Genomic DNA, 113,758 nt, shown 5'->3' on the forward strand with positions numbered 1-113,758 from the left:
GTTTGATGTTGCGTCATTGTTCTCTCCTTGCTTATATTTCCGTGCACCTTCCGCTCTACAGCAGACCTTCCGCCTGCAAGCCGGCCGCGAGCGCGTCGCACTGGCTCGCGCTGAGCGCTCGCAGCGGCGCGCGCGGCTTGCCGCCGCCGGGAAGACCGAGCAGATCCATCGCCGCTTTGGTCGACGGATACAACGTGCGGCCCCCGCTCGTAAACAGATCGGTCAAACGACGGCCCGTAGCCTGGAGCCGTGCGGCCAATAACCGTTCGCCATCGCGCGCAGCTTCGAAAAGCGTTTGCCCTCCTTCGTCCCAGACATTCGGGAAACAGTCGATCACACCGTCCGCGCCCAATTCGATCGCCGGCACGCCGAATACCGAGGAAGGTCCGCAAAAGACACGTAAAGTGTCCCGCACGGCAAGGAAGGTGCCGTAAAAGTTGTTCCAGTCACCGGAGCTTTCCTTCACGGCGACCACGCGTTCCAGTTGGCCCAGGCGCTCGACCAGCTTCGGTGTCAGATAATTCACCGCATTTCCGGGGATGTTGTAGAGCATCACTGGCAAACCGATACACGCGGTGACAGCGGCGTAGTGCGCGTAGATTTCGTCGTCCGTTAGTTTGACGAAGTAAGGCGGCAGGATTAGCGCGCCGTCGCAACCCGCCTGTTCGGCTTGCAAAGTCAGCGCAATCGTGTCTTCCACACCAATCATCCCGGTGCCTGCGATCAGCGTGCCGCGCGTACCGATCACCGCTTTCGACACCGCGAACAAGCGGCTGCGTTCCGCAGCGGTCATTGCCCAGAATTCGCCAGTGCAGCCGCCCACCACGACGCCAGTCGCGCCGAGCGCGAGATGCCGCTCGATGACATCGCCCAGTTCGTTTTCATCGATCTTGCCGTTATCGTCGAACGGCGTGGTGATTGCCGGCATTGCGCCGACCCAGTTCACACTATCTCGGTTCATTCAGAATCCCGTGGTCATTGAAATCGAAGTTCATGCGGCGTCGCGGGTGCGCTTGATCGCGGTAACGTTGACGTCGTCGCGGTTCTGGCGCAAACCGCTTTGCCGGCAAAACACATGCACACGCGCAAGCGTGACGTCGAAAGGCACGTCCTGGCCGGCGCGCAGTTCGGCGGCAAGCGGCACGTCGCTGGCAATCCGCGTGCAAAGCGTCGCGCCGCCGCACTCCATCAGCACGATCGATTCATGGCCGGTCGGCTCGACCACCTTGATGCGAGCGCTGTGCGCGCCTCGCCCCAACACGATGTCCTCGGGACGTAATCCGATTGCCACTTCGCGCGCCGCATCGCCGCACAATGCCGAATTCGGCAGTCTCAGCAACAAACCGCCGGCACGCACCGAGAAACCGTGATCGTCGCGCTGCATGTCACCATCGATCAACGACATGGCCGGCGTGCCGATGAAACCCGCAACGAACTGATTGGCTGGGCGGTAGTAGATCTCATCAGGCGTGCCGAACTGCTGCAGGACGCCGCCATTCATCACGGCGATACGCGTTGACATGGTCATCGCCTCGAGCTGATCGTGCGTGACGTAGACTGTCGTCGTGCCGATCCGTCTGTGTAGCTCGATCAGTTCTGCCCGCATATGCGCGCGCAGCTTCGCGTCCAGATTCGAGAGCGGTTCGTCGAGCAGAAACACTTTCGGTTTTCGAATCAGCGCGCGACCGAGCGCAACCCGTTGCTGCTGACCACCAGACAACTGTTTTGGCTTTCTGGCCAGCAACGGTTCGAGTTGCAGCAACTGCGCGATGCTCGCCAGCATCGCCGGCCATTCGCCTTTCGGTACACCGCGCTTTTTGAGCGGGTAGACAATGTTCTCCGCCACCGTCAAATGCGGGTAAAGCGCGTACGATTGGAACACCATTGCGATATCGCGTTTGGCGGGCGGCAGTTCATGCACCTGCTGACCGCCGATGTGGATTGCGCCGCTCGTCGGTTGTTCGAGGCCTGCTAGCATGCGCAGCGTAGTCGTCTTGCCGCAGCCCGAAGGCCCGAGCAGACATACGAATTCGCCGTCGCGAATATCGAGGTCGAGCGACGGGATGGAGACGGTCTCGCCGAAAACCTTGCGTACGTTCCTGAAACTTACTGCTGCCATTTATCTGCTCCAGAATGCGTGTGTCTGGTGTTGCCGGTATTCATCCCTTTACTCCGCCCGCGCCAAAGCCGCTTGTCAGATAGCGCTGCATGAAGGCGAAAAAGAACAGCAATGGAACGCTCATCATCACGGAAGCCGCCATCAGCAAAGACCACTCAATGTTGAACGACGACACGAGCATATTCATCACACCGGTAGTAAGCGGTCGCGTCTCATCGGTGTTGACCATGACGAGTGCGTAGAGGTACTCGTTCCACGCCAGAATGAATGTGAAGAGCGCGGTCGAAATAATGCCTGGGAGCGCCTGCGGCAGGATCACGTCCCTGAACGCGCCGAGGCGGCCTGCACCGTCTACGAGCGCGGCGGCCTCCAGATCTTCTGGAATACCGGCCATGAACGACCGCAGCAGCCACAGCGCGTATGGCAGTGCGAACGTGGTGTACGAGATCACGAGGCTGGTCAACGTGTTCTCGAGCCCGAGCTTCACCATCATCAGATAGAGCGGAATGATGAGCACGACCGACGGCATCAGATAGGTGCAGAGCACCGCCACGGCGATCGTCTCGCGACCGCGATATCTGAAGCGCGCGAGACTGTAGCCACCAAGTGTCGCCACCGCCATTACTACGACCGTAGTCGCTACCGAAAGCATCACGGAATTCCAGAAATAGCTCAGGAAAGGTGTGTCTTCGAGTAATCGCCGGTAATGCTCGAACGTTACGTGTTCCGGCAACAGCTTGATCGGAAAGACGAACAATTCACTTTGCGGCTTGATCGACGTGAGCACCATCCAGATCAGCGGAAATACCATCAGGATCACGATCACCCAGGTCACGAGCGACGCCAGCGGGTTGAATTTATCGGCTCGCATCTTGACTCCTCGTGCGCTGCGAACGATAGAGATAAGCCGCCATCAGCAGCCCCATGACCACCATCATGCCCACCGCCGAGGTGGAGGCCGTGCCCATCTGGTTCAGACCGAACGCCTGTTGATAGACCAGTAGCGGCACGGAGCGCGTCTGATTGACCGGCCCTCCGCCGGTCATCAGATACAACAGGTCGAATTCCTTGAAATCCCAGATGATGCGCAGCAGGATCACGACGCCCAGCACCTCGCGCAATTGAGGCAACGTGACGTCGAAGAATCGGCCGACCGGGCCCGCTCCGTCCATACGCGCTGCTTCGTAAAGCGACAACGGGATGGTTTGAAGGCGCGCCAGTACCGCTATTACGACGAACGGAAAGTACTTCCACGTACCCACCAGCACTATGCTGATCATCGCATTCGGCATCTGTCCCAGCCAGTTCACCGGCGCATCGACAAGATGCAATTCGAGCAGAACCTGGTTCAGGAGGCCGTAGAGGTCGTTGAACAGCCAGCGCCAGACCAGCACCGCGACCACCGTCGACACGAAGTACGGAAACAGTACGAGGCTGCGCGCCGCCGAGCGGAACAGAATCTTTTCGTTCAGCAGCAACGCCATCCCAACGCCGCAGAGAATCTGCAGGATCAGCGTCGAGGTGGTCCAGACGATGGTGACCCAGAGGGAGAACCAGAATGTCGGCGAGCCGAGCATGTCGCGGTAGTTGGCCAGCCCGACGAATGACGATTGCTGGGTCGGCGTATATACCGAATTCAGCGAAAGCCACAGCGCGTAGAGCAGCGGATACACGATCGTTGCAATCAGCAGCAACATCGCGGGGGCGATCAGCAGAATACCGAGCCGACTATAAGCAGACTCGAGCGAACGAACACCCATGCTGGACAATGAGGCGGTAGCCATGCGTATTTCCGTAACGGATCCATCTCTGCCTGACTGCCAGGAAGCGCGGACGCTGGCTGGCACAGACGTGCTGTAAATACCGCCCGCGATTTGCAGGCGGTATTCCGGGCTCATCGCTCAGGCTTTCATCAATGCTTCGAGCTTCTTCGCCGTGGCGGAAACCACTGGCTTTGGCGCTTCGTTGTTCAGCACGACGCGCTGCACCATCTCGGCCAGAACGTTGCTTGCGACGATCTCGTTGGCGCGCCGGTTCGGCTTATGCGCCGGCGACTCATAACCGAGGTTATGACCCGCCGCTGCCGCGGCGGACATCAGCGCTACTTCTTTCGGATACTTCCTGATGATCGGATTGCTAATGTAACGAGGGTCCGCGGCAATGGTCTTCAATACTGGCAATAGGTGCGCGGGTGCACCGAGCAACTCCGAGATATAACCGGCAGGATCGAAAAGATATTCCGCGAACAGTTTGGATGCCGAAATGTTCTTGGCTTTCTTCGGAATGAAGATGCACGGAAAGTCGTTATAGGTCCAAGGCGGAACCGATTTCGAAATGGTCGGGTAAGTCGCACACGTGACGAAATCCGCGATACCAGGATTCTGCGTCGCGATGTTGTCGAGTATGCGTCCGCCATAAATGCCCGTCGCGGTCGAACCCGATACGAACGCTGTCAGGCTTTCACCCCAGCTGTAACCAGTCGCGCCCGGCGGGCAGAATTCACGCATCGATTTGTAGAAGTCGAGTGCGTCCAGCGTCGCCTGGCTGTCGATGGCAACCTGCAGGTCTGGCGTGAACACCTGACCGCCCGCCCGGTGGATGAAGCCCAGCATGATCAGCGACGTCATGCTGTTCAGTCCGTACGGCAGCGGTGCGCCGTAAATACGCCCGCCCTGCATTTTCTTGCACGCGGCGCGCAACTCATCCCATGTTTCGGGCACCTTCTCCACGCCAGCTTTCTGCATCAGATCGCGCCGGATCCACAACACATCCGCCGCGGTATTCGCGAGTCCCGTCGCACACAGTTTGCCGTCAGCGGTTTTGAACACGTCGTTCGCGCTGGGGTAGTACTTGTCTGCACCTACGGCTGCAACGACGTCGTCGATAGGGGCAACCAGGCCGTCGGCGTAATACGTTTGCGCTGCATACGAAGGCAGGTGCGTGATGATGTCCGGCACCTGATTCGCCGCGAAGGCCGCAGCAAGTTGCGCGGGATAGCCTTCGTCGGACGTTGCTTCGAACACCACCTTAACGCCTTGATGCGCTGCCATGAACCCGGCAATTTGCGCCTTGTAGGCCTTCAGTTGATCAGGCGCCGCCTGAGTCGACCACCAGCGCAACGTGATCGGCTCCGCGCCGAAGGCGGCGCGGCCGAACGGCAAACCTGCCGCAGCCGACAAGCCGGCCGATGCTGCCAACTTGAGCAGTCGGCGCCGTTTTCCCGAATGACCCGCCGTTTCTCGCTCCCCATTTCTGCCGACCGCCATGCCCATATCCCCCAATTTAGTGCGCCAGTCGCACAGTTGTTCGTATTTATACCTGACAAAAAAATAGGAAACAACGTTATTTCAAGGCAGTTGCCAAAAAATTCTGGCAGCCAGCTTAATTTGTGGAAATTGTGTGCGCGATGCGGACGAGAGGTTTCATTGATGGCGAGGCTTGCCGCGCTTGCGCAGATCACACGGTGGAATGTGCGGGCAGGATGATCCTCACTTCAGCGCACAGGCTGCGGTGCATGTCGGAGTCGCATCAAAACGATGCCCGGTGCGACAGCCATCTGCTGGGCGCGAATGTGTCGCGGGCGATCAAGCATTGCCGCGCCGTCGAGAGCAGCCGACGAGGCTGCCTCAAGGCCGCGTTGGCCGAATGGTTCTGGCGCATCGATATCGGCCTCTACACGCTTTTTCTTCGCTATGTTCGCCGGCCGCTTCATGCTTTTTGGCGAGACGCTCGAGCCATTACTCAATCATCCGTTGCAATCGATCTTTCTCGGCGCGCTGCTGCTCTGGGATACCGGGCTCTGGTCCTGCGACGTGAAGGGTTGCCGATGCCAGACCTTGCATGGCAACGCTATACTTGCGCCCCCATCCCTCCATCGACTGACACATGAAGAAGTGGCTTGCCTCTCTGTTGTTAGCCGTTGCAGCTCACGCGAGCGCAGCGCCTTCCTGCACCCAGTTCACGCCGAATGCGCAATGGCCGGTTCTGAGCAATCAGAAGATGGCCCCCAAAACGCGCATGCTCTGCTATAGCGATTTCGCGGTTTTGCATTCGGGTATTACACATGGTCCGCTGTGGTCCGCGGAGCATCTCACGCGCGACCATATCGAGGCGGCCAAAGATATGGTGCGCACCAACAAGTTCTTTGAAGACGCACGTTTGCCAGACGGCGAAGGCGCCACGTTAGCGGACTATAAACGCAGCGGATTCGATCGCGGCCACATGAGCCCGGCGGGCAATCGCTGGAATCAGGAAGCGATGGCACAATCGTTCTCGCTCGCCAACGTCGTGCCGCAAAACCGCGAGAACAACCAGCGCCTGTGGGCACGCATTGAAACCTCCGTGCGCAAGATCGCGGTCTCGTACGACGATACGTATGTCGTCACCGGCCCGATCTTCAACGGCCAGCAGTTGCAGACCATTGGACCGACGCGCGTGTTCGTGCCGACGCAGTTGTTCAAGGTGGTATACGTGCCTTCGCGGCAGATGGCGTTCTCAGTGGTGGTGGACAATGTTTCGACCAACCGTTATGACATCAAGACGATTCACGAACTCGAGGCGATGTCGGGCGTCCGTTTTCCGGGCATTCCGGAGAGCCTCAAAGATCAGCGACCGGGAGGACTGAAAGGTGTTTAAACCCTATTCGAACGACGACGACGTGCTCAACATTCAGGGCGATGCGCTGACCGTGAGCAACGGCACCACGCGCATCGTGCTGAACGGCACGCTGGAACTGACACAGGATCAGCGCGGATTGAAAGCGGCGATCGCACTGAAGGAAGCGGTGGATGCGATCGTCGCCAGCTTGCAGGCGCAGGGTAATTTGCCCGCAAAGGTGAAGGACGAGCCCGATGCCAAGCCGGGCGTCGTACAGAATCCGTTTCAATAAGGCGGTAGCGCGGCGTAATAGTAGGGCGAAGGCGCGGAGACTTCTCGCCGCCTTCGCCGTCTCGTCGCACGCTGCCGCACGCTTCAAGAATTCGCCTCAAAAAGCGCATTCGTCGTATCACGCGTCTTGCACACCGCGGTGAGTCTCGCAGCCACAACTGCTTCGGGATCCCAAGATATGTTTCAGCGGTTACGTTTTGTCACCACAAGCTCGTCAACTCCTGTCTCCCGGCGGGCGTTAACCCGGCAGCGCTGAATCATTTCAGCCGCGACACAAGAATCAACCGGTTAAACCAGGAGTTAAACCATGAAGACGCTTTTCGCTGCTCTCGCTTCCGCTTTGCTCGTGTCGACCGCTTTTGCTCAAACGGCCGCACCGTCCAGCACACAACCTGCGCAGCCCGCGCAAACGCAGCCCGCTGGACAGGCGAACCTGAAGGCGAGCACCGCCGTGCAAACGGGCGCGACGGATGAAGGCGCAGCGGCCACCAAAGCGCCGGCCAAAACCACGGCCAAAACGCATGTGAAGAAGACTTCTGCCCATCACACGGCAAAAGTGCACAAGACCACGAAGAAGGCCGCCGCAGAAACGAGCGCCGCCAACCCCAAAACCGAGAGCGCAAAAGAGGCCAGCAATGCCCCGGCAAAAGCCGACGGCGCAAAAACCGACACGACGAAAACGCAATAACAGGTGATCGGTTTCGGCACGCACCGGCCAGGCATGTGTAGATAATCGAAGCCGAACTGTGCCGTTCAGGGAGGGCGAGTCATATGACTCGCCTTTTTTTATGCACGTTCGAGCGCGCGACGAATGCTTGCTGGCAAGACGGATCCGCAATCGCCCAGTATGATTTTTTCAGCGGATGCCTCAATTTTTGCACTGCGTTTACCTGCCGACGTCTAATCTCGAACTGTCCTGATCAACCTTGGCGTCCACGGACGCCGCATCACATGGCTCTCTCACAATCAATCGGCAACGCTGCCGCTCAGCCGCTCAACGAGCCGCGCGTTCAACGCAACAATGTCATTCCCTTTCCCGCGGCACGCGTTCGCTTGCAGGTCACCCTGCCTCACCGATCGTGCGAACTTCCCGGCACCCAGCTTCGCGTCCTGCTTCATTCTCCCCTCGGTGTCTATGTCGTTGCCACGGAAGCGATGCGCCAGGAAATTCGCGTACAACTCGACATTGCCTTCGACGACCTCGACTTCACACTGCACACGCTGATCTCGACACTTCCCGCCGCGATGATCGGCCCATTGAAGCGCCGCAGCGCGGTCGCGAAGGCGCGCTAATCATGTTCTCAGGTATCTGGTTACCAATCGTCACGCCGCTGCGCAACGGCGAAGTCGACATCGACGCATTGCAGCGCCTCGCCGACTATTATTCGCGCACGGAGATCGCCGGCATTGTCGCGTTGAGCACAACCGGCGAAGCGGCCTTGCTACAGGACGCCGAGCGTCTCACCGTATTGCAGGCGCTAAGCGATGTAGTCCGCTCCCGTCTGCCAATGCTGATCGGCGTCGGCGGATCGAATACACGCGACGTCCTGCACGATATCCAGCGCTACGAACGGTGGGACTGCGCGGGCTATCTGGTCTCCGCGCCGTCATACATATGTCCGGATCAGGCCGGCGTGCAGTGGCATTTCGAGCAGGTCGCAGGCGCGACCGGGCGTCCTGTCGTCCTCTATAACGTGCCACACCGAACCGGCGTGTCCATCGCGCCGGATACCGTCGCGCGACTCCTCGAATGCGGCAACATCGTCGCGATCAAGGAGTGCGTAAAAGAGCACTTCAGCCAGTTGAGCGCCCTGCCGATCAACGTCCTGTGCGGCACCGACGAAGCCCTGGACGACTGTCTGCATCACGGCGGAACAGGCGGCATTCTCGCCAGCGCGCACGTCTGCGCCGACCTGCTGGTTGCGTTCCAGGATCTGCTGCGAGCCGAACGCGACGTGGATGCGCGAAATCTGTTCGCCAGCTTGCTGCCGGTTTTACGGCTCCTGTTCGCCGCGCCCAATCCGTCCGCCATCAAGGCCATGCTGGCCTTCGATCATTCGCTCAGCGACGAAACACGCATGCCGGTCTCGCGCGCGTCGGCGCAACTGGTCGAGCGTCTGAGCACCGCGCGCGACAGGTTGCAGGACTTGCGCGCGGAGTTCGCCGGCGTGATGAACTAACGAATCCCTGTTCGATCTCCCGTCGCTGCGCCGCGAATGAGTACTTCATTCGCGGCGCAAGCTTGCGTCGAAACGCTGCATGCGAAGCGCAACGCGCCGCGCATAGCCACGTCCGCCGCCGCTGTAGCGGAGCAACGCGGCATCGAGATTGCCGCCGTTTTCGTCGAGATAGCGGCGCAGAATGGTCGAGCCGATCCGCACGTTGATTGCCGGATCGGTCAGATCGGCCGCGCCGGCAATCAATTGCGGATGCGCCGCCGGCAAGATCTGCATGAGCCCCCGCGCGCCCGCGACGCTGACCGCATTGCGATCGAAGCTCGATTCGACCGCCATCACGGCGAGCAGCAAGATGGGTGAGATAGCGTGGCGATCCGCTTCGATCAGTACCGCACGGGCAATCTTCAGCGATTCCGTCGGCGCCACGCGAAACTGCGCGCGCAGCACGGCGGTGATATCGCTGAGAGTCGGCAAGCCGGCTTCCAGAGTGGCGTCGCTCGCGACGAGCGGAGCCGATACGGCCGACTGTGCATCGGTATCAGTCTCGGCGGCATGCGCGGCAGCAGCGAACGAGAACATGATCGCCGCAAGCATGATCTTGAAACCGCGAGTTGCCGGGTAACGGTCGGCTCTTCGTCGTGGTGACACACCTTCCAGAGCGCTATCTCCATGCATATTTTCGCTTCCTGACCGGGATCCCTCGACCTTACCGGGCTGGATATAGCGAATCGCAATAGAAATGGGGGTGCGCCGTAAAATGCTTATAAAGATGTGGCGGCGCGTGGTGCATCGCGCGGGGTCTATGCGGGGTCTATGCAGGCAAAGGCAGAAGCACAGCCGTCAATCGGCTGCCGGATTCAATTGCGCCAAAGCGCCCAGTTTGTGCACATCGGTAATTTCGATTTCCGCATAACCGAGCTTCAGCGCACCTTGCGTTTCGAACTGCTTCAGTATCTGGTTGATGGTTTGCCGGGACAGCGCCAGCATCATCGCGAGATCCTCCTGCGGGACTTTGAGCACGCGCCGCAATGCGCCGGGCTCGCCGTAGCCGCCCGCCATCAATAACAAACGGCGCGCCACGCGCTGCGCTGCGGGCAGCAACGCGGCTTCTTCGATCGCGTCGAAAGCAAGGCGTAGTTTTTGCGTCAACAGCAAACCGAACACGTGCCAATAAGCCGGCGTGCGTTCGAGCAGTTCGGCGAGCGCGGCGCGCGGCACATGAAACAGCTCGGAATCGCGCTCGGCATACGCATCATGGGTTCGCGGCCGATTGTCGAACAGCGCGATCTCGCCGAACCAGTTCACCGGTTCGATGACGGCGAGCAAAGCCTCCTTGCCCGCCGAACTGGCCGCACCGATTCTCACCAGGCCGTCGAGCACGCAATAGAGGCCGTCGTCGGAATCACCGCGTGTGAAGAGCCGTTGACCGGCGGCGAGCCGTTCGAGACGCCCCGCTTCGACCAGTTGCGCCCGCATGGCAGCCGGCGCCGAGCGAAACCACGCGCTGCGCTCGAGCACCGCGGCAAGCTTGTTCGATGGAAAACTCGCAGTCATAGGACGGCACCCGTGTCCGATTGTCGGCTACCCGATGGTTTCAAATTCCGCTGCCCGCGATTATGCTGACTTTAACCAGGGAGCGGGATCCATGAGAACGCTGACGCAACAGCTGACGCAATACGCGGCCTACCATCGTGACCGGCGCAATATCGCCACGCACTTCATCGGCATTCCGATGATCGTGCTGGCGTTGGCGACGTTGTTGAGCCGGCCCGCTTTTGCTGTGGGCGCGTTACCGATGATGCTATCGCCGGCTTGGGTGCTATTCGTCGCGGCCACGCTCTACTACCTCGTGCTCGACGTGCCGCTCGGCGTAATGATGGCGTTCGTGTCCGCGTTATGTGTCGCGTTCGGCCAGTGGGCGGCGGCGCAATCCACGCTGGCGTGGCTCGTTATCGGCGTCGGTCTCTTTCTGGTCGGCTGGGTGTTTCAGTTCGTCGGCCATGTTGCTTACGAGCATCGCAAGCCTGCCTTCGTCGACGACGTGATCGGCCTGCTGATCGGACCGCTGTTCGTGCTTGCGGAAGCGTTGTTCGGCTTCGGCTGGCGACCCGCGCTGCGCGAAGCGATCGAGGCACAAGTCGGTCCGACGCGTATCAATGCGGACCGTACAGCGGCGCATCACTAGAGCGCGCCGCCTGATTCACCATCTGCATGTTCGATGCAGATCAATCCGGATCAGCCCGGCGCGAGGCGAACGAGACGCACGCTATGCAATGCCGTCAACGCGACCGCGATCCAGATTGGAATGTAGGTGGCCAACTGTGCGGCGCCAAGTGTTTCGCCGAGCAACGTGATCGAGACCAGTACCAGCAGCACCGGCTCGACATAGCCGAGAATGCCGAACAACGCGACCGGCAACAGGCGGCTCGCCTTCAGATACGAAGCCAGCGCAATGGTGCTCAACGCGCCGAGGCCGGGCAACAACAGGCACCACATATCCGCGCGCCCGACGATCAATGCCAGCGAATCGCTGCTGAACGCCAACACGATCGCCACCGGCAGGAGCAGCATCATCTCCACGGTGAACATGGCCAGCGAATCCTGATTGATCTTGCGGCGCAACACGAAATACGGTGGATAGCCGAGCGCGACCAGCAAGGTCGGCCACGAAAAAGCACCGGTCATCCACAGTTCATGGCCTACGCCCGCAGCGGCGCAAGCAACGGCCAACCACTGCAGACCGTCGAGACGCTCGTGATAGTAGAAGCGCCCGACAAGCACCATCACCAGCGGCAGCAGGAAATAGCCCAGCGAGACTTCGAGCATCCTTCCATGCAGCGGCGCCCAGAGGAACACCCACAGTTGCGCGCCGAGCAGGGCCGCGCTCACGGTCATCGCCGCGCCGAGCCTCGGCTCGGTCACCATGCGGTAAAGAAGCTGCCGGAGAATAGGCAGGCGCTTTCGCAATGCGATCAGCAATAACGCGCCAGGCACAGTCCACACGATGCGCCACGCGAAAATGTCGAGCCCGCTCAGTGGCGCGAGCAGTGTTGCGTAAGCGGAGAGTAATGCAAACATCGCCGACGCGCCGACCGACAACGCGATACCGCGCTTTGGGTCATACTGGTTCATTGAACGCCCTGTCGCGCAGTCGCTTTGGCAGTCGGTGCAGATGCGTGTGGGTAGGCTGATGGTTGTATTTGCAGCGCAGCATGCAGTCCCGCGGCGTTAGTCGTTGTCATTGGAATTGAAGTCTCACAAGCGGTCTCACAGCGTTCTCACCAGCGGGCAGTGCAAATCAGGCGCTGCGTTTTTCGTCTTCGAAAGCGACGCAATCCGGCATTCTAGACGGGTATCCGGCCACCGGTCTGCTGGCGTCTACAAGCAGACTGCAATTATTCCGTGCGCATTGCGCGTCGGTGCACTAGAACATAACTGCACGTGCGACCGGCCACGTCGCGATTTTTCAGCGGCAACATCGCACACTCTCGCGCAATGCGGCTCAAGCGCGAATCTTGCTACGAAGTATGGCGACGCTGTTGGCGGCGTCGCTCGCAACCCCACAGGAAGTCCTCGTGGGACAGCATGTGCAGCATCCATGGGCCGGCAATGGCAGTCCTACGGACCATGCCCGCCCTTCTTCCCCACGGCACGCCTCAACTGTGCTTCACCGCGCGTGCCGCCGCCCCGGCAGCAATCCCGCTTATCGAATGTGACTACTGGAGACAGCATGACCCAGCCAGCCCTATCGCACGACGCATCGCCCGATCTGCGTGCCGCCTTCGCCGCCGAGGTTCGCGCGGGTCTCACCCATACGCCGCAAAAAGAATTGCCGTCGAAGTATCTGTACGACGAAGTAGGCTCCGCGCTGTTCGAAGTGATTACCGTGCTGCCGGAGTACGGCGTGACCCGCGCCGAGGAACGCCTGCTCGCGAAGCACGCCGCAGACATCGTCGCGCACCTGCCGCATGACGTGACGGTCGCCGAACTCGGCAGCGGCAGCGGCCGTAAAACACGGCGCATTCTGGAAGCACTGTGTAAAAAACGCCCCACTTCTTACTGCCCGATTGAAATTTCGCGCAGCGCATTGCAGTTGTGCAGGCGCGAACTCGGCGACATCGAACGCATTTCGATCGTGGGTTATGAACGCGATTACCTGGCCGGCCTCGCCGAAGTGAGCAAGCAACGCGCAACGGACGAACGGTTACTCGTACTGTTTCTTGGCAGTACGATCGGTAATTTCGGCAGACTTGCGGCGACGCGTTTTCTGCGCGATATCCGCAACATGCTCGCGCCCGGCGACGCGTTGCTGCTCGGCACGGATCTGATCAAGCCGACGCCCGTACTGGTCGCCGCCTACGACGACTCGATCGGCGTCACTGCGTCGTTCAATCTGAATCTGCTGGCGCGCATCAATCGCGAGCTCGATGGCGACTTCCCGCTAGATGCATTCGAACACGTCGCGCGCTTCAACCCGGACGCGCGCAGCATCGAAATGCATCTGCGGGCAAAACGCGATATCACCGCGCACGTGGGCGCGGCGCAATTGACGGTGTCGCTCAAAGCGGGCGAAACGATCTGGACGGAGAGCAGCCACAAGTATCGCGCGGAAGAAATGCCCGCGATTGCCGACGACGCCGGCTTCGTGTGCAGCCATCAATGGGTCGAGGAAGAATGGGGCTTTGCGGAAAGCCTGCTCGTGGCGCGGTGAACGCGGCGGGCCGCTGACTCACTTAAGTAGCGGCACAAAAACAGCAAGGCGTCGCGCCATCGGCATGATGGCGCGACGCCTTTTCTTTGGGTAGAAGTCGGCTCAGTGCTGTTCGAAGCGTTCGTAACGCTTCTCGGTCGAGCGCTCTTCGCCGCTGACCTCAGTCACGCGCGCCGCCGGCGGTCCGTGACGCAGCCACGACAACATGCGGTCCACCTGGTTGGCCGAGCCTTGCAACATGGCTTCGACGGAACCGTCGTCGAGATTCGCCACCCATCCCTTGATTCCGAGCGCGTGGGCCTGCCGCACGGTCGCGTGGCGAAAGCCGACGCCCTGCACGGTGCCGCGCACCCGCACGTAATATGTTTCGATCCGCTGATCCAGATCCGGGGCCATGCCGTCCTCTCCTCTGTCGGCCGGAGTTAGCGCTTCAGCACTGACTCCGGTCCCATGCAAACGCAAAAATCTTCAAGCCGGCATTCTAGTCGCGTCACGGCAAGCTTGCTCGGCAACGCGCCTCCAGCCGTCCGCTCGGGCCGCCCGCGCGACACGCAACACGCGCGCCACGTACAATCCGTCGACTGTCACGCAGGGAAATGGAAACAGAATGACCGAACAGAATCGCGATCTCGTACTCGTGACCGGCGCCTCCGGCTTCGTCGGCTCGTCGGTGGCACGCGTCGCGCAACAGAAGGGTTTCAGGGTGCGTGTGCTGGTACGCGCCACCAGTCCGCGTCAAAACGTCGAGTCGCTGGACGCGGAAATCGTGGTCGGCGACATGCGCGATGAAGCGTCGATGCGCAACGCGCTGCGCGGCGTACGCTATCTGCTGCACGTGGCCGCCGACTATCGCCTGTGGGCGCCGGACCCGAGCGAGATCGAGCGCTCGAACCTGGAAGGCACCGAGGCGACGATGCGCGCGGCGCTGAAGGAAGGCGTCGAGCGCATCGTCTACACGAGCAGCGTGGCAACGCTGAAAGTGACCAGTTCCGGCCAGTCCGCCGATGAAACCTCGCCGCTCAAAGCCGATCAGGCCATTGGCGTGTACAAGCGCAGCAAGGTGCTGGCCGAACGCGCGGTGGAGCGGATGATCGCGGAAGACGGCCTGCCCGCCGTGGTCGTCAATCCGTCCACGCCGATCGGTCCGCGCGACGTCAAACCAACGCCGACCGGACGCATCATCGTGGAAGCGGCGCTCGGCAAGATTCCGGCGTTCGTCGACACGGGGCTCAACCTCGTGCACGTAGACGACGTCGCGGCCGGCCATTTCCTCGCGCTCGAACGCGGCAAGATCGGCGAGCGCTATATCCTGGGCGGCGAAAATCTGTCGCTTCAACAGATGCTCGCGGATATCGCGGCGCTGACCGGCCGCAAGGCGCCAACACTGAGCCTGCCGCGCTGGCCGCTCTATCCGCTGGCGATGGGCGCCGAAGCGATCGCCAAGATCACGAAACGCGAACCGTTCGTCACCGTCGACGGTTTGAAAATGTCGAAGAACAAGATGTATTTCACGTCGGCGAAAGCGGAACGCGAGCTCGGCTATCGTGCGCGACCCTACCGCCAGGGTCTGGGCGACGCGCTCGACTGGTTCCGGCAAGCGGGCTATCTGAAGGCCTGATGCGGATCCGAACGCGCGGCCCGCGCCGGACAATACGGTATAGCCGCAAGCATTTGTTACAACGTCACCGTGTTAGCGACAGGTAAAAGCCTACGCGCAGCAGGTAAAATCGTAGGTCTTACCAGAGAAACCTCGCATGAATCTTCACGAACAGCTCGGCGCACTGGAAATGGGCGTCGATCAGCTCATTCAGGCTGTCGTGGCCCCGCAGGCCGAAAACATCCCCGAGACACCCGCTCACGCCGCCGCGCCACAAACGGCGGCGGATCCGATCGCGACCGAATCCACCGCGCAAGCGGTTGCGGCTGGGACCGAGGCGGCCGTCGAAGACAAGGCACCGGCCCCGCAGCTTCAGCCCACGCTCGAAATCAATCGTCCCGCGCAGAACGAGATCACGATGACGATCGGCGGCCAGACGGTCGCGCTGCGCGCGGAGCAGATCGGCCAACTGATCGAGGAATTGTCGAACGCGCGCGCCTCGATGACGCCGGAACCGCCGCCTGGAATTCCTACGGGCTGGCGCTTCGTATCCACGAAGAATCCGGTCATGGCGGTGCAAAAGCAGTCGAACGGCGACCGTTTGCTGGTGATGCGCCATACGGGCCATGGCTGGGTGCCGTTCACGTTCTCGCCGGACATGGTGATCCAGCTCTACATGATGCTCACCAAAGGCTAATGTGAAAAAGCGGCGCCCGAGAGCGCTGCTTTCCCATTCCGACCGTTTCTGAGCGCTGCTTCAGCGTTCCTGCACTGGCGCCTGAACACGCGCCTTCCACTGCCCGCCCTTGCCACGCCAGTAGCGCACCGCCGACGCAAACGTCGCGCCGACATAAAACAGCGCGACCAGCGGCAGAAATGGCGCCCACAGCGGCGAGCGGCGATAGTAGCTGAGCATCGGCGCATAAGCGCAGCACATGGCCGCCCAGGCAAGCCATGCGGGCCACCCCGTCGGACCGAGCACCAGTGCGGCCACCGGCGGCATCAGATAGATGATCGTCATGCCCACCAGCGTGCCCGCCAGCAGCAACGGCGAGTAATGCAACTGCGTGAAAGCCGTGCGCGCGATCATGTTCCAGACCTCACGCCAGCTGTCGTACGGACGCAGCGATACGCTGCGCGCCGCCACATCCAGCCGGATCGGATGGCGCCCCGTGCCGCGATGCTTGATTCGTGCGGCCAGGCTGCAATCGTCGATCAGCTCGGCGCGGATCGACTCGATGCCGCCCGCTTCTTCCAGCGCGCTACGGCGCACCAGCATGCAGCCGCCTGCGGCCGCCGCCGTACGATTGCGCGGGTTGTTGACCCACGAGAACGGATACAGCTTGGCAAAGAAGAAGACGAACGCGGGAATCAGCGCCTTTTCCCAGAACGAATCGCAGCGCAGGCGGACCATCAGCGAGACGAGATCACGCTGTTCCGCGTCCGCGCGCGCGACGAGTTGCGCAACCGCGTCGGCGGGATGGCCGATGTCGGCGTCCGTCAGCAGCAGAAAGTCCGCCGGCAAGCCGAGCGTGCGCACGGCCTCGATACCTTGCGACTGCGCCCACACCTTGCCCGACCAGCCCGGCGGCAGCGGCTTCGCGCTCAGCACGGTCAGGCGGTCGGGGCACTGCAACTGCAACGCGGCCGCCCGGGCGGCGTCGGCGGTGCCGTCGGTGCTGTGGTCGTCCACGACGATCACGTGGAATTCGCCCGGATAGTCCTGCTGAAGCAGCGTGGTGACCGCCTCTGCAATCACATCGACTTCATTGCGGGCCGGCACCACGGCGGCAACCGCCGGCCAGGACGCGCGCGGCCCGATGGTGAGCGGCGCGGCAGGACGCGCGCGCCAGAAACCGCCGCGCGCGAACAGCAACACACACCAGATCAGCAGGGAAACACACGAAAGAAGAAACAGAACCACCGCCATTAAGCATTACCCTCGATTGAACGCGCTGCCACACCGACGCGCCGCGACAGCCACATCACTGCAGTGCGGGCCGCGACGACGCACCAGTCAAACGTATTGAGTTCCGGCCGCTCGCGAAACACGTCGTAGCCTGCCTTCTCGATCCGTTCGAGGAAGCGCAGGCCGCCGTGAATGGCGCCGCATAACTCGATTCCCAGCCGGCCGGAAATGCGCAATGCAAGCGGCGCGCCGCGCACCAGCATCTCCCGGACGAAGGACACTTCATGTGCCATGAGCGCGCGCCAGTCCTGATCGGCGACACCGTTGGCGATATGCGCCTCGCTCACGTTGAAGCGCCGCAGGTCCGCGAGCGGCAGATACAAGCGGTCCTTTTTCCAGTCGGCGGAGACGTCGAGCCAGAAACTGATCAACTGCGACGCCGTGCAGATCGCGTCGGCGTCGGCGAGATTTTCCGGCGTGGCCGCGCCGATCAGGTGCAGCATCAGATGCCCGAGCGGATTCGCCGAGTGGCGGCAATAGTCCAGCAGCGCGGCCCGGTCGGCATAGCGGCTGGTGTCGATATCCTGAGCGCACGCATGCAGCAGATCGTAGAACGGCGCGAGCGGTAGTTTATACTGCGCCACGACACCGGCGAGCTTGCCGAACAGATGCGGGTGCACCGGCGCCGCGCGCCGCGCCGCCACCGCGTCGAGGCCGGCGCGGAAGTCGGCGAGACGGGCGTGCCGTTCGGCCGCGCTCCAGTCGCCTTCGTCGGCAATGTCGCCCGCCGTGCGGACGACCTGATAGATTATGCCGACAGGCGCGCGCAGCGCCTTTGGCAGCAACACGCTCGCGACCGGAAAATTTTCGTACTGATCGACGTCCATCCAGCGAGCCTCGAAACCCTTTTGTAATGCGGGCGCCGCAGCGCCGCAGGACTACGTAGTTTAAGGGTTCCGTTAAACCGCTGCAGCGTGTAATGATTGCCGCACGATTGCCGTATCCGCATTGCCGTGAGCCTGCTTGCCGCTCCAGCCGCCGCCTGCCACTGCGGCGCCCGCCCAACACCGGCCGGGCGCCCCCAGAGCAAAGCCGGCCTGATAGCGTTAGAATGCGCGTTTGGTTTTGCTGTACCGGCTGTCGCCGGGCTCAAGACGTCAACTAATTAGATGATCGCGGCGATAGAGTCATATTTACCGACTTCTTCGAACCCGCGTCAGTCGGAGTTCGCCAACTTATGCGAGTCATCCTTGCTCAACCCCGCGGCTTTTGTGCGGGTGTTGTTCGTGCAATCGAGATTGTCGATCGCGCGTTACAACAACACGGCGCACCCGTGTACGTACGCCACGAGATTGTTCACAATCGTCACGTAGTCGACAATCTGCGCCAGAAAGGCGCGCGCTTCGTCGAGGAACTCGACGAAGTGCCGCAAGGCGCCGTGGCGATTTTCAGCGCTCACGGTGTCGCTCAAACTGTCGAGCGTGACGCCGAAGCGCGCGGTCTCGACGTGCTTGACGCGACCTGCCCGCTGGTCACCAAAGTGCATGTGCAGGGTCGCCAATATGTCGGCGCCGGCCGCACGCTGATTTTGATCGGCCACGCCGGGCATCCGGAAGTGGAAGGCACGGTCGGCCAGATTCCGGGCAAAGTGCTGCTGGTGCAGAGCGAGGCCGAGGTCGAAAACCTCGACCTGCCGCTCGACACGCCGCTCGCTTATGTCACGCAGACCACGCTGTCGGTGGACGACACGCGTGGCATTATCGACGCCCTGCTGAGCCGTTTCACCGACATCGTCGGCCCGGATACGCGCGACATCTGCTATGCCACGCAAAACCGCCAGGCGGCGGTACGCGAGTTGAGCAAACAGGTGGACGTGCTGCTGGTGGTGGGCGCAACCAATAGTTCGAACTCGAACCGGCTGCGCGAGATCGGCAGCGAAAGCGGCGTGGCGAGTTACCTCGTCGCCGACGGTTCGGAGGTGAAGCCGGAATGGTTTGCGAACGTGCAGACCGTCGGCATCACGGCCGGTGCTTCGGCGCCGGAAGAGATGGTGAAGAACGTAATCGATGCGCTGAGCGCATTGGGGCCTGTCGATGTCACGACGATGGCGGGCCGTGAAGAGAAAGTCGAATTCAAGTTGCCATCGAAGCTGATGCAACCACTCGCCGCACGCGAAGTTTAAGGAGGACGTTTTGTCTATTCCGCTGCTACAGAAAGTCCGGGTCGGCGCATACATCATGCGTCAACATCTCTCCGGCAATAAACGCTACCCGCTCGCCCTGATGCTGGAGCCGCTGTTCCGCTGCAATCTCGCCTGCAATGGCTGCGGCAAGATCGACTATCCGGATCCCATCCTGAATCAGCGTCTGTCGCTGGAAGAATGCCTCGGCGCCGTCGACGAATGCGGCGCGCCGGTGGTCTCGATCGCAGGCGGCGAACCGCTTCTGCACAAGGAAATGCCGCAGATCGTGAAGGGCATCATCGCGCGCAAGAAGTTTGTGTACCTGTGCACGAACGCGCTGCTGATGGAAAAGAAGATGGACGACTACGAGCCGAATCCGTACTTCGTGTGGTCGGTTCACCTCGACGGCGATCAGCAGGCGCACGATCATTCGGTGTCGCAGGAAGGCGTGTACGACAAGGCTGTCGCCGCCATCAAGGAAGCGAAGCGCCGCGGTTTCCGCGTGAACATCAACTGCACGTTGTTCAACGACGCCGTGCCGGAACGCGTCGCCGCGTTCTTCGACACGCTGGGCCCGATGGGCGTGGACGGCATCACCGTTTCGCCGGGTTATGCGTATGAGCGCGCGCCGGATCAGCAGCACTTCCTGAACCGCGACAAGACCAAGCAACTGTTCCGCGAGATTTTCAAGCGCGGCAACAATGGCAAGAACTGGTCGTTCAGCCAGTCGGGCATGTTCCTCGACTTCCTGGCCGGCAATCAGACGTACGAGTGCACGCCGTGGGGCAACCCGGCACGTACCGTGTTCGGCTGGCAAAAGCCGTGTTATCTGGTCGGCGAAGGTTACGTGAAGACCTTCAAGGAACTGATGGAAACCACGCAGTGGGAAAAATACGGCACGGGTAACTACGAGAAGTGTGCCGACTGCATGGTTCACTGCGGTTTCGAAGCGACCGCCGTGATGGACACGGTAGCGCATCCGCTGAAGGCGTTGAAGGTCAGCCTGCGCGGACCGAAAACGTCGGGCGCTTTCACCAAAGATATTCCTCTGGATAAGCAACGCCCGGCCGAATATGTCTTCTCCCGCCACGTCGAGATCAAGCTGGAAGAGATCAAGGTTTCCGGCAAGGGCAAGAAAGTGCAGACGGCTACAGCAGCCCACTAAGCGGTCGTTGGCGGTGCTGTCGCGCCGCCGGTGATCGCGAAGAAAAAAAGCGCGGTGGCCATCAAACCACCGCGCTTTTTTTACGCCTCATGCCTCACGAGGCATTTGACCGTTACCCCGCGCTGCGCGCATTGTGAGCGGTCAAGAACTTGATCAGCCCGTCAATGCCGCCTTTGGCGATCTGGTCGGCGAACTGCGTCTGGTACACCTGGATCAACCAGGCGCCCATCATGTTGATGTCGTAGACCTTCCAGCCAGCGCCGTCTTTGGTCATGCGATAGTCGATCGCGTCGTCGCCGCCATTGCTGAGCACGTGCGACTGCACGACGACGTCTTTGGCACCGGCCGGCACGTTGGCCGGCAAGAACTTGAACTTGACGTCCTGGTCACGCAGTTGGGATAGCGAAGCAGCATAAGTGCGGGTGAGCAGCAGCGTAAACTGCTCGTACAGTTGCTTTTGCTGTTCGGGCGTCGCGGTGGTCCACGCCTTGCCGACCGCGATCCGCGTGGTGCGCTGAAAGTCGGTGGCCGGCAGGAAGCGCGACTGGACGAGCTGGGTGATCTTCGCCATGTCGCCGCCGCGCGCCTGCGGGTCAGCCTTCATCGCGGCCACCGTGCCCTCGACAGCACTTTTTACCACCGCGTCGGGCGCGCTTTGCGCGTAAGCCGCAGTGGATACGACGGCCGCAGCCAGAAAAGCAGACAGATAACGTTTCATACGCTCGACAGAACCTGAAAGAAGAAAGCGCCGCCGGGCTCGCAAGCTCGCGGCGAAAGCAGGATAGACCAGTATACCGACATTGCGTTCCCGCCCCAAAGCACCCTTCCGGGAGCCGCACTTGCTAGCGAACCAGAGCCTAATCGCTCCGGCTCTGTATACTTGTGCACTTTCGTCAAAAACAACACCGTGATAAGACCACCTTCGCCTACATGCTGAAGTCATCTATTGTCCGTCTCGTCGCGTATTCAGTGCGTCATCCACTGCGGATCGTCGCCGTGTCGTTCGTGCTCGCCGTTCTGAGCGGCTTCTACGTTGCCCATAACTTCAAGATCAACACGGACATCAGCCGTCTCATCGAGACCGACAAGCAATGGACGGCTCTGGACAACGCCATAGACCAGGCGTTCCCCGATCGCGGCGATACCGTGCTGGTGGTCGTCGAAGCACGCGCGCCGGAATTCGCCGATGCCGCTGCCCAGGCGCTGACTGCCGCGCTCAAAGCCGATCCCAAGGAATTCGTGGCGGTTTCGCAGCCGGCCGGCGGCCCGTTCTTCGAACACAACGGCCTGCTGTTTCCGTCGACCGACGAGGTGATGTCGACCACCTCGCAACTCGTCCAGTCGCGCCCGCTCGTCAATGCCCTCGCGCACGATCCGAGCCTGACCGGCCTCGCCGGCACGCTCACCACGAGCCTGTTGCTGCCGCTGCAGATCGGTCAGGTGAAGCTTGGCGACATGAGCCATCTGCTGTCGCAAAGCGCGACCACCCTCGACAGGGTGCTGGCTGGCCAACCGGCGGCGTTCTCGTGGCGTGCGCTGGTCGACAAGAGCGCGGCCACGGAGCCGGCGCGCGCCTTCGTCGTCGTGCAACCGGTCGTGAACTACGACGCGCTGGAGCCGGGCGCCACGGCGTCGAAGTCGATCCGCAACACGGCCGCCGCGCTGCACCTCGACTCGCGCTATGGCGCCACGATCCGTCTGACCGGCGAACAACCGCTCGCTGACGAAGAATTCGCGTCAGTCAAGGACGGCGCGGTGCTCAACGGCATCGGCACCTTTATCGTCGTGCTGATCATTTTGTGGCTGGCATTGCGCTCGGGCCGCATGATCGCGGCCGTGTTCATCACGCTGTTCGTGGGGCTCGCCATCACCGCGGCGCTCGGGCTGCTGATGGTGGGCGCGCTCAACATGATTTCGGTCGCCTTCATGGTGCTGTTCGTAGGGCTCGGGGTCGATTTCGGCGTGCAGTTCGGCGTCAAGTATCGTGAGGAGCGCAATCGCGACGACCGTCTGTCCGCCGCCCTCATGCATACGTCGCACAGCATCGGCGTGCCGCTCACGCTCGCCGCGGTCGCCGTCGCGCTGAGCTTCTTCTCGTTCCTGCCGACGGCTTACCGCGGCGTGTCCGAACTGGGCGAAATCGCGGGCGTCGGCATGTTCGTGGCGTACTTCACCAACATGACGCTGCTGCCGGCCCTGCTGAAGATCTTCAATCCGCCGGGCGAAGCCGGTTCGCCTGGCTTCAAGCAACTCGCGCCCGTCGACGATTTTCTCGATCATCATCGCAAGCCGGTGCTGATCGGCACGCTGATCGTCGTGATCGGCGCCACGCCGTTGCTCACGCATTTGCGCTTCGACTTCAACCCGCTTCATCTGAAGGATCCGCACACGGAGTCGATGGCCACGCTGTTGTCGCTGAAGGACTCGCCGGAAGCCGCGGTCAACAACGTGCATGTGCTGGCGCCGTCGCTCGCCGAGGCCGACCGCATGGCCGCGCGCCTGCGCACGTTGCCGGAAGTGGGACGCGTCAACACGCTCGACACCTTCGTTCCCACCGACCAGCAGCAAAAGCTGATGCTGATCGCGAGCGCCGCGCAGCAACTGTTGCCCGCGCTGCAGCAACAGCCCGCGCAACAGGCCACGGACGCGGTGCGTGTCGCCGCGCTCAGGCGCACGTCGAACCAGCTTTCGCTCGCCGCCGACGATCACCCAGGCCCTGGCGCCGCCGAAGCCAAGCATCTATCGGCCACACTAGAGAAGTTAGCCGCCGCCAACGCCGCCACGCGCGACCGCGCAGAAACCGCGATGTCCGAGACGTTGCGCATCGCGCTGGGTCAGCTGGCCAACCTGCTTCAGCCGACTGAAATCACCCGTGACAATCTGCCCAAGGAAATCTCGTCAGGCTGGGTATCGAAGGACGGCCGCGCCCTCGTCGACATCTCGCCGAAGGTGAAACCCGGCACCGATCCGAACGACGACGCCATGCTCGCCCGCTTCGCCCACGCGGTGAAAAAGGCGGAGCCAGGCGCGATCGGCGGCCCGATTTCGATCCTGCATTCGGCCGACACCATCATCAAGGCGTTCCTGCAGGCCGCCGCCTACGCGCTCATCTCGATTGCGATCCTGCTGTGGATCGCGCTGCGCCGTGTCAGCGACATGTTGCGCACGCTGGTTCCGTTGCTGGTCTCGGCGCTCGTGACGCTCGAACTGTGCGTGGTTTTCGGCATGCCCCTGAACTTTGCGAATATCATCGCGCTGCCGCTGATGCTCGGCGTCGGCGTAGCTTTCAAGATCTACTTCGTGATGGCGTGGCGCAACGGTCAGACCGGCCTCCTGCAGTCGAGCCTGACGCACGCTGTGCTGTTCAGCGCGGCGACCACGGCAACGGCGTTCGGCAGCCTGTGGCTGTCGCACCATCCGGGGACGTCAAGTATGGGGCGTCTGCTGGCGCTCTCGTTGTTGTGCACGCTGATCGGCGCCGTGGTATTTCAACCCGTGCTGATGGGCAAGCCGCGCGCACGTCGCGCGAAGCAAAAAGGAATATAAGCATGAAGCTGCGTAACACCGCGCTGGCAATCGTCGCCACCGGTTTGATTTCTGGCTGTGCCACCGGCCCCGACCGCAAACCGGGCGACCCGTTCGAACCGGTGAACCGGGCGGTGTTCAGTTTTAACGATGGGTTGGACCGCTATATCGCCGTTCCGGCAGCGAAGGGTTATCAGAAGGTCACGCCGCAGCCGTTGCGCACGGCGGTGAGTAACTTCTTTTCGAATCTGGGCGATCTGACGAACGCGGCGAACGCGCTGTTGCAGTTGAAGATTACCGACGCAACCGAGGACATCGTCCGTTTCGCGTTCAACTCGACCTTCGGTCTGGGCGGCCTGCTCGATTGGGCAACGCCCGCCGGGCTGCCCAAGCACCATCAGGATTTCGGCCTGACGCTGGGTCACTGGGGCATTCCGTCGGGCCCGTATCTGGTCCTGCCGCTGTTCGGCCCGAGCACCGTGCGTGACAGCATGGGCCTTATCGTCGACGTGAAGTTCAACCCGCTGAACTACATGGAGCCGGCGGTACGCAATCCGCTGTACGTGCTGCAGTTCGTCAGCGTGCGTTCCGACCTGCTGGGCGCGTCGGACCTGCTGCAACAGGCCGCGCTGGACAAGTACTCGTTCGTGCGCGACGCCTATACGCAGCAACGCCAGGCGCGTTTGCGCGGCACGGGCGACAACGCGGCGCCGCTGCCGAACTACGACGATCAGGGCGATTCCGGCGCTTCGTCGGTGCCTGCCGCAGGCGCACCGGCGGCAGGCGCTCTGCCGAATTACGCCGATCCGGGCGACGCCGCGGAGGCGCCGAACGCGGCCTCCGGCGCTGCCACGGGTGCCCCGGCTGGCGTGCCCAACTACACCGATCCGGGTGATACGCCGGCGAGCGGCGCAGCAGGCTCGACGTCGGTTGCGCCGGCTGCAGCGCCGAACGGTGCTTCAGACACGCCCGCGCCAACGCTGCCCGCAGCGCCGCCGGCCGACAACACACAGCCGGCTTCGGCACCGGTAACGCAGTAAGGGTTGGGATTTCAGAGAGGTGCCGCGCATTGGATTGACACTTGCGCGGCACTGGATATACAGGACGTTTTCAGGCGCTCGCCATCTGCAAGGCCCCGGCTTCGCCTAGCGCGCGCCGCGCCTCGACTAGCGAGATGCGGGCCGCGCGGGCGTCGACGGCAACCTGGATCAGGGCGGCGAGTTGCGACGGCTGGCGCAGCAGCTCACGTAAAATCGGTGCAAGCGCGGTCGTGCCGTCGTCGCGCAGGCCGGCAGTCGCCGCGGACGGCAGCGTACGCCACGCCGGATCGACGATCGCGCGGCAGACGGCGAACGGCACGCCAAGCGCGGCAGCCTTCGCGCCGGCAATATGCGACTCCATGTCCACCGCCAGAGCGCCGTTCGAGCGATGCAGCACGTCCTTGTCGCCCGCGCTCACCAACGGCGCGGTGACAGCCGCCATGAGCCCGCGCCGCACACGCCCGGAGAGCGGCCCGGATGCCAGCACGGCCGCAAGCCTGTCCGCCCATCGCCGATCGGTCGGCAAGCGCCCAAACGGCCCCTCGACGGCGTCCGCGACGATCACCGAGCCCGGCTGCAAATCCGGCGCCAAACCGCCCGCCGTGCCGAAACTCATGATGCCCGAGCAGCCACGCGCGACCGCTGCGCTCAATGCCTGCTCCAGCAGATCGGCGCGCGCCGCGTAGACGACCTCGACGCCTTCGCCGCGAGCGATTCGCGCTTCGAACGCCATGCCCGTCACCACGATGACCGGCAAGGCACTACGGCCGCCATCCGTTGAAGGAGTGCTCGGAAGAGGCATCCGTTACATCCCGACCGCGACGCGCGTCAGACCATTACGCTTCAGATGGCGGAAGCGCGCCAGTGCCCACAACGGGAAGAACTTGCGATAGCCGTGGTAGCGCAGATAGAACACGCGCGGGAAGCCGGTCGCCGTGAAGCGCGTTTCGTCCCACAGGCCATGCTCGCGCTGTTCCCGCTGCAAGTACGCGACACCGCGCGCCACCGCTTCATGATTGACTTCGCCCGCCGCCATCAGGCCCATCAGCGCCCACGCGGTTTGCGAAGCCGTGCTCGGCGCGCGTTCGTAGCCCTGGTAGTCGAGCTTGTAGCTCTCGCCGCCCTCGCCCCACCCGCCGTCTTCGTTCTGGATCGACAGAAGCCACTGCGCGGCGCGCTTCATGCGCGGGTCGTCGTGCGGCATGCCGGCTGCGTTCAGCGAACACAGCGCGGTCCACGTACCGTAGATGTAGTTCAGACCCCAGCGGCCATACCAGCTGCCGTCCGATTCCTGTTCCTTCAGCATGTACGCGAACGCGCGTTGGGCCGGCTCGCTACCCTGCGGCAGTTCGCCAAGTTGGGCGAGCATCGACAGACAGCGGCCGGAGACGTCCGCGGTCGGCGGATCGAGCAAGGCGCCGTGGTCGGAGAACGGAATGTTGTTCAGGTAGTACTGTGTGTTTTCCGGCTCGAACGCACCCCAGCCGCCGTCGCTGCTCTGCATGCCGACCACCCATTCGCGCGCCCGCGCTATGGCTTCGCGATCGACCTCGGAATGCGTGAGCGCCGCCGAGCGATGCATGGCCATGACGACCACCGCCGTGTCGTCGACGTCCGGGTAGTAGTCGTTGTTGTACTGGAATGCCCAACCGCCCGGCCGCACATTCGGACGGCGCGAAATCCAGTCGCCGCGCACGTCGAGAATCTGCAGGGGACGCAGCCACGCGAGCCCGCGTTCGGCTGCCTGCTCGGCATGCGCCTCGCCGGTTTCGAGCAGCGCGTGCGCGACGAGCGAGGTGTCCCAGACCGGCGACAGACACGGCTGGCAATATGCTTCGTCATCCTTGATAACGAGCAGCTTTTCGACAGACTGGCGAGCTATCGCGCGATTCGGGTGATCGGCCGGATAGCCGAGCACGTCGTACATCATCACCGAGTTCGCCATAGCCGGGAAAATCGCGCCGAGCCCGTCTTCGCCGTTCAGCCGTTCATCGACGAAGGCCACCGCCGCGCGCACCGCGCGCTCGCGCGTGGCTTTCGGGAACAGACCGTCCACCGCGCGCAGCAGCATGTCCACGCCACTGAAAAACCGGAACCACCCAGCATGCTGATGCGGCGCCCGATCGCGCGGGCCGGTGTTGACCGGCGCACCGCGGAACAGCTCGTCGATCCGCACGCGGCGCGGATTGCGCGCCAGCGGCCGCTTCGCATTGAGCACGAGCAGCGGCACGATCACGGTACGCGCCCAGTACGACACCTTCGAGAGATGGAACGGAAACCACATGGGCAACAACATGATCTCGACGGGCATCATGGGCACCGCGCGCCATGACACCACGCCGAACAGCGCGAGCAGAATCCGCGTGAAGACGTTCACGGCTTCGGCGCCGCCGTTGGCGAGGATCGCCTCGCGCGCACGGACCATGTGCTCGGCATCCGCCGGGTCGCCGATCATCTTCAGCGCGAAGTACGCCTTGACGCTGGCGCTGACGTCGAGCGCACCATCGGTAAAGAGGGGCCAGCCGCCGTCGGGCAACTGGATGCGGCGCAGATAGCGCGCGATCTTCTGCTCCAGCTCCACGTTCGGCGTTTCGCCGAGATAGTGGACCAGCAGCACGTATTCGGCGGGAATCGTCGCATCGGCTTCGAGTTCGTAGACCCAGTGACCGTCCGGCTTTTGCGCGGCGAGGATCGCATCGGTGGCGCGCGTGATGGCGGCGTCGAGCAATGCTGCGGGAGCTTCGCTCGCAGCGGCCGGCGCGGGCGGCACCGCGCCCGCGACTTCGGGCAAAACGGCGTCCAGCGGCTGGGTTTGGGATAAATCGTTCATCGGCGTTCCATCGGTTCATTCAGCAGCGTATCCGCGGCCTTCTGGCCGGAGCGGATCGCGCCTTCAATCGTCGCGGGCAGGCCGGTGGCCGTCCAGTCGCCCGCGAGCATCAGGTTTTTCCAGCGAGTGCGCGTGCCGGGCCGCAGCGTTTCCTGATCCGGCAGCGCGGCGAAGGTCGCGCGTTTTTCCACGACGACTTGCCACGCCGGCATCGGCGCGGCAGGCAAGTTGGCCGCCTGCGCCACTTCGGCCCAGACAGTGGCCGCGAGCGCTTCGTGCGGCGTGTCGAGCAGCAGCTCGGCGCCGTTCAAGGTCGCCGACAGGCGCCCGTCGAAAGCGAACAGCCATTCGGCCGTGCCGTTGAGCAGCCCGGTGACCGGTGGCAAACCAAACGGCGGATCGATCGCGAAATGCACGTTGACGCTCGCCGCGAAGCGCGTCGGTACGCGCACACCGGGCACGAGCGTTTGTGCGGTCTCCGGCGGCACCGCGAGAATCACGGCGTGACCCGCTTCGAGCACGATGCTTTCGCCGGCGAATTTCAGCGCCTGCACACGGCCGTTGTTGGCGGCAAATACGATTTCTTCCAGGCGCGAATCCAACCTGATCGCCGCGCCGCCATGCTGCAGCAGCCGCAACGCCGGATCCACGAACGCGCTGCCCAGACCGTTGCGCGCGACCAGTGGCCGGCACGCAAGGCCGCCGGCCATCACGGTCTGCCGCACGATGGCGCCCGTCAGTTCCGCCGACGCTTCACGTGGTTCGACGTTCAGCAGGGCGTGAAATAGCGGCCGCAGCAGGCGGTCCCACAACGGACCGGTGCAGCGCATGGTCTGCGCGACGCTGCGCCCGGGTTTGGCGAACAGCAGCGGCACGAGCGCCAGATAGTCGCCCGGCCCGGTGTTCGGCACGCGCGCGTTCGGATCGAAGACCCACCAGGGCAGGCGTCCCGGCGACAGGCGCACGGTCCAGCGCGAGCGCGTGGCGAGATCCACGAACGGATATTCGGGCTGCGCCGGCCCGGCCAGTTCGTCGGCGGCGCCGATCGCTCGCGTGTAGTTGAGCGTCGCGACATTGCCCGCGAGGACCATGTGATTGCCGCTGTCGAGCGTCGCGCCCAGCCTCGCGTCGTAATACGAACGGCAACGGCCGCCCGCCTGGGCAGCCGCTTCATGCAGCACGACGTGCGCGCCGCGCCGCTGCAACTGCACTGCGGCGGCCAGACCGGCAAGGCCTGCGCCGACCACATGTACGAGCTTTTGCATCAGCTCAGAAGAACGCGTAACGCGCGACGATCCACAGCATGCGCAGCTTCGGCTTGCGGACCTTGGTGCGCGGAATGTCGAAGCCGCGCTCCAGCGTCCGTTCGAGCAGCACGCGGTACACGCCCGACATGATGCGCGGCGCCCGCACCTGGCTGCGCGGCTCGCGGTCCATGATCGCGTCGGACGCGGCAAAGTGTTGCCTGGCCCGCTCGGCGAGCGTGGCGCACACGCGCGGCAGCGACGGGTCGTCGGCGATCTGCGTGGGGCTCGTTACCGCAATGCCTTCGCGCGCCAGCAATTCGTGCGGCAGATAGCAGCGGTTGATGCCGGCGTCTTCGTCGATATCGCGCAGGATGTTGGTGAGTTGCAGCGCGCGGCCCAAATGGTGCGCGAGCAGCCGGCCGGGTTCGTCCTGCATCCCGAATATCCTCACCGACAGACGGCCCGCCGCACTCGCGACGCGGTCGCAATAGAGGTCGAGCGTGGCTTCGTCGGGCGCGCAGATGTCGGCGGCGGCGTCCATCGCCATGCCGTCGATCATTGCGTGAAAATCTTCGCGTTGCAGATGAAACGTATGAATGTGCCGCGTCAGCGCGCGCAGCGACGTGCGCGGCGCGCCGGCGTAGCATGCGTCGATATCGGCACGCCAGCGCTCGAGCGCGGCGGCACGCTCGGCGCGCGGCATGTCGCTGTCGGCGATATCGTCGACGGCGCGGCAGAAAGCGTAGACCTGATACATCGCGTCGCGCTGCGCGGCCGGCAGAATGCGCATTGCGAGATAGAACGAACTGCCGGATGTGGCGGCAGCTGCGTCGATTTCTGTATCGCCCACGACAAGATTGGAAACAGCCAAGACGATCTCCGCTGGAGGCGCCCGCTGAAAGGCGTTCAAGAAGTTTGATGCCTGCCGCAAGGCAGGCGGCACGCGCGCGCGGACACGCGCGAAATACCCGGCTGGGAGGCCGGAAACGGCAAAAAGTATATCAATCTTTGTAAGATGCCGCAGTTCCGCCAGCGAATACAGGGCCGGAAGCAGGCCCAAAGCCGACGAGGCGGCGCCCCTGGCGACATGCCGTACGGCGCACGCCGCGCCTCCCGCGAACCGGAACACCGCCGCCAGGCGGCCTCAGACAAACGCAACCGAACGGTTGCGACCTTGCCGCTTCGCGCTGTAGAGCGCGGCGTCGGCTTCATTGATGAGCACGTCGTACGAAGGCACGCCGACACGGGCGCACGCGCCGCCGACGCTCGCCGTCACCGGCACGCTCGTGCCCTGCACTTCGACCGGCGTGTCGGCAATCGTGCAGCGGATCTTTTCCGCCACGCGCATCGCGTCGTCGAGCGGCGTGCACGGCAGCAGCAAGGCGAACTCCTCGCCGCCGAAGCGCCCGAAGGTGTCCTGCGCCCGCACCACCTCGGCGACGCGTTGCGCCATCACGCGCAGCACCGTGTCGCCGACGCCGTGGCCGAACTGGTCGTTGATCTTCTTGAAATGATCGAGATCGAACAGCAGCATGGACATATCGCCGCCGTACCGCTGCCAGCGCGTGTATTCGTCGCGCAGGCGCGTTTCGAAGAAGCGACGGTTGGCGATCCCCGTCAGGCCGTCGCGGTCGGCATATTCCTGGAGCTTCGCGACCGCCTCTTCGCGTTCGCGCTGCACGATGCTCACGTGCGTCACGTCCGAAATGGTCACGCACACGGCCACCACTTCGCGCTCGCGCATGAGCGGCATGAACGTGCAGTCCTGCTGCATGAAGTCGACGCCGCCGGTTATGGGCCGGTCGTGATCGAACTTGAAGAGATACGGGCGCTGCTCCCACGAGCTGAACGCAAAGCTGCCGAGCTGAAAGACGCTTTCGATCTTGCGCGATAACCACACGCGCGGCAGTTCCGGAAAATGCGTGTACAGCGACCTGCCGACCACCTGTTCCGGCGACAGTCCACTGTGATCCTGCATGAAGCGATTCCACATGAGCACGTTCATGTCGCGATCCAGCACGAAAATGCCGAAACCGACACGTTCGACCACCAGATCGCTCAACGACTCCACGGGCACGTTCATAAGCTCGACAACAGCGCGTCGAGCGCTCCGTTCATGTGGCGAATCGATTCTTCGGCCATCAGCATCACGAGGTGGGCGCGGAAACTCTGATCCTCGAGCGCGAAATTCACTTCGACCAGCAGGGCGACTTCCCATTGCAGCACGCCGGGCTGGAAGACCGCGTCGAGCGTCATGGCTTCGCCGAGCAGGCCCGGCGCGGAGAAGATCGGCGTGCGGCCGAGCTGATCGAGAATGCACGATACGCACGCGCCCGTCAGCACATTCGCGACGTCGAACACCAGTTCCTTCTGGCTCACCGTCTCGTAAGTCGAGCGCGAATACGGATCGCTGACCAGCGAACACAGTTGCTCGATGCTGTCGCTGCGGCAGATCACCAGCGCTTCGCCCTTGATGTCGGAGCGAAAGCCCTGGCGCACCGCGCTCACGGTGTCCTCGATCCCGGTCATCTCGCGCAGCGCCTGCGCCGCCTCGCTGACCGCCACCACTTTCACGCGCGGCACCGACAATTCGATGAACGCATCGAGCAGCCGCGCAAGACGTGTCGCGGCTTGGCCCATCGCCAGATTGGCGACCTCTTGCAGCGCGTCGCGCTGATCTTCGGTGAGGACTGGCTCAGACATACAACCCGTACTCCTTGAGGATGGGTAGTACCGCCTCGGGCGTCACGGGCTTGGCGATGAACGCGGCCGCGCCGAGCGAGCGCACGCGCTGCTGGGCCATCGGCTGAACATCGGCGGAGACGACGATGACGAAGGTGTTCAGATCCTCGTGCTGCAAAGCTTCCAGCACCTGATAGCCGGTCATGTCCGGCATGGTCAGGTCGAGGAACATCACCGACGCTTTGCCTTCACGATACAGAGCGAGCGCTTCGCGCCCGTTGGATGCGTAAGACACGTCGACCTCCCACTCCGGCGGCAATGCCTTGGTGAGCACTTTGCGGGCAAGCAATGAATCATCGGCGATCACAATAGGCAAAGGCATGGGCGGGTCGGAAAGCAGAATTAGCTCTTTCGCGTTAACGGCGAAGCGAGGTGAGTTCTTTAGCGCGACGTCTGTCGACCAGCGACAAAGTGCGCTGAAGCTTGCGGAAATGCGGGTTGCGGACGAACAGGCAGCGCGCGCGGCGAGGCGCGATAGACGGAACCGGTGGGCACGCATGAAAGCGTACGCGCACGGTGGACGACGGCTATGACCGGCATGTTCGAAGCCTACCCCGTAGATGAATCTGCGCGGCCATCGTGGATCGGGCTGGTCTTTACCGCGCGCGTGATTCCGCGAACGCCTTCCGTCACGCGTGGTACGCGTGATGCGGCTGGGTGCCCCGCGGCAGACGCGTCCGAACATGGCGGACGCATTTTTATCGTGGCGCTGATTTTCGAAGTAAAACGACGGAAAAGCAACTCGCCAATTTCACTTTCATTAACGAGATTTTCTGTTAATTCGCTATTTTCAGAAAAATATCTGTAGATTCTTACGGCGGAATTTCGTTTTTATACTTTTGTGTACGTTTGCGCTTCCTGTTTCGTCGCTGTTTCAAAAAAACAGCCGATCTGGATACGTTTCGACGGCCGTTGGACAGCGACTCTAATGTGCGCTGTTAGCCACGGTAACTTCTACCGCCGCGCCGTGTCTATGCTTCTCGTATGATGCTGAATCCCGGCCTCTGCATTCCGAAAGACCTTCGTAAAATCGACAATGACACCAGACCGGTCCGCCCCGCCATCCGCGAGCCGCCTTTCCGCTGGCCGGCAGGATGGGGCGTTGTTCCCCGCCGTGCCCGAACAGAATTTCCAGGTGCGGCGTATCACACTGATCGCGCTGCTGATCGCGGCGATTGTCCTGCCCTGCCTGTATGTCGCCGCAATGGCAATCAGCGATCTGCGCATGCGCGAGGCGGACGCGACCGATATGACGCTGCGCACGGTGCGGGTCGCGGAAGAACACGCGCTGAAAGTGTTCGACATGAATGAGACGCTCGACGCGCGCATCGTCGATCTGACCGACGGTCTGGACGACAATGGCATCCGGGCGCGCGAAGCCGCGATCCACGAGAAGCTGCGTGTGATGGGCGGCGGCTATCCGCAGGTGGCAGCCGTGTCGATCTTCGGGCGCGATGGCACCTTGCTCGCCAGCAGCCGCTACTTTCCGTCGCCGGCCGTCTCGATCGGCGAGCGCGACGATTTCACCGGCGTTCGCGACGGCAAGAGCCTTGAGCATGTGTCGAAGGTCATCACCGGCCATGTCGCCGGCGAACAGGTGTTCAACATGGGCGTCGAACGGACTGGCACCGACGGCTCGTTCGCCGGCGTGGTTTCCGTCGCGCTGCGGCCGAGCTATTTCGACGCGTTCTACCGCGAATTGCTCGGCGGCAACGGCACGCCGATGACCATGAGCCTCGTGCGCGTGGACGGCTCGATCCTCGCTCACTATCCGCGCACGCCGCACGAACCCACCGCGATGGCGCAGCACACACCGTTCGCCGAAGCCCTCGCGCAAGGGCGGCGGGCGGGCGTCGTGCGCATGCATTCGAACGTCGACGGCGAAAATCTGATTCTGGCGTTCCGCCACGTCGGTTCGTATCCCGTGTACGTGGTGTGCGGCTATCGCGCCTCGGCGATCTGGGCCGCGTGGTACAGGCATCTCGGCGTACTGATCCTGTCGATGTTCACGCCGTCCGTCGTGCTGTGGTGCGTGATCTGGCTATCGCTGCGCCGGCTTGGCGCCGAAGAGGAAGCGTGGGAGCGCTGGCAGGCCGAAGCGTCCATGCGCCGCTCGATCGAGTCGGCATATCGTCAGTCGCGCAAGATGGAAGCGCTGGGCACCCTGGTCGGCAGCGTCGCGCACGATTTCAACAACCTGCTGATGATCCTCTCGGCCAACTTGCAGATCGCACGGCGGCGCGGCGCAACCGGACTCGACCGCGAATTGTCGGCAATGGAACGGGCGCTCAAGAGCGGCCAGTCGCTCACCCGACAGTTACTCGGCGTAGCGCGCAAGCAGCCGTTGCGCAACGAGACGCTGTCGCTCGAGCGCTGGCTGCCAGCGTGCCGCGAGTTGCTGCGCGCGTCGCTCGGCGCGAAGGTGTCGCTGGTCACCGATCTCGGCGTCGAGATCTGGCCGATACACGTCGACGTCGCGGAACTGGAGTTGGCGCTCATCAACGTGGCCGTGAACGCACGCGACGCCATGCCGAACGGCGGGCGTTTCACGGTGCGAGCCACCAATATCCATTTCCGGCCCGCAGACGGTTTTCCGCTGACGGGCGACTTCGTGCAGTTATCGCTCGAAGATACCGGCGTGGGCATGGCGCCTGAGGTGCTCGCGCGGGCCTTCGAGCCGCTTTTCACGACCAAGCCGAAAGGCATGGGCACGGGCCTCGGCTTGCCGCAGGTTTTCGCGTTCTGCGAGCGCTCCGGGGGTCTCGCCGCGATCGACAGTGCGGTCGGCGCCGGGACTTCGGTGCGTCTCTATCTGCCGCGTGCCGCAGCTGAACCAGCCGCCGACGGACCGCCCGAAGCGGGCGCGGAGGAAAGCGGCACACCTCCCGGCCTGCGCATTCTGCTGGTCGAAGACAATAGCGAAGTGGCCGCGGGGACTGAAGCCCTGCTACAGATGATGGGCCATCAGGTCACGTGCGTCTTCAACGCCGACACCGCACTGCGTCTCTTCGACGACGCCCGCGCGCGGCAAGCGCGCACCGGCGAACCGCTGCCGTTCGATCTGGTGTTATCCGACATCCATATGCCCGGCACCATGAATGGCATCGATCTGGCCGAGGCGGTCCTCGCATTCGACACCCGGCTACCGGTCATTCTGGTCACCGGCTACGCGGAGGAGCTTGATCGGGCCCGCCACGTCAACGTACGGGTGCTTTCCAAGCCTTTCGATATTGGTTTGCTGGAAAAACTCCTGCAAGCGATCCAACACGATCTGACGCAGACCGGCGCCGACCCGGCGCCGCATCCGGCGGAATAGCGCCCACCGCGGGCGTCTGGCCAGGTCTGCATTACCCACGCTTGTAAAAGCGCGGCGGCGGCATGTCGCGTTAATTGCGCCGCCGCCTCGCGCGGATAGGCGCCAGCGGGCGCCCAGCCCGTGGCATGGGCCCGGCACGATCGTTGCGGCATAACGAGGCAAGGAGAGCGGCGCGTTTGCGCGTCGTCCGTTCCGCCTAAATACGTCGGGAGACAGCCATGCAACACACCGTAATTGGTTTATTCGACACCTTTTCCCAAGCTGAAGCCGCCCGCGACGCCCTTGTACAAACCGGTTTCTCACGCGAAACGATCGAGTTGCAGGCGAATCCGGAACCATCTGTGGGCTCTGCGACCGACGAAGTCGCGGGTTCGGGTGTGCTGGCAAATATCGAGCGCTTTCTCTCGGGCCTGTTCACAAGCGGGCAGCGCGCGCCGGACACAGCGCGCTACGCCGAGGCCGTACGCCGCGGCGCTGTGCTCGTGTGCGTCAACGCGGCAAGCGAAGCCCATGCGGACCTGGCTCGTAATACCTTCACGAGACTGGGCGCGGCCGACATTGGCGAACGCGCGCCCGATTGGGACACGCAGACAGAGGCCGGGCGCGAGCATTCTGTCCTCGACGAACTCGGCATCGGCGCAGTGACGCCGGGCACGCCGCGTGCAGCGAACATGTCGACGCCTGCCGCCCGATCCGGCACGACGGCCGATCCGCTATACACCGTGCCGCCGGGCAGCACAGATGCGGAGCCGTTCGTGCCGCCGCCAGTTGGGGAGCGGCCGGTGGTCGATCGGGTCAACGAACCCGTGACGGATCCATTGGTCGGCGACGCGGGAAGAAGCGCGGTCGCCGCAGGCTCGATGCCGGGTTCCGGCGCGGTCATGCGACCGTCCGAAGTCGTCTCCGCAGCGGGTCAGCCAACCGCGGGTTTAGGCGGCCAGATGCCGAACGAATATCTGGAGTATGAGGAAGACTTCCGCGCGCACTACGACGAGCAATACGCGGCAGAAAACGAACGTTACGAAGACTACGTTCCGGCCTATCGCTATGGCGCGGAGATCGGCAAGGACGAGCGTTACCGTGACCAGCCTTGGGACGACGTCGAACCGGAGGCGCGGCGCCATTGGGAAACGACGTCGCCGGACAGCACGTGGGAGCGGTTCAAACTGGCCGTGCGGCACGGCTGGGAGCGCGTAACAGGGCACCACCACGTGTGAATGCGATCGCGGACGCAGCGGCAATGCCGTTCGATGACGGTACTGCCGCTGCATTCACTCTGAGCCGATCGCTCCCATTACCACCGTGACCGCTTCAGGAGGCGGCCTGCCGCTTGACCCACGCGACGTAACGATCGACGAAAGTTTGCAGGAATTTGCGCGTGCCGTCGTTCAGGATCTCGCCCTTGTCGTTGATGACTGCGGGATCGTGCTTGATGAACACCTCGGGTTGACCGAGTGTTGCGACGTCCAGGTATGCCAGCACATTGCGCAAGTGCTGTTGCGCCAAGGCCGAGCCGGTCGCACCGACCGACGTGCCGATCACGGCGCCCGGTTTGTTGCCCCAGGAGTTCGTGCCCCACGGGCGCGAACCCCAGTCGAGTGCGTTTTTCAACACCCCGGGTATGGAGCGGTTGTATTCGGGCGTGACGAATAGCAGGCCGTCGGCGGCTTCGAGGCGCTGCTTCAGCTGCTTGCCGGCTTCCGGGTAATCGGCGTCATAGTCCTGGCTGTAGAGGGGTAACGAACCGATGTCGATGAATTCGAATGTGAAGTCGGGTGGAGCGAGCGATATCACAGCTTGCGCCAACTGCCGGTTGAACGACTCGCGGCGCAGGCTGCCGACGACGACCGCAATGTGATAGGCCATGATTCGCTTCCTTGTGGTGTGGCGCCCGGGAGCGCAAAAAGGGTACGCGTTGTCCATCATAGGCAAAAGCTGGGTGGGCCGCGACGGCGGACGGCAAAAAGGCAGGTGTTGGATTATTGGGGACCATACGACGGCCGTCGTTGGCGGTGGATAACCCCGCATCGTGGAAAGTTATCCACAGATTCACTGAATAACCTTGTGGATAACTGATACTTTTGCCTTGTCAATCAAGCGTGCTTTCGGTTCGGCAAGTTTTGAGGCAAACGATTGTTTGCTGGAGTCCTGCTTTGCCGGAAGTCGAAAGAGCCCGGCATAAATGACCGGTGAGGGGCTCGATGCCCTAGCAAATCTACCTGATCGAGGAGCAGCCATGAGTCTCAACTACGCAGGAAAGTCCCACGATGAAGCAGTGGCCGCACGCAAGAAAGAAAAGCAGCGGGCGCAGGAGCAGCCCGGCGGGGAGATGGCCGTCGACGGTACGCAAGCGGACGCCGTGCATAGCAGCGGTGAATTGTCCGAACGTGGCAAGGAAGTGTGGCGTCGCGGCAGCGGCATGGACGGCGGCGGGAAAGTCTAGCCGCCGATGGCGGGGTGCCTCGCCTTGCGCCATGCTTGTGTGCTATGGACGCATCGCGTGGCGACGCGCTAGCGCGGGAAAAACGCCGCTAATGCAGACGCAAAGGCGCGATGCCTTGCTGCTTGAATCTGGAAAAGTTGTGCTTACTGCGGATTTAATGCGGTGGACGCGCTCACTCCGGCACCGCGATATCACCATCAACCAGCTGCCAGCCGTAGGTCTCGGCAAACGACTGTGCCGCGTCGGCGTCCTCGAAAAAGGGCATGTCAGCATGCCCCTGGAACGGGTAGATCACCCGTTCGTCGCTCAGGCGGATCACTTTCAGCGTCGGCACCGTACCACTCGAAGTACGGCGCGAGGACGCCATTACCTGATAGTTCGCACGGCCAGTGAGCGCAGGAAGAGTCGCGCGCTGCGAGCGCCTGGAAACCTGACTTGCCATTGGCGCGCGCATCAGAGGCCAGCGATCGACTGGCCGGCCACCATACCGTCGATAACCTGCTCTGCGTAACTGGCCGAAGCAATGCGCGCGTCGCCCGCCGCGCCGAATGGCGAGCGGCTCGGCACGCGAAAGACGCGGCTGCTGGTCATCGTGTCGTCAGTGCCGCGCCGGCAGATTCGCACGGCGGCGTCGAAGCCCGCGTCGTAGTGGCGGGCGCCGTCGAGACCGCGCGGCTGGTGCGGATACACCAGCGGATAGATCTCAAGACCTCGATAACTTCTGATCGTATTGCTCATGGTGCTCGTCTCCGGTGAAAGCGTTCGTTGAACGCGGCGTCTTTGCCAGGCGCAATGCCGACCAATCGCGGCGTATCTGCGAAGCGTGGTGTTGATCGACGATGCACGCGAAGAACGGCCGTTTATTCAAGCCGGATTGACGACACCGTAGAGCCAGGTAGGAGGAAGGAACCCCGTTCGATCAGGGCGCTGTGATGCGAGGCGATTGCAACAGGAACCGCGCGAGAAGCGCAGAGAACTGCAAGCTGTTGACCTACTGTAACACGTTAGTAGGGTGAGCGTTGAACGCATTTGTGCGCCAGGCCCAAGTGTTGCTTGGGAGCGCAGTGTATTGTCTGCTGCCTGATGGACGCTGCGGTCCGCCGCGCGCTCTCCAGACGGACTAAAGGCGCCATTGGCGGCGCCCTTCGTCCTCAACTTCGACCGCAAGGCCCATTAGTTGCCGAAGAACACGTTGCAGTACGAAGCCGGACCGTTGCACGGCGCCGGTGCTGCAGCGTGGGCTGCGCCCGAAGCGGCTGCAAACAGGGCAACGGAAGCAATCAGGACGGAAAGAATGCGTTTCATGGTGCTACTCCTCTTCGGCGTTTGGTTCGCGATCGGGTCCGATCGATGGACTGAAGAATATCGATTCAACGTCCGCTGACAAACAGCGAAGACAAGAAGACATTTTTTTGAATAATGAAACAATCCAGATGGATTTCCGTGGAGGGACGCGCTCCGCCTGCATGCAATCGGGCCATGTCGCCGACGCGGGAGACGTCATTCCAAGAATCCCTGGGCGCGAAGAATCGCGAAGATTGAAGCTAGATGAAGTGTACGGGCGGCGCATTGCACGTCGGCCGCGCGGCGCTTGCGAACGCGCCGCGCCGGCTAGCGCTCGCCGGGCGGCGTGTCCCGGTAACGCTCGAAGAAACGCGCATGCGACGCTTCATCGATCGAAACGGGATGCGAGGTGACACCGGCCGGATGCTTCTCGAGTTGAGCGCGTGTGCGAATCGGCCGACGCTGGAAATTGCCGCCGCAATTCGGACACACGTTGCGCAGCCTGGTGAGCGCGCACACTTCACAGAAGGTGCACTCGTACGTGCAGATCATGGCGTCGGATGCGTTTGGCGGCAGTGACTTGCCGCATCCTTCGCAGGACGGTCTCAGTTCAAGCATGGTGGCTCCGCGTTTTCAGGGAAGCGAGGTGCGCAACCGCCTCTCGCCTGTCGGCCAGTGTAAGTGGCGTCGGCTGCCCGGAATTGACAGCGAGACGTCAATTCCTGCCAACGCGGCGCACGCCTATTCCACCGTCACGTCAGCACTGTCCATAACACGAGCGTGAGCGCAAGGCCGACGACGGACACGATCGTCTGCAAAACCGACCAGACCATCACCGTCTGTTTCAATTGCAAACCGAAATACTCGCGGACCATCCAGAAACCGGCGTCGTTCACGTGGCAGAAGAACACGGAGCCCGCGCCGATGGCGAGCGCCATCAGCGAATTGTGCGTCGTGCTGAGACCCGCGACGACCGGCGCGACGATACCCGCCGTAGTGGTGGTGGCAACCGTCGCCGAACCCGTCGCCTGACGCAGCGCGACCGCGATCAGCCAGGCCAGCAGAATCAGCGGCATGTGCGCGCCGACCGCGACCTTGCCGATCGTCGTGCTGATGCCGGCTACCACCAGCGCCTGCTTGAGGCCGCCGCCGGCGCCGATGGTCAGCAGCAGCGCAGCGATCGGCGGCAGGCTCTTGCGCAGAATGCCGCCCACGCGCTCGCGCGCCATGCCCCGTGACCAACCCAATGCCACCACCGCGAACAGCACGGTGAGGCCGAGCGCAACCAGCGGCTCACCCAGGAAATTCAGCGTGTTGAACAGAAACGTTTCGGGCTGAAGCAGCAGCTTGGCGACCGTGCGCCCCAGCATCAACACAACGGGCAAAAGGATCGTGATGAGGGAGATCGCGAAACCCGGCGGCTCGCCGGTGTCTTGCTTTGCGCTGAAGAGCTTGCCCATTTCCTCCGGCTCGACCACGTGCATGCGCCTGGACAACCAGATGCCGTAGAGCGGTCCCGCGAGAATCACCGCGGGAATCGCGACGATCAGACCGAGCCCGAGCGTCAGGCCGAGATCGGCGTGCAGCGCGCTCACCGCGATCAGCGGACCCGGGTGCGGCGGCAGAAGCGCGTGCAGCGTGGTCATGCCGGCCAGCGCCGGAATCGCGATACGCAGGATCGGTTGCTGCGAACGGCGCGCCATCACGAAGATGATCGGCACCATCATCACAAGGCCAACTTCGAAAAAGAGCGGCAAGCCGATGATCAGTGCGACCACCGCCATCATCCACGGCAGCGTGCGCGGCGTGGAGTGCTTGAGAATGGTCGAGACCAGCCGGTCGGCGGCGCCGGATTCGGCCATGAGCGCACCGAGCATGGCGCCGAGCGCAATGATGATGCCGACGTCGCCGAGCAGCGCGCCCGCTCCTTTACTGAATGCACTGGCAACGGCTTCGAGCGGCAGGCCCGCCGAAAAACCCGCTGCGAACGTGCCGACCAGAATCGACAGGAACGGCGCGAGCTTCAGCGCGCTGATGAAAACGATGATCAGTACGAGCCCGAGCGCGCACGAGAGAATCAGTTGGGTGTCGTGGGATGACCACGGCGCGAGTGTTGTTGTCAAATGCACGGTGTCCCTTTTGGTCGAGAGAGTGACGCATCCGCGGGCCGCCCGCGGATGACGAATTGTAGCGGCGGGCGGCGATTCGACGCAGAAGGCGCCAGATCGGGAGCCCTACGAGCTTCGCTAGCTCGCGTGATTTGCTTATGTGAATTTATCGGTTCGTCCAGGCTTGCAGACGAATTATTGTCGGGGCCAATCGGTCCGTTTTGCGTCCGTCTTTTTAACGAGCATTTTTATGTCACGTCATCCGCTGCTCACGCGCCGCGCGTTCATTGCAGGTGTGGGCGCCACGCTCGCCGCCGCCACGTTGCCCGTCGTCTCCACGTCCGTTTTTGCCGCCGATGCGCACGCGAGGGAATTTCGCATCGGCTACCAGAAGGCAGCCAATACGCTCGTGTTGCTGAAGTCGCACGGCACGCTCGAAAAACGGCTCGCGCCACTCGGCATCACCGTCAAATGGACCGAGTTTCCCGCGGGGCCGCAGTTGCTCGAAGGATTGAATGTCGGCGCCATCGACTTCGGCTACGTTGGGGAAGCACCGCCCGTGTTCGCGCAAGCCGCCGGCGCAAACTTCGTCTACGTCGCCTATGAAATCCCGACGCCGCATGCCGAAGGGATCCTGGTGCATCAGGACGCACCGATCAAAACGCTGGCCGATCTGAAGGGCAAGAAAATCGCCTTCAACAAAGGCTCGGATGTTCACTGGTTTCTGGTCGCAGCCCTGCAGAAGAGCGGCGTGAAGTACAGCGAGATTCAGCCTGTCTACCTGGCGCCCGCCGATGCCCGCGCGGCCTTCGAGCGCGGCGCGATCGATGCGTGGGCGATCTGGGATCCTTTCCTCGAAGCGGCGAAGCGGCAGTCGAATGCGCGCTTGCTCGCGGATGGCGAAGGCATCGTGAGCCATCATCAGTTCTTCCTCAGTGCCCGGTCGTTCGCTCAACAGAACGCCGATGTGCTCGCGATCACGATGGACGAAGTCGGCAAAGAAGGAGCGTGGGTGCGGGGGCATTACAGCGAAGCGGCCGCACAGCTCGCGCCCATTCAAGGGCTCGACGCAGGCGTGATCGAAGCGGGCTTGCGACACTATGCGCACATCTACAAACCCGTCGATGCGAGTGTGCTCGCGGAACAACAGCATATCGCCGACACGTTCGCCGAATTGCACATTATCCCTACGCGGATCGTGACTAAAGATGCGGCGTTGCCTGCGAGCAAGGTCTAGTCCGCTGGCCTGACATACAGTCTCTATTTGCTCGCGCTGTGTCGCCATTCAAGCGCAATCAGGCGCATTCAGTCGAATAGCGCGGCGACTTTTTCGGGGGGGCGGCCGATCACGGCCCGCCCGTTTCGCACGACGATTGGCCGTTGCAGAAGGATGGGATGTTTCGCCAATGCTTCGTATAACTGAGTGTCAGTCAGCGTGGCATCGGAGAGCTGGAGTTCTTTGTACTCGGCTTCCGTGTCGCGGATCATTTCGCGGACTGCGCAGCCTAGCTGCGCGTTGAGTTGCTTGAGCTGATCGACCGTGAGTGGATGCTTGAGGTATTCGATGATTTCCGTTGCTTCGTTTGCGCTGTTGTAGGTGTCGGCGATTAGTTCGCATGCGGCGCGTGATTTTGAGCAACGGGGGTTGTGGTAGATCGTGATCATGGTTTCGGGTGATGGTGAATGGGGTTGCGGACTGCGCATGCGCAACGGGAGGTTGGGTGGTTTATGTGAGGATTTTACCGGTTGGGAGGTGCGCCGCCGCGGCAGCTCTATATGTTTGTGGACGCAAGGGTTTGTGGAGATACCTAGTCCGAAGGGGCCCGGACACTTTGGCGGCGCTGCGCGAGGGATTGGATGATAGGTTAAGAATGTGGTTTGCCGTTTTTGAATATTTCCCAATTTATTGCGTGTATTTGAAATGACACTCGGTGTGGCGGGTGGATGAGGCATCTAGGCCATACAGAGACCACACGGGTTGCCCATGCGAGAAAGCTGTCTCGCAACCTCGCACTAAATAGAGCGCCATTCCGTGCGAGGTTTTTTCGGCGGCCCATGTCGCAGCGTGGACCGGGCGTCGTTGACTACTGAACGAGGAATCCTATTTGTGGCGGAAAGGGTTTGCGCTTTATGCGCATAAAGCGTGGAGGCTAGCGCGCCCGCCGCCTCCTCCGAGCCGCCGCCGTTCGCGGATTTCGCGCTATGCGAGACGCCTTCATAAAGGACGGACCGATACTCTCGGCTCTCGACCAGCTTGCCGATGCGTCAAGGGGTGGCCCCCCAACCTCCCTTAGCTAAGTAACGGCCACCGCGGATCCTCCCGGTGGCGACTTTATGCGCATAGGACCAACACCAGCAAGTCCACCGCGTCCTCCGCATTAGGGCATGTCGCCAGACTCGGGGGAGCGCGCGCTGATAAAGACAATCACGCGGGCGCAGGCCCCAACTCGTCCGATTCAGCACAGCGCGGGCAAAACCGCCCGAACCTTCCAAACAACACTCGATGGACTATCAGCCTAGGGCCGCTTGCCGTCTACAGACGCCGCATCGACCAGACCGGGCATCGAAGTATCAGAAGAGCGGCTCTCCCTCGACTGGCCAGCGACCACGTCGCTGCGCCCGAGCGTTTATGCGCATAAACCTATCCCGAATGGCTAATCATTCTCGCGTTTACACAAAAACGATTGAAATACAAAATCATCCAGGTAAAATCCATCTGCGTCTAAAAAGAGGAGGTGAAGTTTGGCAGCAGAAATCATCGCGGTAACTCAGCAGAAGGGCGGGGTCGGGAAGAGCACCATCGCGATGCACCTCGGCGCTGCGTTTCATGAGAAAGGCAAGCGCGTCCTCGTTGTAGACGCAGATGGTCAAAACACACTGATCCATTGGGCCAGTGCGTCATCAGACGGCGATACGGGTATCCCCTTTCCGGTCGTCAATCTTTCCGAAGCCGGTAGCCAGATCCACCGCGAGATCAAGAAGTTCGTGGCCGACTATGACATCATCGTCGTCGACTGCCCGCCCTCTATCACTGAGAAAGTCTCCGGCGTGGTCCTGCTCGCTGCCAGCGTCGCCGTGATCCCGACATCGTCATCGCCTGCCGACTATTGGTCGAGTATCGGGTTGGTGAAGCTTGTCCAGCAGGCGCAGCTCATGAACGAGGATCTGCGCGCAGTCTTCCTCCTCAATAAGACCGAAGAAAAACGGATGCTGACGCGCGAACTGAAACGCGCGTTGGAAGAGCTCGGGTTCCCGTTGCTCAAGACACAGATCCCGACTCGCGAGGCCTATAAGCAGGCTATGGCGTTAGGGCAAACAGTGCTCCAGATGAATGATCGCGGCGCCAAGCTTGCCGCCATTGAAGTACGAGCGTGTGCGAATGAGATCGCCGCCTTGCTCCCGTGAAATTTATGCGCATAAAGGACCATGAATGAAACCCTCCCAATTCGCCAAAGGCTTTCAAGCACGTCCTGATTCGACCAGCAGCGAAAAGCGGACCGCTCTCGATCGCCTGAACGCAATCGACGGTATCGTCAAGAACGACCCCAGGAATAGCGAGGCGGCGGGGCGCATCATCGCGCCCGGCACGCCGTCGCAGAACGTCGCCGAAGTCGATGCCGTTGATGCAGCCAATGAATCAGCGGCCTACCGCACATGGCGGCTCGAGCACGGCTACCGGCCTGGTCAGGTCATCGAGCTGGCGCTCAAAACGATCAAGCCGAGCCCGTTCAACCCGCGGCATTTCTATCTGAAGTCGTCGATTGCCGAACTCGCGGTCAACCTGGCTAAGCAGGGGCAGCAGCAGGCAATTCACGTTATTCCTGATTACGACAACCCCGGCAGCTACTTCGTCAGCGATGGCGGACGGCGCGTGCGAGCACTGAAAGAAGCGAACAAGGAATCGGTGAAGGCCATCGTCATCGATCTGCCGATCGGTATTCAGAGCTACAAGCTTGGTTACGACCTCAACGTCCAACGTGATTCACAGACCGTCTTCGACAACGCGGTCGTATGGAGACGCTTTCTCGACGACCGGCACTTCCAGAGCCAGAAAGAACTCGCCGAACACCTCGGGCTGGACGAGTCGACCGTTGCAGTCGCCTTGTCAATTTCCAAATTGCCCGAGGTCGTCATGCATGAGATGGTCGCGAGACCCGATCGCTTCGGCTCCAACATGGCCTATCAGGTCGGTCGTTACCACACTGCCCGCGGCGCCGATGCGACGCTGCGTCTGATCAACAAGATCCTCTCGGACGATCTGAGCACCCGGCAGGTTGCTGACATCGTTAAGGGAAGGGCAAGCGGCCAGGAAAGCGCCAAACCGGCGGGACGGCAACGCTACGCGCAGCGTCTGGAAATCAAACTCGACGGGGTGTCGGTAGGCGATCTTAAGTCGTACGGAGACGATCGAATCGAACTGCGTCTGAAGGGCCTCACGCGTGAAAAGCGCGACGACATCCTTCGACAGATTGAAAAGATGCTGAAGTAAGAAGGGCTTGTCCAGAGGTGGGCAGCGCTGCGGTCAACCGCGGCGCCCCATCCGATCATTACGCCGCGCGCGACTGGCTCAGCGTGAAGGCAAGCAGGTCACCGTCGGTTGGCTCACCCCAGGTCTTGCGAGCCAGCCAATCGAAGAATGCCGTTTCAACGATCTTCGAATCCAGCCCACGACGACGCCAGTCGTCGCGCATGTGCGTGCCGAGTCCGGGCAGTTCATCTTCTTCAAATGACTGCCGCGCGATCTCCCGCTCGGACTCACCCTGCTCGTCGTACAGCTCGCGCGCTTCCTTGCGGCGATATGCCGAGTACTCGCCAAGCAGCCGGGCCTTGAGATCGTCCGCCGGCGCAGCCATCGCAGCCTTGCCGCCACCGCTCGACGGCAGTGCTTCGACAGGCGGCGCATAACCCTTCTTCAAGGCGTCCTTGAACAGCGCTGGCGCGCTGCGCACCGGCGGCAACGACGTGCTGCGCATGCGTTGTTCAGTCATCTGAAGCGCGGCGCGAATGCGATTTTCTTCGCTATCGGCGTACAGCGTTTGTGCTTCTTTCAGCGGAATGCCGATCTTCACCATCCGGTCGACCAGCGTGCTGTCGAACACGTTTGGATGTTCGTCGAGTGCAAGCATAGGCTGCTTGCGCTCGGTCACGCGGAACTGGATCTCGGCCACGCGGCGTCCTTCCCGGTGCTCGATCAGTTCGACGAAGATGTTGGTGACCGCGTTGACCTCGGCGATGGCCGGGCGCAGGTAATCACGCTTGAAGTACTTGTACTCGCGCTTCGCCTCATCGCCCGCTTCCGTGTCTGGCGTGCCGGAAAGGATAGGGCGCCACCATTCCCACGTTTCCCGCATCGTCAGATGGCTCGGGTTGGTCAGGTAGCGCACGCAAATCTCGTAAAGCGCGAGACCCGCGCTACTGCGAAGTTGGCTTTGGAACTGGAGACTCAGACGCGCGTACTGAACCGGGTCGAGCAGCTTCTTCTTGATCTTGGGCGCAAACGAGAATTCCACCCAGACGCGGCGGGTGGTGGGATCTTCGAGAATTTCGGCGTCGGCGATCAGCGTGGAAATGCCCCATTTCCGACCTGGTTTCTGACTGGACGTCCCGGTGCTCCATTCCACCTGCACTGAAACCATGCGCCGCAAGTGCTCCTTGACGAGCGCGGTATCGTTGGAATCAAACGCGGAGTTCGCGACGATGTCGGACAGCAAGGCCCGATACGTGTCACCGGATTCGTCCGCTTGCTGGGCGACGGCGAGGAGCACGTTGAACAGCTTGCGGGTAAGGAGCGTGATTTTGCCGCTTTTCGGCTGAATCGCGATCGCCTCGACGGCTTTGCGCAATTCGGCCGAGCTCGGGCTGACTACATCGGTCTTCTTCGCGCGCTTCGTGGCCATGCGTCTGGTCGAGGAGGGATTTGGCGAGAGCATACCGGCTGCGGTGATACGCGTCTATAGCGCACATCTCACCGTTCGCGGTGAAGTGAGTTTACGAGCAGCAACTCACCTCCAGCAACTCCCGAAAACCCTCACCTCAGCCGTTTCGCCCTAGGTTCGGCCGGTCCTTGCAGGTCGCGGGCCTGGCAAATTCGAACCATTTCCGCTGCGCGGACCAACGCACGTGGTCCGATCCCGAATCTTCTCACCTCAAAAAATTTTCATGGATTTTTGACGAGGTGCGCACGCAGACCTGAAGCATTCGCGAGCCGGCCAAGTCGTGAAGAAGGTTCGGGCAATCACGGTCCCGTAGCAGAGGCGCGTGGCAGTACAAATGTGGAGGCCGACGAGTGTGCTGTCGAATGCGCATCGCCGAAGCCAGCCACACTTCAAATGCGTGCCCGGCGCAGCCAAACGGCCGCGACCACAGCCACAAGCCTCCACAGCGTTCATCGGACCGGCCCGTATGCCACCCACGCGCGTTCATGCCATATAGCCCCTCAGGCCAGTTCTCCACAGGCGTCGCAAGCTTTCCAATAATGCGCCGAGCCAGGATCGCCAGTACTGGCCTTTCACGCGAGCCGCCAGCTGTAACTCGTGCAAACGGCTATGGACAAAACTTGAGGGGGGTGCCCGACCCGCGGTTTGCGCGCCTCTTCCCTATGCCCCCGAAAAAGCTCACCTTAACGTTGCCGGAGAGCTCGGAATGACGCGGCCTCCCGACCTGTTGAGCCCAGAAAGCAGCGAAAAACTATCCCGAAAAACCTCACCATTGACCACTCCAGGAGCTCTCGCTCATCCTGAAAGAGCGCCCCCGAAAACCCTCACCTTTGCGAATCACCGAGCCAATACTCAACAATTTCAATGACTTACACTTCAAGCTATGGCAACACCGTCTACGAGCGCTCCCGTAAAATCTCACCTTAGAGCTAATTTAGGTGGATTCCAGCATGACTGATCGCGGCCGCCACGGCCCCGAAAATCCTCACCGTTCAAATTCCCCGACTGTTAGCCGAAAACGCCCTCAACAACGTCTACAGGGCTTTTCAGCGATGTGGAAGCCATTTTCCCTCCTGTATTTCCTCACCTTATGGATCGGTCGGCACAGAAACGACTCCTGAAAAGTCTCACCTTTGTGGCGAACGACGCATATTTCACAGACGGCTCACCGCACAAAACCCTACCTCCCGAATTTCCTCACCTTCGTCATACAGAGGATCGACGGCCTCACAGCGTCGATGCTTCGCATCGCGCCGAAACACCTCCTCACTCCCGAAAACCCTCACCTCAGATATGTGGACGCACAGAAATGAGGCAAAAACGCCCCTCGTGCCCCGTAAACCCTCACCTCCGGTTCGCGTTTTCTCCCGACTTGACTCACCAATGGGGTTAACCGGCTCAAAATAAGGTCCAAATTGGCCACGGCAGAGCATCCCGAAGGCACTCACCTTAGCCTTGGCCAGACTGCAAACCGACTTTTGAGCGCTGCCGGGTAATCTGTGGCGTTCAGCTCCCGCAAAATCTCACCTTTGGTCATACTGCACTTTTAGGGTCCCTCCTGAACCCCCTCACGTTCTGTCCCGCACCGGCTCACCGAGTCCCCCGAACCTCATCACCCGACATTCCCGCAAGACCTCACCACATCTCCCGCAAAGCCTCACCTTGTCGGGCTGAAACCCCTGCCAGATAAGGCTTTGCCGTGGCGTTAACGTTTTTAACATGGGTTCAAAGGTGTTTACTTTTATTACTCTCTAGACTTTCCCCGTGCGTCCTTCGGACAAAGCCTCCTCGAACCATGTTGGCATAACGACACGGTCGTGAAACAGTATGCAATCGCTGTAAAACCTTTAAAAGCTCTTTCTTTACAAGACCTTATTAGCTATTCTTCGTTTTGTTTCACGGAAAAATCCGGCCGGTACGAATCCATCGACCCAACCACGCACCCAAGTAACGCCTTTTTGCTAATCCACGTTCCTTAACGACAAATACGTAGCAAAAAATACGTAAATTGTTATGATCTATCCAATTCGAGCGACGTCGAGGGACATATGAATCTGGATCAGGAACGGCAAGCCATTCGGAATGAGCTTGAAACGCTTCGAGCTAACGGGGCTCGGCGGCAAGATCTTTCGCTCCACGCATGCAAGCGACTTTTTTTTGATCTAGGCATCCGGCCATCTATGGCCACCGTTCGCGATCTCACGCAAACCGGCAGTGCGAGCGACATCCCCAAAGACATCGATCACTTCTGGGAACGCATCCGGGATGTGTCGCGCATGAAAGTTGGTGCCGGCGCTATCCCAAAGGCACTTGAAGAGCGTGCCGGCGAACTGCTCGGCGCACTTTTTGAAGAGGCCGTCACACACGCACGTGCGACGCTCGATGACGAGCGCGAGGAAATGCATACGCAGATCGCCGCCGCCGACCAGCGCGCCCGAGATGCGGAAATTCGCCAGCAAGCATCGGAAGACGCGATCAAGCGCAGCGAACTGCGAGCGGAGGCGGGCTGGGAACGCGTTCGCGCGCTGGAAGCAGAATTGTCGAGCGCGACCACGCACGGTAATACTCACCAGGAAGGGCTGCAGGCAACAGTGCGCCGTCTCGATCAGGAAAACGAGGCGCTTCGGCAACGCCTTGACACCGAATTTGCGACCAATGCGACGTTACGGGACCGGATCGACGCGTTGCACGTCGAATTGCGCCAAAGCACCGAGCACTATGCGCAACAGATTAAAGACGCAATTGCCGAAGCCGAGCGCCGCGTCAAACCGATGTTGGTCGAACTCGATTCTTTGCGCAGCATGGCGGCGACCTATCAGTCCGGCCTACGCGACGCAAGCCGCAAAGAGTTTGAGTTTATTCAGCAAATCGCCGCGGCCAAGGCGCGCGGCGACCGGCTCGACGCCCAACTGCGCGAGCAATCCGACGAAGTGGATGCGTTGACGAAAGAAGTCGCCGTCCTGCGCAGCCAGCAGGGCGTCGATCCTGCAATTGCCACCCTGCTCTGTTCGCTGGTCGAAGCCGGCCGGCTGACAGAACACGAATTGAAGGCGATCAGCACCGCCGTGGATGGCCACGTGGCCTTGCCGCTACGGTGCCCAAAATGTGAGGAAGGTGAGCCGGAACTCTCGCAAGTGGATCACCGCTTCGAGCTGCAATGTCCGGAGTGCGATCACTCGTCAGGTCTCGGTGAGTCAAGGCTGGAGGCGGTTAGCCGGTTTCAGTCGAGCAGTTCGGTTGCGGCATCGGCATGAGGTTTGGCGCGTTGCGATAACGGACAAAGTGGCAAAGGTGAGGAAATTCGGGACCAGAAAGGTGAGGAAATTCAGGACTCGCTGGCTCCCCTTTTCCTCGTCGAACGCCCGTCGCGCCTAGGCGCGGGCAATGGCGGAATAGCCGGATCCGGCACGTCCGCGGCAGGGGAATCCTGCTGATCCGTCCAGTTTTGCCACGCGCGATACAAACGGTTGGCCGACACCGCCTGCACAAATCCCAGCCATTGCCCGACCAGTTCCGCCTCGACCCCGCTCTCGAACAGATCCGCGGCAAACGTGTTGCGCAATGTTTGCGGACTGGCTCGCGACGTCCGCGACGCGGCGATTCCCGCTCCGCCGATCAATGCATCGACGGCGCGCAGCATGGTGGCTTTATGCATCGGGCGTCCGGAGGGGGATGCGGGGAAAACCAGATTCCCGGCTAATTCCGCAAGCTGTCTCTCGGCGAGCCAGGCGTCCAGAATGGCTGCGGCGAACGGCGCAAGACGGGTACGCCGTGTGAGCATCGGATTAGCCGCCTCGATCGTCACCCAGGGTGAGCCGGCATTCACGCAACTAACCGAAAGCGCGGCGGCTTCACCGGTTTTCAATCCACCGCCTAAAAACACCGCAATCAACGCACGGTCGCGCCGCTCCCGCCAACGCTGAGCCGCTGACAGATCCGCTAACGGCGAAAACAGATGCGCGGTCAGCGCAGTTCGTTCGGCATGACTGAGAAAGCCGGTCGGCTCGTTATCACGCGCGTTGCGCCAGGCTGCCTCGCCGTCCTGAGCAATGAAACGCGCTGGATTGGTCGAAGCAGATTCGATTTCGCGCACGTGATCGAGCACTCGCTCGATTAGCCGTAAATACCGCATGCGCTGGGTTTTCCGGACATCGAGCCCGGCAACGAATTCGGCGATCGTGCGAGCGTCGACCGTGACCAGACTCTTCTGGCGCATGCCCAACCAGTCGAGAAAGAGCCCCCACTGTGCCTGGTAGACTTCAGCGGAAGAACGCCGGAAATGCTGTTTCGCAAGCCATGCGTCGAAAGCGATTTGTGGGTCGCGACGCCAGTCCTCACGCTGTTGATCGAAGAGGTCCGTGGATGGCGCCGGGCGCGGGACCGGGTCGGTCAGATTAGGGGGTGACATGGACTCACAGTTCCGTTAGTTGCACCTATTGTAGGTGGCAACCGCTCGAAACGCAGCCTTCAGTCACCCCACGCGCGTGCGCGTTTGAGAGGAGCATTCTGCGACGAAGGGGGGACAGCACGGCGTGCCGCCTCTTCATAGGCGCTGACCGCAAACGCGAAAACCGCCGGCAACGCCGTGGAGGTGCCGAAGTCCACGGCCTCGTCCGTTTCCGGATACGGCAGATCGGACGGCCGTTGAAAGAGTCCCAGCATCAGCGCGTCGTGCCGGCTGGCGAAGCCGAGATCTGCAAGCGCCTCGGCTTCGACGGCGTGCAGCAAACGCCATGTGAGCGGCACTTCCTGCACGATATAGCGCGCAGCGATATTGCGCACGATGCGTTCGAGATCACGCGCCGCGGTTTGATAGCGCAGCGCGGCCAGAGCGTGGTCGGTCGAGTCGGTTATCAGGTCGTTCATGATCGGCTCCAGTCGATACCCTGTACTGTACAAATATACAGTATTCGGCGCAACCTCGTCCGAAGCGCCGATTCCGCCAACCGCTAGCCACGGTGCGCCGAAATGTCAGCCATGAATCACCACTAGTAGCGCTTTCGCCTCGCCCTTGCCGGCGTTGCGGATCGCGTGCGGCTCGTCAGCGACATAACGCGCGGTGTCCGCCGCCTTGAGCCGTTTTGTCGTGCCGGCTGCCTCGATTTCGATCGATCCGTGCAACACGGTCAGATGCTCGCGCGTGCCGGGTTCGTGGGCGTTCGACGCCAACACTCCGCCCGGCTGCAGCGTCAATTCATACCACTCGAACTTGCCGGCCAGTTCGATCGGCCCCCACACACGTAACTGATACCTGGCGTCGTGCCCGCTCAAAGTGGGAATCTCGTGCGGACCGGAGACGGCGATCGCTTCCGGCGTCTTCTGTGGCGCGAACAGCGAATCGAGACTGACACCGAGCGCATTAGTCAGACGCCAGGCGACCGCAATGGTTGGATTGGCCTTGTCGCGTTCGATTTCCGAGAGCATCGATTTGGACACACCGGCCGCGCGCGACAGGTCGTCGAGCGTCATGCGCCGTTCCGCGCGCAAGCGCTGAATCTGCTCGCCGACGCGCGGCGGCGCCGCAACTGCCGGCACCGATGTTGCGCCCGAAGTAGGTGCCGCGTTGGCCGCGGCGCGGCGGATACCCGAACTTGCCATTTCCTGACCCATCGTTTAGAGTTGTTCGACATACCGGATTTTAGTTCGGAAAAACGAAAATATCCGATAAAACTGACAGCCGACTATAACAGGCCGCCTCGTGGTCGCACATGCCGAACACGCTGACACGGGCGCTTTCACCCCTTTCAGGAGTCTGGTTCATGCGTGACCTATACCTCGCCCATTTGCGCGACACCCTCGAGCAGATTCGCGCTGACGGCTTTTACAAGAACGAGCGCGTGATCGCCAGCCCGCAATCGGCTGACATTCGTCTCGCCGATGGCTCGGCCGTGCTGAACTTCTGTGCGAACAACTATCTGGGACTCGCCGACGACGCACGCCTGATCGACGCGGCAAAGCAGGGTCTGGATAGCGACGGCTTCGGCATGGCGTCGGTGCGCTTCATTTGCGGCACGCAAACGGTACATAAGAAGCTGGAAAAAGCGCTCGCCGCGTTTCTGCAAACCGACGATTGCATTCTCTACTCCAGCTGTTTCGACGCAAACGGCGGGCTGTTCGAAACCTTGCTCGACGAGAATGACGCGATCATCAGCGACGAACTGAACCACGCGAGCATCATCGACGGGGTGCGGCTTTCCAAGGCGAAGCGCTTTCGCTACAAGAATAACGATCTCGCCGATCTCGAAGCCAGACTGATCGAAGCGCAAGCCGCCGGCGCACGCTTCAAACTGATCGCCACCGACGGCGTGTTCTCCATGGACGGCATCATCGCCGACCTCGCCGGCATCTGCGATCTGGCCGACCGTTACGGTGCGCTCGTGATGGTCGACGACTCGCATGCGGTGGGTTTTGTCGGCGAACACGGACGCGGCACGCCGGAACATTGCGGCGTGCTGTCGCGCGTCGACATCATCACCGGCACGCTGGGTAAGGCACTCGGTGGCGCATCGGGCGGCTACGTGGCCGCGCGCAAGGAAATCGTGGAGTTGCTCCGGCAACGCTCACGTCCCTATCTGTTTTCGAACACGCTGACGCCGAGTATTGCCGCCGCCTCGCTGAAGGTGCTTGAACTGCTGGCCAGCGAGGAAGGCGCGCAACTGCGCGCACGCGTGCGCGAAAACGGCGCTCACTTCCGCAGCAAGATGAGCGCGCTCGGCTTCACGCTAGTGCCCGGCGAGCATCCGATCATTCCGGTCATGCTCGGCGACGCGCAACTCGCATCGAAAATGGCCGATGCGCTCCTGAAGGAAGGCGTCTACGTGATCGGCTTCTCGTTCCCGGTGGTGCCGAAAGGCCGCGCGCGCATTCGCACGCAGATGAGCGCCGCGCATACGCCCGAGCAGATCGACCGCGCGGTGGATGCTTTCGCGCGCGTCGGCCGCGAACTTGGCGTCATCTGATACGGAGGCGCACATGAAAGCATTGGCAAAACTCGAACGCGCTCCGGGCCTCACGCTTACGGACGTCAAGAAACCCGAAGTCGGTCACAACGACGTGATGATCCGCATCACGCGTACCGCGATTTGCGGCACGGACATTCACATCTGGAAGTGGGACGACTGGGCGCAGAAAACGATTCCTGTGCCGATGCATGTCGGCCACGAATACGTGGGTGAAATCGTTGAAATGGGCCAGGAAGTGCGCGGCTTTGCGATCGGCGACCGTGTGTCCGGCGAAGGACATATCACGTGCGGCTTCTGTCGCAATTGTCGCGCGGGCCGCAGGCATTTGTGCCGCAATACGGTGGGCGTCGGCGTGAATCGGGAAGGCGCGTTCGCCGAGTATCTGGTGATTCCGGCCTTCAACGCATTCAAGATTCCGCCCGAGATTTCCGACGACCTCGCCGCTATTTTCGATCCGTTCGGCAACGCCACGCATACTGCGCTGTCGTTCAATCTGGTCGGCGAAGACGTGTTGATTACCGGCGCCGGACCCATCGGCATCATGGCGGTGGCGATCGCGAAACACGTCGGCGCGCGCAACGTGGTGATTACCGACGTCAACGACTATCGCCTCGACCTCGCGCGCAAGATGGGCGCCACGCGTGCGGTCAACGTCTCGCGCGAATCGTTGCGCGACGTGATGGCGGACCTGCACATGACGGAAGGTTTCGACGTCGGGCTGGAAATGTCCGGTGTGCCGAGCGCGTTCACCGGCATGCTCGACGCGATGAACCACGGCGGCAAGATCGCGCTGCTCGGCATTCCGCCCGCGCAGACCGCGATCGACTGGACTCAGGTGATCTTCAAAGGCCTCGAAATCAAGGGCATTTATGGGCGCGAGATGTTCGAGACCTGGTACAAGATGGTGGCGATGCTGCAAAGCGGGCTGGACCTGTCGCCGATCCTCACGCACCATTTCAAGGTCGACGACTATCGGGAAGCGTTCGCCACGATGCTCTCAGGCGAGAGCGGCAAAGTGATTCTCGACTGGACCGCCGCGTGAGTTAGCACGCTAGTATCCGCATTACCGCGTGTAGCAATGCCCGCGGCCCATAACGCCCGCACCGCGCTCACCCGCCTGCGGGCGTTTTAACGAACTCGGCCTGAATGCGCACATGAATATCGTCGCCGACGGCCGGATACCACGTAGCCAGTCCAAACCTGGCGCGACTGAAATGACCCTCGGCAGAAAAGCCGAGCGTGTCTTTTTTCGTGAGCGGATCAGGCGCAAAACCGTTGAAGGTGACATCAAGCGTGACCGGTTGCGTGACGCCGTGAATCGTCAGATCGCCGGTCAACGTGCCGCGCGACTCGCCGGTGCGCTCAAACCGCGTGCTGACGAAGCGGATCTCCGGATAGCGCTCCACGTCGAGCATGCTGCCGCTCTTCACCATTTTGTCGAGTAGCGGCACATTCGTGTCGATGCTCGCGGCGTCGATCGTTACCGACGTCGTGCTCTTGTCCAGACCGCCTTCATTCCAGTCGAGCTGTCCCTTCTTGCGATCGAAGCGCGCCGTAAAGCGCGAATACTTGAAGTGATCGATGTCGAAGGTGATGCTGCAGTGATCCGGATCGATTTCGTAGCGGCCCGGCGGCACACGCGCTTCGTTTTGACTGACCGAATGCGTGAGCACTTGCAAAGGCGTGCAGGCCACCGCCGTCAGTAGCATTGCGCTCAGGAAGGCGCGCACAAACGTGGCGCGGAGAGTCAGAGTGCTCATGAAGTTCGTTCCCGTTGACCGATTCCGCTCAAGATAACAGGTCGCACACCCAACCCGCAAAAACGCAAAAGACTTGACGAGGGAGAATGATCGTTCTACCCTTCGTCTCATGGATACCGAAACTCACATTGAATCAGTGCCGCCGGGCAGCGCCCGCGAGCGGTTGCTGAATGCGGCGGAAGCGTTGATCTACGCCGGCGGCATTCATGCAACCGGCGTGGACGCGATCGTCAAGCAGTCGGGCACGGCGCGCAAAAGCTTTTACACGCATTTCGGATCGAAAGACGCACTCGTGGCGGCTGCGCTCGACCGGCGCGACGAACGCTGGATGAACTGGTTCATCGCAGGCACGCAACGGCACGGTAAGACGGCGCGCAAACGTCTGCTCGGCATGTTCGAGGTGCTGCGCGAATGGTTTGCGTCGAAAGATTTTCATGGTTGCGCGTTTCTGAATGCGTCCGGTGAGATCGCTTCCGCGGACGATCCGATCCGGATCGTCGCGCGCAAACACAAGGAACGCCTGCTGGCGTTCGTGCGAACCGAATGCGACGAGTTGGCTGCGGAGTCGGGTATGGATGCCCGCCGCGCCGCGCGTCTGTCGCGTCAATGGTTGATCCTGCTCGACGGCGCGATTGCCGTCGCGCTGGTGAGCGGCGAGCCCGATGCGGCGCTCGACGCGCAAGCTGCAGCCCAAGTCCTGCTCGACGCGGAGTGTGCGAGCGAGTCAGGCACACCGCCACGCAAACGACCGCCGTCCCGGCGGACCGCAACCTGACTGAGGAACCATCATGACCGATCCGATCGAAACCCGTCCGCCGCTGCCGCCGTTCACACGCGAAACCGCCATCCAGAAAGTGCGCGCTGCGGAAGATGGCTGGAATACCCGCGACCCCGAGCGCGTGTCGCTCGCCTACACAAAAGACAGCGTATGGCGCAACCGTGCCGAGTTCACGAACGGTCGCGCGGAGATCGTCGGCCTGTTGCGCCGCAAATGGGCGAAGGAGCTCGACTATCGTCTGATCAAGGAACTGTGGGCGTTCACCGATAACCGCATTGCGGTGCGCTTTGCCTACGAATGGCACGACGATTCGAACAACTGGTTCCGCTCGTACGGCAACGAGAACTGGGAATTCGACGAGCATGGACTGATGGCGCACCGTCATGCCAGCATCAACGATATGCCGATCCGCGAAGCCGACCGCCTTTTCCACTGGCCGCTCGGCCGCCGTCCTGACGACCATCCGGGCCTGTCCGATCTCGGTCTCTGACCTGCACGGCGAACGCCTGCTGCGCGTTCACCGCTCCGACATCGGTTCTCCGTTATTGTTGCGTCTGCGCTTGCGGGCACGTCATGTGCCCGCGCGCCCGAGCGTGTCCTCAACATCGTGCTGACGGGTTGAGGTACAGTGCGCGACGGACGGCACGCAAGCATACCCAGAACACAGATGACGCCGGCGCTCGACCGGCGGCGGAGAGTACATGCATTTTCGGCAGATCAACAAGAACATCCGACGCGCGGCACTTGCGCTTGTTGCCAGCCTGGCCGCGGCCTCCGCCGCGCATGCAGGCAACTGGTGCGAAGGCGGCGTATGGGTCGACGCCATGCTGGGTTCGTATCACATCAACCCCGACCCGAACACCCATTTCGAACAGTTCAACCCGGGACTCGGCGTCGAATGCTGGCTCAATAACCAATGGGCGCTGACTGCCGGTGGCTTTCGTAATTCGTTGCGCCGGCCTTCGTATTACGGCGGCGGTGTGTGGGCGCCGGAGTTCGCGCATTGGGGCATCGTGCGGATCGCGGCGATCGGCGGGATCATCTCGGGATATAACTACGGCAACTGGGGTTTGGGCCGCAATCATACGATCGGCCCGGTGGTCGCGCCGATCGTCATGGTCGAATATAAGCGGGTGGGTGCGAACTTCATTGTGATTCCGCCGATCCCATCGGATGATCTTCCGTTTACGATCGGGTTTCAGTTGAAGGTCAAGTTCTAGTCCATTGTCGTGATGCGCCTCTATAGGTGAGCGATTCCAGGATGGTGAGGAATTCCAGGAGATGACCTCATCCAGATCAACGGTGAAGCTTTCCAGGAGACCGATCGAGTTCGCTCAAAGGTGAGTCGTTCCAGGAGCTGAACAGCACTTCAATCGCTTATGAAGATACGTAAGGTGAGGAGTTCCAGGAGATCGTCCGAAAAGGTGAGCGGTTCCAGGAGGTGAGCGATCGGCGCATTGAATCCGCACCTGCGATAAGGTGAGGATTTCCAGGGAGTTGTCTTCATCGCCATGAATGACGAGCCAGTTGTCTGTGATCGCAAAGCGTAAGGCCGCGCTCCTGCTATAGGTGAGAATATTCGGGAGCCGGCGAGGTGAGAATATGGCCACCTGTGTGCGCACTTCAAATGCAAAGGTGAGGGAATTCGGGAGCACAACTCCAAGCCCTCGTCTGTCTGATTTTCGATGAGCTTGACATTGGTTTCCTAGGAAACTAATATCCGGTCAACGCTCTCCGCTACTCCGTTTACCCCATGCAAGGTTCTCGTCAGAAAGACAACGCCAATACGCCGGCTCGCAAGAAGCCCGCGGCGGATCGAAAGAAACCCGTTAGCGGTCTCGAATCGCACGTCGGTTACTGGCTGCGCTTCGTGTCGAATCACGTATCGCATGGGTTCCAGATGAAAGTCGAAGCCCACGGCGTAACCGTGTCCGAGTGGGTGTTGCTGCGGGAGATTTACGGCTCGGGCCCCACGTCTGCTACGGCGCTGGCCGCACGCACCGGCATGAGTAAGGGCGCGGTGTCGAAACTGCTGGCGCGTATTGAAGCCAAGGCGCTGCTGGAACGCGAGACGGTCGAAGAAGACCGCCGCAATCACGTCGTCGCGTTGAGCGCGTCGGGACTGAAGCTCGTTCCCGAGCTGGCGCGGCTGGCCGATCAGAACGACGAAGAGTTCTTCGGCCACCTGCCCGCTTCGGTCAAAACGGCGATTGTCGACGCCATGAAAAACGTGGTTGCCGTCCACGGTCTGAAAGCGGTGCCCATCGAATAAACGCGCAATCGTGCCGGAGATAGTCATGTCTGCAAAGCTCAATGAAGCAAGCCGTCGCGCCGCCGAAAACTGTGCGCATCAATCCCACAACGGTACGATCGACTTCGGCTCGGTGGTGCGCGCGCTCGGTGAGGCCGGTATTGAATCGTATTTCACCGATTACCGTCGCGGCGAGCATACGTACTACGCGCCCGGCGGCGAGACGCACGTGATCGCTTTGCCGCTGCCCGACGTCGCCATTGCGAACGCATTCGACGCCGATGCCGTGACCCAGGCCGTGCGCGGCGCGCAAAGCGGCGCAGTCAAATACGCGGAGTTCGTGAGCCGAACTCTGGCGGCAGGATGCGTCGGCTATTTCGTCTGGATCACGGGACGCCAGGTGCAGTATTTCGGCCGGCGCGGCGAAGTTCACGTCGAGCGCTTTCCCCAATGACGCCTGACGCTTTCGCGAGGGAAATCAAGGCCGCGCTCGCCCCGCACGCTGACGCGGAGCGCGCACTCGCGATGCGCGCCTACATGCGCCACCACTTCGAGTTCATCGGCGTGCCGACGCCGCTGCGGCGGCAAGCGGTTTTGCCGGTACTAAAGGCGCTGCAGGTGGAGAACGCCGATCATCTGCTGGTATACGCCAATGTCCTATGGACCATGCCGGCGCGCGAGTACCAGTATGTCGCCACGGATCTGCTGGCGCGCAAATGGAAGACGCTCGCGCTGGGTGACATCGCGCGTCTGCTGACGATCGCGCAGCATGCTTCGTGGTGGGATTCGGTCGATCCGCTCGCGGCCGTGGTAGGCGGCGTGCTGAAAGCGGCGCGAGTCGAGGCGCCGCAGGCGCAGGCCGCGATGGACACCGCGCTTCAGCACGAATCGTTATGGGTGCGGCGCATTGCAATGATTCATCAACTCGGCTGGCGCGGGCATACCGACGAAGACCGGTTGTTCGGGTACGCGCGTGCGCTGGCCGCGGAAAGCGACTTCTTTATCCGCAAAGCGATCGGCTGGGCCTTGCGGGACTACGCGCGGCACGCGCCCGACGTGGTGAGCGGCTTTCTGTCGGCCTCGCGAGACCTCATATCACCGCTCACTCTGCGCGAAGCATCAAAGCATCTGCCGCCGATCCGCTGAATTCGCCTGTACGCTGAACGCACAACTTTCGAAGTGCGAACGTCAATCGCCGCCGTGCGCCAGCGCGACACGCGCCTTGTCTTCCGGACTATCGGCGATGAAATACTTCTTCGCCCATGACCCATCCGGCGCCAGCATCAAACGCTCATGCGTATCGTCGTTCTTCTTCTGCCGTATGGCCAACGCGCGCGCCCGATAGTGCTCATAGAGCCGCAGAAACTCCGCGAGATACGTGCCGGCAATGCGGCGGTCGCGAATCTCCAGCAGATTCTCGTCGTTGAAATGTTCGGAGTTGTTGCTCATGTTTGCCGAACCCGTGTAGACGACCGGATTCGTGCCCTCTGCGTCGATCACCAGGAACTTGTGGTGAATGATGACGGGTGCGTACTCCGGCGGGTGCTCGCCTGGAAAAAGGCGTAGCTCGGGTTCGAAGCCTGCCGGCACGGTCGCCGGTGAAAAATACTCCGCGTCGATCACGTCGCGCTTGTCGCGGCCGCGGTGATACAGCTCCATGTTGGCGAGCGCCGTCGTCGAGACGATCTGCCCGTTTTTCTCCGCCTCCTCCGCAGCTTCGGCCGACTTTGGGCTGATGTGATTGACGAGGCCGAACATCATCAGGCCTTTGTCGCCGGCCGCGAAACAGGCCTCGCGCAGTGGCGCATCGGTCGGCATGAAGAGGCAGAACACCACGGAGTGCTTCGCTTTGCTGATCGCATCGACGATCGTGTCGATCTGCAAACGCGAGTCTTTCTCTTCCGGTGAAAAACAGACCCGCACTTGCGCGCTGCCGATCCGAATCGAGTCCGACCAGCCCGGCGTGAGCTTCGCGGTCGCGGCAATGGTCGGATTGCCGGCGAGCGCCTTGGCGCGGTCGCTATAGAGCGTGGCCAGTTCCGGCGAATCGAACAGATGCAGCACGTTCGCCTGCTCCGTGATGCCCTCGGTGGTGAAATTGGCCGAACCTGTCAGCACGCGCGCCGGTGATGCCGCGCCGTTGCCGTTGTTCACCACGATGAACTTGTCATGCATGATGTGCGTCTTGTCGCGCGGCGCGAAGGTGGCGACATCTCCGAGTTCGTCGACGGCAGGCTGATTCGGCGACGGTGCGGGCGGTTTGCCCTTCTGCGACACTTTGTGCGAGTCGTACACAACAGCGAGCGACGCTTTGCCCTGCTTCTTGCCGAACGCTTCGAAAGCCGGTATCGCCCAAAGCGGATCGGTCAGGTGGTACACCGCCGACGCCGCGCGCTGCGCATGATCGAGTGTGAGCGCGAAGGCTTCCTGCAAGTCGTTCGCAAGCCATGTGCGCAGCCGCAATGCCTGTTCCGTCGACGGCGCCGCGTGCGGCGCGAGATGAAGCGCGGCGACTTTGCGCGCGAAAGCCTGTGAGCTGACCACGGCGCGATTGAACCATGAGCCGATGCTCTCCTCCATATGCGCGGGCAAACTCAACTTGCATTCGCCCTTTTGCGCGTGGAGCAATTGCGGCGCCTCTGGATTGCCGATTACCGGATAGACGAGATAGGTGAACGACTTCTCGCGATCCGCTTCGTCGATTCGCGCATCCCACCACATGAATTTCTGAATGGGCGCCTCATTCGACGGCGCGTCTTTCTGCGTATCCGGCACCGCGCCTTTAAAGGTCAACCGGTTGGGTAGCCAACTGCTGGCTTCGCGCTCCTGTCCATCGGTCGCGAGGAACCCCGGCGTCCGTTTGATGGCGAAACCGAGGAAGTCTTCACGCGTGCCGCCTTCGGGCCAGTCGAAAGCCAGCAGGACGAGTGTCGGGGACAGATAACTGCGGACGCTGACATTCATCAGTTGCTCCACGGTGTCGAATGGAGCTTTAGTCTGGACGCACAGTTTGTTGGAATGGTGACAAGATACAAATTAAAAAGACGCTAGTTAACGGCGCGTTATTCGAAAACTTGAGAGATAAATTTAATACTTAAATGTGTTCCAGAATTCTGTAGTCATCGCTTAGTAATATGCGTGCGTAATACTCCGCAGCGCTGCAAGTCAGAGCATATTTCGCATAAAACGCGCTGCTCCCCATGAGGGCTGACGCGAAGGCCAGACCCCGGGGGGTTAACATGACTATTCGTCATCGCATCACGCTATTGGTTGTTCTGATGTTCGTCGCCTTATCGGCAATCGGCGGCTACGCTGTCTACCAGACGCGCGGCAGCGCAGGCGAGGTGCGCAAGGTCACGGAAGGCGTCGTGCCCAGCGCGCTTGCTTCCGCCGATCTCGTGTCGCAAGTCAAGGACGTGCAACTCGCCACGATGACGCTGGTCTACGCGCCCGACGCCAACATGGTCGCCCAGGCGCAGGACGAACTGAACAAGAAGCGAGCTTCGCTGCAACAGGCGCTGGCGTTGCAGGACAAAGATGCCGCGAGCCACGCGCAGAAGGGGCTCGTTTCGCAGGCCAACGACAGTCTCCAGAACTATTTCTCCGCGATTGCCGAGACGGCCAAAATGAAGGCCGAGGGCAAGAACGAACTCGCGCAGGCCTATCTGTTTGCCAATGTCGCGCAATATCGCGACGAACTCGAAGGGATCGTCGAGACCTTGCGCGTCGAGAAGAATCGCGAGAAAGACGAGGCGATTACCACGCTGAACGCCACACTCGCCACGACAACCACGGCGATCGCCGCAGTCACGGGTATCGCGATCATTCTGCTGACTTTCATCGGCGCGCTGCTTTACCGCCAGATCACGCGTCCGCTCAGCCGCATGCAGGCCATGATGAGCGAAATCGCGTCGAGCCAGGATTTCACGCGGCGCGTTCCGGTCGGCCGGCTGGATGAGATCGGTCATTCGATCGTCGCCTTCAACGGCATGATCGAGAAGATTCAGGAAAGCTCGGCGCAACTCAAGCAGAAAACCGCTGACATTCAGGCGATGTTGCAGAACATGCAGCAGGGCATTCTGACAGTGATCGACGGCGCCGTGATCCACGCGGAGTACTCGGCCTATCTGGAAGACATCTTCGAAACGAAGGATATTGCCGGGCGCGGTTTGATGGATCTGGTGTTCGCGGACACCGACATCGGTTCGGACGCGCTCTCGCAAGTCGATGCGGCCGTGCATGCCTGCCTCGGCGAAGACTGCATCAACTTCGCGTTCAATCAGCATCTGCTGGTCGGCGAGATTTCCAAACGCATGCCCGACGGCCGCGTGAAGATTCTCGACCTGAGCTGGTCGGCGATTACCGACGAAAACGACGTGATCGTGCGCCTGATGCTTTGCGTGCGCGACGTTACCGAACTGCGCAAGCTCGCGGCGGAGGCCAGCGAACAGCGCCGCCGTCTGGACATGATCGGCGAAATTCTCGCGGTGAGTGAAGAGAAGTTCCATCACTTCATTGAGAGCTCGGCCGGTTTTATCAGCGAGAACGAGCGGATCATCCGCAAGCACTCGGCGGCGGATCACGCGGCGATTGCCGAGCTGTTCCGCAACATGCACACCATCAAGGGCAATGCGCGCACCTACAACCTGCAGCATCTGACCAACGTCGTGCACGAAACCGAACAGAGCTATCACGAGCTGCGCCAACCGGATGCGGGCCGTTCGTGGGATCAGGAGCATCTGATGCGTGAATTGACGCGCGTTCGCGAGGCTATCGAGAGCTACGCGAAGATCAACGAACAGAGTCTTGGTCGCAAGGGCAAAGGCCAGGCCAACGAGGCCGGCAACTCGGGCCATTACGTGATGGTCGCCAGGGAACATATCCAGCACACGCTTAGCATGCTGGAACAGACCAACGCCGGCGAACTGCAGGAACTTCAGTCCATGCGTGATGCGCTGCGCCGCACGCTGCGGGCACTGGGTAGCGAAAGCGTGCGAGACGCGCTATCCGGCGTGCTGGATTCGCTGCCTTCGCTCGCGAGCGAGCTGGGCAAGCCCGCGCCGAGCGTGCGTGTCGACGACAACGGCTACCGTCTGCGTGGCGAGGCGGGCGGCACGCTGAACAACGTGTTCATGCATCTGCTGCGCAATTCGATGGACCACGGCATCGAAACCGCAGAGACACGCAGCGCGCACGGCAAGGCGCCTGCCGGCTCGATCCGTATCGAAGTCGGCCTGGATAGCGGCGCGTTGCAGATCACGCTCAGCGACGACGGCCGCGGCCTCGCGCTCGAACGCATTCGCGGTATCGCAACGGAGCGCGGCTGGATTGGCCCTGACGACACGCTGAGCGACGAAGCGATCGCCGATTTCATTTTCCGGCCGGGCTTCTCGACCGCGGAAACGGTGACGGAGTTGTCGGGGCGCGGCGTCGGTATGGACGCGGTGCGCGATTTTCTCAAGCGCGCGAACGGCAGCATCGAACTGCGCTTTACCGATGATCAGAAGGGCGCGGCGTACCGTCAGTTCCAGACGATCGTCTGTCTGCCGGATAGCATCGCTGTCGATACGCTCGGCGTAGAAGCGCGCGGCGAAGCCGGCGCACTGCAACTCGACGCGATGGCGGACTGAGCGCCGCATCGGCGTACGTCGCGGCGGCATTTGAAGGAAACGGTTGTGATTCAACAGTATGTATTGGCGGTAGCAGCCAGCAGCGCGGTCACCGCGCTGCTGGCATTTGCCGCGCACAAGCTGCACAGCGCAAAGCTGACGGCACGGCTGCACGCGAAAGCGCAAGCGCGGATCGACACACTCGAGGCCGCCCAGGCCGGGCATGGCGCAGCGATTGCGGAGCGCGAGCGGGCGGAACAGGAACTGCAAGCGCTGACCACGCAGTTGCGCGACGAACTCGCGCTCCAGACGGCAAACGCCGAAGAACTGCGCGCCGCGCTGAAAGCGGCCACCGAGGACAAAGACCAACTGGCACATCAGGCCCAGAAGATCGCCGGCGAGGCCGAGCGTCTGAAGAGTCTCGGCGCGACGTTCGAGCGCTGGCACGAGCAGATGATTTCGCTCATGACGCAAAACAACGACATGCACGCGAAGAATCAGGAACTGTCGTCGATTGTGCGGCATGTGGTGATCGTGTCGCTGAACGCGTCGATCGAAGCCGCGCGGGCGGGTCCGGCCGGTCGCGGCTTCGCGGTGGTGGCGAGCGAAGTGCGCGCGCTTGCCGCGCGGTCCGAAGAGTTGTCGAAGAGCTATCGCGACAGCCTGCACCGCAACGACCTGACCACGACTTCCACGTTTCAGGACATTCAGGCGGGTGGCAAGATGATCGCGGCGTCGCTCGCCAGCGTCGAGTCGCTGGCCAATCAGTTTCATTCGAAGCTGCATGAGGTGGCGGTGTGATTTCGGTCCACGCCAAGGACAGCTTCGACCGCATTTTCCGCAAGGCCGCCCAGGCGCGTTTGCCGCTGGATGCCGGCGATCTGTGCGAGATCGCGCCGATTGCCGACGCCAGCGTTGGAGTATCCAAAGACACGCAAGTGGTCGTGTTGACCATTTCGTCGATCGTGTTCAGGTTGTTGCTGATTCTTCATTTCGACGAAGACGAGAGCACGCGCGCTTACTACCTCAAAGACGCCGCCGACGAGCGGCCGTTCCAGGAAGTCTTTCTGGAAATCTGCAATCTGTGTTGCGGGGCGATGAATCAGGAGTTGTTGCGCTACTTTCCGGACCTCGGCATGTCGACGCCTTACGTGCTGAACGCGCGTTGCCTGCCGCATCTGCATGAATTGAAGCCGGGTTTGCTGTCGTCGTATTCGGTCACGCTGAACGGCACCGTGCGGCTTGCCGCGACGGTATGCGTATGCGCCTATGCGCCGATCGACTTCGTCGCCGACACGAGCGCGCTCGAAGAAACCGGCGGCGAGCTGGAATTGTTTTGATTGGGCAAGCCATTGCCGCTGTGAGCAGGAACGCGAGATGAACATGAACAAACCGGTCAGCAAAGTGCTGGTGCTGGACGATTGCCCGGCTCACAAAGAAGCGCTGAAGCGCTTCTGCGACGAGAACAACCTGGTCGGCGTGAAAGTCGCCAAAAACCGCCTGCAGTCGGTCCTGCGCTCGAATATCGATCTGGGCGCGGTGTTGTTCGCCGAGCGTTACGGCGGTTCGCCGGAAGCCAGCGCCGAAATCGCGATCAGGATCAACGCGGTGCGCCCCGAGTTGCCGATCATCATGCGTCGGGATAACGACCCAGGCATGGACGACTTGCCGGAGGGCTTGCGACGCGTGGTGTGCGCCGCGTATGTCGCCCACGATATGGCGCCGCTGCGCCAGGTGATCGACGAGTACATCTTCAGCCTGGATTATCCGAACGCGCTGGTGCGTGGCATTGCCGACATGACACAAGCCATTCTCGGCGACGTGTTCAAGGATCTGACCATCACGTGCGACACGCCGCATATCGTGCGCGACCGCATTATCTTCGGCGAGGTGTTCAGCCTGATTCCGCTGGAAAGCGCATGGTGCCGCGGCTACATGATGATGCAGGCCGAAGAGACGCCGATCCTCGAACTGCTCGATCGTCACCAGATGATCGACAACACGCAGCGCGGCGAGGCGGATTTCCGCGATCTCAACAGCGTGCTCGGCGAGGTGACGAATCTGATCTGGGGTTCCTTCCGGAACCGCTATGTAGGCGATGCGGATGCCTGGGCACGCAGCCAGGTCCAGGTGCCGCTGCTGGTGAATCACAAGCACAAGTACATCTCGTTTGGCAGCGGCAATCCGCAACTGTGCTTCACGTACTGGTTGAAAGACCCGAAGTCGACCCGGGCGGTCAAGTTGCATCAACGTTTTGTGTTCAGCCTGAGCTGGTCGCCGGAGGACTTCAAGGAAGTCGCGGACGACGTCGGCGCAATGGTCGAGGCAGGCGAACTGGATCTGTTCTGAGTGTGGTCATAGGAAAAAACATGTCGAAAATTCTGGTGGTGGATGATTCGAGCACGGTGCGCGACGAAGTGGCCGGCTTTCTCAAGAAAAACGGTCTGGACGTCGACACGGCGGTGGACGGCAAGGACGGCCTCGCCAAGCTGAAGGCCAGCCCCGGCATCAAGCTGGTGATCAGCGACGTCAACATGCCGAATATGGACGGCCTGACGATGGTCGAGAAGATTCGCGGTGAGCTCGCGAACAAGACCGTCAACGTCATCATGCTGACGACCGAGAGCAGCCCGGCGATGAAGGAGCGCGGCAAGGCGGCAGGCGTCAAGGGATGGATCGTCAAGCCGTTCAAGGGCGACGCAGTGCTGGAAACGTTTCGCAAACTGGCGAGCTAGACGCGGCTGCGCAGTCCTCGCACGCAAAGGTGAGTGTTTTCGGGAGCCGTGTGCGCGCGTGGTTTTGACTCTGTTGCGCAGTCACTGCGGCGGCCGAAACACGCTATATAAGCGAATAAACCGGCCGGTCTGGCGATCGAGGCGATGCCTTTGGATCCGTTCGCCTGTTCAAAGGTGAGAATATTCGGGATCTTTCGAGTATCCATGTGACGGCGGCCAGAAAGCGTCGTTCACATTGAGGCATGCGTGATGCACGCGTGCGCTATCTATCATGCCTCGGATTGAAAACGGTGAGCGGCAAGGTCGATCTGCACTCACCAGGCCGCTCTGTTTCAGCACGATGGTGTCGATGACCGGCACACTTCGATCACAATATCCGTCCCACGCGCGAGTCGCGCCTCTCCAGCGGCTGTAAAGCTGCGCGCACACGGCCGCTTACCTGGGTATGCAAATTAGTCCGCCGGATTTAAAGGTGAGGGTTTGCGGGAGTGGCCTGTTCCGGAGCACCCGTGCCACGCCCAGCATGCTGTTGCGGCCTGCCCCCAAGCTCGAAAGGTGAGCGTTTTCGGGAGCAGTTCAACGCGCACTTCACGCAGGATCCCAAGCGCTCCATGCCAAAGGTGAGTGTTTTCGGGAGCACGCGGGCAACGCGTACGGTGCGCCACACGCGCCGCCGCGTATCACGTTCCGCGTTGAAAGAGTTGGGAAGAAACTGGCAACCTTGGGGGCTGTTCCGCGTTTTGAGAATACCCGCATGCAGAGAAGATTGGCGACGCGGACGACAGCGGGCGCGGATTGACTATATCCGCACGCCAGGTGCCTGTCTCTGAAAAACGATCGTCTCCTGGAATCAGTTGGATGAGTCAGCATATTCTCTTCGTGGGCGCCGATGCCGGCTTGACTGCGGTGGTGGGCGAATCATTGCGCGGGCAGGGCTGCGGCGTGTCTGCACGTCCGCCTGGCGCGGGGCTCAAGCACGTGGTCGAGATGGAACGGCCTTCACTACTGGTCCTCGACATCTCGGCGCCGCATGGCGATGGCCTCGCTGTGCTGCGCGACTTGCGCATGGGCGGCAACGACGTACCCGTGATTCTGCTGTCGGCAAGCAGCAAGGCGATTGATCGCGTGATAGGTCTCGAGCTCGGTGCAGATGACTTCATGAGCAAACCCGCCGACCCGGCCGAACTGCTCGCCCGCATTCGCGTGTTGCTACGCCGCCGCGGCGCGGTTGCGCCAGGCGCTCCTGAGACCCGGCCGCCTTATCGTTTCGGCCGCTGCGAACTGAACTTCTCCGCTCGCGAATTGCGCCGCGACAACGAGCACTTCGCATTGCGCAGTTCCGAGTTTGCGTTACTGAAGATCTTCGTCAATCACGCGATGACCGTGCTCACGCGCATGCAGCTCAACGAGAAGCTGCGTGGCAACAGCGTATTGCATCAAGGGCGCAGCCTCGACGTGTCGATCTGGCGGCTGCGTCGTCTGATCGAGATCGATCCTTCGGAGCCGCGCTACGTGCAGACTGTGTGGGGACGCGGCTATGTGTTCGTGCCGCACGGCGAACTCGGCGCGGCCGAGCGCACCGTAATGGTCGCGCCCGGCGCGTAAATCAGCGGCGAGTCAGGGCAAAGGTGAGAGTTTTCGGGAGCACTTGATCCGCTCCGATGTTACTGCGTTTTTTGCTCATTACGCCGGTCTGGCGATCTCGCGAATGTCGGCAACCGGCGTTTGTCCGAATGCATCGCTCAATGCGTAATCGAGCAACTGGGTGGCGCATTGTTCGGGCGTCGCGAGTTGGCCGTTGCGTTTGAGGTCTTCGAATTTCTCGCGCATCGGGAACTGTTCGACTCCGCTGCCGCGAATCTCCGCCTGCATATTCGTATCGATCACGCCGGGCGCCAGGCTGCAGATGCGCAACGCACGGTTCGCGTCGAGCGAGACGGCACGCGCGTGGTGATCGAGCGCGGCCTTGGTCGCGCAGTAGATGCTCCAGCCAGCGTACGCATTGCGTGCCGCGCCGCTGGAAATATGCACGATGCGCCGGTCGGTGGCGTCGACGGCGGCTGCGGCGAGCGCGCTGGCGAGCATCAACGGCGTGGCGACATTGAGGCTCACCGCGTTCGCGATGGCCGCCGCGTCTTGTCCTTCAATCGGGCCAATCGGCTGCACCATCCCCGCGTTGTTGATCAGCAGAACGGTTTGCGCGCCGCTGGCGAATGCGCGTAGCGCATCGGTCGCGATCCATTGCGTGACGCGCGCGGTGTCGGCCAGTTCCAGTTCGATTTCTTCGAGCAGCGCCGGGAAGCGTGCCTTGAGCGTGGCGTGACGCGAGCGGGACAAACCCAGCACCGCGATTCCGCGAGCAAGGAGTTGTTCGGCGAGCGCCGCGCCCAGACCGCGGGTGTGGCCGGTGACGATCGCACGGATCGGAGAAGAGGTGGTCATGTCGGTCCTTGGGATCAATGGCTTGAGCGAGGCGGCCATTTTCTCACGCAAGATTTTCTTGCGCTCAGTGTCCAGCGTCATACGCTGACGGCCGGGCGCGTTGCCTCGGCCTCAGGGCGACCGGAAGCGTTCGCGGTATTGCATGGGCGTCGCGCCGATGCGCTTGGTGAAGACAATGCGCATGCGGTCCGCCGTGCCGAAGCCGCAGTCGTACGCGATTGCCTTCAGCGCCGCGCCGCTGCTCTCAAGCAGCTTGCGCGCGGCATCCACACGGGCACGTTCGACGAATTCATGCGGCGTTACCCCGGTCTCCTGCACGAACACCCTCGCGAAGTTGCGCGCGCTCATACCTGCGACATCAGCCAGTTGCTTCACCGTGAAGCTCTCGCGAATCCGTTCCATGACGTGTGCCTGGACTTTGGCGACCGGCGACGTCTCGTCGGCAGGTGCGGTCAGATAAGGGCTGAATTGCGATTGACCGCCTTGCCGCTGCGCGAACACCACGAGGCGTTTGGCGACCGCGAGCGCGATCTGCGGCCCATGATCTTCGGCGACCAAAGCAAGCGATAGATCGATGCCGGCCGTCACGCCCGCTGACGTCACGAGTGGTCCATCGCGCAGATAGATACGATCGAAATCGACGCGTGCGTTGGGGAATTGCGCCGCCAGTTGCGCCGCATGCTGCCAGTGTGTGGTGACGTTGTGGCCATCGAGCAAGCCCGCGTGGCCGAGCGCGAATGCGCCGGTGCAGATGGAACCGTAACGGCCGCACTGGCTGGCGACGTTCGCTAGCCAATCCAGTACGCGCGCATCCGGCGCGTGATCGGGCAGCGCCGGGCCGCCCGCGACCAGCGCGAGATCGAACGCGTGACGTGCTTCGCTGAAAGTAGCGTCGGCGACCAGCGTCATGCCATTGGACGCACGCAATGGCGCGGATTCCGCGCCAAGCAGCGTCACCTCGTAACGATCGTCGGGCGCGATGAACCGGTTGGCTTCGGAAAACACGTCGACGGGACCGGCGACGTCGAGCGCCTGCACCCCGGGAAAGATGGCGATCGCAACGGTGGGCATCGAAAACTTCCTTTGACGACGGACGGACTCCGCATGCCGCGGCAGTCAACGCGGTGCGTTTGGCAGTGTTCAACGGTCCACGGCGATTGTTTGCGACGATGCGTTGACCAATACTGGATTTCATCGGACGCGGCGCTTGAATGGTTGAAAAAAGCGCCGCGGACCAGCATACCAAACGCGCATTCAAATCACCAAGAACGCGCGTCCCGTTCATTCGAATCCATCACGGAGTTCATCACATGACCACGATCGCAGGCATTCAGATTCCCGACAGCATGATGGCGCGCGAAGCCACTCAACTCGTGCGCGATACCGAAACCGAGCTGCTGTACCACCATTCGCGGCGCGTCTTCCTGTTCGGCTCGCTGGCCGGCGCGCGCAAACAGCTGAAGTACGATGCCGAACTGCTGTACATCGGCGCGATGTTTCATGACATGGGACTGGTTGCGCCGTATAGCAGCGAGCACGACCGCTTCGAGGTGGACGGCGCGAACGCGGCGCGTGATTTCCTGCGGCGCTACGGCATTGGTGAGGACGACATCGATCAGGTGTGGAACTCGATCGCGCTGCACACCACGCCAGGCATTCCGCAGCATATGAAGCCGGTGATCGCGCTAGTCACGGCGGGCGTGGAAATGGACGTGCTGGGCCTCACCTACGATGAATTCTCCGAGCACCAGCGCCACGAGGTCATTCACGCGCATCCGCGGGGCGCACATTTCAAGGAAGGCATTATCGACGCATTCGCGCAGGGCACGATTCACAAACCGGAGACTACCTTCGGCAACGTGAAAGCGGACGTGCTGGCGGTGAAGGATCCGCATTATCATCGCGAGAATTTCTGCACGATGATCCTGGGTTCGGCCTGGAAGGACTGAGTTGAGTCTGTGCCGCGGGCAAAGAGTCCGACGCAGCCGCTTGGCGAGCAGTTCGAGACCGATGATTGCGACGAGCGACAGCGGGGCGACTTTGACGCCCGTGACGGACGGCATGCGCGGCCTCGGTGCTTGACTGGAGAACCACTCTTGTCACAGGGAAGCCGCGTTGCCTGTGGCTGCACCGACACAGGATAGGCCCGTTGCATCAATCACTTGGGTGGGCTGTGCGCAGGTTGTCCACAGCCTTGCAAACAATTTGTGGGGATAAGTTCAGGGGACGGCTGGAGGCGGGGATATGGCGCCTTCAGCGTCGACATAGCATGTACGTCCGCACCGAAGGCAAAACCGATCCCGTGCCTTAAGTCTTCAGCGGCGACGCAGCCGCCGCTTCCTGCGACTGCACCTGCAAAACCGCATCACGCTTATCGAGCAGGTGTTGCCGGAGAATCGCGCTCAGCTTCTTACCGTCACGCGCCTCAAGCGCCTTCAGCATCTCGTCGTGATCGTGAATCGCGCGATCCCATTTGGGAACCTGGAAATTCGACCGGAACCTGAGCGCTTGCAGGCGCCGGTTGACCGCCATATAAGTCTGCCTCAATGCCGAATTTCTGGCAGCCTCATTGATCTTGTCGTGAATCGCCTGATTGCGGCTGTAGTATCCAGGTAGATCGTTTTGCGTACGGCACGCGAGCATGGCGTAATGCAGCGCCTTGATCTCGCTGAGTTCTGCCGCCGTCATGCGCTCCGCGGCCAGTTCGCCGGAAAAAGCCTCGAGACCACTCATCAATTCGAAGGTCTCGCGCAACTCGGCCTCCGACATTTTCGATACCGACGCGCCGCGATTCGGCGAAATTTCGATCAGCCCTTCAGCAGCCAGAACCTTCAGCGCTTCACGCAATGGCGTGCGTGAAATGCCGAGCGTCTCGCACAGTTCGCGCTCGTTCAGTTTCTTGCCCGCTTCGAGCGCGCCTTCGACGATGAAGCGACGGATGTGCTCCACCACCGTGTCATGCAGACGCTGCCGCTCGACCTTCGGCATCAGCGGCGAAGGAGCGATGCCCGTCTCAAAACCAGAATTTTGCATACAAAAGCCCTCAACCTCTCATAGCGCGATTTTATAGGAAACTCAAGGATTAGTTAATAGCACGGGTAAACACGGGTGCCAGAAAGTGACGTTCGTCTTGGGTACGTCATCGTTCATCTGATATAGTTTTTTGAATGCAAAATTCAAATCGGAGGAGCCCAATGCTCAAGCTAGATTTTCACCCCGCCGGCCGTCATTTCCTGCAGATTCCCGGTCCGAGCCCCGTGCCCGACCGTATCCTCCGGGCAATGAGCTACCCCACCATCGACCACCGCGGGCCGGAGTTCGGCGAGCTCGGTCTGACGGTGCTCGACGGCATCAAGAAAATCTTCAAGACGCAGCAGCCCGTGGTGATTTATCCAGCCTCGGGCACGGGCGCCTGGGAAGCGGCGCTGTCGAACACGTTGAGCCCTGGCGACCACGTGCTGATGTTCGAAACGGGCCACTTCGCCACGCTGTGGAAAAAGATGGCGGACAGCCTCGGGCTGAAGCCGGAATTCCTCGGTCTGCCGGGCATTGAAGGCTGGCGCCGCGGCGTGCAGCCCCAAATGATCGAGGAGCGCCTGCGTGCCGACCCGCAACACGCGATCAAGGCCGTGTGCGTGGTGCACAACGAAACGTCGACGGGCGTGACCTCCGATATCGCCGCCGTGCGCCACGCAATCGACGCCGCTGGCCATCCGGCGTTGCTGCTGGTCGACACGATCTCGGGCCTTGCGTGCGCCGACTACCGTCATGATGAATGGGGCGTCGACGTCACGGTCTCGGGTTCGCAAAAAGGATTGATGCTGCCGCCCGGCATCAGCTTCAACGCGATCTCTCCGAAAGCCGTGGCGGCCAGCAAGCAGGCAAGACTGCCGCGCAGTTTCTGGGACTGGGCTGAAATCGTCGAGATGAACAAGACCGGCTACTGGCCGTATACGCCGAACACGAACCTGCTTTACGGCCTCTCGGAAGCGCTGGAAATGATTCTCGGCGAAGGGCTCGACAATGTGTTCGCCCGTCACGAACGTCTCGCCGAAGCGGCCCGCCGCGCGGTGCGCGCGTGGGGCCTGGAGATTCAGTGCGCCGATCCTGCCGTATACAGCCCGGTGCTCACTGGCGTGATGATGCCTGACGGTGTCGACGCCGACGCGGTGCGCAAGGTCATTTACGAACGCTTCGACATGTCGCTCGGCACGGGCCTCGGCAAGATGAAGGGGCGTATGTTCCGCATCGGCCACCTGGGCGACTGCAACGATCTGATGCTGCTCGCCACGCTGGCTGGCTGCGAAATGGGTCTGCGGCTCGCGGGCGTGCCGCTCAAGGAAAGCGGCTTGCCTGCCGCGATGGAATGGTTGAGCCAGGCGGCCACGGCCTTGGGGTTGAAAGTGGCGGCCTGAGCACGTGCCGATCTGCGTTCAGGCCTGAAAGTGGCGGCCTGAGCACGCGCCGACCTGCGTTCAGGCCGCAAGTGCCTGCCGGTACGCGGTCGGCGCCACGCCGACGCTCTCGCGGAAGCGGTGGCTGAAATGGCTGGCGTTCGCGTAGCCGCATTGCTCGGCGACCTGCGCGAGCGGTAGCGTCGTAGTCCGTAACAACGTGCGGGCGCGTTCGAGCCGCTGCTGCGCGATCCACGCGGCGGGCGGCAGTCCGAACGAAGTACGGAACATGCGCGCGAGATGAAATTCCGACAACGCCGCTACGCCGGCCAGCTCACCAAGCGTAAGCGTCTGCGAAAGATGGCTTTCGATATAGTCGCGCAGCCGCCGGCGAGTCGCGACCGACAGACCGCCTTTGAGCGACGCGTCCGTGCGGCGCACGCCTTGGGCGCGCAACAGCAGACTCAGCACCTGATGCGCGGTCTCGTTGGTGCGCAGCAAGCCGTCGGGGTTCTCCCAGTCTTCATTCGCAAGCGATTGGCACAGACTGGCGATGCGGGCGTCTTCGAAATACGTGCGATCCGCGAGCGTCAGTTCGCGCGGCTCGCGGTCGAGTTCCTGAACGGCGCGCTGTGTGAAATGCTCGGGCAGGAAGTACAGATGCATGAAATGCATGTGCCCGCGTACCCACCAGCGTGATTCGTGATCGCCGGGCAGCGCGCAGAGCCGCGACGGCGCGCCGTAATGCCCCGGCATTTTCTGGCGCTCGGTGCGATAGCCGCCGTCCAGATAGCACGACAGCGTGTGATGGCCGGGCCGTTCATAGACGGTCTCGGCTTCTTCCGTGTCGCGCGTCCAGACGGCGATGGCCAGCCGGTCGCCGAGCCACGCGAACCGGTCCAGATTGGCGTTCGCGCTGCTCAGCGTGTGACACACCGACTGAAGGCCGAACGGCGTTTCAGTGGAGTGGGTCGCGGGAGCGGGCGGTCTGGTGTTCACGAAGCGTGCGAATACTTGTCATGACTGAATGAGCGCCAGTATACGATGGCCCGCGTGGGCGGCGTGCGGCTACTGAAATGTGCGCAATCCTGGACAAGTGCGGCCAGCCAGGCTGCGGCATAGTGAGCTCCCCATATTCGCTGTTGCAGGCCTGGCCATGAATCTGTCGCTGTATATCTCCACCGTTCTGATCTGGGGCACCACGTGGATTGCCATCAAATGGCAACTGGGGGACGTGCCGCCGCCGGTGTCGATTGCCTGGCGCTTCTGGATCGCGGCACTGGTGCTGTTCGCGTTGCTACGTATCATGCGCCGGCCGATCTGGCCGCCGCGCGCCGCATGGCGATTCCTGGTTGCGCAAGGGTTGGCGCTCTTCTGCCTTAATTTCCTGTGCTTCTACTACGCAGAGCAGGTCGTGCCGAGCGGCCTCGTGGCGGTGGTGTTTTCCACGGCGCCGCTGCTGAATTCGATCAACGGCCGCCTGTTCATGGGCCGGCCTTTGCAACCCACGGCGATCGCCGGGGCGTTGCTCGGGCTCGTCGGCATCGTGTGCCTGTTCGTTCAGCAGATGGCGGGACATCTCGGCGATCACGCCGCCTGGTTCGGTCTGGGAATCGCGTTTCTCGGAACCTTGTGCTTTTCGGCTGGCAATCTGTTGTCGAGCCGGATGCAGTCGATGGGTTTGCACCCGTTCGCCACGAATAGCTGGGCGATGCTGATCGGCGCCGGCGTCCTGACGGTAGGCAGCGCATTGGCAGGCTTTTCGTTCGCCGTCGAGCCGTCCGCGCGTTATCTCGGCGCGCTCGCCTATCTCGCGATTTTCGGCTCGGTGATCGGCTTTACGGCCTATCTGATGCTGGTCGGGCGCATCGGACCCGAGCGCGCCGCTTACTGCACGGTATTGTTTCCGATCGTGGCGCTGGCGGTATCGACGGTATTCGAGGGCTATCAGTGGTCCGCGCTGGCCGTGGTCGGCCTGTTGCTGGTGGTGGCCGGCAATCTGGTGGCTTTCGATCTCACGCGGCGTATCTTTGTGCGGCGCGTGCGCACTTCCTGACGGGCATTGTTCCGCGCAAGGCGGCGCGCTAATCCGCGCCTATCCACTCGGGCCGCTTTCCGAGGCTGTCGAACACTTCGAGGATCGTCGCCTTCACCTTCTGCACGGCGTTGCTTAGCAATGCCGTGTCGTGCCAGCACAGCGACAGGTCGCGCGAAAACAGCGGGTGGTCGACCTTGGCGAGCTTGAGCTTGTGTTCATCGAGTTCGACGTGCGCCGCCGTCCATGGCAAGATCGTTACGCCGAGCTTTGCCATCACCGCGGCAAACAGCAGTGCGGTGGAACTGGCCTCGAACAGAATCTCGCAGGGCTGCCCGGCCTCGCGCAGCGCCCACTCCACGCGGCTGCGAATCGTATTCGGTGCGCTCGGCAGGATCAGCGGCATGCGCGCCAGTTCGGCGATCGGCACGGGCTCCTGCGGCATCGCAAATTCCGGCCACGCAATCAGATAGAGCGCTTCCGTCAGCAGCTTCTGCGAGGCGACGCCGCGTGTCTCGACGGCGTCGACGACCACGGCCAACTCCACCCGTCCGCCGCCGATCAATTTGGCGAGGTCCGCACTCGGCGCTTCGATCAACTCCAGCGCGATCCCCGGATAACGATCGCGAATCGTGCGCGCGAGGGGGATGGCGACCATGCGCGTCGTGCTCGACGGCATGGCGACCGACACTCTCCCTTGCGGCAACTCCGCGTCCTGACGCAACAGTTCACGCGTGCCGTCGGCTTGCCGTAGCAATTCGACGGCGTGCCGGTACAGCGTCTGCCCCGCCGCCGTGGGCGCGACGCCATGCACGCTGCGCTCAAGCAGTTGCATGCCCAGATCGGTTTCCAGATTGCGCATCTGCTGGCTGATCGCGGGCTGTGCGATATGCAACGCCTCGCTCGCGCGCGTGACGTTGCCGCACTCCACCACCTTCACGAAATACCGTAGTTGCCGCAGGTCCATGCGCGTCGCTCGCTCCTTCATTCCATAACGAAATCCGATCGAGCTAGAGAAATATCATATTTTTCGATTATCGAGCGCGTTCTTATACTCAACTCACAAAAAACCGAAGCGTGCCCGCTCTGAACGGTGCGGCGCCGCTTCAGAACGGCCGGCTCACGCCGGCCAGGAGACAGGCATGGCCAAAGTAATCGCTGCATCGACGCCGGCGCTCAAGCCCCGGCGCACGCCCCTGACCCGCGAGCAGATCGGCGGCTTCTGGGCGGTCTACTCCGGCTGGGTGATGGACGGCGTGGATTCGGTGATCTACGCGCTGGTGCTGGTCCCGGCGCTTGCCGAATTGCTGCCCGCTTCGGGGATTGCCGCCACGCCCGGCAACCTCGGCATGTACGGCTCGATCCTGTTTGCGCTGTTTCTGATCGGCTGGGGACTGTCGTTCATCTGGGGACCGCTCGCGGACCGCTTCGGACGGGTCAAGACGCTGGCCGCGAGCATCCTGATCTACTCGGTATTCACCGGCGCAGCGGCGTTTGCGCACAACGTCTGGGAGCTGGCCGCGTTCCGGCTGATTGCCGGCATCGGCGTGGGCGGCGAATGGGCGCTGGCCGGTACCTATGTGGCCGAAAGCTGGCCGGAGGATCGCCGCAAGATGGGCGCCGGTTATCTGCAGACGGGCTACTACCTGGGGTTCTTCCTCGCTGCTTTGCTGAACTACACCATTGGCGCGACATACGGCTGGCGCGCGATGTTTCTGTGCGGCCTCGCGCCGGCATTGCTCGCGATTTTCACGGTGCTCAAGGTGAAGGAGCCGGGGCAGTGGCGCAAGGCCACGCACGGCATCGGGCAGACGAGCGCGCCGCCCGTGCGGGCTCGCCGGCCGTTGCTGGAAATCTTCGCGCCGGCGTATCGGCGTCGCACGCTGACTAGCGCGAGTCTCGTCGGCGTCGCGATCATCGGTCTGTGGGCGGGTTCGGTCTACGAAGCGAGCGCGGTCGTGACACTGGCGACGCGCGCCGGCATCGGCCGCGTCGGGGCCGTGCATCTCGCGTCGATCGGGGCGGCGGTGCTGTCCGTGGGGACGATACTCGGCTGCCTTGCCGCGCCCTGGCTGGCGGAACGGCTCGGCCGCCGGCTCGCGCTCGGCGCTTACTTTGCCGGCATGGCCGTGTCGATCGTGTTCGCGTTCGGCTGGGTTTTCTATCTGCCGAACGGACTCAACCTGTTCATGGTGTCGCTGCTGTTTCTTGGGTTTTTCGGCGGCAACTTCGCGATCTTCTCGTTGTGGCTACCCGAGCAATACCCGACGCGAATTCGCGCCACCGCGTTCGCCTTCAATGCGTCGGTGGGCCGCCTGCTCGGTGCCGGCGTCAACTTTCTGCTGGCCGCCGCGATTCACTGGCAAGGCTCGCTCGGCTTGCCGGTGGCGTGGACTGCGGCGGCCTTCGTGATCGGGCTGCTGATTCTGCCGTTCGCTATCGAGACGCGTCATCAGACGTTGCCGGAATAGCACACCTCTTATCTGTCGTCGTCAATTCGCTGGAGAGTCGGATGCAAGCGTTACAAGGAATCAAGGTCGTCGAGTTGAGCCGTGCGCTGTCAGGGCCGTTCTGTTCGATGGTGCTCGCCGATCTCGGCGCGGACGTCATCAAGGTCGAGCCGGGTCAGGGCGGCGATATGAGCCGGACCTGGGGACCGTTCGACCGCGGCGTGAGTACGTATTATCTGTCCTGCAACCGCAACAAGCGTGGAGTGTGCATCGACTTTCGCCATCCTGAAGGACTGGCCGCGATTCACCGTCTGATCGACGGCGCCGACGTGGTGATCGAAAACTTCAAGCCAGGCACCATCGACAGCATGGGGCTCGGCTACGACGTGCTGAGCGCGCGCAATCCGGGTCTTGTGATGGGCAGCATCAACGCGTTCGGCGCGGAAGGTCCGATGAGCGGCTGGCCGGGTTTCGATCAGATCGCACAGGGCTATTCCGGCCTGATGAGCCTGACCGGTTTCGCCGATGGCGACCCCACGCGCACGGGCACCGCGATCGGCGATCTGAGTTCGGGCATGTGGCTCGCTATGGCGATTCTGGCCGCGCTGCTCGAACGTGAGCGGACCGGGCGCGGCCAGCATGTGAGCACGTCGTTGCTCGCGAGTCTGGTTGGGCTCTTGAGCGTGCATGGTCAGCGTTACCTGAGCCTTGGCGACGTGCCGCGCCGCACCGGCAATGCGCACGCGGTGATCGCGCCATACGGCGTGTTCGAGACCGCTGACGGTCCGCTCAACCTCGCGCCGATCACGTCCGATATGTGGCTGCGGTTGTGCCAGTTGCTCGATCTGCCTGCATTGCCGGACGATCCGCGCTTCGTGACCAATGAAGCGCGTGTCGCGCATCGTGACGAATTGAAGGCCGTGCTCGAAGCGCGTTTGAAGACCCGCGGCAAGCGGGAGTGGACCGGGATGTTCATCGACGCGGGGCTGCCGGCCGGACCGATCAATACGCTCGACGAAGTGTTCAGCGACCCGCAGGTGCAGTATTGCCGACTCGTCGAGACGCTCGACCATCCGACGCTCGGCGCGTTGCGCCAGGTTGTGACGCCCGTGTCGGGTTCCGCTGCTTCGGACGGCGCGGCGCGGCACACGAGTCGTCATGCGCCGCCGCGCCTCGGCGAACATACCGTCGACGTGTTGCGCGAGGCGGGTTTCGACGCCGCGCAGATCGACGCGTTGCTTGCCGCAAAGGTCGTGCATCAGCTGGGCGGCTATCATTCGCTGGAGAAAGCCTCGGAACGCGCTGCGGGAGTCACACAATGAGTACGACGCACCCTTCACCATTTACCGTCACAATCGATATCGTCGATGAACGGATCGCCCGCCTGACGTTCAGTCATCCTACGCGAAGGAATGCGCTCAGCGCCGAGTTGCTGCAGGCGCTCGACACGCGCCTCGTCGAACTCGCTGCGCGGCGCATACCCGTCGTGATACTGGGCAGCGGCGTCGGACAGGACGTCTGGAGCGCGGGTCACGATCTCGGCGAACTGGCGCACGACCGCGATCCGATCGCCTACGGCAAGCCGCTCGAACAGGCGTTGCGCCGCGTGCGTGCGTATCCGGGCGTGGTGATCGCGATGGTGTCGGGTTCGGCGTGGGGCGGCGCGGTGGATCTGGCAATGAGTTGCGATCTCGTCGTCGCCGACGAGACTGCCCGTTTCGCAATGACCCCGGCGAACATCGGCTTGCCCTATACGACGAGCGGCTTGCTGCGGTTCTTCAACAACGTACCGATTCACGTGCTGAAGGAGATGTTCTTCACCGCGCAGCCGCTCGATGCGGCGCGTGCCGAGCGGTTCGGCGTGGTCAACCGGCTGGTCGGCAGCGACAGGCTGGAGGCAACGGCGCTCGACATGGCGCGTGGGATTGCCGGCAAGGCTCCGCTTGCGATTCAGGCGGTGAAGGAGCAATTGCGGATACTCGAGGACTTGCAGCCGCTGCCTGTGCAGGCGATGGAGCAGATCGCGGAGCTGCGGCGGCAGGCGTGCGAAAGTGCTGACTTCAGCGAAGGGTTGGCGGCGTTTTCGGAGAGACGGGCGGCAGTGTTCGGGGGAACGTGACATCGTTTGCCGATGCGCCGGTTGATTAAAAGGTGATGAATCAGATTGGCACGGCCGCACTGGTGGCCGTTTGAGGTGAGTATTTTCGGGAGCTAAAAAAGCGGTAGAGGACGCCACAGCAAGACGACGCTCGACCAGAACCCGCAACTCGCGCCGCAACTGAACGCATTGTCCGATGCGCTGAACAACGACACGATGCTTGAGATGAACAAGCAGGTCGACGTCGACGGCAAGCCGGTGCGCGAAGTCGCGGCGGAATTCCCGCGCACGCACAAGCTGCCCTGAGCGGAGATTTTCACAAGGACTGTATTCGACTATCTATCGGCTAACTGGCCTGAATTGCTGCAACTCACGGCGCAACATGTATGGCTGGTGGGCATCGCGGTGGGCTGTGCGATTCTCGTCGGCGTACCCCTTGGTATCCTGATCAATTGGCATGAATGGCTTGCCGCGCCGCTGCTGAGCATTGCAACGGTGGTGCTGACCTTGCCTTCCATCGCGCTGTTCGGCTTGATGATTCCGGTGTTCTCGCGCTTCGGCCAGGGCATTGGCGCGGTGCCGGCGATTACCGCCGTGTTCCTCTATTCGCTGCTGCCCATCATGCGCAACACCTACCTCGCGCTGCGCAGCGTCGACGCCGGCATCAAGGAAGCGGGCATCGGCATCGGCATGACGGTGTGGCAACGGCTGCGCCTCGTCGATTTGCCGCTTGCCGTGCCGGTGATTCTCGGCGGCGTGCGTACTGCGGTGGTGATGAACATTGGCGTGATGACGATCGCCGCGGTAATCGGCGCCGGCGGTCTCGGCACGCTGATCATCCGCGCGATCGGCCAGAGCAGCATGATGAAACTGTTGGTGGGCGCCGTGCTCGTGAGCGTGCTCGCGATTGTTGCGGACCTGCTGCTGCAAGCGCTGCAACGCTTGCTGACCCCGAGGGGAGTACAAAAGACATGATCGAACTCGACAAACTGACCAAGACGTTTACTCAAAAAGACGGCCAGCAGGTGAAGGCCGTCGACTCGGTGAGCCACCACGGTGGGCGAAGGCGAAATCTGCGTATTTCTCGGCCCCTCGGGCTGCGGCAAGACCACCACGCTGAAGATGATCAACCGTCTGATCGCGCCGACCTCAGGCCGCGTGCTGATCAATGGTGAAGACACGTCGGGTCTGAACGAAGTCGAATTGCGCCGTCACATCGGCTACGTGATCCAGCAGATCGGCCTGTTCCCGAATATGACGATCGAAGAGAACAGCACGGTTGTGCCGCGCCTGCTCGGCTGGGACAGGAAGCGTTGCCGCGAACGGGCCACGGAGTTGATGTCGATGGTCGCGCTCGAGCCGAAGCAGTATCTGAAGCGTTATCCGCGCGAACTGTCGGGTGGCCAGCAACAGCGCATCGGCGTGATTCGCGCGTTGGCCGCCGATCCGCCGGTCCTGTTGATGGACGAGCCGTTCGGCGCGGTCGACCCGATCAATCGCGAGTCGATTCAGAACGAGTTCTTCCAGATGCAGCGTCAACTGAACAAGACGGTGATCATGGTGAGCCACGACATCGACGAGGCGATCAAGCTCGGCGATCGTGTGGCCGTGTTCCGCCGTGGCCAACTGGTGCAATACGATCATCCGGATACGCTGCTCGCGCATCCGCGCGACGAGTTCGTCGGCGCGTTCGTCGGTCAGGACAGCACGTTAAAGCGCCTCTTGCTGGTGAAGGCCGGCGACGCCGCCACGCACCCGGACACCGCCCGCGCCGATACGCCGGTGGCGCGCGCATTCCAGATGATGGACGACAGCGACAGCCGCTATCTGACCATTGTCGACGAGAAGCAGCAGGCGCTCGGCTATGTGACGCGCCGCGCGGCGCGCACGGGCGAAGGCGTGTGCGGTGATCATCTGAGCGCGTTCAAGGCGACGGTCAGCGCGGACGAGAATCTGCGCATCGTGCTGTCGAAGATGTACCAGTTCAATTCGTCATGGATGCCGGTGCTGGACGGCGACGGCCGTTATGTCGGCGAAGTCACGCAGGATTCGATTGCGGACTATCTGAGCTCAGGCCGTTCGCGCAGGCAGACCGGTCAGCCTGCGATCGTCTCGCCCGCCGTCGCCGCAGCGGAGGCAGCCGCTGCGCAGGTTGCAACGGCTGATCACGCGTGAAATCGGCGGGTGGGTCGAAGTGCGTGAGTACGCCGCCTCGCCTGAAGACGACGCCCGTGAGAAAATTCTGAGTTATCGATGGGCGCCTAACGTCGCTCGCGTTCGCCCCGATCACGAATAGACGGCAACGCACGATCGGTATATAACGACGTGAAAGGACGGCTTGTTCACCAATGCATCAACAGGAGCGAAGTTTCATCATGACGCAAGACGTAACGCCCAAACCGCCCACCGGCGACCGGCCCGAGTTGGAGCACCTCGACGCAGCGCTCAGCCATGTGGATCAGCAGGTATCTTCAGGCAGCATTGCAACCGGTGCCGCGAAGGGCATTCTATATAGCCTGATCGAAACGCTCGGCACGTTTGTCGGCGACCCCGATCTGCCAGAGCACGCGCGCTCGGGTTACGAGGGATTGCTGGAAGCCGCTCGCGAATTACGCGCGAAGCTGGACCACTAAAGGCGATGGCGCGCCGCTGGTGTGGCTTGTGGGTGGCGCGATTCGTCTTGGCATGCTTGCCGATGTGGCAAGGCCGCTGCCATTGCATGGCGTGACGGCAAAGCGGCGGCGAATTGTCGTTGCGACTCACCGCCGTCTTTAGCTGCTTCTAGCCACTTCTAGCCGCTGCATTTCGGCGGCACCCTGTCTATGATAAAAAGGCGCACTGTCTCCAACATTGCGCCTTTTTTATGCTCTCAGCGTCTGCTATCGCGTTGCTGGCCCTCGGCATTGTCGTCGTGCTGATTACGCCCGGGCCTACCAATACGCTGCTTGCCGCAGCCGGCTTGCGCCAAGGCGTGCGGCGCTCGCTGCCGTTGATCGCCGCCGAACTGGGTGGTTATTTCATCTCGATCTCGGTGTGGGGGCATTTCCTCGTCAAGGCGGCGCATGCGCTGCCCTGGTTGCCCTCGCTGGTACGCGTGGCGGCCGGTTTATATATCGCCTATCTCGCCGTCGACATGTGGCGCGCGGCAGTCGCGTTGCCTGACTCGGCGCAGCAGGCGAGCGGCATGCGCACGTTGTTCGTGGCGACGCTGCTCAATCCGAAAGGCTTGCTGTTCGCCGGCACGATCTTTCCGGCTATTGCCTTCGCGCAACTGCCGGCCTACGTGTTCGCAATGCTGATGTTCGCGTGCCTGGTGGTGCCGATCGCGCTCGCGTGGATCACGTTCGGTGCGGCGCTCGGCAGCGGCAGGCTCACCTGGCTGAATCCCGTGAAGGTGCAGCGCGGCGCTTCCATTGTGCTCGGCGTGTTTTCCCTGTCGCTGGCGTGGGCGGCGCTGCATTGAGCGCGGCGATAATTCCGCATTCAGGCAGCCACGCCGGCGCGCAAGCGGACTTCATTCGAGACGTCGTCTACGCTTAGCGCGTCGAGCCATTCCGGCGGCGCGGCGGTGATTTCCAGTTGCGGTGTGCCGTGCCAATCCGCGCAGCGTTGCAACGCGCGGCGCAGATCGCCGGCAAGACGGGCGCTTAGTCGCACGCCCGGTTCGATGTGCAGCGACTTCAGTTCGAACACACCTTGGGTTCGATGCGCTTTCGCATCCACGCGGCCGACCAGACGCCCACGGCTCAGCAGCGGCAACACGAAGTAACCGTATTTGCGCTTCGCAGCGGGCGTATAGCATTCGATCGCATAGTCGAAGTCGAAGAGCGCAGCGGCGCGCTTGCGGTCCCACACCACCGGATCGAACGGCGACAACACCGTGGTCACCGTCGAGGTGAGCTTGCCGCTCGCGGCATCGTCGAGTATTGCGGCGAAGTCCTCGTGGACGAACGTGTCCTGCTTCCAGCCCTCCACGCGCACCGGAATCAGTTCGCCCTGGTCGGCGAGCGCATGCAGTTCGTCGCGGTACGGCCGGCGCGGCAAGCGGTAGTAGTCTGCGACCCAATCGGCGCGCGCGACACCGAGCGCGCGGCAGGTGCGGCGCAACACTTCTTCGGTTACGGTGTGCGCAGGCGGCAGATCGCGTGCGTCGTCCCAATCCGGTAGCACGCGTTCGGTCAGATCGTAGACGCGGTGAAAATTGCGTCGCTCGGCCACCATCAATTGTCCGATCGCGAACAGCACTTCCAGATGGCGTTTCTCCGGCTTCCAGTCCCACCAGCCGTTGCCTTTGCCCGCCTCGCGGGCGAAATCCGCCGAGCGTACCGGACCGGTCGCGCGAATGTGCGCGAGCAGTTTCTCGATGTCCTTGCGATGCTTCTTGTGCCACTCGGCCGCATATTTCCAGCCCATGCCGCTCGGATCGAGCATGCGATGGCGCAGCAGCCCGTAGTCTTCGGTCGGCACGAAACAGGCTTCGTGCGACCAGTACTCGAACAGCTTGCCTTCGGCGAGATGCTCGTCGAGCCATTGCTGAGGATAAGCGCCGAGCCGGCTGAACAACACGAGGTAAGGGCTGCGCGCGACCACATGGATCGTGTCGATCTGCAATTGCGCCATGCGGCCGATCGCGTCGAGCACGTCGGTCTTGACGGCTTTGCGGCGCGGCGGTGTCAGCAAACCTTGCGCGGCCAGATGCAGGGTTCGGGCGGCGGAAAGCGGAAGAGTCTTCACGCGAATGTGGATCAGTAAGTGACTGCGATGGGAGCGGACACAAGGACAAGGTCCGGCCTGGATCAGCAGCCGTTACTGTAGCGTGAAGCCGCCAGACATGCCGTTACCACCCGCGGCCGTGATGCCGGTCCCAGCCGCGATGACGGCCATGATCGTGATGCCAGCGGCGGCCGCGATAGTAATCGTCCCGGTAGCCGTAACCGTAGGCCGGTCGCGGCGCGTATACGACTGGCGGAGGCGCATAGACCGGCGGCGCGGCGTACACCGGCCCCGGCGTGTTGACGAACACGCCGACGTCCACCCTGGCCGAGGCGGCAGTCGAGGCGCAGGCGGCGGCAAGGCCGATGGCGGCGAGAACGATCGCGCGTTGGAACATGCTTGTCTCCTGTCGAATGGCTGACATCAATATTACGAGACAGAAAGCAAGACAGGTGCAACGAGTTGAAGGCTTGTGTAACGGCAGGTTACCCGCCCTTACGGCCACCGGACGCCGGCCGCAAGGGCGGTCGCGGCGGTTTAGCGGACGTTCGTTCAGGCGTCGAGCGGGACTGCATCGCCCGCGGCAACCGCCAGCAGCTGATGGATCTGGGCAACCACGGCAGCGCCTTCTCCGACGGCCGCCGCCACCCGCTTGGTCGAGCCGGCGCGCGCGTCGCCGATCGCGTACACGCCTTCGACCGTGGTGGCGAGATCGCAGACCGACGCGCCTTCGGCGCTCGTGCCGGTCAGCACGAAGCCCTTGGCATCGAGTTCCACGCCGCAGGTGCGCAGCCAGTCGGTATTCGGGTCCGCGCCGGTGAAGAGGAACAGATGACGCGTGTCGAAATGATCGGTGCCGTCGGGCAACGGTTTTTTCAGGCTGACCGATGACAAACCGGTTTCGTCGGCGTCCAGCCTGCCGATCTCCGAATTCGGATGGACGAACACGTTCGGCAACGAGCGGATCCGGTCGATCAGATAGCGCGACATGGTGGCTTCAAAGCCGCTGCGCCGGATCAGCACGTGGACCTTGGCCGCATGCGTCGCCAGATAGACGATCGCCTGACCCGCCGAGTTGCCGCCGCCTACCAGCACCACTTCCTGGCGCTTGCACAGCTTCGCTTCGACGGGCGACGCCCAGTAGTAGACGCCGCGCCCCTCGAAACGGTCGAGCCCTTCGAGCGCCGGGCGCCGGTAGACCGCGCCGCTCGCGATCACAATGGCGCGCGCCGTGATGTGTCCACCGCACTTCAGTTCCAGCCGATGCGGCCGCTCCGCGCAATGCAGCGCCTTCACGTTGACCGGAATCGCGACGTGCGCGCCGAATTTCTGCGCCTGTACGAAGGCGCGGCCTGCCAGCGCCTGGCCGGAAATGCCGGTCGGAAAGCCGAGATAATTTTCGATCCGCGCACTCGCGCCGGCCTGGCCGCCCGGCGCGCGGCTGTCCAGCACGATCACCGACAGACCTTCGGAGGCCGCGTACACCGCGGTGGCAAGCCCGGCGGGCCCGGCACCGACGATCGCGACGTCGTACACATGCGCATCGTCGAGATCGGGCAGCAGGCCGAGGCACGTGGCGAGTTCAGGCATGCTCGGATGACGCAGCACCGAGCCGTCCGGGCAGATCACCAGCGGCATGTCTTCTTTTTGCGCGGCGAATTGCTCGATCAGACGCAGCGCGTCTTCGTCGCGTTCGTCGATCACGGAATGGGGATGGCCGTTGCGCGACAGAAAGCCTTGCAGCATGACGAGCCGCGCATCGTTACTGTTGCCGATCAGGATCGGGCCGCCGGCGCCCTTTTCGATCAGCGACACGCGCCGCAGGATCAGCGCGCGCATGATGCGCTCGCCGAGTTCCGCTTCAGCGACGATCAGCGCACGCAGTCCTTCCGGCGGAATCAGCAACGCCTCCACCGAACTGAGCGCCATGCCGTTGACCAGCGCCGGCCGTCCCGACAACTGACCGACTTCGGCGAGAAAATGCCCTGCGCCATGCTCGCCGATCAGGACTTCACGCCCGATGCCGTCGCGCTGATACACCTTCACGCGTCCTTCGAGTAACACGAACATGCCGGGACCGGTGTAACCGGTTTCGAACAGCAGTTCACCGGCTTTCCATTGACCGATCTCGCCGAACCGCCGCAGGCGATCGATCTCCGCGCAGGTCAGCGCGGGGAACATCTGATGCATGCGCGTGGAGAGAGATGAAAACGGCGCGTCGGCGACGACGGCTTGCTGTTGCACTTCCCCTTGTTGTCCTTCAGCTTCTTGAGTCGAAAGCATTGAACCGCTCCTTCGGTGTTCATTGACGGATCGAACGGGAGGCGAAGCGGCGCGGCGCCCAATGGCGCGAATGCAAGTGCGCTGCTTGCGCTACACAGCCTTCGGCGCGACGTCTTCGACCGCCACTTCGGGCGGCGGCATGTCGGGCAGCGATTCCACCGGCTTGCCCGAGTCGCGCCAGGCTTCCATGCCGCCGCGCAGCGGCAGCACGTCTGAAAAGCCGGCTTCGTTCAATTGCTTGGCCATCCATGCCGCGGAAATCTCATTCGGGCAGGAACAGTAGATCACCAACTTCTGATCGCGCGGATAGCTCGCGACGATCTCGTCGAGTTGCCGCTCGTCGGCGAATTGCGAGCCCGGAATCACGAATGGATCGAGCTTGCGCTTCTCGTGCGAGCGGATGTCGAACAGCACCGGCGTGTTGCCGGCTTTAACCAGCGCGGCCAGTTCGTCGACTTCGATGCGCGCGGACGCGAGCTTCGCGATCAACTGGCGCCGGCGTATCCAGCGATAAGCCGCATACGCCAGCAGCAGCGCGACGGCGACCAGCGCGGCTGTGCGGCCGAGGCGCCCGGCCAGGGCGAACAGCATGTCGATCTGCCGCGCGAACAACGCACCGATAATCAGGCCCGTGCCGGACCACAACGCGGCGCCGATGCTGTCGTAGGTGAGAAACGTGCGGTAGCGCGTGCCCATTGCGCCGGCCATTGGAATCGACACGATCGACAGGCCCGGCACGAACTTGGCCACGGCCAGCACGCGCACGCCCCAGCGGCCGAAAAAGCGTTCGGTCTTCTTCACACAGGTGTCGCGCGAGAGCGACAGGCGGCAAATCGCTTTCAGCGTATTGCCGCCGTACATGCGGCCGGCGAAATACCACGCGCTGTCGCCGATCAGCGTGGCGAAGATCGACAGGATGAGCACCGGCGCCAACTGTGTGCCCACGGAACCGGGATGCATGGCCGCCATCGCCCCGAACAGCACGAGCGACGGCATCGCCGGAACCGGCAGCCCGATCGAGGCGGCGAGGACGTTCACGAAGACGAGCGCCGGCCCATATTGCTCGACGAGATCATGTAGCATCGGCTTACATCCGCAGCCCTTTCGGGCGCGGCGCAGGTAGGGAATGCAAAGGAGAATGCAAGGATTATGGACGCATTTTCGAGACGTGCAAACGCCTTGAAAAGACGCCCGTTATTCGGCCGTTGGAAGCGCTATTGCGGGCACAATGAACCGCTCGAAAAGCGCATCAGGAGCGCAATTCGAACAACGCGAAAAGGTTTGAAATCCGAGCCGCATGCTAATGCGGAAATAATGCCCGATTGACGTCCCCTAGACGCCCTCTCGGCAAGCAACTGAAGACCGGCGATGCTCACACGCGGCATTCGCACTCAAGTGCGAATGCCGCGTGACCTCTGTTATTGACGGTGGTTGTGCTGTTCGCCCGGCAGTTCGGCGCCGTGCGCGCGAATCGCGGCAATCAGTTCGGCTGGCGTGATTTCGTAGCGCACTTCGCGGTGTATGCCTGGCTTGCGCTCATCGACTTCGATCAAAAGAATGCCTTTGCCGTCTTCTGTCGATTCGAGGCGCAGCGAGCGGAGTTCGCGCGCCGTTGCGTCGTCGTATTCGGTGAGCAGGGCCATTGACCCGGAGGACCCGGTAGTGCGCATCGAAGTTGTCCTTGTTCCGTTGTTGATCGAACCATTGTACGGGCAGGATAGTGCGGCGTCTGTCGCACCGCAGTCACGCTTTACGCATTTGCCCGTTCACTTGCCGGCGTGCCGTACGCGGCCAGGCGCGTTGACTGGCGCGGCTCGCCGGGCAATGCGCGGCGTGACGTCCCGCCGTGACAACCAGTTTAACGCGACTCCCGGCAACGACGGATGCATTTTTCGTGCCCCGTGGCGGTGCGCATCTTCTCCATGACTGTCATGCTGTTGACGCGTGCGGCGATTAAAGGAAGCACGCGAGCCGTGGCTCGTCGCTCCGCATTTGTGCATCCCGCAGCCAGGCTGCGCGTGGACAGGGCAATTCGTTGCCGAAAATGGTGAGCGCGTCGTTGCAGCGGGTCAGCGCGTCGAAGGCGTAGCGGTTCGACCCGGCTCGACAGTCATGCAACCAACTGCGTCCGCAAAAAAATAGCCCGTCCGTGAGAAGGACGGGCTGCTAAACGCCGTTGTTACTTGGGTCAGCCTGCCCTTGCAACCAACTGGGCGCTGACGGGTTCCATCCTGCTGCGCCAATAGCGGGCTGTCGAGGTGGGAGTAACGCCGATCTATCAGATCATTGTGGCTTCGTCATGCTCCAGATCGCGTGCGACGGCCGGCACATTGCGTCGCTTGATGTCGGCGGTTTGCGCGGCATCGGACGTGAGCGCCTGAGGGCGCGTCGCGCCGCTGGCGCGTTGCGCGGGCGCGGCGTGCGCGACGCTGAACAGACGCACCGCCTCATCCAGCACATCGGCCTGTTCCGCGAGACGCTGCGCGGTGGCCGCCGCCTGTTCGACGAGCGCGGCGTTCTGCTGCGTGGCGCCATCCAGATGCGAGACCGCCTGATTGACCTGACGAATCCCTTCCGCCTGTTCGCTGCTGGCATTCGCCACGTCCACGATGATCGACGACACGCGGCCCACCGCTTCGTCGATCACACGCATTTGCGAGGTGGTGCGCGCGACCAGTTCGGTGCCTGCGGCGACTTCGGTCGCACTCGCTTCGACCACCGACTTGATTTCCTTCGACGACGCCGCGCAGCGTTGCGCGAGCATTCGCACTTCGCTCGCGACCACGGCGAACGAACGGCCTGCTTCGCCTGCTCGCGCCGCTTCGACGGCCGCATTCAGCGCAAGGATGTTGGTCTGGAACGCGATGCCGTCGATCACGCTGGTAATGTCCGCGATACGCTGCGACGCCGCCGTGATGCCGGCCATGGTCTGCTCGACCTGGCCCGCGATCTTGCCGCCGACCGCGGCCGCCGCCTGCGCGTCTCTCGCCAGATCGAGCGCGCGCACGGTCGCGTCGGCATTAGCCTGCACGGTGGTGGTCAGTTGTTCCATGGTGGCGGCGGTTTCCTCGAGCGATGCCGCCTGCAACTCCGTGCGCCGCGCGAGATCGACATTGCCGCTGGAAATTTCGCGCGCGTTGTCGAGCATGCCGGTGATTTGCGCACGCACGTCGTAGACGATTGCCGCGAGATTCGCCTTCAACTGATTCAGTGCCTGGAGCACTTCGCCGAGGTCGTCGTGGCGCGCGATGTGCAGATCGGCGGTCAGATCGCCCGCGGCGAGACGCGTGGCGAACCCGGACATCTCGCGGATCGGCGCGGCGAGTTGCCGCTTCAACAGTTGCCAGGATACGAGGCCGACTGCGGTGGTCACGCCGAACGCAATCCAGAACTGCGCAGGCGGCGCGCCTTGCCATGCCGCGAGTCCGGTCAGCAGCAGCGCGAGCGACGTGATCGCGTAGCCGGCTGCCGCGCGCGTGGCGACAGGAAGGCGCATGAGCGCCTGCAGACGCCCCAGCAGGCCGGTGCGCACCACCACGCCGCGGCGCAGCTTGATGCCGCGCGCCTCGCCCGTTCGCATGCGCGCGTACAGCGCCTCGGCGGCGCGTACCGTGTCACGCTCCGGTTTCACGCGCACGCTCAGATAGCCGACAACGGCGCCTCTCTCGACCACCGGCGTGACGTTGGCATGCACCCAGTAGTGGTCGCCATTCTTGCGGCGGTTCTTCACGAGCGCGGTCCACGGACGGCCGTCGCGGATCGTCGCCCACATGTCAGCGAATGCCTCGCGCGGCATATCCGGATGACGGATGAGGTTGTGCGGCTGGCCGATCAGTTCGTCGCGCGTAAAACCCGAGACGGCGATGAAGGCGGGATTGCAGTACTGGATGCGGCCGGTCAGGTCGGTCGCGGAAACAAGCATCTGTAACGAAGGGTACTCGTACTCGTGCCCGGTGACAGGCTGGTTGTTGCGCATGGCTTTCCTTGCTGATGCAGACGCGCACGTGCGCGCAATGCTTACTTGGTCGCAAGGATTAACGGCATTTAAGCCCTCCGGCTTGAGGGTTTCCCAGTAAACAATTCAGGTTTAAGGGGCTCTGGGCCCTTAACGCAAGGTTGTCTGATATGTGCCGGGGCGGCCCCGCGAAACGGTGCCGGATGCGTCGCGCGATACCTTCAAAAGGGCTACACTGCGCCCGTATAAGGCCTGCAGACGTAGTTCGTCCCTCGATTCCGCAGTGGTCTGCCTGCACGAATCCGCTACACACGCGAGCTGATGCAGAAGATCCTCGACCGTACACAAGAGTCCCTGGCGCTCGCTTTCGCCACGCTCGCGCAGAACGCAAAGCGTCAGCAGCGGGCTTATCTGGCGACAATCGGTTCGCTCATGCTGATCGTGGCGATCTTCGCACTCGTGCTGGCTGTCGTTGCCGGGCTCGCGCAACTCGACTATCGCCGCACCTTCGCTTCGCAGAATGCAACCGACATCTCCCTTCTCCTGCACCAGGAGGAGTCGTTTTCGCGACGCGTCGAGCTCACGTTCGATTATTACTACACCGCTCCCCAGGTGCGCAGCGCGCCGGATGCCGTTCAGCAGTCGATCCGCCGGACCGGTGCCGTGCGCGGCAAGGTGGACAGGATCGATGCCGGCTTCGACTTGCTGGTCGGCGAAGCCACCACCGCGGCCTGGGGGCCGCAACTCGGCGAGAAGCTTGGCCGTTTGTACGAAGCGTCGCAGTCGACGCTTGCGACCCAGCAGGCGTTCGAGTTGCAGCAACGGGCCACGCTGGTCGGGCTGAAGGAAGACTATGCCGTGATCCTGCCTTCGCTCGCGCAACCGGTGGCGGGAAAGGCCGCCGCCGCGAACCTGTCCGCTGTGCCCCAGCGGCAACTGGCTCTCATCCGGACGCTGCGCGAAACGCTCGAACGCCAGCTCGAAGCGCAAACCGGCAGGCGTCTGCCCGGCAAAGGCGAGCGCGTCTGGCTTGGACCCTATCTCGATCCGCTGGAGAACGTGCCGGTGATTTCGGCTGTGAGCGTCTATTACGACGGCGGCACGCCCACTACGCTCATCAGCATGAATATTCGGCTCGACGTGCTCGCGAGGCGCATCGCGCCGCCGGGCGACGAGGGCACGATACTGCTGATGGCCGCGGATCGTCGCATTATCGCGTCCTCGAAGCCGCTCGGCGCGCAGACCGGCACAATGCTGCAACAGACAGTGGCCTCGACGCCGTCTCACGTGTTTCATTACGGACGTGAAGGCGTGATCTTTCATGAGCCGCTGGGGCCGGGGTTCGGCTTCCTGGTCGGCTATTTGCCGTGGGGGGCGCTCGCCGTCGCGCTTGGCTGGCAACTCGCGGTGATCGCCGCTCTCACGGCGTTGATCCTGCTGGCGGTTGCGCTGACGGCGCGCTATTTCGGCTTTCGGCTGTTGCGCAATGCGTTTGCCGAAACCTCTCGCTCACTGGAAAGTGAAACCATCAATCACGTGCTGGTCAGTGCGACGCCGGTCGGTCTGTGCGTCGTCCGCCAAAGCGACTATTCCATTCTGACCGCCAACGCGCTGGCCGCAGAGTTGCTGAGTATCGAGCCGGGCAGCAACCGGTTGCCGCCGCATATCGTGGGCGAGTTCCTCGCGCAGACGCCCGGCAAACCTTCGGCCGCGACGATTGCACGGATCGCCGTTTTCGTTGTGGCCGCACGGCCGCAGTCGCAGGCTTCGCCACCGCCGGAAGAAAGCGGCACGCCCGCGCGGTTTTTGCAGTTTACCTATGCACCCGCGCGCTACGCGGGTGAGAACGTGCTGTTCTGCGCAATTCTCGACGTCACCGCCCAGACGTTACTCGAACAGCAATTGCGGCACGCACAGCAGACTTCGGACGCCATGATGCGTGCGCGGACGAATTTCTTCGCGGCGATGAGCCACGAAATCCGCACGCCGTTGAACGCGTTGCTCGGCAATCTCGAACTGTTCGCGCGCACGCCCGGTCTCGAGGCGCATTCGCAGCGGCTTGCGACCCTGGGTGTCGCGTCCGACGCGCTGCGCCGCGTCGTCAACGACATTCTCGACTTCTCCAAGATCGATGCGGGCGAGATGCTGCTGGCCAACGAGCCCTTCCGGCCCATCGACGAATTTGAAAATATCGCGTTCTCTCAAGCGCCGTTGTGCGGGGACCGCGCGGTCCGTTTCTATGCACTGCTTTCGCCGACGCTCGACTGCACCCTGATCGGCGATCGCATGCGCATCGCGCAAGTCGTCAACAACCTGCTGAGCAACGCGTTCAAATTTACGTCCTCCGGCAAGATCACGCTGTATGCGGAAGTGAAGGACGATCCGCAAGGCCGCCCGACGCTCATCTGCAGGATTTCGGACTCCGGCGCCGGCATGAGCGAGGAGCTGCTGGCACGTCTGTTCAAGCCGTTCGTGCAAGGGGCGCTGGGTACGTCGCGCGGAACGGGCGGGACCGGTCTGGGGCTCGTGATCTGCGCGCGGCTATGCGAATTGATGGGCGGCCGGATCTCCGCCGAAAGCGTACCCGGCGTGGGCAGCGTGTTTCATGTATCGATCCCGCTCGTCGCGGTGCCGGGCGATCAGCGCACGCCGGTCACGACCCCCGCGTGGCGCGGGACGGCGCTCGTGCTCTGCACGGAGCGGCAGGCGGGCGAGTTTCTGGACGGCTGGCTTCAGCGAGCGGGCTGGTCGAGCCATACGGTGACGTCGCTGGCCGGCGCAGAGGCGTGGTTGAAAGCGAATCGCCCAGTGGTGTTGATTGTGTCCGGTGAATACGATCTTGAGGCGATTGTCCGCTTGCGCGCGTTGCAGGCGGTCGGGGCGGTGTGGATCACGAGCGGTGGCCCGACCCGGCCAGAGGCGCGCGCTCAGGGTGTACTCGAAGTGAGTGAATTCAGCCGGACCGCGTGTCTGACGGCAATCGAGCTGGCCGTCGAGGGCGCCTCCGCCGCGACGGACGAAGCGCCCGCGGCCGTCTCCGCCTTGACGCCTGCTGTCGAGATCGATCCCGCGTTACTGGGTCTTGCGGTCCTCGTCGCGGAAGACAATCCGCTGATCCAGAACCTGATCGCCGAGCAACTGGTCGAGCTCGGTTGCGTGCCCACGATTGCCGCGGATGGCAAGCACGCGCTGGCACTCTTCGAACGGGCGCCGTTCGAGGTGGTGCTGACCGACATCCATATGCCGGTGATGGATGGCCATGAGCTGCTGACGGTATTGCGCGAGCGGCATGCTGAGCTGCCGGTGCTGGCCTTTAGCGCCGCAGCCGAAGAGCAGCAGGTTCAAAGCTGGCGCGAGCGCGGCTTTAGCGGGTACGTTTCCAAGCCGGCGTCTTTGAGTGAACTACAGGCGGCTTTGCTGGCGGTGGTGCCCGCGCCGGCGCGAGCGGTTCGCGCCAAGGCGGCATCGACGTCGGCATCGGCCGACTCCGTGGCGCCTGTTGCCAACGTAGCGAGCATGCTCAGCTCGGACGACAAGGCGCGCTACACCGCGATGCTCAGGGAGCATTTGCGGAAAGATCTGCCCAGGTTACTCGCCATCGTCGAGGAAGAAGACGTGCGGGCATTGGCCGGCTGGGCGCATAGCGCGAGCGGTGCGTTCGTGGTCGTGCGGGAGCCGGAGTTTTTCGACCAATGCCGGCAATTGCAAAGGCTATGCGCCGACAACAGCGAGTGGACAACCGAGATGGACGAACGCGCCATCTCGCTGCACGAAGCCTTATCCGATCACTACGGACTCGACGAGCAACCGGCGCGTTGAGCCGCCGCCCGCCACGGCGGGATCAAACCGGCCGTTTGACGACGAAATCGATTTCAACCAGCGCATCGCGCGCCAGCCCGGTGACGCCGATGCAGGTCCGAGCGGGCAGCGCGTCGGCCGGGAAGTAGGCGCGGTAGATTTCGTTCATCGGCGCGTAATCGCGCTTGAACTCGGTCAGGAAGATGCGCGTGGCAACCACGTGTTGCAGGCCGAGGCCCAAGCCCTGGAGAACCAGCACGAGATTGTCCATCACGCGCTTGGTCTGGGCGACGACACCCTCGGGAAGCGGCGCGGCGTCGTCCGTGGGGGAGGTCGGCATCTGGCCGGTCAGGAAGACCCAACCGTCGGCTTCGGCAGCGTGCGAAAACGGGCCGACCGGCGTGGGTGCCGAGGGGATCATCCAGAAAGAAGGGGTTGAGCTCATGGGTGGGTGCAATGGGCAAGTTCGAATGTCGGGATGACAAGGTAACCGATCAAAACTCGGCACGGCGTTTGCCCATCTCTCTCGGAGCGTATTCAGTCGTCGGTCAGGAAGTTCGGATGACTGTTGCGGATCTGATCGACCTGGTTCAGCGTACCCGAGAGATGCTTGCGCAGCGCCGCCTGCGCTGCCTCGACATCGCCCTTTTCGATTGCCTCGACGATCTCGGTGTGATCGCGCACCACCGCCATCGTCTTGCCCTCCACCGGCAGGTGCAGGCGACGCAGCCGGTCGATGTGGCCGCTCAGCCTGCGCACCAGATCCCAGAGTTGCGGCACGCCCGCCGCCTCGTACATCTGCCGATGAAAGGCCTGGTCGAGCACGGAGAACTGCTCATAGTTCTTGAGGTCGCGCAGTTCCATCTGCCGGGCAATCGTGGCGCGCAACTGACCCGTCAGTGCAGCATCGCGTTGTTCCGCGAGCGTGCGCACGACTTCCAGTTCGATCGAACGGCGCAGAAAGTGCGCCTGCAACGCTGAAGTCACGTTGATCTGGCTAACCACCGTGGCGTGCTGCGGAAAGATGTCGACGAGACCTTCCTCGCCGAGCTTCATCAGCGCGTCGCGCACGGGCGTCTGGCTCAGCCCGTACTGAATCGCCAGATCGGCGCGCGAAAGCACCGTGCCGGGCGCCAGTTCGAGCGACAGGATCATTTCGCGCAGCCGTTCGAATACCTGCGGCGCGGCATGGCGGGACCGGTCGAGCCGGGTCGCCGTCGACGGGGAAGCATGGGTTTTCATGGCAGGGAAACAGAAGCGTGAGCGCAGGCGGAACCTCCGCTCCAACCCGCTGAAATATTAATACTATAGCCGACGCCCATACGCTTTCAATCATCGTGCAGCCGTTTTGCATGCCTGCGGTTCTGGGTATTTTCCCCACTAACGCACTAATACATTAGTGCTTTACCATGCGCCCATCGACTTCAACACGTTTAATTGCCGGATTGCCACCATGACTCGTGACATCACCGTCACCCAAGTGCGAATTACTCCGATCGCTTTCCGCGACGGCCCGTTGCTCAACGCCGCCGGCATCCACGAACCGTGGGCGTTGCGCGCCATCGTCGAACTGGAGACGAGCGATGGCCGCGTAGGCATCTCCGAGACATACGGCGATGAACCGATGCTGCGCGTGCTCGAGCAGGCCAAGGCGCTGGTGATCGGCCTGTCCCCGTTCGACCTCAACCGGATGGAAAAGCGCGTGCTAGCCGCGATCAAGCCGGGCTCCGGCGCGGTCGAATTCGAGCTTGCGCCCGGCTCGCACTCGGCAAAGAACGCGCCGAAAGTCATCAGCACGCTCGAAGTCGCCATGCTCGACTTGCAGGGGCAAATAGTCGGCGCGCCGATCGTCGATTTGCTCGGCGGCAAGGTTCGCGACGCCGTGCCCTACAGCGCCTACCTCTTCTTCAAGTACGCCGAGCATATCGACAGGCCTTACGCGCCCGACGCTTGGGGCGAAGGCCTGAGCGCCACGCAGATCGTCGCGCAGGCGCGCCGCATGATCGACCTGTACGGCTTCCAGAGCATCAAGCTCAAGGGCGGCGTGTTCGAGCCGGCGCACGAGATCGCATGCATGCGCGCGCTGCATCAAGCGTTCCCCGGCGTGCCGCTGCGTCTCGATCCGAACGCCAACTGGACGCTCGAAACGAGCATCAAGGCAGCCCCCGAACTCGACGAACTGCTCGAATACTACGAAGACCCGTGTCCGGGGCTCGCGGGCATGGCCGAACTGGCGAAGCACACCCGATTGCCGCTCGCGACCAACATGGTGATCACGACCATGGACGATTTCCGCCGCGGCGCCGAGATGGGTTCGGTGAAGGTATTGCTTTCGGACCATCACTACTGGGGCGGCCTGCGCGTGACCCAGACGCTCGCGCGCATGTGCAAGCTGTGGGATCTGGGCATGTCGATGCACTCCAACTCGCACCTCGGCATCAGCCTGATGGCGATGACGCATGTCGCGGCGAGCATCCCCAATCTGACCTACGCGTGCGATACGCACTACCCGTGGCAGGAGGAAGAGGTCATCAAGGGCGGCCGCGTAACTTTCGACAACGGCGCGGTACGCGTGCCCACCACACCGGGTCTCGGCGTCGAACTCGATCGCGACCGGCTGGCCGAACTGCATGCCCAGTATCTCTCGTGCGGCGTGCGCAATCGCGACGACCTGAAGCAGATGCAGAAGTACGACCCGAGCTTCAGCGGCAAGAACCCGCGCTTCTGACCAGCGCGGACGGCGGCATGCGACGCGCATTGCCGCCCAAGGAGACAACCCCATGAGCAGATCCATCCCGGCCGCGGCCCGCCCGGAGCGAGCCGACGCGCTGGCGAGTGCCGTGCGCAAGATCAAGTGGCACGTGCTGCCGCTCTTCGTCGCGATGTTCATCGTCAACTATATCGACCGCGTGAACATCGGTTTCGTCCGCCAGCACCTGAGCGCCGATCTGGGCATCGGCGCCGCGGCCTACGGCCTCGGCGCGGGGCTCTTCTTTATCAGCTACGCGGTCTTCGAGGTGCCATCGAACATGCTGATGCAGCGCTTCGGCGAGAAGATGTGGCTCACGCGCATCATGTTCACGTGGGGTCTGGCCGCTGTCGGCATGGCGTTCGTTCGAGGCGAGATGTCGTTCTACGCAATGCGGCTGCTGCTCGGCGCGGCCGAGGCCGGCTTCTTTCCCGGCGTGCTCTTCTATTTCACCAAATGGCTGCCGCGCGACGAGCGAGGCAAGGCGATGGCGATCTTCCTCAGCGGCTCGGCGCTCGCTTCGGTGCTCTCCGGGCCGATCTCCGGCGCGCTGATGCAGATCAGCGGCGGGGGCCTGCACGGCTGGCAGTGGATGTTCGTGATCGAAGGCATGGCCTCTGTGGTGCTGGCCGGCTTCATCTGGTTCTGGCTCGACTCGGCGCCGCGCGACGCCAGATGGTTGAACCGCGCCGAGCAGGACGCGGTGATCGGCGAGATAGAGGAAGAGCAGCGCTTGCGCGATGCAGTGCATGCCGTCAAGCCGTCGGTGTGGAGTCTGCTGCGCGACCCGCAGATCCTGATCTTCTGCCTGATCTATTTCTCGGTTTCGCTGACGATCTACGGCGCGACTTTCTGGCTGCCGAGCATCATCCGCAAGATGGGCCACTTCAACGATTTCCAGGTCGGGCTCTTCAATTCGATCCCGTGGCTGATCTCGATCGCGGCGATGTACTTCTTCGCCATGCTCGCGGCGCGCTTCAAGTTCCAGCAGGCATGGGTGGCGTCCGTGCTGCTGATCGCCGCGCTCGGCATGTATGCGGCCGGCAAGGGCAGCCCGATTTTTTCGTTCGTCGCGATCTGCTTCGCGGCGATCGGTTTCAAAGCCGCGTCGGCCTTGTTCTGGCCCATTCCTCAAGGCTACCTGGACGCGCGCATTTCCGCGGCGGTGTTGGCCCTGATCAATTCGATCGGCAACCTCGGCGGCTTCGTCGCGCCGGCGGCCTTCGGCCTGCTTGAGCAGAAGACCGGCTCGATTGAAGGCGGGCTTACCGGGTTGGCCGTGATGTCCGTGGTGGCCGCCGGGATCGTCTTCTTTTCCCGGATGAAGCCTCGTGAGGAGCGATCCGCCCTCGCGCTATAGACGGGGCGATGACAGCGATATCACTTCAACTAATGACATCGCTCGATTCATACAAACTTTGCGGAGACACGATGAAAATGTTGGGAACCCATTCCGTCGCCGATCAAACGGCCGTCGGACGATACAGGTGGACCATCTGTGCGCTGATTTTTTTCGCCACGACGATCAACTACATGGATCGTCAGATGCTCGGGCTGCTCGCGCCGCTGCTGCAAAAAGACATTGGCTGGAATCAGGTGCAGTACGCGCAGACGGTGATGGTGTTCACGGTCGCCTATGCAGTGGGTCTCGCGACGTTCGGCCGGATCGCGGACCGGATCAGCACCAAAGTGGTCTACGGCAGTGCCATGGCAATGTGGAGCCTGGCCGCGATGCTGCACGCGGTGGCGGCGACCGTGCCCGGCTTCGCGGCCGTGCGCGGTTTGCTCGGATTCGGCGAAGCGGCCAATTTCCCTGTCGCCATCCGCACCACAGCCACATGGTTCCCGAAGAAGGAGCGCGCGCTGGCCACGGGTCTGTGGAACATGGGCGCAACCATCGGCGGGATCGTGGCGCCCGCATTCGTGCCGATTGCCGCCGTCATGTGGGGCTGGCGTGCCACGTTCGTGGCGGGAGGGGCGACCGGTTTCGTGTGGCTGGCGGTGTGGCTGCTGGTGTACCGTCCTCCCGCGGAGCATCCATCGGTATCGAAGGGCGAACTGGATTACATCAATTCGGACCGGGACGAAAGCGTTGAGCAGTCCGTAAGCTGGCTTTCAGTGCTGAAGTACCGCGAAACGTGGGCGTTCATTTTCGGCAAACTGCTGACCGACCCGGTGTGGTGGTTCTACCTGTTCTGGCTGCCCAAATGGCTCAATGAGTCGAGGCACATCGATATCGGCAATCTGGGTCTGCCGTTGATTGTCATCTATACGATGGCATCCGTCGGCAGTGTGGCGGGAGGATGGCTGTCGTCCCGGCTGATGCAGCGTTCACACAAACCCAATGTCGCACGCAAGGTCGCGATGGGTGTCTGCGCGGTGTGCGTGCTTCCCATTGCCACGCTTTCGCATTTTCAGAGCCTCTGGTACGCAGTCTTTGCTGTCGGCCTTGCCGCGGCGGCTCACCAGGGATGGTCGGCGAATCTTGTCACCACTGTCGGCGACGTGTTTCCGCGCCGGATGGTCGGTACGGTGATCGGTATCGGCGGCGTGGCGGGGATGATCGGCTCGTTCTTCTACTCGGGCGTCATCGGCGAGACGTTGCAGCGTACCGGCGAATATTGGGTGCTCTTTGCTGTGGGTGCATCGGCTTATCTGGTCGCGCTCGGCATCATTCATCTGTTAATGCCACGCATGACGCCTGTGAAGCTGCACGAGCAATAGAGTCTTCCCGGCTGAAGTTCTCGCGAAAGGAATGGACGCCGGCGAAAACTTACTGTGCAAGGGCAGTGGGTGGAACACCGGGATCAGATTTTTCAAACCTGAACGCCGGTGTTCTCGCCACTCCGCCGGATCAGACCAGGCCGGTCGCGTAATAGACAGCGATCACAAAGAAGACCGCCATTGTCTTGATCACGGTAACCGCGAAAATGTCGCGATACGACTGGCGATGCGTCAAGCCCGTGACCGCCAGCAGCGTAATCACCGCGCCGTTGTGCGGCAGCGTATCCATACCGCCGCTCGCCATTGCGACCACACGGTGCAGCACTTCCATCGGGATATGCGCGGCTTCCGCACCCTTGATGAACACGTCCGACATGGCCGCGAGCGCGATGCTCATGCCGCCCGACGCCGAACCTGTGATACCGGCCAGCGAACTCACCGAAACGGCTGCATTGACGAGCGGATTAGGAATGCTCTTCAGCGCGTTGCTGACCACCAGAAAGCCCGGCAACGCCGCGATCACACCACCGAAGCCATATTCCGACGCCGTATTCAGCGAAGCCAGCAGTGCGCCGGCCACCGCAGCCTTGGTGCCGATCGCGAAGCGTTCGCGCACGCGGTTGAACGCCGTGATGACGACCATGACGATACCGAGGAGCAGTGCGCCTTCCACGGCCCAGATTGCGACTACGGCCTTGATGGTCGTGGTGACCGGTGCGTGGATGCCCGGCAGGATGTCCGGCGCAATGGTGTACGACGCGCCGTACCAGTTCGGAATCCAGCGGGTCAGCAGGAAGTTCGCGACGCCGACCAGAACCAGCGGCGCAACCGCCAGCAACGGATGCGGCAGTTGCTTCGATTCCACGCGCTCCGGCTCGTTGACCAGATCCGTGCCGTAACCTTCGCCGGTCGCCATCGCCGAGCGGCGGCGCCATTCCAGGTACGTAAGTCCGACCACGATGATGAACAGCGAGCCGATCACGCCGAGCGCGGGCGCGGCCCACGACGTCGTCTTGAAGAAGGTGGTCGGGATGATGTTCTGGATCTGCGGCGTGCCGGGCAGCGAATCCATTGTGAACGAGAATGCACCGAGAGCGATTGCGCCGGGCATCAGGCGCTTCGGAATATTGCTTTGACGGTACAGCTCGGCCGCGAACGGATAGACCGCGAACACCACCACGAACAGCGAGACGCCGCCGTAGGTGAGCAGCGCGCACACCGCAACGATCACCGCATTGGCACGCGAGCGGCCGATATAGCGGATCGCGGCGGCCACGATCGATTCCGAGAAGCCCGACAGTTCGATGACCTTGCCGAACACGGCGCCTAACAGGAACACCGGGAAATAGAGCTTCACGAAGCCGACCATCTTATCCATGAAGATGCCGGTGAAAACGGGCGCGACGGCGGCCGGATCGGTCAACAGAACGGCGCCGAGCGCGGCGACAGGCGCAAATAGAATGACGCTGTAGCCGCGGTATGCGGCAAACATCAGAAACGCCAGTGCGGCGAGGACGATGACAAAGGACATTGAGTCTCCAAAAGCTTGGTTGTTCTACATGGTCGCCGTCCCGAGGATGCGACGGCACGGCGCCGGCAAATGCAGGTTCCGTGCCACGCACGCGACAACGGCCGGCCGCCTGATTGCGCGGGCCCGAAGCTCGAAACGTGATGCGGCCGATTGTACCCAAACGTCTCCAGAACGGGACGTAAATCAGCTGAACATAGGCCAAACCAAGGTAAAACCCTTATGCCATAGGCTTGCTGGTGATCTCGCCGATGAGATAAGCTGTGTCTACGAAATGAGACAAACATAATAAAACGTAGCCGGAGACAGCGACAGCATGATGAACGACTGGGCGGGCCTGCCTGCCACTTACGGCGACGTATTGCGCCGGGCGATGGATTCGCTCTTCCGCACATTCGAAAATTTCAGCGAAGGCACGTTTATCGTCGACGCCGACGCGCGCGTGGTCTGGATCAACAAGCGCTATGCGGCGCGCTTCGGTTTTTCGGACCCGGAGCAGGCCATTGGCCGCGATTGCGAGGCCGTGATTCCCAACAGCCTGATGCGCGAGGTCGTGAAGACCGGCAAACCGATTCTGCTCGATATTCTGGAAACGGACCGCGAACCGCTCGTCGTGACGCGTCTGCCGCTGAAGGACGACGCGGGCGCCACGGTCGGCGCCGTCGGGTTCGCGCTCTTCGATGAATTGAAGGCGCTCACGCCGCTCTTTTCCCACTACTCGCGCGTGCAGGAAGAGTTGATTGCGACGCGCCAGTCGCTCGCGCAGGCGCGGCGGGCCAAATATACGTTCGGCAGTTTTGTCGGCACGAGCGCGGCCAGTCTCGAAGTGAAGCGCCAGGCGCGCCGCGCGGCGCAACTCGAATCGCCGGTGCTGCTGCTCGGCGAAACCGGCACCGGCAAGGAGCTGCTCGCGCATGCCATCCACGGCGGCTCGGCGCGCGCGAATCAGCCGCTGGTGACGGTCAACGTCGCGGCGATTCCCGATACCTTGCTCGAAGTCGAATTCTTCGGCGCCGCGCCCGGCGCGTACACAGGCGCGGACCGCAAAGGGCGCGTCGGCAAATTCGAACTTGCGAACGGCGGTACGCTGTTTCTCGACGAAATCGGCGACATGCCGCTGCCTTTGCAAGGCAAGCTGCTGCGGGTGCTGCAGGACAAGGAGTTCGAGCCGCTAGGCTCGAACCGGATCGTGCGCGCGGATGTGCGGATCATCGCGGCAACCTCGGCTGATCTGCCTGCGCTGGTCGCGGCGGGGCGCTTTCGCGCGGATCTGTTCTACCGGCTGAACGTGCTGGCTATTCACGCGCCCCCCTTGCGCGAGCGGACGTCCGATATCGAAGCGCTTGCCTATGCGATGCTCGAAGATCTGTCGACGCAGGCAAGTGGCGCCAGTCACTTCGAATTGCAGGACGACGCGTTGCGGCTGCTGTGTTCGTATGGGTGGCCGGGCAACGTGCGCGAATTGCGCAACACGCTGGAGCGCGCCGTGATGCTTTCCGACAGCGAGCGGATCGACGGGCGGGCACTGGCGCCGTTTATCGGCTCGGCGCATGGCGGCGGGCATCGTCGTCAGGCGGCACCCGATGTGCTATCCCCGGCGCGAGCCCCCGATGCGGAAGCCGGCGCGCCTGAACCAGCCTCGTGGAGCGACGCGATGGCGGCTTTCGAGAAGCGTTTCCTGACCGACGCCTTACGCGCCAACGGCGGTCGCGTGATCGAGACGGCCAGCCAGATCGGCATGGGCCGTGCCACCCTCTATAAGAAGATCGCGGCATACGGCATCGGCGTTTGACCCCGTTCGGCGACGTCGAGTGACGCAGCGTAATTGCCGCGTGGCACAATCGCGTGATCGAAAAACAAGATGTGATCGGGGTTTCAGATGAAACGCAGTCTTTCCTCCTTCGCGCGCCGGGCCTGCGCCACGCTGGCGATCGGCGCCGTGGTCGCGCTGGGCGCTTGCAGCAGTAGCGCGCCGTTGTTCCTGTCGGACGGCCGCGCCACGACGCTGGTGCAATGCCCGGCCGGTTCCGACTCCTGCTCGCAGCAGGCCAACGCGAGCTGCGGCGGCGCATTCGACGTCGTGCGCCAGTCGACCGAAAACGGCACGCTCAACCTGATTTACGCCTGCCGGGCGAAATAACGGGCTGCGCCGGCCGCGCAAGGCCGGCGCGTTATGCATCTCAGGCATTCCTTCGTTCAGCCCGCTGCTCGCTCGAATACGCTGGCGGGCGTCTCCATCACGCCGTCGATTTCACCCGTGACCGCCAAACGGCCTCATTCACGCTTCAAGGTCGGGTCGATAAACGCATGGCGGTCATAAAGATGTGCGTCTAATGCAGGTTTGGCTCCGAACTTTTATGCGTAATGAGTTTTAATGACGCGCTTCATATTATTTCCTGCGTGCGGGCATAATCGAAAACCTCCGCTTTTCACCATTAAGCGAAGTCGGTGCGGAACCTAACGGAACGCGAAGTTTGGTGGCAGTATGCTTTTCTCACGCGCTCGGGATTCAAGCGGCAAGCAGGTTTTGCCGGCTCAGAGTTTACGCAAAGGGAATTCAGGAAGGATTTTCCGTTTCAGATAAGAAAGAGACCGATGCGGCACGTTTCATGCTTCGATTTACGCATTGAAAATAGTTCAACGAGTAATACGGGGAAAGCAATGAATCATCACCAACTCGAAAAAGATATTGAACATCTTGAACACGTAATCTCGCATATCTCCGCTGAAGACCGTATCCCGCTGTCGTATTGGCGCAGCCGCATTGATTCCGTTTCCGGCGCGGTGCGGGTGCCGGCGCAGGCGAGCCGCGTCAAGCGGCTCAACGCCGCGCTTTCGGCGCTGGAGGAGCGGCAAAAAGGTTGAACGCCCGTGACGGTCGACGGCTGCGATGGTTTCTTCGATCGGGTAGCATGTGCAGCAAAATTCCACCGATCGGGACAAACATGCAACCAGCAGGACTCTCCGCGTCTGGGCTGACGGCGCTGACCAACGCCATGCAAGGCTACGTGGAGCGCGGTGAAGTTGCGGGGGTGGTCGCGATGGTCTGGCGGCGCGGCGAGATTGGCTACTTCGAGCCGCTTGGTTTGCGAGATGAAGCCGCGCAGTTGCCGATGGAGCGCGACACTCTGTTCCGCATTGCCTCCATGACCAAGCCGGTGACGAGCGCCGCGATCCTGATGCTGATCGAAGAGGATCGGCTCGCACTCGACACGCCGGTCTCCCTCTGGTTGCCGGAACTGTCCGCGCCGCGTGTGCTGCGCGATCCCACCGGCCCGCTGGACCAGACCGATCCGGCCAGAGCGTCGCTCACCGTGCTGGATCTGCTGACCCACCGCGCCGGTTTCGCCTATCATTTCACGGCGACCGGGCCGCTCTCGGAAGCTTACGCTGCTGCTTTCAACGGTTTCGAAGCGCATATGGACGGCAACGCCTGGCTCGCCCGCATCGCGGATTTGCCGCTGATGTTTCAGCCCGGCTCCCGCTGGCACTACGGCATCGCGACCGATGTGCTCGGCGTGCTGATCGAACGCGTGAGCGGCATGCCGCTCGGCGAGTTTTTCCGGACCCGGATTTTCGAGCCGCTTGGTATGCGCGACACCGCTTTCTGGGTGCCCGACGCACAACTTACCCGACTGGCCACCGCCTATGGCGTGGAACCGGGCACGCGGCGGCGGGTGGTCGAAGATCACCCGTCGTCGAGCCGATGGGCGAATCCGGACCGATTCCAGAGCGGCGGCGGCGGCCTGATTTCGACCGCGCAGGACTATCTGCAATTCGCGCAACTGCTGCTCGGGCGCGGGCGGGTCGGCGTGACGCGTTTGCTGTCGCATCGCTCCGTCGACCTGATGCGCTCCAATTTTCTGACGCGCGACCAACGCCGCGTGCCGGCCTTCGGGCATGTGCAGTGGGCAGGGCAGGGGTTCGGCCTCGGCTTGTCCATCGTCGACGACCCGGCGCAGCAGTTGCCGCTCGGCTATCGCTCGGTGGGTTCGTTCGGCTGGCCGGGCGCATATGGCACGAGCTGGTTCGCCGATCCTGTGGAAGACCTGATTGGCCTGATGCTGATTCAGCGGCGCTCCATCGAACCGTTTCCTATGGCAGTCGACTTCGAACGCCGCGTGTACGATGCAATTGACGATTGAGTGAACCGGCTGCGTCAGGGCAGGCGTCTTTTAGATGCGTTACCCGCGCGCGGTGTCGGGCCTCTCTATCCGGCAATTTATTCGTCTGATAGTGTCCGCACTTCAGTTTTATCGTCCAAACGATCGGAGCACCCGTCATGGCCTCGTACAAGCAGTTGACTGCCCAGCTCGAAAAACTCCACAAGGAAGTCGCGGCTGCGCGTGAGAAGGAAATTGCGCAGGCGATCGCCGAGATCAAACAGAAGGTTGCCGAATACGACCTGACTGCCGAAGAGCTGGGTTTTACGAGCAGGCGCACCGTGGGCCGTAAAACGGCTTCGGTTGCCAAGTATCGCAATCCGAAAACCGGCGAGACGTGGAGTGGCCGCGGCCGCTCGCCTGCATGGCTCGCGGGCAAGAATCGCGAGCGCTTTCTGATCGAAGTCTGAGGCGCGTCAGTGCACGCCTTGCCTGCCCGTCGTGCACCGGACTGTCTGAAGTGATGTCCCGTGCGGGTTTTCTCGCACCGTCGCACGGTTCCCGAAAACGCTCACCTTTCGCGTGAGCCTGGCCCGTGAGCTTGTGGGTCCGCATGCGCGAACTGCGGCGGGCCAGTTTGGTTCGGTGAGCCTGGTTTCGCCGGAACGCGTACCTTGCGGCTAGCTTGCCGCTGGCAGGCCGCAGTCACTGGCCCATTTCTCTGAAACCCTCGCCAGCCTTTGCTGGCGGGCATTCCCAGGCTCTGCGAAGAATCGCAGGGGCTAACGCTCGAGACTTTTCCGGTTGCGCCTGCCGTGTTGAGCGCTGTGCGGAATTTCACTGCGCAGGTGCGCGACCGATCGTCCGCAAGCTCACCTTTTGACGCAATTCAAGGGCGCATCGGCACGAGTCCCGAAAACCCTCACCTTTGTGCTCTCCCACACCTGCAGGCTACTGCGCTCGGGACTAACCGGGAGTTGAGTTCCCCTCATACCCCGGATCAAAACTCATCGATACATGGTCGCGGATGCCGAACGTCACAATCGGTCATCCCCTCAACCCCGACGGAAAGACCATGAGCGCATCGACGGCCAAACTACTCTTTATCGGCGAAGGATTCGAAGGCCCGGCGTTCACGTCCGCGCTGACGCAAGCGGTGCGCAAGTTGCGCGTGGCAACGCGTTGCAAGGCGAGGTCGAACAAGGTCCGCTGATCAATCAGGCTGCGCGGAAGAAAGTCGAAACGCATGTTGCCGACGCATTGCAAAGGGCGCGAGGATTTTGACCGGCGGCAAGCCGCGCACGGCCCCATTTCTCTCGACGACGTTCCGTTGAACGCGTTTCACGTCAAGATCGCCGGGCTGACGTTCGGTGCGCACCTTACCGAAGGTTTCGCGCTCGGCCCGATCGGTTACGCGTTCGTATCGATGGATCGGCAGTTCCGCGTTGCTGGGTATTTTCTTCGGCAGGGTGGTATTCGGCTGGCTATCGGATCGCGTGGGACGACAAAAGATCTTTCTGCTCTGTTTTCTGATCATCACCGCAGCCGCGTTAGCGCAGTTTTATGTGCGCTCGCCGCTGGAATTGTGCCTGCTGCGCTGTCGGGACTTTCCTGTTGCCGCCCGGCATCGTGCATCTCGGTTTCCCCATCACGATGATGGTGCTTGCAGCGGTGTTGCGGATCGGCATGTTGGTGTCGATCGCGTGAGCGCCTGAAACAAGTGTTTGACGCTTAACGAAGCTAGCGGCGCGCAGCGCGCTGGAACGCTACTGAACACTATAGAGACCTTGCTGCATTGGCAACGATACGGCAGATTTTTGTTTCGAACAGGCTGGTCGCTTTCGTGGACGCCGCATATTGCGCGGCGGATTGCCGCTCCCTGTTTATTTACCAAAAACCAGTTTGATCGATTCTGCGCGCGCTGATGGCTTACTCCACTGGGCTCACAGCGCGTCATCGGCCACCCGGCTTCCCCGTTCAATTCCTAAGAGAGGCGATTTGTCCCAGACAGTTTTTACCTGGGAAAATCTATGATTGGTTTTCTTTTGAGTGATATCAAGATCGCTAGTGAAAACATTGCATATCTGGCTTGCAATATCGAGGCACTCGAGGTGAACGACGGCCCCGCGTAACTCCGCGATCGCCGTTGAGTCTTTCAGTTTCGTCTTTAGGAATACAAGCAATGAAATCCATGATCTCCTCAATCCTGATAGCTACCGGCGGTGTGTTGAGTCTTGCGCCGGTTGGCGCCCATGCGGCTGACGGTACGATCAATTTCAGCGGCGCTGTGTTAGACACCACTTGCTCGATCAACGGCACGGCGAGTGGTACTTCCGCCAACCTGTCAGTCACGTTGCCGTCGGTTTCGGCCAGTGCGCTTACGACATCAGGCGCCGTGGCCGGTATATCGAACGCGGCGGATGTGAGACTTGTCTTGACGGGTTGCACTGGCGCGGCCACCAAGGCGATTGCGAACTTCGAGAATGGCCAGACGATCGACCAGTCAACGGGCCTTCTGGCGAACCAGGGCGGCACCGCGAAAAATGTGGAAGTTCAACTGCTCAACGAGCAAATGCAGCCGATCAATGTGCTGACGGGCACGAACAACGATATCGGCACGAACGGGGTGGCCATTGCCGGCGGGGCGGCAACGCTGCAGTATTACGCACGGTATTACGCGCTCGATGCCGCTCAGGCGGGTTCGGTCTATACGTCGATTCAATACACGATCCAATATCAGTAAACCCAGATAGAGGTGCTCCGCGCGGGTGTACTTTTTTGCTATCCGTTTGGAAATTGACGGGCGGAAGGCGTCTATTCAAACCGGCTCTGATCCGCCGCATAAATTTTCAATTGCGCGCTCTTCGTGTGTCTCGTCATTTCTTGCTTCGCGGTTTATACGTTTTTGCCGACCCTTCTGAAGGCGATGGATCTTAACAGCGATTCGGGCGCGGATTTTCTGCTGAATGGGTTTCTCGTACCTGGCGCGTCGATCGACATCTGGTTGACCATCAAATTGCCGCGTCGTGTATTCCTGATTAGTGCGTTCGCGATTTTCACGCTGAACATGTTGACGATCTCGAAGCTCGTCGGCGTGTCTCCACCAGAGCATGGACGTATTTCTCGCGTGGCAGATTGCCACATCTTGGAAAGAGGCGATTTGTCTCACGTAATTTGATGTGGGACAACTTAACATTGCATTGTCTTATCTCTGGTGGACAGGTCAAGCGTTTAGAGCAGGAAGAATCGTATTCCTTAACTGAATGATCGGCGCGCTTGACGTATGTGGCGATCCTTGTGCCAGACAGGGATCGTTTTTTGATTTGATCAGCTTTGCTTAGTTTATTGGACCAAACGTTATGAAGTTATCCCTCCCCGCAGTCGCGATCGCCGCCTGCAGTCTGTTCGGTCTCGTCCCCCTTGGCGCCCATGCGGCGGATGGCACGATCTCCTTCACGGGCACCGTGACGGATAGCACGTGTTCGATCAATGGCAACGCGAGCGGCACTCCCGCCGATAAATCGGTCACGTTGGCGCCGGTTTCGAGCGGTTCGCTTGCGTCGGCAGGCGCAGTAGCCGGTACGTCGAACCCCACGGATCTGCAATTGAATCTGACGGGCTGCAGCGGCACGGCCACCAAGGCGATTGCACGCTTTGAGAACGGTCCGTCGGTCGACCAATCGAATGGCTATCTCTCGAACATGGGCGGCACCGCGCAAAACGTGGAGGTTCGTCTCCTTAACGCACAGATGCAGCCGATCAACGTCGCGACGGGCGCGAACAACGATATCGCGACGAACGCGGCAACCATCACGGGCGACAAGGCAACCCTGCAGTACTTCGCGCAGTATTACGCGACGGGCGTTGCGGCTCCCGGCACGGTCAGCTCGTCCGTTCAATACACGATGGAGTATCAGTGAGCGAAGGCCCTTTTGCGCGCTTTTTCTGAAACACCGATAGACAGACCGCAATGAAGCTGCTCAGAAAATTGCCGATAGGAATCGGCTTTGTATGTGCGCTGCTGGCCGGCAGCATACATGCAAGCGTGACGATCGGCGGTACGCGCGTGGTGTATCCACTTGAGCAGCGTGAAGTGACGGTCAAGCTGGATAACGACAGCAACAAACCCTCGCTCGTGCAGGTCTGGATCGACGACGGCAAGCCGGATGCCAAACCCGGTGAAATCAAAGTGCCGTTCGTGATTACGCCGCCGATTTTCCGTATGGACGCGAAAAAGGCGCAGACGTTGCGCGTAATGTACACCGGCGAACCATTGCCCCAGGACCGCGAGTCGGTTTATTGGCTCAATGTTCTGGATATTCCACCGAAGGCAGGTGCTGTGCCGGACGCCAATACTTTGAGCCTGGCGTATCGCACCCGTATCAAGGTTTTCGCGCGGCCGGACAAGCTACCCGGCAAGCCTGAAGATGCGGCCGCGCAACTGCGTTGGAGTATTACTGCGTCGGCGGATGGCAAGGGGCAGGCGGTCAGCGTTTCGAATCCGACGCCTTACTACGTTTCGTTCAGTGAGATCGGCGTCGAAAGCGGTGGCCACACCTTCAGGAACGATCAGGGCGGAATGGTTGCGCCGCGCACTTCAGCGGCCCTGCCGATCGCGAAGATGAATGGTGTTGCCGCGGGCGCGAAGGTGCACTACATCGCAATCAACGACTACGGCGGCCCGATCGACGGCGACGCCGCTCTCGGCGACTAGCACCGCTACATCCTGCCAGGGGGCAGCCAACCCCCTTCTCCTACACGGCGTGCGTTGCACAGGCAACGTACAGAGGCGACGTACGCCCGTGGCGGGACATTGATTCCGATCACATCATGAAGGACTTACCCTGTTGCCGGTCGTCCGTTCGCAGCACTGAACTCGCTGGTGCGTTCAGACTCGACCCAGCCGCTGCTGTCGTCACGCTGGCATGCGCGGTCCTGGGCAGTGTTCAGCCGGTACGCGCACAGGCGTCCGAACCGGTTCAAGCGGGCGCAGCCGTGGAGTTCGACACAACATTTCTGCGCGTCGATTCGAATGCAACGGTGGACGTCACGCGGTTTGCGCATGGCAACGCGGTATCCGCAGGCGTTTATTCCGTCGACCTGTTTATCAACGGTATTCGTGTTGCGCGCCATGATGTGCGTTTTGTGGCCGCGAGCGAAAAGACTGCGGCGCGACCTTGCTTCAGCCGGCAAATGCTGGAAACGCTTGGCGTCGACTTTGCCAAGGTCGCTGCGAATAACGAGGCGAAGGCGGTAACCGACGCCGGCGCTACCGGCGAATGCATCGACCTCGCGGCAGCCGTGCCCGACGCTACGGCGGACTTCGACTTCGCGGAACAAAAGATTGCCCTTAACGTACCGCAAAAATATATGCGAAACGTTGCGCGCGGTTACGTGCCGCCCGAGATGTGGCAGAACGGAGTCAACGCAGCTTTCCTGAGCTACAACGCGAACGCTTACCACAGCGGCGGATCTGGAGTCGAATCGACCCAGAGCTATGTCGGTTTGAATGCCGGGGTGAACCTCGGCGCATGGCACTTTCGCCATCAGTCGTCGGTGACCCAGCAAGGTGGCGCCGCCACGCAATTCGACAACATTGCGACCTACCTTCAGCGTGACATCATCACGATGAAGTCGCAATTGACCGTCGGCGACGGCTATACGACCGGCGATGTTTTCGACAGCGTGCAATTTCGCGGCGCGCAGATCGCCACCGACGACCGCATGCTGCCAGAATCCCTGCGAGGCTACGCGCCGATCGTGCGTGGCACGGCTGAATCGAACGCACGCGTGACGGTTCGTCAGAACGGCCAGGTGATCTACGAAACCACCGTCTCGCCGGGTCCGTTCGAAATCAACGACCTTTACGCGACCGGCTATGGCGGCAACCTGGATGTCACCGTCACCGAAGCCAACGGCCGTACGAAAAGCTTCACTGTGCCTTACGCCTCGGTTGCCCAGTCGTTGCGGCCCGGCACCACACGGTTTTCAGTCACCGCCGGCGAGCTCCGCAATTCCACGCTGGAGACAAACCCGAATTTCGCGCAGTTCACGTTACAGCGGGGGCTAACCAATCTGGTCACGGTCTATGGTGGCGCCGTGGCTGCTAACGGTTATATGGCCGCCGACGTGGGCGCCGCACTGAACACGAAGTTCGGCGCGCTGTCAGCTGACGTGACAGGCGCTCAAACGCAGATTCCGGATCAGGGTATGTCGCGCGGCACCAGCTTGCGCATCGGATACAGCAAGTTCATCGATCCGACCAACACGAACATTGCACTCGCGGCGTATCGCTATTCGACGGCGGGGTACATGAACCTGTCGGATGCAGCGTCCGTGCGTGACCTCGCTATGCACGGCGGCGATCCGGATTCGGTGTACCGGCAGCGCAACCGTTTTCAGGTCACGCTCAATCAGAATTTCAAGGAATACGGGACGGTCTTTCTGAACGCTTCCGCTCAGCAATACTGGAATCGCAGCGGCAGCGATGTGTTCTACCAGGCTGGTTATAACAATCGTTTCAAGTACGGCACGTACAGTATCAGCGCAGGGCGCACACGCAACTCGAACGGGTCAATGTCGGACCAGATCATGTTGAGTACCACGTTGCCGCTCGGTCGTGACCAGTATTCGCCCCTGCTGTCGACGAACCTCGGCAGTTCGGGCGGAAACACCAACCTGCAGGCCAACGTGAGCGGCTCGCTGGGCGAGCGCAACCAGTATTCGTATAGCGCGTATGGGGCGTACGGCGACGGCTCGGGCGCCAGTACCGCGAGCGCGGGCGCGAGCGGCACCTATCGCGCGCCATACGCGCAGTTGACGGGATCGGCGAGCGGGGGAACCGGCTCGAGCCAGGTGTCGGCGGGTATCAGCGGGTCGATCGTCGCGCATCCGGGGGGTGTCACGTTCTCGCAGACGGTGGGCGACACGTTCGGCGTGATCGAAGCACCCGGCGCCGCAGGCGCGAGCGTGACCAGTTCCCCCGGCGTCAAGCTCAATGGACGCGGCTTTGCGGTCGTTCCGTACCTGACGCCATACGGCATCAACACCGTGGATATCGATCCGAAGGGCACGTCGACCGATGTGGAATTTGAGTCGACGTCGGAGCAGGCGGTGCCGCGATTGGGTTCGGTGGTGATGATCAAGTACAAGACGGTGACCGGCCGCGCGGCG

Annotated in this window: 105 protein-coding genes and 5 pseudogenes (2 of these 110 running past the window's edge); 63 read left to right on the forward strand and 47 right to left on the reverse strand. The window is 62.1% G+C overall.

Features of this window, described 5'->3' with window-relative positions:
* From NE850_RS13050 to NE850_RS13075, 6 genes are all read right to left on the reverse strand, one after another.
* Positions 1-17, reverse strand: partial view of a diaminopimelate decarboxylase gene (locus NE850_RS13050; RefSeq protein WP_310698841.1) — the 5' portion only. It extends 1,417 nt beyond the left edge of the window; only the first 17 of its 1,434 coding nucleotides appear in the window; the start codon lies at positions 15-17; its stop codon lies beyond the left edge, outside the window.
* Positions 18-55: 38 nt separating this feature from the next.
* The gene (locus NE850_RS13055) at positions 56-961 is read right to left on the reverse strand and encodes a dihydrodipicolinate synthase family protein (RefSeq protein ID WP_165189574.1); all 906 of its coding nucleotides are present in this window, start codon (positions 959-961) and stop codon (positions 56-58) included.
* 30 nt (positions 962-991) lie between these two features.
* On the reverse strand, positions 992-2,119 hold the full coding sequence (locus tag NE850_RS13060) for an ABC transporter ATP-binding protein (RefSeq protein ID WP_310698842.1): 1,128 nt from the start codon (positions 2,117-2,119) through the stop codon (positions 992-994).
* 40 nt (positions 2,120-2,159) lie between these two features.
* Positions 2,160-2,990, reverse strand: a complete 831-nt coding sequence (locus NE850_RS13065) for a carbohydrate ABC transporter permease (protein WP_007178603.1) — start codon at positions 2,988-2,990, stop codon at positions 2,160-2,162.
* On the reverse strand, positions 2,977-3,903 hold the full coding sequence (locus NE850_RS13070) for a carbohydrate ABC transporter permease (protein WP_007178604.1): 927 nt from the start codon (positions 3,901-3,903) through the stop codon (positions 2,977-2,979). Before NE850_RS13070 ends, NE850_RS13065 begins: the two co-directional genes overlap by 14 nt.
* 117 nt (positions 3,904-4,020) lie before the next feature.
* Positions 4,021-5,316: an ABC transporter substrate-binding protein gene (locus NE850_RS13075; RefSeq protein ID WP_157187733.1), complete on the reverse strand. Its 1,296-nt coding sequence runs from the start codon at positions 5,314-5,316 to the stop codon at positions 4,021-4,023.
* Positions 5,317-5,633: 317 nt separating this feature from the next.
* Here NE850_RS13075 and NE850_RS13080 point away from each other — a divergent pair, with 317 nt between their 5' ends.
* The 6 genes from NE850_RS13080 (at position 5,634) to NE850_RS13105 (ending at position 9,186) form a co-directional block, all read left to right on the forward strand.
* Entirely contained in the window at positions 5,634-6,008 is a 375-nt protein-coding gene (locus NE850_RS13080; protein ID WP_157187734.1) for a hypothetical protein, read from the forward strand.
* On the forward strand, positions 6,005-6,754 hold the full coding sequence (locus NE850_RS13085; protein WP_007178606.1) for a DNA/RNA non-specific endonuclease: 750 nt from the start codon (positions 6,005-6,007) through the stop codon (positions 6,752-6,754). The genes NE850_RS13080 and NE850_RS13085 overlap by 4 nt, the downstream gene beginning before the upstream one ends.
* Complete coding sequence (locus tag NE850_RS13090) at positions 6,747-7,007, forward strand: hypothetical protein (protein WP_007178607.1); 261 nt, start codon at positions 6,747-6,749, stop codon at positions 7,005-7,007. Before NE850_RS13085 ends, NE850_RS13090 begins: the two co-directional genes overlap by 8 nt.
* Positions 7,008-7,313: 306 nt before the next feature.
* A complete protein-coding gene (locus NE850_RS13095; protein WP_310698843.1) occupies positions 7,314-7,694 on the forward strand; it encodes a hypothetical protein in 381 nt (126 codons plus the stop codon).
* A gap of 83 nt (positions 7,695-7,777) precedes the next feature.
* The gene (locus NE850_RS13100) at positions 7,778-8,299 is read left to right on the forward strand and encodes a hypothetical protein (RefSeq protein ID WP_232292858.1); all 522 of its coding nucleotides are present in this window, start codon (positions 7,778-7,780) and stop codon (positions 8,297-8,299) included.
* A gap of 2 nt (positions 8,300-8,301) precedes the next feature.
* Positions 8,302-9,186 (forward strand): 4-hydroxy-tetrahydrodipicolinate synthase, encoded by an 885-nt coding sequence (locus NE850_RS13105; protein WP_007178610.1) that lies wholly within the window; start codon positions 8,302-8,304, stop codon positions 9,184-9,186.
* A gap of 45 nt (positions 9,187-9,231) precedes the next feature.
* Here the strand turns inward: NE850_RS13105 and NE850_RS13110 are convergent, their stop codons facing one another.
* Both NE850_RS13110 and NE850_RS13115 read right to left on the reverse strand, forming a co-directional pair.
* Entirely contained in the window at positions 9,232-9,858 is a 627-nt protein-coding gene (locus tag NE850_RS13110; RefSeq protein WP_007178611.1) for a lytic transglycosylase domain-containing protein, read from the reverse strand.
* 165 nt (positions 9,859-10,023) lie between these two features.
* Positions 10,024-10,737: a Crp/Fnr family transcriptional regulator gene (locus NE850_RS13115; protein ID WP_007178612.1), complete on the reverse strand. Its 714-nt coding sequence runs from the start codon at positions 10,735-10,737 to the stop codon at positions 10,024-10,026.
* 91 nt (positions 10,738-10,828) lie between these two features.
* Between NE850_RS13115 and NE850_RS13120 the strand changes: the two genes are divergently transcribed.
* The gene (locus NE850_RS13120; RefSeq protein WP_007178613.1) at positions 10,829-11,368 is read left to right on the forward strand and encodes a DUF962 domain-containing protein; all 540 of its coding nucleotides are present in this window, start codon (positions 10,829-10,831) and stop codon (positions 11,366-11,368) included.
* A gap of 50 nt (positions 11,369-11,418) precedes the next feature.
* Here the strand turns inward: NE850_RS13120 and rarD are convergent, their stop codons facing one another.
* Complete coding sequence (rarD, locus tag NE850_RS13125; protein ID WP_007178614.1) at positions 11,419-12,315, reverse strand: EamA family transporter RarD; 897 nt, start codon at positions 12,313-12,315, stop codon at positions 11,419-11,421.
* Positions 12,316-12,913: 598 nt separating this feature from the next.
* Between rarD and egtD the strand changes: the two genes are divergently transcribed.
* Complete coding sequence (gene egtD, locus NE850_RS13130) at positions 12,914-13,894, forward strand: L-histidine N(alpha)-methyltransferase (protein WP_007178615.1); 981 nt, start codon at positions 12,914-12,916, stop codon at positions 13,892-13,894.
* 102 nt (positions 13,895-13,996) lie between these two features.
* Here egtD and NE850_RS13135 read toward each other — a convergent pair whose 3' ends face one another.
* On the reverse strand, positions 13,997-14,290 hold the full coding sequence (locus NE850_RS13135) for an acylphosphatase (RefSeq protein ID WP_007178616.1): 294 nt from the start codon (positions 14,288-14,290) through the stop codon (positions 13,997-13,999).
* Between the two features lie 211 nt (positions 14,291-14,501).
* Here NE850_RS13135 and hpnA point away from each other — a divergent pair, with 211 nt between their 5' ends.
* Positions 14,502-15,512 carry a hopanoid-associated sugar epimerase gene (gene hpnA / locus NE850_RS13140; RefSeq protein ID WP_007178617.1) on the forward strand — a complete coding sequence of 337 codons (1,011 nt, stop codon included), beginning with the start codon at positions 14,502-14,504 and terminating at the stop codon, positions 15,510-15,512.
* A 136-nt stretch (positions 15,513-15,648) separates the two neighbouring features.
* Positions 15,649-16,188, forward strand: a complete 540-nt coding sequence (locus NE850_RS13145; RefSeq protein ID WP_310698844.1) for a hypothetical protein — start codon at positions 15,649-15,651, stop codon at positions 16,186-16,188.
* Between the two features lie 60 nt (positions 16,189-16,248).
* Here the strand turns inward: NE850_RS13145 and NE850_RS13150 are convergent, their stop codons facing one another.
* Together NE850_RS13150 and hpnC are read right to left on the reverse strand one after the other, a co-directional pair.
* Positions 16,249-17,421: a glycosyltransferase gene (locus NE850_RS13150; RefSeq protein WP_007178619.1), complete on the reverse strand. Its 1,173-nt coding sequence runs from the start codon at positions 17,419-17,421 to the stop codon at positions 16,249-16,251.
* On the reverse strand, positions 17,421-18,287 hold the full coding sequence (gene hpnC / locus NE850_RS13155) for a squalene synthase HpnC (RefSeq protein ID WP_007178620.1): 867 nt from the start codon (positions 18,285-18,287) through the stop codon (positions 17,421-17,423). Before hpnC ends, NE850_RS13150 begins: the two co-directional genes overlap by 1 nt.
* 350 nt (positions 18,288-18,637) lie before the next feature.
* On the opposite strand from hpnC, the gene ispH reads away from it, so the two are divergent.
* Both ispH and hpnH read left to right on the forward strand, forming a co-directional pair.
* The gene (ispH, locus tag NE850_RS13160; RefSeq protein WP_007178621.1) at positions 18,638-19,582 is read left to right on the forward strand and encodes a 4-hydroxy-3-methylbut-2-enyl diphosphate reductase; all 945 of its coding nucleotides are present in this window, start codon (positions 18,638-18,640) and stop codon (positions 19,580-19,582) included.
* Between the two features lie 10 nt (positions 19,583-19,592).
* Positions 19,593-20,747 carry an adenosyl-hopene transferase HpnH gene (hpnH, locus tag NE850_RS13165; RefSeq protein ID WP_007178622.1) on the forward strand — a complete coding sequence of 385 codons (1,155 nt, stop codon included), beginning with the start codon at positions 19,593-19,595 and terminating at the stop codon, positions 20,745-20,747.
* A gap of 112 nt (positions 20,748-20,859) precedes the next feature.
* Here hpnH and NE850_RS13170 read toward each other — a convergent pair whose 3' ends face one another.
* Positions 20,860-21,465 carry a phospholipid-binding protein MlaC gene (locus tag NE850_RS13170; protein WP_007178623.1) on the reverse strand — a complete coding sequence of 202 codons (606 nt, stop codon included), beginning with the start codon at positions 21,463-21,465 and terminating at the stop codon, positions 20,860-20,862.
* Between the two features lie 212 nt (positions 21,466-21,677).
* Between NE850_RS13170 and NE850_RS13175 the strand changes: the two genes are divergently transcribed.
* Positions 21,678-24,293, forward strand: coding sequence for an MMPL family transporter (locus tag NE850_RS13175; RefSeq protein WP_007178624.1), 2,616 nt, complete (start codon positions 21,678-21,680; stop codon positions 24,291-24,293).
* A gap of 2 nt (positions 24,294-24,295) precedes the next feature.
* Positions 24,296-25,312: a VacJ family lipoprotein gene (locus NE850_RS13180; RefSeq protein WP_007178625.1), complete on the forward strand. Its 1,017-nt coding sequence runs from the start codon at positions 24,296-24,298 to the stop codon at positions 25,310-25,312.
* Between the two features lie 70 nt (positions 25,313-25,382).
* On the opposite strand, the gene NE850_RS13185 is transcribed toward NE850_RS13180, so the two are convergent.
* From NE850_RS13185 to NE850_RS13215, 7 genes are all read right to left on the reverse strand, one after another.
* The gene (locus NE850_RS13185; RefSeq protein WP_310698845.1) at positions 25,383-26,114 is read right to left on the reverse strand and encodes a phosphorylase; all 732 of its coding nucleotides are present in this window, start codon (positions 26,112-26,114) and stop codon (positions 25,383-25,385) included.
* A gap of 3 nt (positions 26,115-26,117) precedes the next feature.
* Positions 26,118-28,142, reverse strand: a complete 2,025-nt coding sequence (gene shc, locus NE850_RS13190; protein ID WP_007178627.1) for a squalene--hopene cyclase — start codon at positions 28,140-28,142, stop codon at positions 26,118-26,120.
* Positions 28,139-29,407 carry a hydroxysqualene dehydroxylase HpnE gene (gene hpnE / locus NE850_RS13195; protein ID WP_165189580.1) on the reverse strand — a complete coding sequence of 423 codons (1,269 nt, stop codon included), beginning with the start codon at positions 29,405-29,407 and terminating at the stop codon, positions 28,139-28,141. The genes shc and hpnE overlap by 4 nt, the downstream gene beginning before the upstream one ends.
* Positions 29,408-29,411: 4 nt before the next feature.
* Positions 29,412-30,260: a presqualene diphosphate synthase HpnD gene (hpnD, locus tag NE850_RS13200; RefSeq protein WP_007178629.1), complete on the reverse strand. Its 849-nt coding sequence runs from the start codon at positions 30,258-30,260 to the stop codon at positions 29,412-29,414.
* A gap of 273 nt (positions 30,261-30,533) precedes the next feature.
* Positions 30,534-31,472: a diguanylate cyclase gene (locus tag NE850_RS13205; protein WP_007178630.1), complete on the reverse strand. Its 939-nt coding sequence runs from the start codon at positions 31,470-31,472 to the stop codon at positions 30,534-30,536.
* Positions 31,469-32,092 (reverse strand): chemotaxis protein CheC, encoded by a 624-nt coding sequence (locus tag NE850_RS13210; RefSeq protein ID WP_007178631.1) that lies wholly within the window; start codon positions 32,090-32,092, stop codon positions 31,469-31,471. Before NE850_RS13210 ends, NE850_RS13205 begins: the two co-directional genes overlap by 4 nt.
* Entirely contained in the window at positions 32,085-32,453 is a 369-nt protein-coding gene (locus tag NE850_RS13215) for a response regulator (RefSeq protein WP_007178632.1), read from the reverse strand. Before NE850_RS13215 ends, NE850_RS13210 begins: the two co-directional genes overlap by 8 nt.
* Positions 32,454-32,660: 207 nt before the next feature.
* Between NE850_RS13215 and NE850_RS13220 the strand changes: the two genes are divergently transcribed.
* From NE850_RS13220 to NE850_RS13230, 3 genes are all read left to right on the forward strand, one after another.
* Entirely contained in the window at positions 32,661-32,939 is a 279-nt protein-coding gene (locus tag NE850_RS13220; RefSeq protein ID WP_157187735.1) for a hypothetical protein, read from the forward strand.
* A 228-nt stretch (positions 32,940-33,167) separates the two neighbouring features.
* A complete protein-coding gene (locus NE850_RS13225) occupies positions 33,168-35,447 on the forward strand; it encodes a hybrid sensor histidine kinase/response regulator (RefSeq protein ID WP_007178633.1) in 2,280 nt (759 codons plus the stop codon).
* A gap of 218 nt (positions 35,448-35,665) precedes the next feature.
* Positions 35,666-36,664 carry a hypothetical protein gene (locus NE850_RS13230; protein WP_007178634.1) on the forward strand — a complete coding sequence of 333 codons (999 nt, stop codon included), beginning with the start codon at positions 35,666-35,668 and terminating at the stop codon, positions 36,662-36,664.
* 94 nt (positions 36,665-36,758) lie between these two features.
* On the opposite strand, the gene NE850_RS13235 is transcribed toward NE850_RS13230, so the two are convergent.
* Complete coding sequence (locus tag NE850_RS13235; protein WP_007178635.1) at positions 36,759-37,313, reverse strand: NADPH-dependent FMN reductase; 555 nt, start codon at positions 37,311-37,313, stop codon at positions 36,759-36,761.
* A gap of 370 nt (positions 37,314-37,683) precedes the next feature.
* Between NE850_RS13235 and NE850_RS13240 the strand changes: the two genes are divergently transcribed.
* Positions 37,684-37,890: a hypothetical protein gene (locus NE850_RS13240; protein WP_007178636.1), complete on the forward strand. Its 207-nt coding sequence runs from the start codon at positions 37,684-37,686 to the stop codon at positions 37,888-37,890.
* A 172-nt stretch (positions 37,891-38,062) separates the two neighbouring features.
* Here NE850_RS13240 and NE850_RS13245 read toward each other — a convergent pair whose 3' ends face one another.
* From NE850_RS13245 to NE850_RS13265, 5 genes are all read right to left on the reverse strand, one after another.
* Entirely contained in the window at positions 38,063-38,344 is a 282-nt protein-coding gene (locus tag NE850_RS13245; RefSeq protein WP_007178637.1) for a DUF6723 family protein, read from the reverse strand.
* The gene (locus NE850_RS13250; protein WP_007178638.1) at positions 38,344-38,628 is read right to left on the reverse strand and encodes a hypothetical protein; all 285 of its coding nucleotides are present in this window, start codon (positions 38,626-38,628) and stop codon (positions 38,344-38,346) included. Before NE850_RS13250 ends, NE850_RS13245 begins: the two co-directional genes overlap by 1 nt.
* Before the next feature lie 435 nt (positions 38,629-39,063).
* On the reverse strand, positions 39,064-39,195 hold the full coding sequence (locus NE850_RS13255; RefSeq protein WP_007178639.1) for a hypothetical protein: 132 nt from the start codon (positions 39,193-39,195) through the stop codon (positions 39,064-39,066).
* A 306-nt stretch (positions 39,196-39,501) separates the two neighbouring features.
* A complete protein-coding gene (locus NE850_RS13260; RefSeq protein ID WP_007178640.1) occupies positions 39,502-39,792 on the reverse strand; it encodes a DUF1272 domain-containing protein in 291 nt (96 codons plus the stop codon).
* Positions 39,793-39,926: 134 nt separating this feature from the next.
* A complete protein-coding gene (locus NE850_RS13265) occupies positions 39,927-41,303 on the reverse strand; it encodes a gluconate:H+ symporter (RefSeq protein WP_007178641.1) in 1,377 nt (458 codons plus the stop codon).
* Between the two features lie 229 nt (positions 41,304-41,532).
* Here NE850_RS13265 and NE850_RS13270 point away from each other — a divergent pair, with 229 nt between their 5' ends.
* Entirely contained in the window at positions 41,533-42,519 is a 987-nt protein-coding gene (locus NE850_RS13270; RefSeq protein WP_007178642.1) for a sulfonate ABC transporter substrate-binding protein, read from the forward strand.
* A 68-nt stretch (positions 42,520-42,587) separates the two neighbouring features.
* Here the strand turns inward: NE850_RS13270 and arsC are convergent, their stop codons facing one another.
* Entirely contained in the window at positions 42,588-42,947 is a 360-nt protein-coding gene (gene arsC, locus NE850_RS13275) for an arsenate reductase (glutaredoxin) (RefSeq protein WP_007178643.1), read from the reverse strand.
* Positions 42,948-44,024: 1,077 nt separating this feature from the next.
* Here arsC and parA point away from each other — a divergent pair.
* Complete coding sequence (gene parA / locus NE850_RS13280) at positions 44,025-44,687, forward strand: ParA family partition ATPase (protein ID WP_007178644.1); 663 nt, start codon at positions 44,025-44,027, stop codon at positions 44,685-44,687.
* A 25-nt stretch (positions 44,688-44,712) separates the two neighbouring features.
* Positions 44,713-45,771 carry a ParB/RepB/Spo0J family partition protein gene (locus tag NE850_RS13285; RefSeq protein ID WP_007178645.1) on the forward strand — a complete coding sequence of 353 codons (1,059 nt, stop codon included), beginning with the start codon at positions 44,713-44,715 and terminating at the stop codon, positions 45,769-45,771.
* Positions 45,772-45,829: 58 nt separating this feature from the next.
* On the opposite strand, the gene NE850_RS13290 is transcribed toward NE850_RS13285, so the two are convergent.
* Positions 45,830-47,179, reverse strand: a complete 1,350-nt coding sequence (locus NE850_RS13290; protein WP_007178646.1) for a replication initiation protein — start codon at positions 47,177-47,179, stop codon at positions 45,830-45,832.
* Between the two features lie 2,087 nt (positions 47,180-49,266).
* Here NE850_RS13290 and NE850_RS13295 point away from each other — a divergent pair.
* The gene (locus NE850_RS13295) at positions 49,267-50,472 is read left to right on the forward strand and encodes a DNA-binding protein (RefSeq protein ID WP_310698846.1); all 1,206 of its coding nucleotides are present in this window, start codon (positions 49,267-49,269) and stop codon (positions 50,470-50,472) included.
* Between the two features lie 71 nt (positions 50,473-50,543).
* Here NE850_RS13295 and NE850_RS13300 read toward each other — a convergent pair whose 3' ends face one another.
* From NE850_RS13300 to NE850_RS13310, 3 genes are all read right to left on the reverse strand, one after another.
* Positions 50,544-51,626 (reverse strand): tyrosine-type recombinase/integrase, encoded by a 1,083-nt coding sequence (locus NE850_RS13300; protein ID WP_007178648.1) that lies wholly within the window; start codon positions 51,624-51,626, stop codon positions 50,544-50,546.
* A gap of 59 nt (positions 51,627-51,685) precedes the next feature.
* Positions 51,686-52,084 (reverse strand): DUF2471 domain-containing protein, encoded by a 399-nt coding sequence (locus tag NE850_RS13305; protein WP_165187531.1) that lies wholly within the window; start codon positions 52,082-52,084, stop codon positions 51,686-51,688.
* Positions 52,085-52,189: 105 nt separating this feature from the next.
* Positions 52,190-52,828 (reverse strand): helix-turn-helix domain-containing protein, encoded by a 639-nt coding sequence (locus NE850_RS13310; RefSeq protein ID WP_007178650.1) that lies wholly within the window; start codon positions 52,826-52,828, stop codon positions 52,190-52,192.
* 149 nt (positions 52,829-52,977) lie between these two features.
* Here NE850_RS13310 and NE850_RS13315 point away from each other — a divergent pair, with 149 nt between their 5' ends.
* The gene (locus tag NE850_RS13315; RefSeq protein ID WP_007178651.1) at positions 52,978-54,177 is read left to right on the forward strand and encodes a glycine C-acetyltransferase; all 1,200 of its coding nucleotides are present in this window, start codon (positions 52,978-52,980) and stop codon (positions 54,175-54,177) included.
* A 13-nt stretch (positions 54,178-54,190) separates the two neighbouring features.
* Complete coding sequence (gene tdh, locus NE850_RS13320; protein ID WP_007178652.1) at positions 54,191-55,222, forward strand: L-threonine 3-dehydrogenase; 1,032 nt, start codon at positions 54,191-54,193, stop codon at positions 55,220-55,222.
* A 67-nt stretch (positions 55,223-55,289) separates the two neighbouring features.
* Here tdh and NE850_RS13325 read toward each other — a convergent pair whose 3' ends face one another.
* Positions 55,290-55,940: a YceI family protein gene (locus tag NE850_RS13325; RefSeq protein WP_007178653.1), complete on the reverse strand. Its 651-nt coding sequence runs from the start codon at positions 55,938-55,940 to the stop codon at positions 55,290-55,292.
* A 109-nt stretch (positions 55,941-56,049) separates the two neighbouring features.
* Between NE850_RS13325 and NE850_RS13330 the strand changes: the two genes are divergently transcribed.
* The 6 genes from NE850_RS13330 (at position 56,050) to NE850_RS13355 (ending at position 60,115) form a co-directional block, all read left to right on the forward strand.
* Positions 56,050-56,715: a TetR/AcrR family transcriptional regulator gene (locus tag NE850_RS13330; protein ID WP_007178654.1), complete on the forward strand. Its 666-nt coding sequence runs from the start codon at positions 56,050-56,052 to the stop codon at positions 56,713-56,715.
* 13 nt (positions 56,716-56,728) lie between these two features.
* Positions 56,729-57,208 carry a nuclear transport factor 2 family protein gene (locus NE850_RS13335; protein WP_007178655.1) on the forward strand — a complete coding sequence of 160 codons (480 nt, stop codon included), beginning with the start codon at positions 56,729-56,731 and terminating at the stop codon, positions 57,206-57,208.
* Between the two features lie 211 nt (positions 57,209-57,419).
* Entirely contained in the window at positions 57,420-57,938 is a 519-nt protein-coding gene (locus tag NE850_RS13340; protein WP_007178656.1) for a hypothetical protein, read from the forward strand.
* Positions 57,939-58,471: 533 nt separating this feature from the next.
* Positions 58,472-58,990: a MarR family winged helix-turn-helix transcriptional regulator gene (locus NE850_RS13345; protein WP_007178657.1), complete on the forward strand. Its 519-nt coding sequence runs from the start codon at positions 58,472-58,474 to the stop codon at positions 58,988-58,990.
* A 25-nt stretch (positions 58,991-59,015) separates the two neighbouring features.
* Entirely contained in the window at positions 59,016-59,423 is a 408-nt protein-coding gene (locus NE850_RS13350; protein ID WP_007178658.1) for a hypothetical protein, read from the forward strand.
* Positions 59,420-60,115, forward strand: a complete 696-nt coding sequence (locus NE850_RS13355) for a DNA alkylation repair protein (RefSeq protein ID WP_007178659.1) — start codon at positions 59,420-59,422, stop codon at positions 60,113-60,115. Before NE850_RS13350 ends, NE850_RS13355 begins: the two co-directional genes overlap by 4 nt.
* A 42-nt stretch (positions 60,116-60,157) precedes the next feature.
* Here NE850_RS13355 and NE850_RS13360 read toward each other — a convergent pair whose 3' ends face one another.
* Positions 60,158-61,933, reverse strand: a complete 1,776-nt coding sequence (locus NE850_RS13360; RefSeq protein ID WP_165187538.1) for a phospholipase D-like domain-containing protein — start codon at positions 61,931-61,933, stop codon at positions 60,158-60,160.
* A gap of 275 nt (positions 61,934-62,208) precedes the next feature.
* On the opposite strand from NE850_RS13360, the gene NE850_RS13365 reads away from it, so the two are divergent.
* From NE850_RS13365 to NE850_RS13390, 6 genes are all read left to right on the forward strand, one after another.
* Complete coding sequence (locus NE850_RS13365) at positions 62,209-64,599, forward strand: ATP-binding protein (RefSeq protein ID WP_165187540.1); 2,391 nt, start codon at positions 62,209-62,211, stop codon at positions 64,597-64,599.
* Between the two features lie 45 nt (positions 64,600-64,644).
* A complete protein-coding gene (locus NE850_RS13370) occupies positions 64,645-65,379 on the forward strand; it encodes a methyl-accepting chemotaxis protein (protein ID WP_007178662.1) in 735 nt (244 codons plus the stop codon).
* Positions 65,376-65,918: a hypothetical protein gene (locus NE850_RS13375; RefSeq protein WP_007178663.1), complete on the forward strand. Its 543-nt coding sequence runs from the start codon at positions 65,376-65,378 to the stop codon at positions 65,916-65,918. The genes NE850_RS13370 and NE850_RS13375 overlap by 4 nt, the downstream gene beginning before the upstream one ends.
* Positions 65,919-65,955: 37 nt before the next feature.
* On the forward strand, positions 65,956-66,927 hold the full coding sequence (locus NE850_RS13380) for a chemotaxis protein CheX (protein ID WP_007178664.1): 972 nt from the start codon (positions 65,956-65,958) through the stop codon (positions 66,925-66,927).
* A gap of 20 nt (positions 66,928-66,947) precedes the next feature.
* On the forward strand, positions 66,948-67,313 hold the full coding sequence (locus tag NE850_RS13385; protein ID WP_007178665.1) for a response regulator: 366 nt from the start codon (positions 66,948-66,950) through the stop codon (positions 67,311-67,313).
* A gap of 858 nt (positions 67,314-68,171) precedes the next feature.
* A complete protein-coding gene (locus NE850_RS13390; RefSeq protein ID WP_007178666.1) occupies positions 68,172-68,918 on the forward strand; it encodes a winged helix-turn-helix domain-containing protein in 747 nt (248 codons plus the stop codon).
* 78 nt (positions 68,919-68,996) lie between these two features.
* Here the strand turns inward: NE850_RS13390 and NE850_RS13395 are convergent, their stop codons facing one another.
* Together NE850_RS13395 and NE850_RS13400 are read right to left on the reverse strand one after the other, a co-directional pair.
* Entirely contained in the window at positions 68,997-69,755 is a 759-nt protein-coding gene (locus NE850_RS13395; RefSeq protein ID WP_007178667.1) for an SDR family oxidoreductase, read from the reverse strand.
* 111 nt (positions 69,756-69,866) lie between these two features.
* Entirely contained in the window at positions 69,867-70,826 is a 960-nt protein-coding gene (locus NE850_RS13400) for a GlxA family transcriptional regulator (protein WP_007178668.1), read from the reverse strand.
* Positions 70,827-71,065: 239 nt separating this feature from the next.
* Here NE850_RS13400 and NE850_RS13405 point away from each other — a divergent pair, with 239 nt between their 5' ends.
* Positions 71,066-71,704, forward strand: a complete 639-nt coding sequence (locus NE850_RS13405; protein WP_007178669.1) for an HD domain-containing protein — start codon at positions 71,066-71,068, stop codon at positions 71,702-71,704.
* Between the two features lie 358 nt (positions 71,705-72,062).
* On the opposite strand, the gene NE850_RS13410 is transcribed toward NE850_RS13405, so the two are convergent.
* Positions 72,063-72,788, reverse strand: a complete 726-nt coding sequence (locus tag NE850_RS13410; protein ID WP_007178670.1) for a GntR family transcriptional regulator — start codon at positions 72,786-72,788, stop codon at positions 72,063-72,065.
* Between the two features lie 161 nt (positions 72,789-72,949).
* Here NE850_RS13410 and NE850_RS13415 point away from each other — a divergent pair, with 161 nt between their 5' ends.
* The gene (locus tag NE850_RS13415; RefSeq protein ID WP_310698847.1) at positions 72,950-74,170 is read left to right on the forward strand and encodes an aminotransferase class V-fold PLP-dependent enzyme; all 1,221 of its coding nucleotides are present in this window, start codon (positions 72,950-72,952) and stop codon (positions 74,168-74,170) included.
* Positions 74,171-74,230: 60 nt separating this feature from the next.
* Here NE850_RS13415 and NE850_RS13420 read toward each other — a convergent pair whose 3' ends face one another.
* Positions 74,231-75,148: a helix-turn-helix domain-containing protein gene (locus NE850_RS13420; RefSeq protein WP_007178672.1), complete on the reverse strand. Its 918-nt coding sequence runs from the start codon at positions 75,146-75,148 to the stop codon at positions 74,231-74,233.
* Positions 75,149-75,305: 157 nt separating this feature from the next.
* On the opposite strand from NE850_RS13420, the gene NE850_RS13425 reads away from it, so the two are divergent.
* Positions 75,306-76,205 (forward strand): DMT family transporter, encoded by a 900-nt coding sequence (locus NE850_RS13425; protein WP_007178673.1) that lies wholly within the window; start codon positions 75,306-75,308, stop codon positions 76,203-76,205.
* 28 nt (positions 76,206-76,233) lie between these two features.
* Here NE850_RS13425 and NE850_RS13430 read toward each other — a convergent pair whose 3' ends face one another.
* Positions 76,234-77,151 (reverse strand): LysR substrate-binding domain-containing protein, encoded by a 918-nt coding sequence (locus NE850_RS13430; RefSeq protein WP_165187547.1) that lies wholly within the window; start codon positions 77,149-77,151, stop codon positions 76,234-76,236.
* A 175-nt stretch (positions 77,152-77,326) separates the two neighbouring features.
* On the opposite strand from NE850_RS13430, the gene NE850_RS13435 reads away from it, so the two are divergent.
* From NE850_RS13435 to NE850_RS13470, 8 genes and pseudogenes are all read left to right on the forward strand, one after another.
* Complete coding sequence (locus NE850_RS13435) at positions 77,327-78,655, forward strand: MFS transporter (RefSeq protein WP_165187550.1); 1,329 nt, start codon at positions 77,327-77,329, stop codon at positions 78,653-78,655.
* 41 nt (positions 78,656-78,696) lie between these two features.
* On the forward strand, positions 78,697-79,956 hold the full coding sequence (locus NE850_RS13440) for a CaiB/BaiF CoA-transferase family protein (RefSeq protein WP_310698848.1): 1,260 nt from the start codon (positions 78,697-78,699) through the stop codon (positions 79,954-79,956).
* Positions 79,953-80,753 (forward strand): methylmalonyl-CoA decarboxylase, encoded by an 801-nt coding sequence (gene scpB / locus NE850_RS13445; RefSeq protein WP_165187552.1) that lies wholly within the window; start codon positions 79,953-79,955, stop codon positions 80,751-80,753. Before NE850_RS13440 ends, scpB begins: the two co-directional genes overlap by 4 nt.
* A 132-nt stretch (positions 80,754-80,885) precedes the next feature.
* Positions 80,886-81,038: pseudogene (locus NE850_RS13450) on the forward strand (glycine betaine ABC transporter substrate-binding protein); the annotation flags it as partial.
* A gap of 6 nt (positions 81,039-81,044) precedes the next feature.
* Positions 81,045-81,707: an ABC transporter permease gene (locus NE850_RS13455; protein WP_310698862.1), complete on the forward strand. Its 663-nt coding sequence runs from the start codon at positions 81,045-81,047 to the stop codon at positions 81,705-81,707.
* A pseudogene (locus NE850_RS13460) lies at positions 81,704-82,907 on the forward strand (betaine/proline/choline family ABC transporter ATP-binding protein). The gene NE850_RS13455 and the pseudogene NE850_RS13460 overlap by 4 nt, the downstream one beginning before the upstream one ends.
* A gap of 200 nt (positions 82,908-83,107) precedes the next feature.
* On the forward strand, positions 83,108-83,365 hold the full coding sequence (locus NE850_RS13465) for a hypothetical protein (RefSeq protein ID WP_007178680.1): 258 nt from the start codon (positions 83,108-83,110) through the stop codon (positions 83,363-83,365).
* A gap of 230 nt (positions 83,366-83,595) precedes the next feature.
* Positions 83,596-84,195: a LysE family translocator gene (locus NE850_RS13470; protein ID WP_165187556.1), complete on the forward strand. Its 600-nt coding sequence runs from the start codon at positions 83,596-83,598 to the stop codon at positions 84,193-84,195.
* A 20-nt stretch (positions 84,196-84,215) separates the two neighbouring features.
* Here the strand turns inward: NE850_RS13470 and NE850_RS13475 are convergent, their stop codons facing one another.
* From NE850_RS13475 to NE850_RS13500, 6 genes are all read right to left on the reverse strand, one after another.
* Entirely contained in the window at positions 84,216-85,466 is a 1,251-nt protein-coding gene (locus NE850_RS13475) for a winged helix-turn-helix domain-containing protein (RefSeq protein WP_007178682.1), read from the reverse strand.
* Positions 85,467-85,569: 103 nt separating this feature from the next.
* Positions 85,570-85,842 (reverse strand): hypothetical protein, encoded by a 273-nt coding sequence (locus NE850_RS13480; protein WP_007178683.1) that lies wholly within the window; start codon positions 85,840-85,842, stop codon positions 85,570-85,572.
* A gap of 155 nt (positions 85,843-85,997) precedes the next feature.
* Complete coding sequence (locus NE850_RS13485) at positions 85,998-87,728, reverse strand: FAD-dependent oxidoreductase (protein ID WP_165187560.1); 1,731 nt, start codon at positions 87,726-87,728, stop codon at positions 85,998-86,000.
* A 90-nt stretch (positions 87,729-87,818) separates the two neighbouring features.
* The gene (locus tag NE850_RS13490; RefSeq protein ID WP_007178685.1) at positions 87,819-88,811 is read right to left on the reverse strand and encodes a DedA family protein/thiosulfate sulfurtransferase GlpE; all 993 of its coding nucleotides are present in this window, start codon (positions 88,809-88,811) and stop codon (positions 87,819-87,821) included.
* Between the two features lie 335 nt (positions 88,812-89,146).
* Positions 89,147-89,398: a hypothetical protein gene (locus NE850_RS13495; RefSeq protein ID WP_007178686.1), complete on the reverse strand. Its 252-nt coding sequence runs from the start codon at positions 89,396-89,398 to the stop codon at positions 89,147-89,149.
* A gap of 608 nt (positions 89,399-90,006) precedes the next feature.
* On the reverse strand, positions 90,007-91,704 hold the full coding sequence (locus tag NE850_RS13500) for a PAS domain-containing methyl-accepting chemotaxis protein (RefSeq protein ID WP_007178687.1): 1,698 nt from the start codon (positions 91,702-91,704) through the stop codon (positions 90,007-90,009).
* Positions 91,705-92,004: 300 nt separating this feature from the next.
* Here NE850_RS13500 and NE850_RS13505 point away from each other — a divergent pair, with 300 nt between their 5' ends.
* Positions 92,005-95,502 (forward strand): ATP-binding protein, encoded by a 3,498-nt coding sequence (locus tag NE850_RS13505; protein ID WP_310698849.1) that lies wholly within the window; start codon positions 92,005-92,007, stop codon positions 95,500-95,502.
* A 22-nt stretch (positions 95,503-95,524) separates the two neighbouring features.
* Here NE850_RS13505 and NE850_RS13510 read toward each other — a convergent pair whose 3' ends face one another.
* Together NE850_RS13510 and NE850_RS13515 are read right to left on the reverse strand one after the other, a co-directional pair.
* Positions 95,525-95,926: a RidA family protein gene (locus tag NE850_RS13510; protein ID WP_007178689.1), complete on the reverse strand. Its 402-nt coding sequence runs from the start codon at positions 95,924-95,926 to the stop codon at positions 95,525-95,527.
* 92 nt (positions 95,927-96,018) lie between these two features.
* Positions 96,019-96,723 carry a GntR family transcriptional regulator gene (locus NE850_RS13515; RefSeq protein ID WP_007178690.1) on the reverse strand — a complete coding sequence of 235 codons (705 nt, stop codon included), beginning with the start codon at positions 96,721-96,723 and terminating at the stop codon, positions 96,019-96,021.
* A gap of 211 nt (positions 96,724-96,934) precedes the next feature.
* On the opposite strand from NE850_RS13515, the gene NE850_RS13520 reads away from it, so the two are divergent.
* The 3 genes from NE850_RS13520 to NE850_RS13530 all read left to right on the forward strand — a co-directional run bounded on the left by NE850_RS13520 (position 96,935) and on the right by NE850_RS13530 (position 100,954).
* A complete protein-coding gene (locus tag NE850_RS13520; RefSeq protein WP_007178691.1) occupies positions 96,935-98,209 on the forward strand; it encodes a glucarate dehydratase family protein in 1,275 nt (424 codons plus the stop codon).
* A 52-nt stretch (positions 98,210-98,261) separates the two neighbouring features.
* Complete coding sequence (locus NE850_RS13525; RefSeq protein WP_310698850.1) at positions 98,262-99,590, forward strand: MFS transporter; 1,329 nt, start codon at positions 98,262-98,264, stop codon at positions 99,588-99,590.
* Positions 99,591-99,661: 71 nt separating this feature from the next.
* Entirely contained in the window at positions 99,662-100,954 is a 1,293-nt protein-coding gene (locus NE850_RS13530) for an MFS transporter (RefSeq protein ID WP_007178693.1), read from the forward strand.
* Positions 100,955-101,084: 130 nt separating this feature from the next.
* On the opposite strand, the gene NE850_RS13535 is transcribed toward NE850_RS13530, so the two are convergent.
* Entirely contained in the window at positions 101,085-102,485 is a 1,401-nt protein-coding gene (locus NE850_RS13535; RefSeq protein WP_007178694.1) for a GntP family permease, read from the reverse strand.
* 313 nt (positions 102,486-102,798) lie between these two features.
* On the opposite strand from NE850_RS13535, the gene NE850_RS13540 reads away from it, so the two are divergent.
* From NE850_RS13540 to NE850_RS13595, 12 genes and pseudogenes are all read left to right on the forward strand, one after another.
* Positions 102,799-104,274: a sigma 54-interacting transcriptional regulator gene (locus NE850_RS13540; RefSeq protein WP_310698851.1), complete on the forward strand. Its 1,476-nt coding sequence runs from the start codon at positions 102,799-102,801 to the stop codon at positions 104,272-104,274.
* 87 nt (positions 104,275-104,361) lie between these two features.
* Complete coding sequence (locus tag NE850_RS13545; RefSeq protein WP_007178696.1) at positions 104,362-104,622, forward strand: hypothetical protein; 261 nt, start codon at positions 104,362-104,364, stop codon at positions 104,620-104,622.
* A 521-nt stretch (positions 104,623-105,143) separates the two neighbouring features.
* The gene (locus NE850_RS13550; RefSeq protein ID WP_007178697.1) at positions 105,144-105,347 is read left to right on the forward strand and encodes a hypothetical protein; all 204 of its coding nucleotides are present in this window, start codon (positions 105,144-105,146) and stop codon (positions 105,345-105,347) included.
* Positions 105,348-105,427: 80 nt separating this feature from the next.
* On the forward strand, positions 105,428-106,627 hold the full coding sequence (locus NE850_RS13555) for a serine hydrolase (RefSeq protein ID WP_007178698.1): 1,200 nt from the start codon (positions 105,428-105,430) through the stop codon (positions 106,625-106,627).
* Positions 106,628-106,764: 137 nt separating this feature from the next.
* Complete coding sequence (locus NE850_RS13560) at positions 106,765-107,055, forward strand: H-NS family nucleoid-associated regulatory protein (RefSeq protein ID WP_165187567.1); 291 nt, start codon at positions 106,765-106,767, stop codon at positions 107,053-107,055.
* Positions 107,056-107,714: 659 nt separating this feature from the next.
* Positions 107,715-107,883 (forward strand): annotated as a pseudogene (locus NE850_RS13565) (aldehyde dehydrogenase family protein); the annotation flags it as partial.
* Positions 107,884-107,915: 32 nt separating this feature from the next.
* A pseudogene (locus tag NE850_RS13570) lies at positions 107,916-108,183 on the forward strand (MFS transporter); the annotation flags it as partial.
* A gap of 584 nt (positions 108,184-108,767) precedes the next feature.
* Complete coding sequence (locus tag NE850_RS13575) at positions 108,768-109,328, forward strand: fimbrial protein (RefSeq protein ID WP_007178702.1); 561 nt, start codon at positions 108,768-108,770, stop codon at positions 109,326-109,328.
* A gap of 59 nt (positions 109,329-109,387) precedes the next feature.
* Positions 109,388-109,694, forward strand: a pseudogene (locus NE850_RS13580) (MFS transporter); the annotation flags it as partial.
* A 250-nt stretch (positions 109,695-109,944) separates the two neighbouring features.
* Positions 109,945-110,505 carry a fimbrial protein gene (locus tag NE850_RS13585; protein ID WP_007178703.1) on the forward strand — a complete coding sequence of 187 codons (561 nt, stop codon included), beginning with the start codon at positions 109,945-109,947 and terminating at the stop codon, positions 110,503-110,505.
* Between the two features lie 50 nt (positions 110,506-110,555).
* A complete protein-coding gene (locus NE850_RS13590; protein WP_007178704.1) occupies positions 110,556-111,299 on the forward strand; it encodes a fimbria/pilus periplasmic chaperone in 744 nt (247 codons plus the stop codon).
* Between the two features lie 116 nt (positions 111,300-111,415).
* Positions 111,416-113,758: the 5' portion of a fimbria/pilus outer membrane usher protein gene (locus tag NE850_RS13595; protein WP_007178705.1), read on the forward strand. It continues 321 nt past the right edge of the window; the window shows 2,343 of its 2,664 coding nt (coding positions 1-2,343); it begins with the start codon at positions 111,416-111,418; its stop codon lies beyond the right edge, outside the window.

The organism is Paraburkholderia sp. USG1 (assembly GCF_031570135.1).
Lineage (GTDB): Bacteria > Pseudomonadota > Gammaproteobacteria > Burkholderiales > Burkholderiaceae > Paraburkholderia > Paraburkholderia dioscoreae.

What these genes read in the sequence shown, in the direction of transcription:
- NE850_RS13055 (WP_165189574.1), bottom strand. Translation starts at nt 961, where the DNA reads ATGAACCGAGATAGTGTGAACTGGGTCGGCGCAATGCCGGCAATCACC.
- NE850_RS13060 (WP_310698842.1), bottom strand. Translation starts at nt 2,119, where the DNA reads ATGGCAGCAGTAAGTTTCAGGAACGTACGCAAGGTTTTCGGCGAGACC.
- NE850_RS13065 (WP_007178603.1), bottom strand. Translation starts at nt 2,990, where the DNA reads ATGCGAGCCGATAAATTCAACCCGCTGGCGTCGCTCGTGACCTGGGTG.
- NE850_RS13070 (WP_007178604.1), bottom strand. Translation starts at nt 3,903, where the DNA reads ATGGCTACCGCCTCATTGTCCAGCATGGGTGTTCGTTCGCTCGAGTCT.
- NE850_RS13080 (WP_157187734.1), top strand. Translation starts at nt 5,634, where the DNA reads ATGTCGGAGTCGCATCAAAACGATGCCCGGTGCGACAGCCATCTGCTG.
- NE850_RS13085 (WP_007178606.1), top strand. Translation starts at nt 6,005, where the DNA reads ATGAAGAAGTGGCTTGCCTCTCTGTTGTTAGCCGTTGCAGCTCACGCG.
- NE850_RS13095 (WP_310698843.1), top strand. Translation starts at nt 7,314, where the DNA reads ATGAAGACGCTTTTCGCTGCTCTCGCTTCCGCTTTGCTCGTGTCGACC.
- NE850_RS13100 (WP_232292858.1), top strand. Translation starts at nt 7,778, where the DNA reads ATGACTCGCCTTTTTTTATGCACGTTCGAGCGCGCGACGAATGCTTGC.
- NE850_RS13105 (WP_007178610.1), top strand. Translation starts at nt 8,302, where the DNA reads ATGTTCTCAGGTATCTGGTTACCAATCGTCACGCCGCTGCGCAACGGC.
- NE850_RS13110 (WP_007178611.1), bottom strand. Translation starts at nt 9,858, where the DNA reads ATGCATGGAGATAGCGCTCTGGAAGGTGTGTCACCACGACGAAGAGCC.
- NE850_RS13115 (WP_007178612.1), bottom strand. Translation starts at nt 10,737, where the DNA reads ATGACTGCGAGTTTTCCATCGAACAAGCTTGCCGCGGTGCTCGAGCGC.
- NE850_RS13120 (WP_007178613.1), top strand. Translation starts at nt 10,829, where the DNA reads ATGAGAACGCTGACGCAACAGCTGACGCAATACGCGGCCTACCATCGT.
- rarD (WP_007178614.1), bottom strand. Translation starts at nt 12,315, where the DNA reads ATGAACCAGTATGACCCAAAGCGCGGTATCGCGTTGTCGGTCGGCGCG.
- egtD (WP_007178615.1), top strand. Translation starts at nt 12,914, where the DNA reads ATGACCCAGCCAGCCCTATCGCACGACGCATCGCCCGATCTGCGTGCC.
- NE850_RS13135 (WP_007178616.1), bottom strand. Translation starts at nt 14,290, where the DNA reads ATGGCCCCGGATCTGGATCAGCGGATCGAAACATATTACGTGCGGGTG.
- hpnA (WP_007178617.1), top strand. Translation starts at nt 14,502, where the DNA reads ATGACCGAACAGAATCGCGATCTCGTACTCGTGACCGGCGCCTCCGGC.
- NE850_RS13145 (WP_310698844.1), top strand. Translation starts at nt 15,649, where the DNA reads ATGAATCTTCACGAACAGCTCGGCGCACTGGAAATGGGCGTCGATCAG.
- NE850_RS13150 (WP_007178619.1), bottom strand. Translation starts at nt 17,421, where the DNA reads ATGGCGGTGGTTCTGTTTCTTCTTTCGTGTGTTTCCCTGCTGATCTGG.
- hpnC (WP_007178620.1), bottom strand. Translation starts at nt 18,287, where the DNA reads ATGGACGTCGATCAGTACGAAAATTTTCCGGTCGCGAGCGTGTTGCTG.
- ispH (WP_007178621.1), top strand. Translation starts at nt 18,638, where the DNA reads ATGCGAGTCATCCTTGCTCAACCCCGCGGCTTTTGTGCGGGTGTTGTT.
- NE850_RS13170 (WP_007178623.1), bottom strand. Translation starts at nt 21,465, where the DNA reads ATGAAACGTTATCTGTCTGCTTTTCTGGCTGCGGCCGTCGTATCCACT.
- NE850_RS13175 (WP_007178624.1), top strand. Translation starts at nt 21,678, where the DNA reads ATGCTGAAGTCATCTATTGTCCGTCTCGTCGCGTATTCAGTGCGTCAT.
- NE850_RS13180 (WP_007178625.1), top strand. Translation starts at nt 24,296, where the DNA reads ATGAAGCTGCGTAACACCGCGCTGGCAATCGTCGCCACCGGTTTGATT.
- NE850_RS13185 (WP_310698845.1), bottom strand. Translation starts at nt 26,114, where the DNA reads ATGCCTCTTCCGAGCACTCCTTCAACGGATGGCGGCCGTAGTGCCTTG.
- shc (WP_007178627.1), bottom strand. Translation starts at nt 28,142, where the DNA reads ATGAACGATTTATCCCAAACCCAGCCGCTGGACGCCGTTTTGCCCGAA.
- hpnE (WP_165189580.1), bottom strand. Translation starts at nt 29,407, where the DNA reads ATGCAAAAGCTCGTACATGTGGTCGGCGCAGGCCTTGCCGGTCTGGCC.
- NE850_RS13205 (WP_007178630.1), bottom strand. Translation starts at nt 31,472, where the DNA reads ATGAACGTGCCCGTGGAGTCGTTGAGCGATCTGGTGGTCGAACGTGTC.
- NE850_RS13210 (WP_007178631.1), bottom strand. Translation starts at nt 32,092, where the DNA reads ATGTCTGAGCCAGTCCTCACCGAAGATCAGCGCGACGCGCTGCAAGAG.
- NE850_RS13215 (WP_007178632.1), bottom strand. Translation starts at nt 32,453, where the DNA reads ATGCCTTTGCCTATTGTGATCGCCGATGATTCATTGCTTGCCCGCAAA.
- NE850_RS13220 (WP_157187735.1), top strand. Translation starts at nt 32,661, where the DNA reads ATGACCGGCATGTTCGAAGCCTACCCCGTAGATGAATCTGCGCGGCCA.
- NE850_RS13225 (WP_007178633.1), top strand. Translation starts at nt 33,168, where the DNA reads ATGACACCAGACCGGTCCGCCCCGCCATCCGCGAGCCGCCTTTCCGCT.
- NE850_RS13230 (WP_007178634.1), top strand. Translation starts at nt 35,666, where the DNA reads ATGCAACACACCGTAATTGGTTTATTCGACACCTTTTCCCAAGCTGAA.
- NE850_RS13235 (WP_007178635.1), bottom strand. Translation starts at nt 37,313, where the DNA reads ATGGCCTATCACATTGCGGTCGTCGTCGGCAGCCTGCGCCGCGAGTCG.
- NE850_RS13240 (WP_007178636.1), top strand. Translation starts at nt 37,684, where the DNA reads ATGAGTCTCAACTACGCAGGAAAGTCCCACGATGAAGCAGTGGCCGCA.
- NE850_RS13245 (WP_007178637.1), bottom strand. Translation starts at nt 38,344, where the DNA reads ATGCGCGCGCCAATGGCAAGTCAGGTTTCCAGGCGCTCGCAGCGCGCG.
- NE850_RS13250 (WP_007178638.1), bottom strand. Translation starts at nt 38,628, where the DNA reads ATGAGCAATACGATCAGAAGTTATCGAGGTCTTGAGATCTATCCGCTG.
- NE850_RS13255 (WP_007178639.1), bottom strand. Translation starts at nt 39,195, where the DNA reads ATGAAACGCATTCTTTCCGTCCTGATTGCTTCCGTTGCCCTGTTTGCA.
- NE850_RS13260 (WP_007178640.1), bottom strand. Translation starts at nt 39,792, where the DNA reads ATGCTTGAACTGAGACCGTCCTGCGAAGGATGCGGCAAGTCACTGCCG.
- NE850_RS13270 (WP_007178642.1), top strand. Translation starts at nt 41,533, where the DNA reads ATGTCACGTCATCCGCTGCTCACGCGCCGCGCGTTCATTGCAGGTGTG.
- arsC (WP_007178643.1), bottom strand. Translation starts at nt 42,947, where the DNA reads ATGATCACGATCTACCACAACCCCCGTTGCTCAAAATCACGCGCCGCA.
- NE850_RS13285 (WP_007178645.1), top strand. Translation starts at nt 44,713, where the DNA reads ATGAAACCCTCCCAATTCGCCAAAGGCTTTCAAGCACGTCCTGATTCG.
- NE850_RS13290 (WP_007178646.1), bottom strand. Translation starts at nt 47,179, where the DNA reads ATGGCCACGAAGCGCGCGAAGAAGACCGATGTAGTCAGCCCGAGCTCG.
- NE850_RS13295 (WP_310698846.1), top strand. Translation starts at nt 49,267, where the DNA reads ATGAATCTGGATCAGGAACGGCAAGCCATTCGGAATGAGCTTGAAACG.
- NE850_RS13300 (WP_007178648.1), bottom strand. Translation starts at nt 51,626, where the DNA reads ATGTCACCCCCTAATCTGACCGACCCGGTCCCGCGCCCGGCGCCATCC.
- NE850_RS13305 (WP_165187531.1), bottom strand. Translation starts at nt 52,084, where the DNA reads ATGAACGACCTGATAACCGACTCGACCGACCACGCTCTGGCCGCGCTG.
- NE850_RS13310 (WP_007178650.1), bottom strand. Translation starts at nt 52,828, where the DNA reads ATGGGTCAGGAAATGGCAAGTTCGGGTATCCGCCGCGCCGCGGCCAAC.
- NE850_RS13315 (WP_007178651.1), top strand. Translation starts at nt 52,978, where the DNA reads ATGCGTGACCTATACCTCGCCCATTTGCGCGACACCCTCGAGCAGATT.
- tdh (WP_007178652.1), top strand. Translation starts at nt 54,191, where the DNA reads ATGAAAGCATTGGCAAAACTCGAACGCGCTCCGGGCCTCACGCTTACG.
- NE850_RS13325 (WP_007178653.1), bottom strand. Translation starts at nt 55,940, where the DNA reads ATGAGCACTCTGACTCTCCGCGCCACGTTTGTGCGCGCCTTCCTGAGC.
- NE850_RS13330 (WP_007178654.1), top strand. Translation starts at nt 56,050, where the DNA reads ATGGATACCGAAACTCACATTGAATCAGTGCCGCCGGGCAGCGCCCGC.
- NE850_RS13335 (WP_007178655.1), top strand. Translation starts at nt 56,729, where the DNA reads ATGACCGATCCGATCGAAACCCGTCCGCCGCTGCCGCCGTTCACACGC.
- NE850_RS13340 (WP_007178656.1), top strand. Translation starts at nt 57,420, where the DNA reads ATGCATTTTCGGCAGATCAACAAGAACATCCGACGCGCGGCACTTGCG.
- NE850_RS13345 (WP_007178657.1), top strand. Translation starts at nt 58,472, where the DNA reads ATGCAAGGTTCTCGTCAGAAAGACAACGCCAATACGCCGGCTCGCAAG.
- NE850_RS13350 (WP_007178658.1), top strand. Translation starts at nt 59,016, where the DNA reads ATGTCTGCAAAGCTCAATGAAGCAAGCCGTCGCGCCGCCGAAAACTGT.
- NE850_RS13355 (WP_007178659.1), top strand. Translation starts at nt 59,420, where the DNA reads ATGACGCCTGACGCTTTCGCGAGGGAAATCAAGGCCGCGCTCGCCCCG.
- NE850_RS13360 (WP_165187538.1), bottom strand. Translation starts at nt 61,933, where the DNA reads ATGAATGTCAGCGTCCGCAGTTATCTGTCCCCGACACTCGTCCTGCTG.
- NE850_RS13365 (WP_165187540.1), top strand. Translation starts at nt 62,209, where the DNA reads ATGACTATTCGTCATCGCATCACGCTATTGGTTGTTCTGATGTTCGTC.
- NE850_RS13380 (WP_007178664.1), top strand. Translation starts at nt 65,956, where the DNA reads ATGAACATGAACAAACCGGTCAGCAAAGTGCTGGTGCTGGACGATTGC.
- NE850_RS13385 (WP_007178665.1), top strand. Translation starts at nt 66,948, where the DNA reads ATGTCGAAAATTCTGGTGGTGGATGATTCGAGCACGGTGCGCGACGAA.
- NE850_RS13390 (WP_007178666.1), top strand. Translation starts at nt 68,172, where the DNA reads ATGAGTCAGCATATTCTCTTCGTGGGCGCCGATGCCGGCTTGACTGCG.
- NE850_RS13395 (WP_007178667.1), bottom strand. Translation starts at nt 69,755, where the DNA reads ATGACCACCTCTTCTCCGATCCGTGCGATCGTCACCGGCCACACCCGC.
- NE850_RS13400 (WP_007178668.1), bottom strand. Translation starts at nt 70,826, where the DNA reads ATGCCCACCGTTGCGATCGCCATCTTTCCCGGGGTGCAGGCGCTCGAC.
- NE850_RS13405 (WP_007178669.1), top strand. Translation starts at nt 71,066, where the DNA reads ATGACCACGATCGCAGGCATTCAGATTCCCGACAGCATGATGGCGCGC.
- NE850_RS13410 (WP_007178670.1), bottom strand. Translation starts at nt 72,788, where the DNA reads ATGCAAAATTCTGGTTTTGAGACGGGCATCGCTCCTTCGCCGCTGATG.
- NE850_RS13415 (WP_310698847.1), top strand. Translation starts at nt 72,950, where the DNA reads ATGCTCAAGCTAGATTTTCACCCCGCCGGCCGTCATTTCCTGCAGATT.
- NE850_RS13425 (WP_007178673.1), top strand. Translation starts at nt 75,306, where the DNA reads ATGAATCTGTCGCTGTATATCTCCACCGTTCTGATCTGGGGCACCACG.
- NE850_RS13430 (WP_165187547.1), bottom strand. Translation starts at nt 77,151, where the DNA reads ATGGACCTGCGGCAACTACGGTATTTCGTGAAGGTGGTGGAGTGCGGC.
- NE850_RS13435 (WP_165187550.1), top strand. Translation starts at nt 77,327, where the DNA reads ATGGCCAAAGTAATCGCTGCATCGACGCCGGCGCTCAAGCCCCGGCGC.
- NE850_RS13440 (WP_310698848.1), top strand. Translation starts at nt 78,697, where the DNA reads ATGCAAGCGTTACAAGGAATCAAGGTCGTCGAGTTGAGCCGTGCGCTG.
- scpB (WP_165187552.1), top strand. Translation starts at nt 79,953, where the DNA reads ATGAGTACGACGCACCCTTCACCATTTACCGTCACAATCGATATCGTC.
- NE850_RS13465 (WP_007178680.1), top strand. Translation starts at nt 83,108, where the DNA reads ATGACGCAAGACGTAACGCCCAAACCGCCCACCGGCGACCGGCCCGAG.
- NE850_RS13470 (WP_165187556.1), top strand. Translation starts at nt 83,596, where the DNA reads ATGCTCTCAGCGTCTGCTATCGCGTTGCTGGCCCTCGGCATTGTCGTC.
- NE850_RS13480 (WP_007178683.1), bottom strand. Translation starts at nt 85,842, where the DNA reads ATGTTCCAACGCGCGATCGTTCTCGCCGCCATCGGCCTTGCCGCCGCC.
- NE850_RS13485 (WP_165187560.1), bottom strand. Translation starts at nt 87,728, where the DNA reads ATGCTTTCGACTCAAGAAGCTGAAGGACAACAAGGGGAAGTGCAACAG.
- NE850_RS13490 (WP_007178685.1), bottom strand. Translation starts at nt 88,811, where the DNA reads ATGCTACATGATCTCGTCGAGCAATATGGGCCGGCGCTCGTCTTCGTG.
- NE850_RS13495 (WP_007178686.1), bottom strand. Translation starts at nt 89,398, where the DNA reads ATGCGCACTACCGGGTCCTCCGGGTCAATGGCCCTGCTCACCGAATAC.
- NE850_RS13500 (WP_007178687.1), bottom strand. Translation starts at nt 91,704, where the DNA reads ATGCGCAACAACCAGCCTGTCACCGGGCACGAGTACGAGTACCCTTCG.
- NE850_RS13505 (WP_310698849.1), top strand. Translation starts at nt 92,005, where the DNA reads ATGCAGAAGATCCTCGACCGTACACAAGAGTCCCTGGCGCTCGCTTTC.
- NE850_RS13510 (WP_007178689.1), bottom strand. Translation starts at nt 95,926, where the DNA reads ATGAGCTCAACCCCTTCTTTCTGGATGATCCCCTCGGCACCCACGCCG.
- NE850_RS13515 (WP_007178690.1), bottom strand. Translation starts at nt 96,723, where the DNA reads ATGAAAACCCATGCTTCCCCGTCGACGGCGACCCGGCTCGACCGGTCC.
- NE850_RS13520 (WP_007178691.1), top strand. Translation starts at nt 96,935, where the DNA reads ATGACTCGTGACATCACCGTCACCCAAGTGCGAATTACTCCGATCGCT.
- NE850_RS13525 (WP_310698850.1), top strand. Translation starts at nt 98,262, where the DNA reads ATGAGCAGATCCATCCCGGCCGCGGCCCGCCCGGAGCGAGCCGACGCG.
- NE850_RS13530 (WP_007178693.1), top strand. Translation starts at nt 99,662, where the DNA reads ATGAAAATGTTGGGAACCCATTCCGTCGCCGATCAAACGGCCGTCGGA.
- NE850_RS13535 (WP_007178694.1), bottom strand. Translation starts at nt 102,485, where the DNA reads ATGTCCTTTGTCATCGTCCTCGCCGCACTGGCGTTTCTGATGTTTGCC.
- NE850_RS13540 (WP_310698851.1), top strand. Translation starts at nt 102,799, where the DNA reads ATGATGAACGACTGGGCGGGCCTGCCTGCCACTTACGGCGACGTATTG.
- NE850_RS13545 (WP_007178696.1), top strand. Translation starts at nt 104,362, where the DNA reads ATGAAACGCAGTCTTTCCTCCTTCGCGCGCCGGGCCTGCGCCACGCTG.
- NE850_RS13550 (WP_007178697.1), top strand. Translation starts at nt 105,144, where the DNA reads ATGAATCATCACCAACTCGAAAAAGATATTGAACATCTTGAACACGTA.
- NE850_RS13555 (WP_007178698.1), top strand. Translation starts at nt 105,428, where the DNA reads ATGCAACCAGCAGGACTCTCCGCGTCTGGGCTGACGGCGCTGACCAAC.
- NE850_RS13560 (WP_165187567.1), top strand. Translation starts at nt 106,765, where the DNA reads ATGGCCTCGTACAAGCAGTTGACTGCCCAGCTCGAAAAACTCCACAAG.
- NE850_RS13575 (WP_007178702.1), top strand. Translation starts at nt 108,768, where the DNA reads ATGAAATCCATGATCTCCTCAATCCTGATAGCTACCGGCGGTGTGTTG.
- NE850_RS13585 (WP_007178703.1), top strand. Translation starts at nt 109,945, where the DNA reads ATGAAGTTATCCCTCCCCGCAGTCGCGATCGCCGCCTGCAGTCTGTTC.
- NE850_RS13590 (WP_007178704.1), top strand. Translation starts at nt 110,556, where the DNA reads ATGAAGCTGCTCAGAAAATTGCCGATAGGAATCGGCTTTGTATGTGCG.